The 115,343-nt window shown below is 67.5% G+C and carries 96 protein-coding genes, 1 other RNA gene, 2 pseudogenes and 1 riboswitch (1 of these 100 only partly in view); of the genes and pseudogenes, 58 read left to right on the plus strand and 41 right to left on the minus strand.

From position 1 onward, the window contains the following. Nucleotides 1-58: 58 nt before the first annotated feature. The 6 genes from AC5Y5Z_RS01100 (at nucleotide 59) to AC5Y5Z_RS01125 (ending at nucleotide 4,167) form a co-directional block, all read left to right on the plus strand. Nucleotides 59-556, plus strand: coding sequence for a hypothetical protein (locus tag AC5Y5Z_RS01100; protein ID WP_499922931.1), 498 nt, complete (start codon nucleotides 59-61; stop codon nucleotides 554-556). A 13-nt stretch (nucleotides 557-569) separates the two neighbouring features. Next, nucleotides 570-1,739: a zinc-dependent alcohol dehydrogenase gene (locus AC5Y5Z_RS01105; RefSeq protein WP_499922934.1), complete on the plus strand. Its 1,170-nt coding sequence runs from the start codon at nucleotides 570-572 to the stop codon at nucleotides 1,737-1,739. A 155-nt stretch (nucleotides 1,740-1,894) separates the two neighbouring features. Continuing rightward, nucleotides 1,895-2,059: a hypothetical protein gene (locus AC5Y5Z_RS01110; RefSeq protein WP_499922936.1), complete on the plus strand. Its 165-nt coding sequence runs from the start codon at nucleotides 1,895-1,897 to the stop codon at nucleotides 2,057-2,059. Between the two features lie 58 nt (nucleotides 2,060-2,117). Beyond that, complete coding sequence (locus tag AC5Y5Z_RS01115) at nucleotides 2,118-2,780, plus strand: nitroreductase family protein (RefSeq protein ID WP_499922938.1); 663 nt, start codon at nucleotides 2,118-2,120, stop codon at nucleotides 2,778-2,780. A gap of 78 nt (nucleotides 2,781-2,858) precedes the next feature. Further along, complete coding sequence (locus tag AC5Y5Z_RS01120) at nucleotides 2,859-3,041, plus strand: hypothetical protein (RefSeq protein ID WP_463824550.1); 183 nt, start codon at nucleotides 2,859-2,861, stop codon at nucleotides 3,039-3,041. A gap of 1 nt (nucleotide 3,042) precedes the next feature. Next, nucleotides 3,043-4,167 carry an epoxide hydrolase family protein gene (locus AC5Y5Z_RS01125; protein ID WP_499922946.1) on the plus strand — a complete coding sequence of 375 codons (1,125 nt, stop codon included), beginning with the start codon at nucleotides 3,043-3,045 and terminating at the stop codon, nucleotides 4,165-4,167. Nucleotides 4,168-4,275: 108 nt separating this feature from the next. Here AC5Y5Z_RS01125 and AC5Y5Z_RS01130 read toward each other — a convergent pair whose 3' ends face one another. Further along, a complete protein-coding gene (locus AC5Y5Z_RS01130) occupies nucleotides 4,276-5,091 on the minus strand; it encodes an oxygenase MpaB family protein (protein ID WP_499922947.1) in 816 nt (271 codons plus the stop codon). A 52-nt stretch (nucleotides 5,092-5,143) separates the two neighbouring features. Between AC5Y5Z_RS01130 and AC5Y5Z_RS01135 the strand changes: the two genes are divergently transcribed. Genes AC5Y5Z_RS01135 through AC5Y5Z_RS01145 form a run of 3 tightly spaced genes read left to right on the plus strand, consistent with a single transcriptional unit; the run spans nucleotide 5,144 to nucleotide 9,750 of the window. Continuing rightward, nucleotides 5,144-6,175 (plus strand): cobalamin biosynthesis protein, encoded by a 1,032-nt coding sequence (locus tag AC5Y5Z_RS01135; RefSeq protein ID WP_499922948.1) that lies wholly within the window; start codon nucleotides 5,144-5,146, stop codon nucleotides 6,173-6,175. Nucleotides 6,176-6,196: 21 nt separating this feature from the next. After that, entirely contained in the window at nucleotides 6,197-7,966 is a 1,770-nt protein-coding gene (locus AC5Y5Z_RS01140) for an ABC transporter ATP-binding protein (protein ID WP_499922950.1), read from the plus strand. Beyond that, complete coding sequence (locus AC5Y5Z_RS01145; protein ID WP_499922951.1) at nucleotides 7,963-9,750, plus strand: ABC transporter ATP-binding protein; 1,788 nt, start codon at nucleotides 7,963-7,965, stop codon at nucleotides 9,748-9,750. Before AC5Y5Z_RS01140 ends, AC5Y5Z_RS01145 begins: the two co-directional genes overlap by 4 nt. A 75-nt stretch (nucleotides 9,751-9,825) precedes the next feature. Here the strand turns inward: AC5Y5Z_RS01145 and gjpA (AC5Y5Z_RS01150) are convergent, their stop codons facing one another. Both gjpA (AC5Y5Z_RS01150) and mrf read right to left on the minus strand, forming a co-directional pair. Continuing rightward, complete coding sequence (gene gjpA / locus AC5Y5Z_RS01150) at nucleotides 9,826-11,052, minus strand: outer membrane porin GjpA (protein ID WP_499922953.1); 1,227 nt, start codon at nucleotides 11,050-11,052, stop codon at nucleotides 9,826-9,828. A 143-nt stretch (nucleotides 11,053-11,195) separates the two neighbouring features. Continuing rightward, a riboswitch (cobalamin riboswitch) is annotated at nucleotides 11,196-11,378 on the minus strand. Nucleotides 11,379-11,506: 128 nt separating this feature from the next. Next, nucleotides 11,507-12,703: a ribosome hibernation factor-recruiting GTPase MRF gene (gene mrf / locus AC5Y5Z_RS01155; RefSeq protein WP_499922955.1), complete on the minus strand. Its 1,197-nt coding sequence runs from the start codon at nucleotides 12,701-12,703 to the stop codon at nucleotides 11,507-11,509. A gap of 112 nt (nucleotides 12,704-12,815) precedes the next feature. Between mrf and rpmB the strand changes: the two genes are divergently transcribed. From rpmB to AC5Y5Z_RS01170, 3 genes and pseudogenes are all read left to right on the plus strand, one after another. Next, on the plus strand, nucleotides 12,816-13,052 hold the full coding sequence (gene rpmB, locus AC5Y5Z_RS01160) for a 50S ribosomal protein L28 (protein WP_463824542.1): 237 nt from the start codon (nucleotides 12,816-12,818) through the stop codon (nucleotides 13,050-13,052). Then, entirely contained in the window at nucleotides 13,052-13,216 is a 165-nt protein-coding gene (gene rpmG, locus AC5Y5Z_RS01165) for a 50S ribosomal protein L33 (protein ID WP_499922956.1), read from the plus strand. The genes rpmB and rpmG overlap by 1 nt, the downstream gene beginning before the upstream one ends. Continuing rightward, nucleotides 13,216-13,378: pseudogene (locus AC5Y5Z_RS01170) on the plus strand (uS14 family ribosomal protein); the annotation flags it as partial. The gene rpmG and the pseudogene AC5Y5Z_RS01170, both read left to right, overlap by 1 nt. Nucleotides 13,379-13,593: 215 nt before the next feature. Here the strand turns inward: AC5Y5Z_RS01170 and AC5Y5Z_RS01175 are convergent. The 6 genes from AC5Y5Z_RS01175 to gjpA (AC5Y5Z_RS01200) form a co-directional block, all read right to left on the minus strand. Beyond that, a complete protein-coding gene (locus AC5Y5Z_RS01175; protein ID WP_499922958.1) occupies nucleotides 13,594-14,328 on the minus strand; it encodes a class I SAM-dependent methyltransferase in 735 nt (244 codons plus the stop codon). A 201-nt stretch (nucleotides 14,329-14,529) separates the two neighbouring features. After that, the gene (locus AC5Y5Z_RS01180; protein WP_463824539.1) at nucleotides 14,530-16,029 is read right to left on the minus strand and encodes a PE-PPE domain-containing protein; all 1,500 of its coding nucleotides are present in this window, start codon (nucleotides 16,027-16,029) and stop codon (nucleotides 14,530-14,532) included. 58 nt (nucleotides 16,030-16,087) lie between these two features. Then, nucleotides 16,088-17,599, minus strand: a complete 1,512-nt coding sequence (locus AC5Y5Z_RS01185; protein ID WP_499923171.1) for a PPE family protein — start codon at nucleotides 17,597-17,599, stop codon at nucleotides 16,088-16,090. Nucleotides 17,600-17,927: 328 nt separating this feature from the next. Continuing rightward, complete coding sequence (locus tag AC5Y5Z_RS01190; protein ID WP_499922959.1) at nucleotides 17,928-18,590, minus strand: GAP family protein; 663 nt, start codon at nucleotides 18,588-18,590, stop codon at nucleotides 17,928-17,930. 79 nt (nucleotides 18,591-18,669) lie between these two features. Continuing rightward, nucleotides 18,670-19,494 (minus strand): class I SAM-dependent methyltransferase, encoded by an 825-nt coding sequence (locus AC5Y5Z_RS01195; protein ID WP_463824537.1) that lies wholly within the window; start codon nucleotides 19,492-19,494, stop codon nucleotides 18,670-18,672. 95 nt (nucleotides 19,495-19,589) lie between these two features. Next, nucleotides 19,590-20,780, minus strand: a complete 1,191-nt coding sequence (gjpA, locus tag AC5Y5Z_RS01200; protein ID WP_499922960.1) for an outer membrane porin GjpA — start codon at nucleotides 20,778-20,780, stop codon at nucleotides 19,590-19,592. 306 nt (nucleotides 20,781-21,086) lie between these two features. Here gjpA (AC5Y5Z_RS01200) and AC5Y5Z_RS01205 point away from each other — a divergent pair, with 306 nt between their 5' ends. The 4 genes from AC5Y5Z_RS01205 to AC5Y5Z_RS01220 are packed head-to-tail and all read left to right on the plus strand — an operon-like array spanning nucleotide 21,087 to nucleotide 37,778. Beyond that, a complete protein-coding gene (locus tag AC5Y5Z_RS01205; RefSeq protein ID WP_499922961.1) occupies nucleotides 21,087-30,233 on the plus strand; it encodes an amino acid adenylation domain-containing protein in 9,147 nt (3,048 codons plus the stop codon). Continuing rightward, the gene (locus AC5Y5Z_RS01210) at nucleotides 30,230-35,680 is read left to right on the plus strand and encodes an amino acid adenylation domain-containing protein (protein ID WP_499922963.1); all 5,451 of its coding nucleotides are present in this window, start codon (nucleotides 30,230-30,232) and stop codon (nucleotides 35,678-35,680) included. Before AC5Y5Z_RS01205 ends, AC5Y5Z_RS01210 begins: the two co-directional genes overlap by 4 nt. 5 nt (nucleotides 35,681-35,685) lie before the next feature. Further along, a complete protein-coding gene (locus tag AC5Y5Z_RS01215; RefSeq protein ID WP_499922964.1) occupies nucleotides 35,686-36,744 on the plus strand; it encodes a saccharopine dehydrogenase NADP-binding domain-containing protein in 1,059 nt (352 codons plus the stop codon). Further along, nucleotides 36,741-37,778, plus strand: coding sequence for a Gfo/Idh/MocA family oxidoreductase (locus tag AC5Y5Z_RS01220; RefSeq protein ID WP_499922966.1), 1,038 nt, complete (start codon nucleotides 36,741-36,743; stop codon nucleotides 37,776-37,778). Before AC5Y5Z_RS01215 ends, AC5Y5Z_RS01220 begins: the two co-directional genes overlap by 4 nt. Before the next feature lie 69 nt (nucleotides 37,779-37,847). Here the strand turns inward: AC5Y5Z_RS01220 and AC5Y5Z_RS01225 are convergent, their stop codons facing one another. The 3 genes from AC5Y5Z_RS01225 to AC5Y5Z_RS01235 form a co-directional block, all read right to left on the minus strand. Then, nucleotides 37,848-40,187: an FtsX-like permease family protein gene (locus AC5Y5Z_RS01225; RefSeq protein WP_499922968.1), complete on the minus strand. Its 2,340-nt coding sequence runs from the start codon at nucleotides 40,185-40,187 to the stop codon at nucleotides 37,848-37,850. Continuing rightward, a complete protein-coding gene (locus AC5Y5Z_RS01230) occupies nucleotides 40,184-40,948 on the minus strand; it encodes an ABC transporter ATP-binding protein (RefSeq protein WP_499922970.1) in 765 nt (254 codons plus the stop codon). Before AC5Y5Z_RS01230 ends, AC5Y5Z_RS01225 begins: the two co-directional genes overlap by 4 nt. 138 nt (nucleotides 40,949-41,086) lie before the next feature. After that, complete coding sequence (locus AC5Y5Z_RS01235; protein ID WP_463824529.1) at nucleotides 41,087-41,449, minus strand: ArsR/SmtB family transcription factor; 363 nt, start codon at nucleotides 41,447-41,449, stop codon at nucleotides 41,087-41,089. A 95-nt stretch (nucleotides 41,450-41,544) separates the two neighbouring features. Between AC5Y5Z_RS01235 and AC5Y5Z_RS01240 the strand changes: the two genes are divergently transcribed. Further along, complete coding sequence (locus tag AC5Y5Z_RS01240) at nucleotides 41,545-43,515, plus strand: heavy metal translocating P-type ATPase (RefSeq protein ID WP_499923172.1); 1,971 nt, start codon at nucleotides 41,545-41,547, stop codon at nucleotides 43,513-43,515. A gap of 12 nt (nucleotides 43,516-43,527) precedes the next feature. Here AC5Y5Z_RS01240 and AC5Y5Z_RS01245 read toward each other — a convergent pair whose 3' ends face one another. The 3 genes from AC5Y5Z_RS01245 to AC5Y5Z_RS01255 are packed head-to-tail and all read right to left on the minus strand — an operon-like array spanning nucleotide 43,528 to nucleotide 45,543. Further along, on the minus strand, nucleotides 43,528-44,376 hold the full coding sequence (locus tag AC5Y5Z_RS01245) for an SURF1 family cytochrome oxidase biogenesis protein (protein ID WP_463824528.1): 849 nt from the start codon (nucleotides 44,374-44,376) through the stop codon (nucleotides 43,528-43,530). Further along, nucleotides 44,376-44,873 (minus strand): low molecular weight protein-tyrosine-phosphatase, encoded by a 498-nt coding sequence (locus AC5Y5Z_RS01250; protein WP_463824527.1) that lies wholly within the window; start codon nucleotides 44,871-44,873, stop codon nucleotides 44,376-44,378. Before AC5Y5Z_RS01250 ends, AC5Y5Z_RS01245 begins: the two co-directional genes overlap by 1 nt. After that, a complete protein-coding gene (locus tag AC5Y5Z_RS01255) occupies nucleotides 44,866-45,543 on the minus strand; it encodes an HAD-IA family hydrolase (RefSeq protein ID WP_499922973.1) in 678 nt (225 codons plus the stop codon). Before AC5Y5Z_RS01255 ends, AC5Y5Z_RS01250 begins: the two co-directional genes overlap by 8 nt. 79 nt (nucleotides 45,544-45,622) lie before the next feature. Here AC5Y5Z_RS01255 and cobC point away from each other — a divergent pair, with 79 nt between their 5' ends. From cobC to AC5Y5Z_RS01295, 8 genes are all read left to right on the plus strand, one after another. Next, the gene (cobC, locus tag AC5Y5Z_RS01260; protein WP_499922975.1) at nucleotides 45,623-46,687 is read left to right on the plus strand and encodes an Rv2231c family histidinol phosphate aminotransferase CobC; all 1,065 of its coding nucleotides are present in this window, start codon (nucleotides 45,623-45,625) and stop codon (nucleotides 46,685-46,687) included. After that, nucleotides 46,684-47,817: a Nif3-like dinuclear metal center hexameric protein gene (locus AC5Y5Z_RS01265; protein WP_499922978.1), complete on the plus strand. Its 1,134-nt coding sequence runs from the start codon at nucleotides 46,684-46,686 to the stop codon at nucleotides 47,815-47,817. The genes cobC and AC5Y5Z_RS01265 overlap by 4 nt, the downstream gene beginning before the upstream one ends. A gap of 22 nt (nucleotides 47,818-47,839) precedes the next feature. Beyond that, nucleotides 47,840-48,577 carry a zinc ribbon domain-containing protein gene (locus AC5Y5Z_RS01270; RefSeq protein ID WP_499922981.1) on the plus strand — a complete coding sequence of 246 codons (738 nt, stop codon included), beginning with the start codon at nucleotides 47,840-47,842 and terminating at the stop codon, nucleotides 48,575-48,577. Beyond that, entirely contained in the window at nucleotides 48,574-49,701 is a 1,128-nt protein-coding gene (locus AC5Y5Z_RS01275; RefSeq protein WP_499922985.1) for a bifunctional RNase H/acid phosphatase, read from the plus strand. The genes AC5Y5Z_RS01270 and AC5Y5Z_RS01275 overlap by 4 nt, the downstream gene beginning before the upstream one ends. Nucleotides 49,702-49,753: 52 nt before the next feature. Continuing rightward, an RNA gene (gene rnpB / locus AC5Y5Z_RS01280) (RNase P RNA component class A) lies at nucleotides 49,754-50,163 on the plus strand. Between the two features lie 138 nt (nucleotides 50,164-50,301). Continuing rightward, nucleotides 50,302-50,898 carry a DsbA family protein gene (locus tag AC5Y5Z_RS01285; RefSeq protein ID WP_499923174.1) on the plus strand — a complete coding sequence of 199 codons (597 nt, stop codon included), beginning with the start codon at nucleotides 50,302-50,304 and terminating at the stop codon, nucleotides 50,896-50,898. Between the two features lie 43 nt (nucleotides 50,899-50,941). Continuing rightward, nucleotides 50,942-51,172, plus strand: a complete 231-nt coding sequence (locus tag AC5Y5Z_RS01290) for a type II toxin-antitoxin system Phd/YefM family antitoxin (protein ID WP_463824521.1) — start codon at nucleotides 50,942-50,944, stop codon at nucleotides 51,170-51,172. Then, nucleotides 51,169-51,552 carry a type II toxin-antitoxin system VapC family toxin gene (locus AC5Y5Z_RS01295; RefSeq protein ID WP_499922988.1) on the plus strand — a complete coding sequence of 128 codons (384 nt, stop codon included), beginning with the start codon at nucleotides 51,169-51,171 and terminating at the stop codon, nucleotides 51,550-51,552. Before AC5Y5Z_RS01290 ends, AC5Y5Z_RS01295 begins: the two co-directional genes overlap by 4 nt. 18 nt (nucleotides 51,553-51,570) lie before the next feature. On the opposite strand, the gene AC5Y5Z_RS01300 is transcribed toward AC5Y5Z_RS01295, so the two are convergent. Then, a complete protein-coding gene (locus AC5Y5Z_RS01300) occupies nucleotides 51,571-53,106 on the minus strand; it encodes a CYTH and CHAD domain-containing protein (RefSeq protein WP_463824519.1) in 1,536 nt (511 codons plus the stop codon). A gap of 107 nt (nucleotides 53,107-53,213) precedes the next feature. Here AC5Y5Z_RS01300 and AC5Y5Z_RS01305 point away from each other — a divergent pair, with 107 nt between their 5' ends. Then, nucleotides 53,214-53,435, plus strand: coding sequence for a hypothetical protein (locus tag AC5Y5Z_RS01305; RefSeq protein ID WP_499922989.1), 222 nt, complete (start codon nucleotides 53,214-53,216; stop codon nucleotides 53,433-53,435). Between the two features lie 8 nt (nucleotides 53,436-53,443). Here the strand turns inward: AC5Y5Z_RS01305 and panB are convergent, their stop codons facing one another. After that, nucleotides 53,444-54,286 carry a 3-methyl-2-oxobutanoate hydroxymethyltransferase gene (panB, locus tag AC5Y5Z_RS01310; protein ID WP_463824517.1) on the minus strand — a complete coding sequence of 281 codons (843 nt, stop codon included), beginning with the start codon at nucleotides 54,284-54,286 and terminating at the stop codon, nucleotides 53,444-53,446. A 257-nt stretch (nucleotides 54,287-54,543) separates the two neighbouring features. On the opposite strand from panB, the gene AC5Y5Z_RS01315 reads away from it, so the two are divergent. The 7 genes from AC5Y5Z_RS01315 (at nucleotide 54,544) to AC5Y5Z_RS01345 (ending at nucleotide 64,061) form a co-directional block, all read left to right on the plus strand. Then, on the plus strand, nucleotides 54,544-56,103 hold the full coding sequence (locus AC5Y5Z_RS01315) for an alpha/beta hydrolase (protein WP_499922992.1): 1,560 nt from the start codon (nucleotides 54,544-54,546) through the stop codon (nucleotides 56,101-56,103). A gap of 148 nt (nucleotides 56,104-56,251) precedes the next feature. Further along, entirely contained in the window at nucleotides 56,252-57,811 is a 1,560-nt protein-coding gene (locus AC5Y5Z_RS01320) for an alpha/beta hydrolase (protein WP_499923175.1), read from the plus strand. A gap of 67 nt (nucleotides 57,812-57,878) precedes the next feature. Further along, nucleotides 57,879-59,219, plus strand: a complete 1,341-nt coding sequence (gene glnA / locus AC5Y5Z_RS01325) for a type I glutamate--ammonia ligase (RefSeq protein ID WP_463824515.1) — start codon at nucleotides 57,879-57,881, stop codon at nucleotides 59,217-59,219. 84 nt (nucleotides 59,220-59,303) lie between these two features. Continuing rightward, on the plus strand, nucleotides 59,304-62,300 hold the full coding sequence (locus tag AC5Y5Z_RS01330; protein ID WP_463824514.1) for a bifunctional [glutamine synthetase] adenylyltransferase/[glutamine synthetase]-adenylyl-L-tyrosine phosphorylase: 2,997 nt from the start codon (nucleotides 59,304-59,306) through the stop codon (nucleotides 62,298-62,300). Next, on the plus strand, nucleotides 62,297-62,944 hold the full coding sequence (locus AC5Y5Z_RS01335; protein ID WP_463824513.1) for a PaaI family thioesterase: 648 nt from the start codon (nucleotides 62,297-62,299) through the stop codon (nucleotides 62,942-62,944). Before AC5Y5Z_RS01330 ends, AC5Y5Z_RS01335 begins: the two co-directional genes overlap by 4 nt. Continuing rightward, entirely contained in the window at nucleotides 62,941-63,801 is an 861-nt protein-coding gene (locus tag AC5Y5Z_RS01340) for a TIGR03619 family F420-dependent LLM class oxidoreductase (protein WP_499922995.1), read from the plus strand. Before AC5Y5Z_RS01335 ends, AC5Y5Z_RS01340 begins: the two co-directional genes overlap by 4 nt. Before the next feature lie 38 nt (nucleotides 63,802-63,839). After that, nucleotides 63,840-64,061, plus strand: a complete 222-nt coding sequence (locus tag AC5Y5Z_RS01345) for a hypothetical protein (RefSeq protein WP_463824511.1) — start codon at nucleotides 63,840-63,842, stop codon at nucleotides 64,059-64,061. 63 nt (nucleotides 64,062-64,124) lie between these two features. Here the strand turns inward: AC5Y5Z_RS01345 and glnA (AC5Y5Z_RS01350) are convergent, their stop codons facing one another. Beyond that, nucleotides 64,125-65,561: a type I glutamate--ammonia ligase gene (gene glnA, locus AC5Y5Z_RS01350; protein WP_463824510.1), complete on the minus strand. Its 1,437-nt coding sequence runs from the start codon at nucleotides 65,559-65,561 to the stop codon at nucleotides 64,125-64,127. A 219-nt stretch (nucleotides 65,562-65,780) separates the two neighbouring features. Between glnA (AC5Y5Z_RS01350) and AC5Y5Z_RS01355 the strand changes: the two genes are divergently transcribed. Beyond that, entirely contained in the window at nucleotides 65,781-66,212 is a 432-nt protein-coding gene (locus AC5Y5Z_RS01355) for an RDD family protein (protein WP_499922997.1), read from the plus strand. Between the two features lie 4 nt (nucleotides 66,213-66,216). On the opposite strand, the gene AC5Y5Z_RS01360 is transcribed toward AC5Y5Z_RS01355, so the two are convergent. The 5 genes from AC5Y5Z_RS01360 to sucB form a co-directional block, all read right to left on the minus strand. After that, the gene (locus tag AC5Y5Z_RS01360; RefSeq protein WP_499922999.1) at nucleotides 66,217-66,969 is read right to left on the minus strand and encodes a DUF4191 domain-containing protein; all 753 of its coding nucleotides are present in this window, start codon (nucleotides 66,967-66,969) and stop codon (nucleotides 66,217-66,219) included. A gap of 26 nt (nucleotides 66,970-66,995) precedes the next feature. Next, on the minus strand, nucleotides 66,996-67,931 hold the full coding sequence (gene lipA / locus AC5Y5Z_RS01365; protein WP_499923001.1) for a lipoyl synthase: 936 nt from the start codon (nucleotides 67,929-67,931) through the stop codon (nucleotides 66,996-66,998). Then, on the minus strand, nucleotides 67,928-68,617 hold the full coding sequence (gene lipB / locus AC5Y5Z_RS01370; protein WP_499923003.1) for a lipoyl(octanoyl) transferase LipB: 690 nt from the start codon (nucleotides 68,615-68,617) through the stop codon (nucleotides 67,928-67,930). The genes lipA and lipB overlap by 4 nt, the downstream gene beginning before the upstream one ends. Nucleotides 68,618-69,096: 479 nt before the next feature. Beyond that, nucleotides 69,097-70,020: a TIGR01777 family oxidoreductase gene (locus AC5Y5Z_RS01375; protein ID WP_463824505.1), complete on the minus strand. Its 924-nt coding sequence runs from the start codon at nucleotides 70,018-70,020 to the stop codon at nucleotides 69,097-69,099. A 1-nt stretch (nucleotide 70,021) separates the two neighbouring features. Next, nucleotides 70,022-71,911 carry a 2-oxoglutarate dehydrogenase, E2 component, dihydrolipoamide succinyltransferase gene (sucB, locus tag AC5Y5Z_RS01380; RefSeq protein ID WP_499923005.1) on the minus strand — a complete coding sequence of 630 codons (1,890 nt, stop codon included), beginning with the start codon at nucleotides 71,909-71,911 and terminating at the stop codon, nucleotides 70,022-70,024. A 224-nt stretch (nucleotides 71,912-72,135) separates the two neighbouring features. Between sucB and AC5Y5Z_RS01385 the strand changes: the two genes are divergently transcribed. Next, nucleotides 72,136-73,920, plus strand: a complete 1,785-nt coding sequence (locus AC5Y5Z_RS01385) for an SDR family oxidoreductase (protein WP_499923007.1) — start codon at nucleotides 72,136-72,138, stop codon at nucleotides 73,918-73,920. Nucleotides 73,921-73,931: 11 nt separating this feature from the next. Here AC5Y5Z_RS01385 and AC5Y5Z_RS01390 read toward each other — a convergent pair whose 3' ends face one another. From AC5Y5Z_RS01390 to AC5Y5Z_RS01400, 3 genes are all read right to left on the minus strand, one after another. Beyond that, a complete protein-coding gene (locus AC5Y5Z_RS01390) occupies nucleotides 73,932-74,276 on the minus strand; it encodes an aminopeptidase (protein ID WP_499923009.1) in 345 nt (114 codons plus the stop codon). A 102-nt stretch (nucleotides 74,277-74,378) separates the two neighbouring features. After that, nucleotides 74,379-75,938, minus strand: coding sequence for a leucyl aminopeptidase (locus tag AC5Y5Z_RS01395; protein WP_499923011.1), 1,560 nt, complete (start codon nucleotides 75,936-75,938; stop codon nucleotides 74,379-74,381). A gap of 11 nt (nucleotides 75,939-75,949) precedes the next feature. After that, entirely contained in the window at nucleotides 75,950-77,095 is a 1,146-nt protein-coding gene (locus AC5Y5Z_RS01400; RefSeq protein WP_499923012.1) for an adenylate/guanylate cyclase domain-containing protein, read from the minus strand. Between the two features lie 14 nt (nucleotides 77,096-77,109). On the opposite strand from AC5Y5Z_RS01400, the gene gcvT reads away from it, so the two are divergent. Both gcvT and AC5Y5Z_RS01410 read left to right on the plus strand, forming a co-directional pair. Next, entirely contained in the window at nucleotides 77,110-78,213 is a 1,104-nt protein-coding gene (gene gcvT / locus AC5Y5Z_RS01405; RefSeq protein ID WP_499923014.1) for a glycine cleavage system aminomethyltransferase GcvT, read from the plus strand. A gap of 54 nt (nucleotides 78,214-78,267) precedes the next feature. Continuing rightward, the gene (locus AC5Y5Z_RS01410) at nucleotides 78,268-79,374 is read left to right on the plus strand and encodes a branched-chain amino acid aminotransferase (protein WP_499923016.1); all 1,107 of its coding nucleotides are present in this window, start codon (nucleotides 78,268-78,270) and stop codon (nucleotides 79,372-79,374) included. 17 nt (nucleotides 79,375-79,391) lie between these two features. Here the strand turns inward: AC5Y5Z_RS01410 and AC5Y5Z_RS01415 are convergent, their stop codons facing one another. The 4 genes from AC5Y5Z_RS01415 to AC5Y5Z_RS01430 are packed head-to-tail and all read right to left on the minus strand — an operon-like array spanning nucleotide 79,392 to nucleotide 82,419. Further along, a complete protein-coding gene (locus AC5Y5Z_RS01415; RefSeq protein WP_499923018.1) occupies nucleotides 79,392-80,132 on the minus strand; it encodes an adenosylcobinamide-GDP ribazoletransferase in 741 nt (246 codons plus the stop codon). Continuing rightward, the gene (gene cobT, locus AC5Y5Z_RS01420; RefSeq protein WP_499923020.1) at nucleotides 80,129-81,184 is read right to left on the minus strand and encodes a nicotinate-nucleotide--dimethylbenzimidazole phosphoribosyltransferase; all 1,056 of its coding nucleotides are present in this window, start codon (nucleotides 81,182-81,184) and stop codon (nucleotides 80,129-80,131) included. The genes AC5Y5Z_RS01415 and cobT overlap by 4 nt, the downstream gene beginning before the upstream one ends. Continuing rightward, a complete protein-coding gene (locus AC5Y5Z_RS01425) occupies nucleotides 81,181-81,714 on the minus strand; it encodes a bifunctional adenosylcobinamide kinase/adenosylcobinamide-phosphate guanylyltransferase (protein WP_499923022.1) in 534 nt (177 codons plus the stop codon). The genes cobT and AC5Y5Z_RS01425 overlap by 4 nt, the downstream gene beginning before the upstream one ends. A gap of 6 nt (nucleotides 81,715-81,720) precedes the next feature. Further along, complete coding sequence (locus AC5Y5Z_RS01430; RefSeq protein WP_499923024.1) at nucleotides 81,721-82,419, minus strand: DUF3043 domain-containing protein; 699 nt, start codon at nucleotides 82,417-82,419, stop codon at nucleotides 81,721-81,723. A 157-nt stretch (nucleotides 82,420-82,576) separates the two neighbouring features. Here AC5Y5Z_RS01430 and AC5Y5Z_RS01435 point away from each other — a divergent pair, with 157 nt between their 5' ends. Both AC5Y5Z_RS01435 and AC5Y5Z_RS01440 read left to right on the plus strand, forming a co-directional pair. Continuing rightward, nucleotides 82,577-83,653 (plus strand): glycerate kinase family protein, encoded by a 1,077-nt coding sequence (locus AC5Y5Z_RS01435; protein WP_463824916.1) that lies wholly within the window; start codon nucleotides 82,577-82,579, stop codon nucleotides 83,651-83,653. 87 nt (nucleotides 83,654-83,740) lie between these two features. Then, nucleotides 83,741-84,097 (plus strand): HesB/IscA family protein, encoded by a 357-nt coding sequence (locus AC5Y5Z_RS01440; RefSeq protein WP_463824493.1) that lies wholly within the window; start codon nucleotides 83,741-83,743, stop codon nucleotides 84,095-84,097. A gap of 4 nt (nucleotides 84,098-84,101) precedes the next feature. Here the strand turns inward: AC5Y5Z_RS01440 and AC5Y5Z_RS01445 are convergent, their stop codons facing one another. Further along, complete coding sequence (locus AC5Y5Z_RS01445; RefSeq protein WP_463824492.1) at nucleotides 84,102-84,752, minus strand: Rv0361 family membrane protein; 651 nt, start codon at nucleotides 84,750-84,752, stop codon at nucleotides 84,102-84,104. Nucleotides 84,753-84,935: 183 nt separating this feature from the next. Between AC5Y5Z_RS01445 and AC5Y5Z_RS01450 the strand changes: the two genes are divergently transcribed. Next, a complete protein-coding gene (locus AC5Y5Z_RS01450; protein ID WP_499923026.1) occupies nucleotides 84,936-85,910 on the plus strand; it encodes a carbohydrate kinase family protein in 975 nt (324 codons plus the stop codon). A gap of 139 nt (nucleotides 85,911-86,049) precedes the next feature. Here AC5Y5Z_RS01450 and asnB read toward each other — a convergent pair whose 3' ends face one another. Further along, nucleotides 86,050-88,026 (minus strand): asparagine synthase (glutamine-hydrolyzing), encoded by a 1,977-nt coding sequence (gene asnB, locus AC5Y5Z_RS01455; RefSeq protein WP_499923028.1) that lies wholly within the window; start codon nucleotides 88,024-88,026, stop codon nucleotides 86,050-86,052. A 179-nt stretch (nucleotides 88,027-88,205) separates the two neighbouring features. Between asnB and ctaC the strand changes: the two genes are divergently transcribed. The 4 genes from ctaC (at nucleotide 88,206) to AC5Y5Z_RS01475 (ending at nucleotide 91,476) form a co-directional block, all read left to right on the plus strand. Continuing rightward, nucleotides 88,206-89,294 carry an aa3-type cytochrome oxidase subunit II gene (ctaC, locus tag AC5Y5Z_RS01460; protein WP_499923030.1) on the plus strand — a complete coding sequence of 363 codons (1,089 nt, stop codon included), beginning with the start codon at nucleotides 88,206-88,208 and terminating at the stop codon, nucleotides 89,292-89,294. An 8-nt stretch (nucleotides 89,295-89,302) separates the two neighbouring features. Further along, nucleotides 89,303-89,722, plus strand: coding sequence for a cytochrome c oxidase subunit 4 (locus tag AC5Y5Z_RS01465; protein ID WP_463824488.1), 420 nt, complete (start codon nucleotides 89,303-89,305; stop codon nucleotides 89,720-89,722). Between the two features lie 171 nt (nucleotides 89,723-89,893). Continuing rightward, on the plus strand, nucleotides 89,894-90,826 hold the full coding sequence (locus AC5Y5Z_RS01470; RefSeq protein WP_499923033.1) for an MmpS family transport accessory protein: 933 nt from the start codon (nucleotides 89,894-89,896) through the stop codon (nucleotides 90,824-90,826). Further along, complete coding sequence (locus tag AC5Y5Z_RS01475) at nucleotides 90,826-91,476, plus strand: DUF2561 family protein (RefSeq protein WP_463824486.1); 651 nt, start codon at nucleotides 90,826-90,828, stop codon at nucleotides 91,474-91,476. Before AC5Y5Z_RS01470 ends, AC5Y5Z_RS01475 begins: the two co-directional genes overlap by 1 nt. 62 nt (nucleotides 91,477-91,538) lie before the next feature. Here AC5Y5Z_RS01475 and qcrB read toward each other — a convergent pair whose 3' ends face one another. From qcrB to ctaE, 4 genes are read right to left on the minus strand one after another with little or no spacing between them, the layout of a single operon-like run. Next, a complete protein-coding gene (gene qcrB, locus AC5Y5Z_RS01480; RefSeq protein WP_463824485.1) occupies nucleotides 91,539-93,206 on the minus strand; it encodes a cytochrome bc1 complex cytochrome b subunit in 1,668 nt (555 codons plus the stop codon). Continuing rightward, on the minus strand, nucleotides 93,203-94,432 hold the full coding sequence (gene qcrA / locus AC5Y5Z_RS01485; RefSeq protein ID WP_463824484.1) for a cytochrome bc1 complex Rieske iron-sulfur subunit: 1,230 nt from the start codon (nucleotides 94,430-94,432) through the stop codon (nucleotides 93,203-93,205). The genes qcrB and qcrA overlap by 4 nt, the downstream gene beginning before the upstream one ends. Further along, nucleotides 94,429-95,292, minus strand: a complete 864-nt coding sequence (gene qcrC, locus AC5Y5Z_RS01490; RefSeq protein WP_499923035.1) for a cytochrome bc1 complex diheme cytochrome c subunit — start codon at nucleotides 95,290-95,292, stop codon at nucleotides 94,429-94,431. The genes qcrA and qcrC overlap by 4 nt, the downstream gene beginning before the upstream one ends. 40 nt (nucleotides 95,293-95,332) lie before the next feature. Further along, on the minus strand, nucleotides 95,333-95,944 hold the full coding sequence (gene ctaE, locus AC5Y5Z_RS01495; RefSeq protein ID WP_463824482.1) for an aa3-type cytochrome oxidase subunit III: 612 nt from the start codon (nucleotides 95,942-95,944) through the stop codon (nucleotides 95,333-95,335). A gap of 139 nt (nucleotides 95,945-96,083) precedes the next feature. On the opposite strand from ctaE, the gene trpD reads away from it, so the two are divergent. After that, nucleotides 96,084-97,163 carry an anthranilate phosphoribosyltransferase gene (trpD, locus tag AC5Y5Z_RS01500; RefSeq protein WP_463824481.1) on the plus strand — a complete coding sequence of 360 codons (1,080 nt, stop codon included), beginning with the start codon at nucleotides 96,084-96,086 and terminating at the stop codon, nucleotides 97,161-97,163. Here the strand turns inward: trpD and AC5Y5Z_RS01505 are convergent. Next, a pseudogene (locus AC5Y5Z_RS01505) lies at nucleotides 97,101-98,942 on the minus strand (DEDD exonuclease domain-containing protein); the annotation flags it as partial. The gene trpD and the pseudogene AC5Y5Z_RS01505 overlap by 63 nt on opposite strands. A 101-nt stretch (nucleotides 98,943-99,043) precedes the next feature. Between AC5Y5Z_RS01505 and AC5Y5Z_RS01510 the strand changes: the two are divergent. From AC5Y5Z_RS01510 to pimB, 4 genes are all read left to right on the plus strand, one after another. Then, nucleotides 99,044-99,298 (plus strand): hypothetical protein, encoded by a 255-nt coding sequence (locus tag AC5Y5Z_RS01510; RefSeq protein ID WP_463824480.1) that lies wholly within the window; start codon nucleotides 99,044-99,046, stop codon nucleotides 99,296-99,298. A gap of 173 nt (nucleotides 99,299-99,471) precedes the next feature. Then, nucleotides 99,472-100,626, plus strand: coding sequence for a peptidoglycan hydrolase RipC (ripC, locus tag AC5Y5Z_RS01515; RefSeq protein ID WP_499923038.1), 1,155 nt, complete (start codon nucleotides 99,472-99,474; stop codon nucleotides 100,624-100,626). A gap of 41 nt (nucleotides 100,627-100,667) precedes the next feature. Beyond that, complete coding sequence (locus tag AC5Y5Z_RS01520; RefSeq protein ID WP_499923039.1) at nucleotides 100,668-101,489, plus strand: hypothetical protein; 822 nt, start codon at nucleotides 100,668-100,670, stop codon at nucleotides 101,487-101,489. A 51-nt stretch (nucleotides 101,490-101,540) separates the two neighbouring features. Beyond that, nucleotides 101,541-102,677 carry a GDP-mannose-dependent alpha-(1-6)-phosphatidylinositol monomannoside mannosyltransferase gene (gene pimB / locus AC5Y5Z_RS01525; protein ID WP_499923040.1) on the plus strand — a complete coding sequence of 379 codons (1,137 nt, stop codon included), beginning with the start codon at nucleotides 101,541-101,543 and terminating at the stop codon, nucleotides 102,675-102,677. Between the two features lie 24 nt (nucleotides 102,678-102,701). Here pimB and AC5Y5Z_RS01530 read toward each other — a convergent pair whose 3' ends face one another. Continuing rightward, nucleotides 102,702-104,504, minus strand: a complete 1,803-nt coding sequence (locus tag AC5Y5Z_RS01530; RefSeq protein WP_499923044.1) for an AMP-dependent synthetase/ligase — start codon at nucleotides 104,502-104,504, stop codon at nucleotides 102,702-102,704. A gap of 104 nt (nucleotides 104,505-104,608) precedes the next feature. Here AC5Y5Z_RS01530 and AC5Y5Z_RS01535 point away from each other — a divergent pair, with 104 nt between their 5' ends. From AC5Y5Z_RS01535 to AC5Y5Z_RS01555, 5 genes are all read left to right on the plus strand, one after another. Then, a complete protein-coding gene (locus AC5Y5Z_RS01535; protein WP_463824475.1) occupies nucleotides 104,609-104,998 on the plus strand; it encodes a polyketide cyclase / dehydrase and lipid transport in 390 nt (129 codons plus the stop codon). Between the two features lie 118 nt (nucleotides 104,999-105,116). Beyond that, the gene (locus AC5Y5Z_RS01540) at nucleotides 105,117-105,551 is read left to right on the plus strand and encodes an SRPBCC family protein (protein WP_499923046.1); all 435 of its coding nucleotides are present in this window, start codon (nucleotides 105,117-105,119) and stop codon (nucleotides 105,549-105,551) included. Then, nucleotides 105,548-106,822 (plus strand): ArsA family ATPase, encoded by a 1,275-nt coding sequence (locus tag AC5Y5Z_RS01545; RefSeq protein WP_463824915.1) that lies wholly within the window; start codon nucleotides 105,548-105,550, stop codon nucleotides 106,820-106,822. Before AC5Y5Z_RS01540 ends, AC5Y5Z_RS01545 begins: the two co-directional genes overlap by 4 nt. Beyond that, nucleotides 106,819-107,214 (plus strand): hypothetical protein, encoded by a 396-nt coding sequence (locus AC5Y5Z_RS01550; RefSeq protein ID WP_499923047.1) that lies wholly within the window; start codon nucleotides 106,819-106,821, stop codon nucleotides 107,212-107,214. The genes AC5Y5Z_RS01545 and AC5Y5Z_RS01550 overlap by 4 nt, the downstream gene beginning before the upstream one ends. 87 nt (nucleotides 107,215-107,301) lie before the next feature. Next, the gene (locus AC5Y5Z_RS01555) at nucleotides 107,302-108,051 is read left to right on the plus strand and encodes a lysophospholipid acyltransferase family protein (RefSeq protein ID WP_499923049.1); all 750 of its coding nucleotides are present in this window, start codon (nucleotides 107,302-107,304) and stop codon (nucleotides 108,049-108,051) included. Nucleotides 108,052-108,075: 24 nt separating this feature from the next. Here the strand turns inward: AC5Y5Z_RS01555 and AC5Y5Z_RS01560 are convergent, their stop codons facing one another. Beyond that, entirely contained in the window at nucleotides 108,076-109,353 is a 1,278-nt protein-coding gene (locus AC5Y5Z_RS01560; protein WP_499923050.1) for a glycosyltransferase 87 family protein, read from the minus strand. 66 nt (nucleotides 109,354-109,419) lie between these two features. Here AC5Y5Z_RS01560 and AC5Y5Z_RS01565 point away from each other — a divergent pair, with 66 nt between their 5' ends. From AC5Y5Z_RS01565 to AC5Y5Z_RS01575, 3 genes are all read left to right on the plus strand, one after another. Then, on the plus strand, nucleotides 109,420-110,313 hold the full coding sequence (locus tag AC5Y5Z_RS01565; protein ID WP_463824470.1) for a hypothetical protein: 894 nt from the start codon (nucleotides 109,420-109,422) through the stop codon (nucleotides 110,311-110,313). A gap of 137 nt (nucleotides 110,314-110,450) precedes the next feature. Next, nucleotides 110,451-110,942, plus strand: coding sequence for a polyadenylate-specific 3'-exoribonuclease AS (locus AC5Y5Z_RS01570; RefSeq protein WP_499923051.1), 492 nt, complete (start codon nucleotides 110,451-110,453; stop codon nucleotides 110,940-110,942). Nucleotides 110,943-110,978: 36 nt separating this feature from the next. Then, nucleotides 110,979-112,367 carry a class II 3-deoxy-7-phosphoheptulonate synthase gene (locus AC5Y5Z_RS01575; RefSeq protein ID WP_463824468.1) on the plus strand — a complete coding sequence of 463 codons (1,389 nt, stop codon included), beginning with the start codon at nucleotides 110,979-110,981 and terminating at the stop codon, nucleotides 112,365-112,367. A gap of 10 nt (nucleotides 112,368-112,377) precedes the next feature. Here AC5Y5Z_RS01575 and AC5Y5Z_RS01580 read toward each other — a convergent pair whose 3' ends face one another. After that, the gene (locus tag AC5Y5Z_RS01580) at nucleotides 112,378-113,649 is read right to left on the minus strand and encodes a protein kinase domain-containing protein (protein WP_463824467.1); all 1,272 of its coding nucleotides are present in this window, start codon (nucleotides 113,647-113,649) and stop codon (nucleotides 112,378-112,380) included. A 97-nt stretch (nucleotides 113,650-113,746) separates the two neighbouring features. Here AC5Y5Z_RS01580 and AC5Y5Z_RS01585 point away from each other — a divergent pair, with 97 nt between their 5' ends. Beyond that, nucleotides 113,747-114,151 (plus strand): Rv2175c family DNA-binding protein, encoded by a 405-nt coding sequence (locus AC5Y5Z_RS01585; RefSeq protein WP_463824466.1) that lies wholly within the window; start codon nucleotides 113,747-113,749, stop codon nucleotides 114,149-114,151. Here AC5Y5Z_RS01585 and AC5Y5Z_RS01590 read toward each other — a convergent pair. Continuing rightward, nucleotides 114,138-115,343, minus strand: partial view of an alpha-(1->6)-mannopyranosyltransferase A gene (locus tag AC5Y5Z_RS01590; RefSeq protein WP_499923053.1) — the 3' portion only. Its footprint extends 342 nt past the window's final position; only the last 1,206 of its 1,548 coding nucleotides appear in the window; the start codon falls outside the window, past its right edge; its stop codon occupies nucleotides 114,138-114,140. The two genes, AC5Y5Z_RS01585 and AC5Y5Z_RS01590, sit on opposite strands and share 14 nt — an antisense overlap.

Here is a 115,343-nt window from a genome sequence, read left to right on the forward strand (position 1 = left end):
TATTCCGTTTCGCAGGTGCCTGGGCGGGTATCGCACGCCTCAACGGGAGGAGCCCGATGTGAATTCAGCAGTCAGACAGGTGCTGGAACCGGTGAAGAATGTGGTGCGCAAGGTGGCCGACGCGCAGTCTGGCCCAGCCACGGCGCAGACGGTCACCGTCGCGGTTCCCGTGCAGCGCGTCCAACAGTTCTGGACCGACCCCGACCAGTTGTCGGTCGTGCTCGGCGAGATCGCCGACATCGAGCACACCGACGACGACCGCTACCGGTGGCGCTTACAGCAGGGGCCTGATGCCGGCTGGGAGTCCACGCTGACCGTCGAGTCCGGTCGCATCAGGTACGTCGGTACCAGCGACGGCAACGAGATCGTGGTCAGCTATCAGGCCGCGCCGCGCGACCTGGGTACCGAGGTCACTCTCCGCGTCAAGTCGCCGGTGCCGGCATTGCTGACTGGTGGTGCGATCTACAAGATCCTCTACCGGACGCGTGCGCTGCTGCAGACCGGCGAGGTCCCCACGCTGCGCTCCAACCCGAGCGCGCGGAACTCCGCGCGGTAGAGGAGAGACTGACATGCGCGCACTGTGCTGGAACGGCGTCAACGACCTGTCGGTGGAGACCGTCGACGACCCGAAAATCCTCAATCCGCACGACGTGATCGTCGAAGTCCGGTTGACCACCACCTGCGGTTCGGATCTGCACTTCATCGACGGCTACCTGCCAGGCATGCGCGAAGGCGACGTCTTCGGCCACGAATTCATGGGAGTGGTGGTCGAGACAGGTAAGGAGGTACGCGACACCAAAGTTGGTGCGCGCGTTGTGGTTCCGTCGTTCATCGCATGCGACAACTGCTGGTACTGCGACCACGAGTTGTACGCCTGCTGCGATACCACCAATCCCAACGCCGAACTGCAACAGCCGCTGCTCGGCTATCCCTCGGGCGGGATCTACGGTTACACCCACCCATTCGGCGGCTATGCGGGCTCACACGCCCAATACGTTCGGGTGCCGTTCGGCGACGCGAACTGCTTTGCCATTCCCGACGACATCACCGACGAGCAGGCGCTGTTCTTGTCCGACGCGGTGCCCACCGGCTTCATGGGCGCCGACTTCTGCGATATCTCCGGTGGCGACACGGTTGCTGTCTGGGGAGCCGGGGGAGTCGGCTTGATGGCGGCCCGCAGCGCACTGCTGCTCGGCGCTGAGCGTGCCATCGTCATTGACCGATTCCCGGAGCGGTTAGCGCTGGCGCGCAACGGTTTCGAGTTGGAGACGATCGACTACACCGCGGTCGACAGCGTGCACGAAACGATCCGGGAAATGACCGGCGGCCGAGGTCCGGATGCGTGCATCGACGCGGTCGGCATGGAAGGTCACGGCACCGGGTTGCAGCAACTCTACGACAGGGCAAAACAGTTGCTGAGGCTGGAAACTGATCGCGCCAGTGCGCTGCGCCAAGCGATCTTGGCGTGCCGAAAGGGCGGCGTGGTCTCGGTGCTCGGGGTCTACGGGCTGACCGATAAGTTCCCGATGGGCGTGCTGACCAACAAAGGCCTGACCTTGAAGACGTCCCAGCAACACGGGCAGCGCTACGTCAAGCGGTTGTTCGACTACGTCCAGCAGGGCGACCTGGATCCCGCCAAGTTGATCACGCATGACTTGCCCCTGGAGAAGGGCGTGCTCGCCTACGACCTGTTCAAGAACAAGACCGACGGCTGCATCCGGGTGGCGTTGCGGCCCTGACCGGTCGCGTCCCGTTCGATTCGGTGGGTTGGTGCTTAGACTGCCGCGGAGCGGGCATAGCTGCTCCCAAGACGATCGACGCTGACGACGTCCGGCAATTGCTGGCCCACCAAGACGCAGACGCTGCACTGATTTTGCTTGAGGGCCGCATCGAAGTGAAGACTCCGGCCGAACTCGAGTCACCGAACTATCGCGGGGCCCTGCGGATCGTGACGCGCGCGGAACTCCAGGAGCGGGCCGGCGGCGTCGACTTCGCCGACCGCGAACTGGCAGAGCTGGCAGCAGACCTCGATACCGCCGTCCAGAACATGGGCGGTTGAGAACCCGCGCGATCCGCGCGGATTTCGTCCGGCGCCGTGCCGTGCTGGAATCAACGGCATGAGTCAGCACGAACCCCTGAACATGCCGCTCGAAGAGGCGATGCGCACGCAGCGCGCCATCCGTCGGCTCAAGAGCGACCCCGTCGACGATTCGCTCGTCTTGCATCTGCTCGAACTGGCGATGAAGGCGCCCACCGGTTCGAACGCGCAGAATTGGGAGTTCATCGTCCTCAAGGACCGCGAGGCCGTCGCGAAACTCGCCCGGCTGAACCGCCGAGCCATGAACGTGTTCGGCCCAATCTACAAGCGCGCCTTGGAAAAGCGGATGGACGAGAAGATGCTGCGCATCGAAAAGGCTGTCCGGTGGCAGGCCGATCACTTCGAGGAGATCCCCGTTGTGGTGGTGGCCTGCCTCAAAGGCGTCATCGCGCCGTATCCGACGATCGCAGCCAGCAGTGCCTACGGTTCCATTTATCCCGCAGTGCAGAACCTGCTGTTGGCGGCGCGGGCGGCCGAGTTGGGCGCGGCGTTGATCACCATGCCGCTGTGGAGCACGTTCGCGGCTAAGCGTGCTCTGGGTTTGCCCTGGAACGTCACGCCGGTCGCGGTGATTCCGATGGGCTGGCCCAAAGGCAAGTACGGCCCCACGTCGCGTCGACCGGTCGGCGAGTTCGTCTCGCTGGACCGGTACGGAAACCGGGCGTTCCGGCAGGCGCCCTGACCCGTCCCGGCACCGCACCGGTGTGGGGGTGGGACAACCCCTTGGACGTGTTTGCCCCGGTATGGCACGCTCGTGGGCGTGAGCGACTCATCTGGCTCTCAGAGCAACAGGCAGACGTCCGGACCGCCGGTGCGGCCACTGTCGTCCGATCAGCAGCCTGCGACCAAAGCCGACCTGTACGCGGCGGTCGACGCCATGCGTGCCGACATGCGCGAACTGCTCGAGCAGATCAGCACCCTGATCAAGGACGCGCAGAAATAGCGTGAAGCCGTTCCGCATCGATGTTCCCGACGACGTTCTCGACGATCTGCAGGCACGGTTGGCCCGCACCCGCTGGCCCGAGTCCGAATGCGTGGACGACTGGAGCCAGGGCATCCCGTTGCGTTACACCCGCGACCTGGCCGCGTACTGGGCCGGCGACTACGACTGGCGCGCCCGCGAGGCGGCGCTGAATCGCTTCGATCAGTTCATCGACCAATTCGACGGCCTGGACATCCATTTCATCCACCAGCGGTCGCCGCACGAGGATGCCTTCCCGCTGCTGATCACCCACGGATGGCCGGGCTCGATTGTGGAATTCCACAAGGTGATCGAGCCGCTGACCGACCCCACCGCCCACGGTGGCCGCGCCCAGGACGCCTTCCACGTGGTGTGCCCGTCGCTGCCCGGGTACGGCTTCTCCGGCAAACCGGGCCGCACCGGGTGGGGCGTGCCGAAGATCGCCCAGGTGTGGGACGAACTCATGCTGCGGCTGGGCTATGCGCGTTACGGCGCCCAGGGCGGCGACTGGGGTGCGGCCGTCACCACCCAGATCGGCCGCAACGGCGGGAACTGCGCGGCGATTCACCTCAATATGCCGCTGGGCACCCCGACCAAAGAATCGCTGACCAACCCCACCGCGGAGGAGCAGGCGGCGATGGCCGCACTCGCCGAGCACCGCAAGTCGGGCACCGGCTATTCCAAGCAGCAGTCCACCCGACCGCAGACGCTGGGCTACGGGCTGGTCGACTCGCCGGTGGGCCAACTGGCCTGGATCGTGGAGAAGTTCTGGGCGTGGACGGACTGCGACGGGCATCCCGAGAACGTGCTGACTCGAGACGAGTTGCTGGACAACGTGATGATGTACTGGGTGACCGGCACCGGTGCGTCCTCAGCGCGCCTGTACTGGGAGAGCTTCAAGGTGTGGGGAGACCACACCCGGGTCGAAATACCTACGGGCGTAGCGGCGTTCCCGAAAGAGGTGCTGCGCGCGCCGCGCTCCTGGTGTGAGCCGAACTTCAACATCACGCACTGGACCACCATGCCGCGCGGCGGGCACTTCGCCGCCTTCGAGCAGCCGGAGCTGTTCGTCGAGGACGTGCGGAAGTTCTTCGCGACCGTGCGCTGAACTGGCCGCGCCCACTGTGCATTTGACGACGCGACACGCCGGTCCGGCGTCGTGGATCGCACAGTCGGCGGGTGAACGGGCGGACGGGGCGAGCGGGCTGGCCGGTGGTCAGACGATCCGCCGGCCGCGGCGCGCGCGAGACCGCATGTCCCGCAGGTACAGCTCATAGCCGAGGATCCAGAGTCGGTGCGGTATCAGCCGGTCGGCAAGCCGCAGCGCGGCCAGCAGCCACTCGAATCGGCGTTGCTGGGACTGCGACCAGTCCAGGCGCATCATCGCCCGGAACTCCGGGGCCAGAAACCCCGTCGTCGCGAACAGATTGAACGGCCCGGCCAGCGCCCGCACCGGCCACGGCAGGAAAGCCATCGACGCCACCCCGTGCAGGTGCTCGCGCACCGGCGGGTCGATCTGCAGCTCGTCCAGCGAGCGCTTCCAGTACTCGTCGAAGGCGACCTGGTCGGCCGGCCACATGCGTTCGGGCACCTGCAGCGTGGTGGCCAGGCGTTTGGCGTCCTGATAGACCAGTTCGGCGGCGGTGTCGTCGAGCGGGCCGTGCAGATATTCGTGTTGTTCGACGAAGTAGCGGTACAGGCAGGCGGCCACCCACAGCTGCAACATCGGATCGAAGGCGTTGTAGGACACCGGGCTGGTTGCGGTGGAACGGACCTGCCGGTGCGCGGTGTCGACGGCCTCGCGGATCAGTTTTCGATCGGATTCGGTGCCGATGGTCGCCACCGCGAGGTAGGTGCCGGTGGTGCGGGCCCGCTTGAACGGGTGCTTGTAGACGTTGCCGCTGTCCACCGGGCTCTCCAGCACGCCGTAGCCGACGCCCGGCAAGGACAACTGCATGATGACATTCGCCGCCGGCATCAGCATTGCCGCCGGATTCAACAGGTCGGCGACCCTGGTCGCGGGCCGCTTCATTGCGGATCCTTGCCCATGGGATCGAGTACATCACGTATGAGACGCTGCCGGAATGCTTGCGTCGACCCGGCGGGCCCGGATGCTCGGTGTGTCGGCCGGATATCTGGCCGACCTGGTGTTCGCCGACCCGCGCCGGGGACATCCGGTGGCGTTGTTCGGAACGGCGGCCGCCCAGCTGGAACGGCTGACCTATCGCGACACGCGGGTTGCCGGCGCGGTGCACGTGGGCGTGCTGGTGGGCATGGCGGGTCTGACGGGTGTGATGTTGCAGCGCCGCGTCAGCTCGCCGACGGCCGTCGCGTTGGCGACCTGGGTCGCGCTGGGCGGAACGTCGTTGGCGCGCACCGGTTCCCGGATGGCCGGGTTGCTGGAGGACGGTGACATCGGAAGCGCGCGACGGTTGCTCCCGTCGTTGTGCGGACGCGACCCGGCGGTGCTGGACGAGCCGGGTTTGACGCGCGCGTCGCTGGAGTCGGTGGCCGAGAACACCTCCGACGCGGTGGTGGCGCCGTTGCTGTGGGCCGCCGTTGGCGGTACGCCGGCGGCGCTGGGGTATCGGGCGGTCAACACCTTGGATGCGATGGTCGGGCACCGCTCCCCGCGCTATCTCCGATTCGGTTGGGCCGCAGCACGATTGGATGATGCAGCCAACTACGTCGGGGCGCGGGTGACCGCGGGACTGGTGGCGCTCTGCGCGCCGCTGGTGGGCGGGTCCCCGACAGCCGCGGTGCGGGCCTGGCGTCGCGATGCGGCCCGGCATCCCAGCCCGAACGCCGGCGTCGTCGAGGCGGCGTTCGCCGGTGCGCTGGGGGTGCGGCTGGGCGGACCCACCCAATACCGCCACGAGTTGCAGATCCGCCCGACGCTGGGGGACGGGCATTCGCCGACCGTGATCGACTTGCGCCGCGCCGTGCTCCTGTCGAGGGCGGTGCAGGCCGGGGCCGTCGTGGTCGCCTCGGTGGTGGTCTGGCGACGGCCGGACGCCCGTCCACCCCGGTTACCCTCATCGGAGAACGGACGATCGGGGACTCGTTCAACTCCACTGGTGTGGCGAATCCTGACAGCGATGACCGCAGGGCAGTAATCATTCGGATGGAGGGAATGCGTGCGTCCGCGCAGCGACAGCAGGCCCGCGCAAGCGCCGGCAATCCTGAAATCCGCCCGGGTGACGCTGATCGCGTGCGGTTTGCTGGCCGCGGTCAGCTCGCTGGCCGGGATGGCCCCGCTGTTCGTCGTCGTGGAGGTCAGTCGTCGGCTACTCGTCGGCGACACCGATGTATGGCCCATCGTCATTGTGGCGATCGGTGCGCTGACAGCAAAGCAGTTGGGGGTATTCGCCGCCGGAGTGATGACGCACCTAGCCGATATTCGCGTGTCGTTTCAGATCCGGCGGGAATTGCTGGTCAAGCTCGGCCGGGTACCGCTGAGCTGGTTCGACGAGCGAAACTCCGGCGTGGTGAAGAAAGCGGTCGAAGATGATGTGGCTGCGCTGCACCGCCTTGTTGCGCATTCGATTGTCGAGCTGAGTGCGGCCGTGGTGCCACCACTGGTGGCATTGATCTATCTGTTCTACCTGGACTGGCGCATGGCCTTGGTGACATTGCTTCCGGTGTTCGCCGGGCTGGCCGCATACCAACGCGCGATGGCCAGCGCCGAAACCAAGTATCCAGAGTTCTTGCAATGGTTGGCACGTCTGAACGGCGCAGCGGTGGAATTCGTCAACGGCATCGGCGTCGTGAAATCGTTTGGCACGCCCGGAACAGCGAGCCGGCACTTCCAGGACGTATGTCGAGGATTCGCGCGTTTCTTCCTCGACTGGGCGAAAGCTACCAGCGTCGCGAGTGTGATTGCCGAAATCCTGCTCTCGCCGCCCAGCATCCTGCTGGGCGTCGCGGCGGCGGGCGGAATCCTCACGGCCAACGGCGATCTCTCGTTGCAGAACTTCATCGCCTTCCTGGTGTTCGGCACCGTCATCACGTCCGGTTGGATGTCGCTGTTGATGTCGGTGCAGCCCTTGGTCTCCGCGCTGAAGGTGTACGGGGAGATCCGCGACTTGCTGGCTACCCCGGACCTTCCCACCCCCGACTACCCGGCTGAAATCGACGCCGAGGCGCCCGGCCCGGTGGTGCAGATGCGGGGCGTGCGTGTCTCATACGGAGACACTGTCGCCCTCGACGGGATCGATTTGAGCCTGGCCCGCGGTACCCTCACCGCGCTGGTCGGACCGTCCGGTTCCGGGAAATCCACCCTGGCCAAGCTGCTTCCCCGGTTCAACGATCCGGGCGAGGGCTCGGTCGAACTCTACGGAGTCGACCTGCGTCGCATCGACCCGGCAGAGCTTTACCGGCAAGTCGCCTTTGTGTTCCAGGACGCACACCTGTTGGCGATGAGTGTCCGCGACAACATCCGCCTCGGCTGTCCCGACGCCGACGACGCGACGGTGCGGGAGGCCGCGCGTAAAGCTCAGATCTTGGGGAGAATCGAGCAATTGCCACGGGGGTTCGATTCGATGATCGGACAGGACGCGGCCTTTTCAGCGGGTGAACGCCAGCGGGTCTGCATTGCCCGCGCGATCCTGGCGGACCGCCCGATTCTGGTGCTGGATGAGGCGACCGCGAGCGCCGACCCCGAAAGCGAAGCACGCATCCAAGACGCGCTGACCGAGGTCACCCGCGGCCGCACGGTGTTGGTGATCGCGCACCGGCTCAGCACGATTCAAAGTGCCGACGCCATCGTCGTGCTGGACGGCGGCCGGATCGCCGAACAGGGTGCGCATCGCGACCTGCTGGGCAACGACGGCATTTACGCACGGTTGTGGAAGCACGAGAGAGAAGCCGAACACGTTGTTGCCCAACAACTGAAGGTCGACCGTTGATCACCATCATTCGGCATCTGCTCGAGCTGCTCGATGCCCGCGGGCGCCGCCACCTGCGCACCATGCTGGTACTGCAAGGTGCACAGGGAGTTCTCCAGGGCATCGGTTTCTTGTTGGTCGTACCGCTGCTCGGCACACTGTTCGAACGGCCAGTCGCATGGGCCCAGCTGTGGTCATGGATCGCGGCGATCGCGGTAACGGTCGGAGCCCACCACGCGTTGCTCGCGTGGAGCACATCACTGGGGTTCCTGGTCGGCACTGACGTGCTGACCAGTTTCCATACCCGAATCGGAAATCACCTGGCCACCTTGCCGATCGGCTGGTTCGGTGCGGACCGCACCGGTCCGGTCGGACGTCTGGTCAGCAAGGATGCGACCGACGTCGCGGACTTCCCGGCGCATATGCTGCGGCACATCATCGTCGGAGTGACCGCACCGGCCACGCTGATCATCGGCAGCTATCTGAGCGACTGGCGCATTGGCATCGCTCTGACCGTAGGTGCGGTGCTGTGCGCGCTGTCGCTGAAGATGTATATGGGCATCGTGCACCGCAACGACGCCCAGTACGAACACGACGTGGCAGCGACCGCGTCCCGCATCGTGGAGTTCGCCCGCCAGCAGCCGACTTTGCGAGCGTATGGGGTGCTGGACCGTCGATCGCTGGGCGCGCTCGAGGAATCCCTTGTCCAGCAACAACACTCGCAGTCGCGGTTGACTATCCGCGGTGCGTGGGGATTGATTGGATGCTTCGGGACGATGCAACTCGTCGTTACCACGATCATCGGGTTGACGGTCGCCCTGACCTTGCGCGGTGATCTTGCGGTGCCGACGCTGATCGGGCTGTTCATCATCACGTTGCGCATGATCGATCCGATCTCTCAGCTCGGCGACCTGGCCGGTCACGTACAAGTCAACGCCGACGCGATCGTTCGAGTGCGCGAGTTGCTGGCCGTGCCACCGCTGCCGGAGCCCGACCGAGCGGCGACGCCCGCCGGTGCGGACATCGAATTGCGTGGTGTGCGATTCGGGTACCATCACCGCGATTCGAGTGACGAGGTCATCAGCGGCGTCGACGCCACCATCCCGAGCGGCAGTCTTACCGCGATCGTCGGCCCGTCCGGCGCCGGGAAGACGACGTTGCTCAGACTGATTGCCCGCTTCTTCGACGTCGACGACGGCAGCATCCGCATCGGCGGCTACGACGTACGCGAACTCGGCACCAGCGCAGTCGCACACCTGACCGCGCAAGTATTCGACGACGCTTACCTTTTCGACGGCACCATCGCTGACAACCTGCGGATGGCCGATCCTGATGCCACAGAAGCCGAGCTGTCCCACGTTGCCGGCATCGCCCGGCTCGACGAAGTCATCAACCGGCTGCCCAACGGGTGGAACACACGCGTTGGCGAAGGGGGGTCGGCGCTCTCGGGCGGGGAAAGGCAGCGTGTCGCGATTGCCCGCGCGTTGCTCAAGAATGCGCCGGTCGTGCTCCTGGATGAAGCTACGGCCGCGCTCGATGCCGTCAACGAGGCCGCCGTGGCCGCAGCCATCCGCGAACTAGCTCACGAGCGCACGGTTATCGTTGTCGCACATCGACTTTCGACGGTGATAGACGCCGACCAGATTCTTGTCCTCGATGACGGTCGGATCAGCGCACGCGGACGTCATGAGCAGCTGGTCGCAAACCAGGGGACCTATACCAGGTTCTGGGAAGAGCGGTTGCGTGCCCGAGGCTGGCAACTTCGGCGCGATCAGCCGACCCCTGCTGCGTCCGGGTCGGCATAGCCTGCCCCAGCGGAAGATGCCGCGCCGTGTGGGCACCATTTCTACCGCTGAGGCAGGTGTTCGCCGAGAGTTTGCCTACATCTCGACTGGCAGGGGAGGCGGCTCCAAGCCGCCCCCGAATATCTGTCCGACGATGCTGAACAGATTCGCCGTCGCCGCGATCGGACCGACCGGGAGCGCGGGAATCGGCAGGATGCCTTGGAACTCGTTTTCAGTGAAAGTGAGCTCGACTCCGATCGAGTTCAACAGCGAACCGCCGACGCCGTTATAGATCGGTCCGGCGGCACCGTACACAACCTGCCCCGGACTGAAGAGGCCACCGAAACCAAGGCTCAAGCCGGTGACTTGTTCGGTGCCCCCGGTGGGACCGCTGATGAACTGGTTGACCAGCGGCGCAAGGGGATCCAGGTTCAACGTGGCCCCGTTGAAGAAACCGTCAACGACGTTGGCCGGTGTGTTCAACAGGCCGGTGAGCGCCCCCGTCACATTGCCGCCGGTGATATCGGCGAGGACGCCGCCGGCGCTGTTGAGCAGCGCGACGCCGGGGCTTGCGAATGGACCCACGGCACCCATGAGCAGGCCGCTCAAGGGTGAAGCTGCGAAGTTCAGGACTTCAGTGAGCACTACTCCCACCGGCCCGTCGGGGAGGAAACTCTCGATCAGCCCGGTATAGATTTCGTTGTGCGCGTTGGGCACGTACGTCACCGGGTCGGAGATCGTCTGGGTGATACCGCCAAGCGTGTGCTGGGTGACCGCGAGTGCGAGGTCTCTTGGGGCACCGACCAGGGGTATCGCCTGTGCAGCGGCCTGCAGCTTGGCAAAGAAGCCCGCGGGGTTGGTGACGAGGTGGTTGATGCCACCGGTGAACGTGTTCAGGCCGACCCGCGAGGCTCCGAACACCGTCTCGGCGTTCTGCGCCGTCGTCGCGACGACCTGCTCCCACCGGGTGATCGGGTCGACGGCAGTCGCGGCGGCGGGTGCATGGGATGAGCCCAGTGCGCCGAGCAGGTTCTGCTGCGCGTTGGCGACCTCGGCACTTGTGTAGGCCCCGACGCTGGAATTCATCGAGCTGACGAACTCGGTATGAAACGCCAGCGCGTGTGAGTTGACCGACTGGAACTGCCGGCCGAAGTTCTCGAACAACGACGAGATCGCGATGGAGATCTCGTCCTCGGCTGCGGCCGCGATTCCCGTGGTGGGTCCCGAAACCGTCGCGGCGGCATCGGCGAGCGCTCGGCGGATACCCGACAGATCTTGTGCTGCGCTCTGCATCAGATCCGCGCTTGCGGTCACAAACGACATGCTTGCTCTCCCTTATTCGTTCGCCAGTACGGTGACCGCCGGTCGGAAATTTGCACAGGCGTCGTACGGCCAACCGCACAGGAGGTGGCAAAGGACGCGCAGCATCTGAGGTGGCGGCTTTCTCCGGGGTGCTCCGCCCCGGGTTAGCAGGATGCGATGACACGAGTCTCCTGGCTCTCGGATCGCCGCTCGCCTCGCCTTCCAGCCAAATGGCCGTGGCATGTGAGGGTCGCTCCCCGATGACAGTGGCGGCACCGCGCCGGATTCGCACCGGCTTCCTGCGTCGTCATCGCCGTACGGGCGACATTGTTACACGCCGGGGACCCCCAATGGAACAGGCAGGCCCGCCCCGGCTGCCACGGCGGTGACCTCGTCGGAGCGATGGCATCGCAGCGGCACGGTGTGAGTCCGTCCGTCGCGATTACCGCGCCACCCCTAATTGCCCTCGTTGCAACTAGTTCGCTCGATGGTCGGCGTTCTGAATGGCGGCCATATCGTCGAAAGAATCGGCGGTTTCGGTGAGGTCTTCGCTCCAATCGCCGAACGGATCTGGATAGCGGTCCCAGGCAGCGGGGGAGCAGAGCTCGTCGTCGGTGAGCAGAGCACGGCCGAGACCATCGAGGATTTCGCCGGAGTCCGCGCTGTAGACCAGGATCGTCATTGCCGTGTGCCGGTCGCCGTGCAGGGGGTCCCACCTCAACTGGGCGAGGGCACGGCGTTCGTCGTCGACGCCGGCCAACTCCGCGTCGGTCATGGCAGTGAGCCACTTGCCTGCTGAACCGACCCGCCATCCACCTCCCGCCGATTCCAGCCACATCGCCTGCTGGTCCTGACCGGCTAGCCACAAGCGACCTCGAGTTCGGATCACTCCCTCCAGCAACAGCTCCATGCGGTCGTACAGACGCTGGGGGTGAAACGGACGCTGGGCGCTGAACTCGACAAGTTGGACGGTGCCGGTGGGCTCGAGGGGAGGTTGCCCGGATAGCAACGGGCCGTGCGGATCATCGTCTCGCCCCCGGCGCGCACGACTGTCAAGGCCGGCGAGCACCTGCTCAATTCTGTTCGCTCCGTAGCTGATCCGTGCGCGGGGGGCCAAGCGTCGCAGCACCGTGGCCAGGATTGGCTCCACATCGCTGAGAACGATGACATCCGCGAATTCTGCCTGTCCGACCACCACCTGCGCCTCGGTACGTCCGTCGTCTAATTCGCCCTCACCCAGAACCTGGCGCAGCCACCGCGACGAGTCGACGCACGTCACGACCGCCGCGATCCGAACATCAAGGGCCGCAGGGCCGTCGATGTAGCCGGGCGCCACCCTGATCCGGACATTGTTGATCGCCCAGCAGATTGGTTCCGGTTCCAGCCAGGGTGCGAGGTGGACCACGATACGGTCCACATCATCGCGGCGGCTCAGCTGACGCAGCAGCACGAGAAGGTCGGTGCGGATGGTGCAGGAAACACATCCGTGTGCGAGCTCGATGCCGATCTCTGCGGTCGTCAACACGCCGTGTTGCAGATTGACCGTTGTGCGGCGCACCGTGTATCCGTCGAAACGATGCTCGACCACGAGCGTTCCACAGGTGCGCAGCAAGGTGCCGACGACCGGATCGGTGTTCTGCTGGCCGGCGACCAAGACAACAGGTTTCCGCATCAGCACCTCTTATCGACAATCATTTTCATTTAGACCGTTCCCAGGGTACCGTCACGGGCAGAGGCTTGTCGAAAACGATTTTCAATAAGCTGGACTGTCAGGAGGTTGTGGGGTGTCTGCTCGGTGTCAGGTCACAGGACGGGAACCCGGATTCGGTAACGCGGTCTCGCATTCACATCGCAGGACGAGTCGGCGCTGGTCGCCGAACATCCAGAGCAAGACGTACTACCTGCCCTCGGAAGGCCGCCGAGTTCGGTTGCGAGTCAGCGCCAAGGGCATCAAGATCATCGACCGCGACGGTATCGAGGCCGTGGTGTCCCGGTTACGCCGCGAAGGGCAGCGAATCTGATGGCGCGCAACGAGATTCGGCTGATCATCAAGCTGCGTTCCACGGCCGGTACGGGTTACACATACATCACCCGCAAGAACCGCCGCAACGACCCGGACCGGCTGGTCCTGCGCAAGTACGACCCCGTGGTCCGGCGCCACGTCGACTTTCGAGAGGACCGCTGACCGAATTGGGCCGTCAGCCCCGAGACGCCAGTGCCGTACGGGTCCGAAACCGCGACGCCGTCGGCCGTCCCCCGCGGGCATCTGCGCAAGTTCGGCTTGTCCAGAGTCCGGCTGCGCCAATTGGCGCACACAGGCCAACTACCCGCGAATGGCAGTTGGTGAAACCCGGACGCCGCGGCGGGCAGGCGTGGGCCCGCATCCGGATATCAAACGCACCAGGAAAACTATGTCAGGTCTGCGCTGCTCGACACCAGGACGACCGGGGTTGAGAATGCGCCGCTTCCTGCGCAACTCGACCGGTATCGGCGATGTGCCGGTCGGGCCGTCCGGCACAACTGATCGGCACAGCAACGGATCTGGGCTCAGGTGACTCTCGGTCACCGCGGCTGCATCAGGCCGATCAGCGGGTGGAGTTCTTGGAAAGTCATGTCGTGTTCTGCGGCCTCGTGGGCAAGCTCTGCGAGACCCACGGTGCGCCAGGTGTAGTTCGTGGTGAATTCCCGAATCACCAGCTGATCCTCGCGCACCACGTAGTGCATGGTCCAGAGTTCTGCATCGGCGCCCGCCGGCTGGCCGGATATGCGAACTTCGTTGTCGCGGCTGCCAATTCGCTGCTGCGCTATCGTCATTTCCGGTATGGCCATGGGCTGGTCGAGCGCCATCACCTCTACGACAACCGGCGCTTGCGGCGTCAGTCGCGAGCGCAGCTGGTCCCAGAATCGATGGCGGGATTGCTTGTCGAGGAATCCGACCACGCCGAAAAGCACTGCGGCGCCCACGCGTTCGGGAAGCTGAAAGTCCTCGACGAAATCGGAATGGACGGTCACGCGGTCAATCAGATCGCTGCGGCCGAGCACGCGTGACACCAGTGCGGCGCGCATGGCAGCGGATGGTTCAACTGCGTGAATAGCTGCGTGCGGAATGGTGTCGGCGATCGTGATCGTCGACAAGCCGGTTCCGGCTCCGATGTCAAGCACGGGCTCGGTCACCTGCCCGCCGCTCTGCAGCGCAGACACCAAGACATCGCGTTTCATCGCCCAGTGGGGCAACGCCATGACTTCGTAGAATTCCGCCGATCGCGCGTACGGATCGACGTCGACAGAGTTGGTCATCTATGCAACAGTCCCAGTCTTCTTGTGCGGCGATGTATTTGCACTGTAGCGCGTGCAATGTCAAAACGAAAATCGTTTTCGATAGCTGTGTGGTAGCGCGAAGTGAGGTGCCGATTGGCAGACGGACAGGTCACACCTCGGGGGAAAGTCATTGCCCGAACGCTCAATTCAGTCCTCGGGCGCTCCCGCCGGGGGTGCAGACTAGCCTGCCCCGAACGGCGGGATCGGAAGCGCGCGTAACAACGAACCAGCGACGGTGGTCACTGCGGACACCCCGGTGATGCTGGGCTGGCCCACATTGATCGTCAACCCGGGATCCAGCGACGGCACAAAGGGATACGCGTTCGGCATGGCCGATGCCGGGAGCAACCCGGCCAGCACCAGATTGGCCTGTATTCCTTGGCCGACTCCTTCGATCAGGTAGCCGCCGACGTTGATCGGGTTGATGAGTGGGAACAGACTGGCCGGTGTGGGCAGGTTTGCATATTCGGTGTTGGGCCCGCCGATATCGCCGTAACCCATGTCGATGAGCACCCGCAACGGCGGCTGGACCATGTTGAGCAGAGGTTGCGGTAGGTTCAACGGCCGGAGCAAGGGCAGGTCCTGCGTCGGGATCATGTAGTAGGTGGTGTTGCCGGATCCCGGAGACACCGGCGCGACGACCGCCGACCCGATCTGCTCGGGCGTGAGACTCATATAAGTGGGCGTCGGCGCCAGGTGGTCGTAGTACAAACCGGCAACGGCGTTCGCTACCGACAGCAAATTGGTGGGGTAGCGGGGAAAGTGCGCGAAGCCGTCGTACTGAATGGTGTAGATGTCGGTCTGGTAGGCCAAGTCGGGTGTTGCACCGCCGAGCGTCTCGTTGAAGCCGGGGATGTAGAGCCCGACGAAGCGTTCGAAGAGGCCGCCGTTGGGATTGTTGGGATTGCCGATGAGGGTGAATCTCAAGTCGGCCGGGTTGGGCGGGTTCGCTATGGCACCGGTGGCGATTTCATTCAGATAGTTGGTGACGACGGTGGCGCTCTGTGAGAAGCCGAACACCGCAGTCTTTGTGCCAGCGGGTTGAGCCGCGATCGCCTGCTTGAGGATCTCCACGCCTCGAGCAACCGAGGTGTCGAACGTCAGACTATTGAGGCCGGTCAGCGGCCAGCCCTGCTGGGGGGTGGTCAGGCCGGTCGGCGTGCCGGTCAGCGGGGCAATCCGAGGAGCGATGTAGGTGTCGTAGACGTAGTTGAGGTAGCCGGAGCCCGGGGTCGGGTTTCCGGTGCCGCCCATGATCAGCGTGGCGTAGTCCGCTGCCGCGAGAGTGGCTGTCGTGCCGGTTGCGGTCGTGCCGATCATCGGGCGACCGAACAACGCCAGGCGGGGCGCGTCGAGCGCGGCGGCCACCTCACGCTGGACCATCTCCAGCGTTGACGAATTGAACGCCTCCGCGGCGCTGTAGGTTGCGGCTGCTGCCCTCAGCGTTTGAACAAGCTGCTGATGATAAGCGCCGACTCGCGCTTCAACGGCGTGAAACTCGGCGCCGAATTCGGCGAACAGCGCCGAGATCGCTGATGACACTTCGTCCGCGCCGGCAGCCATCTGGCCGGTGGTCGACGCCGCAGCTGCCAGCCGCGCGGCATCCAGCTCCGAACGGATTCGCGCCAAAGTCGTTGTCGCCGAACCCAACGCCTCGGGCGTCACCGCAAAAGGCGACACGCCACCCCCCTTGTCGATGTGTCGGGCAGTTGCCGTCGGCCGGTGTAGCCGCGCATGGTCATGTGTATCGCTCGTCGGTGGGCTGCGCAGCAGCGGGCCCGCCGGGTGTCCGCGGCTCCTCGCCGGGCTCACTGCCCCAGGTTTGCGGGAGCATCGGCGCGCGCGCACCGTTGCCGAAGTCCCCGGCAACGGTAGCCAACCCCCCGGGACGGACGTCTTCTGCCCTGGACACCGCGCCGGTGAAGCCCAAGGGTGCGGCGCCCCGCTCGGAGGCACCCGTCGCAGCGCCGACAGGGTCAGGCCCAACGTCCGCACCGTTCATGTCCGCATACTCGTCCCCGTAATCCCTCAGCACGACACGTCGACGGCGCCGTGCGCGCTGCTGCGCGGACCCCCGGGCCGGCGCTGCTGCCGCCGCGGCGATGTCCGCGGCCGGCGCTTTCGCTGTGCCGCCTTCGGTCAAGGATGGGCCTGCCCCCTCGTCAGGTCCGCCGCTGTAGACCATATAACCGAATCCGGGTGCGCCCGGTGCCGGTGCGGGGCTCGGCGCCGGCGCCGGCGGCGCGGTGGATGCTGGCGACGAAGCGGTGATCCCGCCCGGCGCGGGTGACGGCACCGTCCCGGGTGCCGCGACCGCCGGCAGCGGTCCGAGGGCCGAACCCGGCAGCGCCGCAACAGGTTCCGGAAAATCGAAATCGAGCGGAGGCAGCTGCAGCAGTCGATTCAACACGCCCAATCCGCCCAGGCCCGCCAGGCTCAGACCAGCGAATCCCAGCACCGGAGTCGTCAGCAGCGCTGCGGGCAGTCCGAAAGTCACCCCGTCGATGGACAATCCGACAACCATCGCAAAGACGAATGCATTGAGAGTCTCCAGGGACGGAGCCGCCAGAAAGGCTTCCAGGGCCGGAAGTTGATAGGGCACCTCGTTTCCCGGGATTCCGAACAGGCGCAACACCAGGCCCTGGATGAATTGCTGGTAGGCCGTGTAGATGCTCTCCGGGGAGAAGTCGACGGCAGCCGGCGCGGCGTCAGACTTCAGCACCGGCGGTGCCGCATCGGTGACCGGCACCGCAGCCAGGGAGGCCGCGGAAACGTCCTGGTATGTGCTCATGGTGGTGGCGGCCTGAATCCACATTCGCACGTAGTCGGCCTCGTTGAGAGCTATCGGGACAGTATTGATGCCGAAGAAGTTCGTTGCCAACAGCACTGCATGGGTGGCATGGTTGGCAGCTAACTCGGCCAGGGTAGGCATGGTCGTCACAGCGACGGTGTAGGCGGCGGCTTCGGTCTCGTGCTGCAGCGCCGTGGCTGCCGAGTCGGCGGCCTGTTGGGCCAGCCAAGCTACATACGGGGCATTGGCGGCGGCATAGGACTCCGCACTGGGGCCCTGCCATGTTCCGGCCTGCACCGCGCCGACGACCGCGGCGAGTTCCGCAGCCACATCGGCGTATTCGGCGCTCAACGCATTCCAGGCGGCTGCGGCAGCCAGCAACGGCCCAGAGCCCGGTCCGCTGCTCAAGAGTGCTGAATGCACCTCCGGCGGCAGGGCCATCCAGATCGGCGCGGTCACCTCGTGCCCGCCGGCCGTGCCGTTGTTGCGCGGTTGCGGTGAAGCGTGCGGACAACGCGGTCCGTCGGGACGCACCAGCGACAGCTGCCGTCACCACAGAAGTGGGGGACAGACACCGCGGGCTCCTCGGTCGCATAACGGGGCAGAGTCAGACGCGAAACACGTTTATCGTCCTTGCCAAGCTACCCGCTGACGACGCTTAATGAAAGTGGTTTTCATTTGGGGTAACGGCCCGGGTTGTCAAATAATAAGCCAGTGTCAGCCCGTCGGTCGGGAAAATCGGCAGTCCACCGGTGTGTTCGGCACGGCGAATCAAGAATCGACGGATTCACCGCATGCCGGCGCAATGCAGGAGCGAATGTGCGACAAGCACACAACCGGCGCTCAGGCACAACGCGCGTATGACGAGCGGGCCGAAGCGGGTGACGGTTCGTAGGATCCGACGTTGAATACGCCGTGCCCGCGCTGTTCGCCTGCTCCCGAGGAAAAGCACCAGTAGCGAAGGCCATAGCTCGATCGCGCAATAGGCGATCACGACTACCGGCCAGACCGAAATCGGAAGCCGATAAGTACTGAGCATCGCGAGGGCGCCCAGATACATGACGTCGGTCGCGGATTGGCCAAAGCCCAGCACGACACCGAAGACGGCAAGCAGCAACGGATTTCGTCGCATAGCCGGGAACGTCCAGCGCGGCGCGGCGGAACGCACTCTGGATGGATAGCACGCCACAAAAATGAGTAGCATCCCCAGGGTCAGCTCGCCCGTGTATCGCATCCACGGCGTCAGTCGGATGGTGGTCGGTTCGGTGAAGATTGCCAGACCGACCACGACGGTGATACCGACGGCAGCGGTCGCGGAGAACAACCCGCCTAGGAAGCTCAGTCCGCCGGGCAACGGTGAACGACGTTGCAGCCGACTGTCATACACGATCGCCGAGGTGACGGCTAGATTGAGGACATTGAGAGATTCGACAAGCGCGAACCCCGCCATCGTCAGCAATAGTGCTAGCACGCTTCCGCCCGGGCAATGCGGATGCCAGCCGGCCGGCAACCCGGCCGAGGATGTGGTATCAGTGTGCCGGCGCAGCTCTGAACAGATTGAACTTGTACGTGTTCACCATCCCAGGTGCGAATCTGGCCAGCACCGGCATGCCGTAACGGCGTTGCCACGGCCAGCTTTTGGCGATTTCTGGTTGCGGTGTCGCCAGTGTTCGGCTGTCGAGCAGATCGAGACCGCAGTCCTGGAGTTCGTGCGGGTCGTCGCATACCCATTGCAGACGGGCGCGCACCTGTGCCAGCGATCGGTTGCGGTCCTGGCCGGAGACCATCTTTTCACCCGCCGTGTCGAAGGCGATCAGTGAACCCGGAAAGCGTTGTGCGAGATTGGTTAACGCACTTCGCACCTGATCGCCATTGAGATAGATCAGGACGGCTTCGCTGAGGAACAGGTACGGGGCGGGGGAGTCGGCGATGACGTCGAACCAGTCGTTGTCCAAAACCGAGCCGGCCAGCATCCGGTAACGCTCTCTGTCACTGAAGAATTGGCGGCGCAGCGCGATGCTGTCAGGAAGGTCGAGGTCGATCCAGTGCAGTGTCCCGTTGTCGAGTCGATCGAATCTGGTGTTCAACCCGGTGCCGAGTTCGACTACGGTGCCAGCGGGATTCTCGCGCAGAAAGCGCGCTGCCCAGCCGTCGAAAATCGAGGAACGGTATACCGATCCGGACAGCGAGGGGCCGCGGAAACCGCTGAAGTCGTAGTCGATGGCGTCGACGAGTTCGCGTGCCCGGCGATCGCCGAGCACCGGGCGACTCGACGCGGCGTCGCACGCCCGCGCGTAGAGCGGAATCAGCAAAGTCTCCTGTACATCGCCCAGCTCGGGCGCAGTTCTGCTCATCGATCCGCCTCTCGTCACTCTCGGTTCTAGTAGTCAACCACTGGCACTGCTGCATCCGAGGGCCGGGCGCATGCGTTGGAGCAGTCAGCGTCGGCTCACATCTCGACCGCCGGCGGGGGCGGCAGACCGGGGCCGAGTGCCTGCCCGACGATGCTGAAAAGATTCGCGGCGGCGGCAATCGGACCCACCGGCAGGGCGGGAACCGGCAGAGTTCCGACGAAGTCGTCCGATTCGACGGCAAGCTGCAGGCCCAGGCTGTTGAGCAGCGAACCGCCGACACCGTCGTACCTCGGACCGGCGGCACCGTAGACCACCTGTCCTGGGCTGAACAGGCCGCCGAAGCCGAAGCTCATACCGACGACCTGCTCCTCGGCGCCCGGGCCTGCGAAAAGCTGATTGACCACGGGCGCCAGCGGGTCCAGATTCAGCACAGCGCCGTTGAAGAAGCCGTCGACAACGTTGGCCGGGGTGTTGATCAGACCGTGGAATGCGCCCGTCGCATTGCCACCGGTGATATCGGCGAAGACGCCGTTGACGCTATTGAGCAGTGCCACCCCCGGGCTGATGAACGGCCCCACCGCACCCACGAGCAGCCCACTCAACGGCGAGGCGGCGAAGTTCAAGGCGCCGGCGAATAATGCGCCCTCCGAGCCGTTTTCGAGGAAACCCTCCATGAGCCCCTGGTACAGCTGGACGTGAACGTTGGAGACGTCGACGGTTTCGCTGCCGCTCGACTGCGTAATGCCGCCCAGGGTGTGCTGAACTACCGCGGCGGAGAGCTCATGCGGCGCGCCAACCAAGTGCACCGATTGAACTACGGCCGGCAGCTTGCCGAAGAACCCGGTGGGATTGGTGAGAAGTTGGTTGAACCCGGTGGACACGCCACTGACGAGTGTGGTCACTCCGGCATCCCAGGCGCCGAACACCCGCTGGGCATTCTGGGTGGTGCCGTCTAGTACCTGCTGGACACGGGTGACCGGATCGAGACCGCTTGCGGCGGCGGCGTTGGCGATCTCGGCGCGTGAGTAGGCACCTGCGCTGCTGTTCAACAGGTTGACGAACTCGGTGTGAAACGCCTGCGCCTGCGTGCTGACCACTTGAAACTGCCGGCCGAAACTGCCGAACAACGACGAGATCGCGATTGAGATCTCATCCTCAGCTGCGGCCGCGATGCCGGTTGTCGGTCCGGAAACGCTCGCCGCGGCCTCGGTCAACGCCGTGCCGATACCGGACAGATCCTGGGCCGCGCCCCGAACCAGCTCCGTCGTGGCTGCAACAAACGACATCTAGATCTCCTCGGGTGTGGCTGCTGGGAACAAGGCAGTGGTCAGCGCTGAATTGATACCGATTTACTGGTGGTACGGATGCGTGCAGGGTCATTACCGCGGGACAGCGCCGATTCGTGCCTCAGCGTGCCAGCTTCGTCTTCAGGGCCGTTTGCAGAGAGCCGTTGTTGAAAATGATTTTCATGTTATAGGTTGGACCCTGAATGCGTCGCCGTCAACCCTGGAATGCAGGCGGTCCCCGGTGGGAGCCCCAGTCGGCCACCTGACCGGGGCCGCCCGGCGCCGATCAAGTCAAGGAGCAGATGCATGTCCACGGCGACCGGGCAGCGGAATTCGGATCACCATTGCGGTCGGTCCGAGACCGACTTCGCCACGGCGCCAACGGCTCAGCGAGGTATCCACCAGGTCGTTGCCGAGTGGGTGCGCCGACGCCCGGAGTCTGTCGCGCTCCGCATGGTCGGGTCTGCCGGAACAGACGTCTGGACCTACCGGCGGTTCTGGGACCGGGTCTGCCACATCCGCGATGGCGCGTTCAGTGGCTTCCCGTCGGGTTCCCGCGTGGTGATGGCCCGCATCGGCGACGCCGACTACGTAGCCGGATTCGTCGCCGCGATGGAGGCCGGCCTGATCCCGGTCCCGTTGTATCTGCCCTCGGCCGACGCGCCCGAACGGTTTCTCCGACGCGCGGATTACGTGCTGCGGGACTGTGCGCCGGCTGCCGTCTACACCAGTTCCGATCTCGTGGAAGCCCTGGGCCGTGATCCGTTGCTGGACGGGCTCGCCCTGCTCACCCCGGACTCCGTTGCCGCCGGGTCGCGGCAACTGCCGGCCACGGCGGCGATCACGCCCGAACAAGTGGCGTTCCTGCAATACACCTCGGGCTCCACCGGACAACCGAAAGGAATTGTCAACACTCACGAAACGATGCTCTGCCAGCTCGGCATCGGCGCTGCGCTGTGGAATCGTCCTGAGGACATCCACACCGTCAGCTGGCTGCCGCTGTATCACGACCTGGGGATCTTCTGGGGTGTGATGCTGGCGCTGACCACCGGCGGGACCGCGACACTCATCCCACCGTTCGACTTCGTGAAGAGCCCACGCATCTGGCTGGAAACCATCCACGCAGTGCGAGGCAACTGGACCGCGGGGCCAGATTTCGCCTACCGCCTCTGCCTCGACGCGTTCGACGAGGCTGCCCTCGCGTCGCTCGACCTGTCCTGCCTGCACTTGGCGATCAATGGTGCCGAACCGGTCCGCGCCGCCACGCTGCGCGAGTTCACGGCGAAGTTCGCGCCGGCAGGTCTCAGGGCGGACGTCATGGCTCCGCAGTACGGGCTCGCCGAGGCAGGTCTGGCAGTCTCCGGCACGGCCCGGCCGCGCCCGTGGGTACAGGCCACCTTCGATGCCGAGCAACTCAACCGCGGCCGCGCGGCCGAGATCGTCGGACCGGTCCCGGCCGGCCACCGGGTGCGCACCCTGATCAGTTGCGGTGACAGCACTTTCGGTTGGGATGTGCGCATCGTCGATCCGGAGTCGCGCGTTGTCCTGTCCGACGGCGATGTCGGCGAAATCTGGGTCGGCGGAGCGGGCCTGCCGAACGGCTACTGGCGACAACCCGAGCTGACCGCCGAAACCTTCGGCGCCACCACCGCCGACGGCATGGGGCCCTATCTGCGTACCGGCGATGCCGGCTTCCGCAGCGACGGCGAACTCTACATCTGCGGACGTTTCCGCGATCTGATCATCGTCGGCGGTGGCAACTATTTCCCCAACGACATCGAGTTGACCGTCGAAGAGGCACCCTGCGGGGTCGACAGCGGCGGCGCGTGCGCGGTGCAACCACAGGATTCCCACGCGTGGTGGCTGGTCGCGGAAACCGCGGCCCCAGCCGAGGACCTCGATGACCTGAGTCGGGTGCTGCGCCGCAGGATTCTCGCGGTGCACCAGACCGCTCCAGAGCGCATTGTCTGGGTCCGCCCCCGCGTGCTACCCAGGACCACGTCCGGCAAGATCCGGCGGCGTAAGACACTCGACATGCTCGACTCGGCGAAATTCGATGTCGTGCACGAGGTTTCGATATCGGCTGGCGGGGCGAGACACGAGCGGCCGACGACCGAGCCGGCCCGATTCGTCGCGGGGTTGCTCGGCGTCGACGTTCACGACCTCGAACTCGACTCCGATCTGACCACACTGGGTTTGACCTCGATGATGACCGCGCAGGTTGTCCAATGGTTTGCGACGATGTCGCGCCAGGTCAACTTCGCCGATCTGTACGCCGACCCGACACTGCGCACGTGGCAGCGTCTCTTCGACTCTGCGCCAACGATTCCGGCGCGGGACCCCGGCACGGCCGGATCCGATGTACCAACGACCGCGCTACAACGCGCGTACTGGATAGGTCGCGATCCGGCGCAGCCCCTGGGCGGGGTGGGCTGCCAAACCTATTTCGAACTCAGCGGCGCCACCATCGACCCGGATCGGCTCGATGCTGCCCTCGGCGAGCTGGTGCGCCGGCACCCGATGCTGCGCAGCAGTTTTCCGGACGCCGGTCGATGTCAGATCGGATCTGAAGCTGTTCACGCCCCGCTTCGGGTCCACGATCTGACCGAGGTCGCCGGCACTGCGCATCGGCCGCACCTCGATGAGGTCCGGAACAGACTGCGCCACCACCGATTCGGTATCGAAACCGGCGATACCTGGCGGGTGGAACTGACCCGTCTGCCCGACCGCTGCATCCTGCACTTCGCGATCGACCTCATCATCGCCGACCTGAGCAGCATCGATCTTCTGCTGCATGATCTCGCCGCGCTATACCGCGGCGACCGACTCCCCGCCGTGGGTGCGGGTTGTAGCGATCTGGTCCGTGCGCCCACTGCGCCGTCGTCGACCGACAACGTCGAACGGCTGCCGGAATGCCCGCCGTTGCCCTTGGCGGAAGAATGCGCCATCGCGTTCGCTCGCGAACAACACACGTTGAGTGCCCACCTGTTGGCCGCTCTCGACGAGATGTGCCGCGCCCACGGAGTCACCCGCGCGGCGGTGTTCCTCGCCGCCTACACCGCGGTATTGCACCGCTGGAGCAACAGCGACGAGTTCTTAGTCAACGTCACGACTTTCGGTCGCCCGCCGGACGCCGCGGAAGTGATCGGAGATTTCACCGCGACTCATCTCTACCGGGCGGGCATGGACACCGAGGGCGGATTTGCCGACCTGGTGCGCTGCGTTCAGGAGGGACTGCGCGCCGCGTTGACCGCTCCGGAATCCACCGATCTGCTTGCGGCACAGCTGCAGGCCGGCACCGGACACAGCGGGATCGCACCGGTGGTGTTCACCTACGCCGCTGCGACGACCGCCCAGCGGCAACGCGACATCGACACCCTTGGAGCGTTGGGCGAAGTATCCTCGATGACCCCACAGGTGCTCATCGACAATCAGATTGGTACCGTACCCGATGCCTCAGGCGGTCTGATCGTGTCGTGGGATTACCGGGCCAGCTGCTTTTCTCCCGGCGTCGTCACAGACATGTTCGGCGCCTACGTCGGGCTCCTGGAACATCTCGGCAACCGCGAGTGGTCCACGGCGGTCCCCATCGAACTTCCGCAACGTTCGCGACTGATTCGCCGGCAACGCAACGCCACTGCAGCTCCGCGCGCCGACGGGTTACTCCACGACGCGTTTCGGCGACAGGTGCAGGCCGATCCCGGCCGGGTCGCTTTACGTTGGGCAGCGGACGAATTCAACAGCCAGGGTGACGGTGACCCGATCGCCGCGACATACCCGCACCTGTCCTACGTCCACCTCGACGAGCTCGCGCGCCGGGTGGCGGGAGTGCTCGCCGAACGACATGCGCCGGGCTCGGTGATCGGCATTCGACTGGCCAAGGGCCCCGCCCAGGTCGTCGCGGTGCTCGGGGTGATGATGGCCGGTTGCAGCTACCTCCCGATCGGGGTGGACCAACCGGCCGAACGGTTCGAGCGCATCTGCAGCTTGTCGGGAATGGCCGGGTTGATCGGTTCACCTGAGTTGCTGCACAGTCTGACCGCAGCCCTGGTGCTTCATGACCTCGAATCGCTACTCCAGGGTGTGCCGAGGGATCCGATCCGGGTGGACCCGGACGACACCGCCTACGTCGTCTACACCTCCGGATCCACCGGCCAGCCCAAGGGCGTGCTGATTTCGCACGCAGCGGCGCTCAACACGGTTCATGATGTCAACCAGCGCAACGGGATTGGCTGTGCCGATGCACTGCTGGCGATTTCGGCCCTGGACTTCGACCTCAGTGTCTACGACATTTTCGGCCCGCTCAGCTGTGGTGCCAGCCTGGTGATCATTTCCGAGCAGTCTCGCCGCGATGCGTTCCGCTGGCGCGCGCTGATCACCGAATTCAAGGTCACGGTGTGGGATTCGGTGCCAGCTCTGCTGGACATGCTGCTGATTGCGGCGGGTGACAATGAGGAGACGCTGCCGAGTTTGCAGTCGGTGTTCCTGTCCGGTGACTGGATTCCGTTGACCATGCCCAGCCGCCTGCACCGTGCCGCGCCGAATGCGCGGCTGGTCGCGATGGGTGGCGCCACCGAGGCCGCGATCTGGTCGAACGAGTTCGTCTTGCCGGCGACAGGTGAAGTCGATCCCGCATGGGTATCGGTGCCCTACGGATACCCGTTGTCCAATCAGAGGTTTCGCGTTGTCGACAACCGGGGTAGGGACTGTCCCGATTACGTCGCGGGAGAGATGTGGATCGGTGGCGCAGGTGTCGCCCAGGGCTACCTGAACGCGCCGGATATGACCGCTGAGCGCTTCGTCGTGGATGAGATCGGCGACCGCTGGTATCGCAGCGGCGACCTCGGTTGTTACTGGCGCGACGGCACTTTGCAGTTTCTGGGCCGGATCGATTCTCAGGTCAAGATCGGTGGTCACCGCGTGGAGTGCGGTGAGGTCGAGCACGCCCTGCGTGGGCATGCCCTGATCGACAGCGCGGCGGTGGTGCCGATCCACGGCAACGCCGCTCTGGGGGCGGTCGTAGTGTGCAGCGGGAGCGCCGGATTGACCGATGCGATCTCGGCCGAACTGCGCGCATATCTCGCAACTCGCCTACCCCACTACATGGTGCCCAGACATTTCGTCCGCGCCGCGGAACTGCCGCTCACCGGTAACGGCAAGGTCGACCGGCGCCGTGCCGTCCGAGAGGTGGAATCCGCGATACGGACGGCGGCGACCGAGCATCCGGGCGCCGAGTTGAGCACGGTGGAGCAGCTGATCGCCGACACCTGGTCAGTGGTGCTGGGACAACCTGTCGCACGCCGAGACGACAACTTCTTCGCTCACGGCGGCGACAGCCTGCGCGCGACGCAGGTGGCCGCGGATCTGAAGCGCCGCGGAGTGCTCGGGGCGGAGGTCGGACAACTGTTGCGCCGCCCCACGCTCGGCGAGTTCGCCGCCGGGTGTGTCATCGGTGCGGTGACGCGGCACCCGGCTGAACATGTCGCCGGGCCGGCAATGAGGGATACCGAGTTTCCGCTGACCCGACTGCAGCAGGCCTATGTGCTCGGCAGTGCCGGCCTGAACGGAAGCACCCGTGCGCCAACGCACTTCGCGATCGTTCTGGGTGTCGATGCGACCGACGGCCGGATCGACCTGAACCGGTTCGTTGCGGTAGTGACCTCGTGTGTCGAGGAATTCGCGGTCCTGCGCTGCGGATTGGAGTCCGACACCGGCCAGCGCGTGCACCGCCACACCCCGGACGTGAGAGTCGAGCTCGTGGACGCCGGTGATCCGGATACCCTGCTGTTGCGCATCACCGACGGGGACTTCGATCCACGCGAGGTTCCGGTGATCACCTGTTTCGCGCCGTCGGGCTCGGCGCGTTATGTGGGTCTGTTGATCAACTATCTCAGTCTGGACGCCCGTAGCCTGGCCACCGTGATCGCCACGATCATCGCCGATTACCAGCAGACACCCCGGCCGCGGCGGGTAGACCCCAGCGCCGACGTGTTCGTCCGCTTCGCCAGCGAAAAAGTAAGCGGCGAAAGCGATTTCGATGTTGCGTGCCCGCCGCCGACGCTGCCGCTGCGTGACCAGCGACCCGACTGGGCCACCCGGGTCGGCTTCCAGCGCTGCAGCTTCACCCTGAGTGCGGGCGAGTTCACCGGCCTGCGGGATCGGGCAGCTCAACTGCGGGTCACACCGACCGCGCTGATCTTCGAGGCCTTCACGGCGGCGTTGCATGCGGGCGGTGCCGGTGACCGCTTCGCCGTCGTCGTACCAATGTCACACCGACCCGGGTACGCACCCGCTGACCGCGAAGTGCTGGGGAACTTCACCCGGTTAGCGCTGTGCGAGGCCGACTACGGTGCCGCGGGACCGGGCTCGCCGGAGGCAGTGGCCGCCGCGCAGCAGCAACTGTGGCGTGCGGTCGGCAGCGGTACTGATGCAACTGGGCACCTCGCCGCCCTGCGCGCGCGCGGTTCTGCCGGCTATCCGGTGGTGTTCACCAGCACGCTCGGCCTCGTGCCGCAGAGCCCGGCGCAGTTGTCCAGTATCCGCACGATGACGCAGACCCCCGGGGTCTGGTTGGACTGCCAGATCGAGGACGACCGCGGCGGAGCCCGGATCAGCTGGGACACAGCCACCAACCTGATTGCCGAAGATCATCTGGCAGCGGTCTTTTCGTGTTTTCGCCGCGCAGTGCACAACCATGCCGAAGCGCCGGCGGGTGAGCCTGATGTGGCCGGGGCGCAGCAGCCGCCGTTAGACGAATCCGATTGGGCCGCAGCGGTCATCGCCGCCGCGGGCGGTCTCTGCGCACCCGGGCACGTCAGACCGGAATATGCCGAAGTAGTGCGGCGGTGGCAGCAACTTCCGCTGTCGACCGGCCACGACACCGCCCGTGCCGCTCGGCGATTGGCCGATATCGTCAGCGGAGCGGCGTCGGCGCAGACCTTGATCGGAGACCCACGACTTGCCCCCGAGGCGATGCTGCTGGCCGAAGGGCGGCTGCAGTGGGCGCTCGACGATCTCACCGAACGCATCTTCGGACATGCCCGCGCTGTCGGTCGTCGGCTGCGGATCCTGGAAGTCGGTTCGCGGACCGGATTGGTCACCCAACGGCTTACCGACATGATCGGTGCGGTCGTGGCGGACTATCTGTGCTTCGAGCCCAATTCCGTCCTGGCCGACATCGCGGCCGGCAGGAAGCTGCCCTCCGCCGTGCGGCATATCGTCTCGCCGCACCAAATCCCTTCTGTGGCAGCGGATGTCGTGATCTGTTGCGGATCGCTGCACCAGCTGCCGGACGCGGGGGCCGTGCTCGACGCGCTGACGGTGACCGATACCGGCTGGCTGTGGGCGGCCGAAATTTGTGAGATCACTGCGGCGACGTTGGCCAGCGCGGCTGTTCTCAATCCCGGTGTCCTGTTGCCCGGAGCGTTGCGAACGCCGGACCAGTGGTGGCGGTTCATCGCGCAACACGGCTGGCAGCCGGGACAGATGACGCAGGACGGTGCGGGCCTGACGATCGTGGCGCAACCGCGGCAGCGGATTTCGCCGCGGCGAGCAGCGCTGCGCTCGAGCGCCGCGACACCCGCGGCGGTCCCTGCGCAAACCTCCGTCGCCGACCAATCGGTCCAGGCCACAATCGCCGAAATATGGCGACGGCACCTGAATCTCGCGGATCACATCCTGCCGAGCGCCTCCGACGACTTCTTCCTGCTCGGCGGCGACAGCCTGGTGGCGACCCGGGTCTACGCCGATCTACGGACCGCCGGTTTCGGACGGCTGGCCCTGGTCGACTTGTTCAACTACCCGCTGTTGGGTGAACTTGCCGCGCACGCCGGCGCGCCCGGGACACCGCCGCCTACTCCGGCGCCACCGCCGCTGCACAGCGAGAGCGAAGTGCCGCTGACCGTCGTCCAGCACGCGTACCTGGCCGGCCGCGAAGGTGGATTCATGCTGAGCGGGGTCGCCGCACACTGCTATTTCGAGTTCGAGGTGCGCGACTTCGACCGGTCCAGGTTCGAAGCCGCTGCCCGCCGGCTCGTCGAGCACCATCCAGGACTGCGCACCACCGTGACAACCAAGACGGACGGTGCCGGGTCGCGGTTGTGCGCCACCGTTCACCCGGTGCCGATCGAACCGGTGGTGTGTGATCACCCCGATGTGCGGGGACGGATGCGGGACCAGGTGATCGACCTCACCACCCGTCCCGGAATCGACTTCGGCGTCCAGGCAGGCGTTGGTGACGCCGTCATCGGCATCAGCATGGACAACGTCATGCTCGACGGGACCAGCATGATGATCGCTCTGGCGCAGCTGGATTATCTGTACAGCGGTGGCGATCCCGCCCAATTGCCGACGCTGCAAACCACATTCGCCCAATACGTGCGCGACCACCCCGAGTTGTGGCCGGGTGCAGACGAATCGGTATTGCCGCACCTGGCCGCGGGCCGTGACTATTGGCGCGCGCGCCTGCCATCGTTGCCGCCCGCTCCGCGGCTGGCCCCGACACAGGTGATCCTCGACATCGGAAAACCAGTCTTCGATCGCGTCGAAGCCGTTGTCGCGCGGGATGTCTGGACGAAGATCAGCCAGGCGTGCCGGACCGAAAGGGTCACCGCGGCATCCTTCCTGCTGGCCAACTACGCGCGGGTGCTGGCCGGCTGGGCCGGAACGACGCAGTTCTGCATCAATGTCACGTTGTTCGACCGCGATCCCGGGGTGGCCGGAATCCAGGACGTGATCGGGGATTTCACGTCGCTGCTGCTACTGGAATGTCGAGTCGACGCCGACCTGCCGATCTGGGAGCAGGCGCGCCGGCTGCAGCGGCAGCTGCTCACCGACCTGCCGCACCGCACCGCGGACGCCGTGTGGCTACAGCGGGAACTGCTGCGTCACCACGGTCAACCCGCGAACGCCGTCTTCCCAGTGGTGTTCACCAGCGGGCTCGGGCTGATCGATACGTCGCGCGGATCATCCTTCGAGTTGGGGTCGTTGGTGTACGGGCTCTCCCAGACGCCGCAGACGGTGCTGGACTTCCAGATGTGGGAGAACGCCGGCTCGCTGGCGCTGTCCTGGGATTTCGTCACGCAGGCCATCTCTGCGGATGTCGCGCGAACCAACCTCGACGCGCTGGTCCAAGCCATGGTGTCCGCCGTCGCCACGTCCCCCGCGCCGAACGGAGACGACAGCGGAGCTGAACTCCTCGAACGGGTCTTGCAGATCTGCGCGGTGGCGCTGAACCTGCCCCGCGTGCAACCGGGCCAGAACTTCTTCCAACTCGGCGGCGACTCGGTGACCGCGACCAGGGTCGTCGAGCAGATCAGCCGCGAGATAGCGCCCGGGGCCAGTATGCGGCTGCTGTTCGAGAATCCGGTGATCGGGGAGTTCGCCGCGCGACTGAAGGCGGTCGATCACGAGCCGGCAGGCCAGGATTCGGACATCGAAGAAGGAGTGCTGTGAGTGCCGCCGAGCTGATCGACCAAGCGCGCCGTGTCGGTGTGCAGCTGTGGGTCGACGGTGCGAACCTCCGCTTCCGGGCGCCGCAAGGCGTGCTGAGCGCAGATCTGAAAGCGCAACTGTCCGCGGCGAAACCGGACATCATCGCGGTGTTGAACCGCGAGGCGGAGGTGCTGCGAGCGCCGCAGGACAGGTTCGAACCGTTTCCGCTCACCGACGTGCAGGCGGCGTACTCGGTCGGCCGCACCTCGGCGTTCCGATGGGGCGGGGTCGGTTGCCACGGGTACGCCGAGTTCGTCGTCGACTACACCGTTGCGAAACCGAGCGCCGAAACGTACCGGTCGGCGTGGCGCAAAGTCGTCGACGCGCACGACATGTTGCGCTGTGTGGTCCAGCCGGATGGCTATCAGGTCATCTGCCCGGATATCGCGGACGGCATCACCGTCCACGAGAGCGCCGACAACATCGAGGGTGAGCGTGCCCGGATCGGCGAGGAACTGCGCAACCGCAGCTACGCGCTGGGCGCGGGGCCCATGTATGACATCGTGGTCACGATCGGTCCGGACGATGCCGTGCTGCACGTGTCGGTCGACCTGCTGATCGCCGATTTCGTCAGCATCTTCATCCTGATGACCGACTTCGGCCACTGTCTGCTCGATCCCGAACATCGCCTGCCTGCACCCGAATTCAGCTTCCGTGAGTACCTGCTCAACCTCGCCCGCTATCGCGACTCGGTGGCCGGATCGCGTCGGAGACAGCGCGATCTTGACTATTGGCAGGGCCGCCTCGAACAGCTGCCGCCGCCGATTTCGCTGCCCCTGTTGCCGACCGGGCCGGCCGAAACGGCGCCGACCTTTTCCCGACGGTCGATGCGGTTGCCCGCCAACGAGTTCGCGGCGTTCACCGGACGCGCGACCGAATGCGGTGCCACGCCCAGTGTGGCGATCGCGGCGGCGTTCGCCACCGTCCTGGGCCGATACGGCGACCGCGACCACTTCCTGTTGACGCTGACGACGATGGCCCGCCACCCGTTCACCCCCGAGGTCGCCCGGCTGGTCGGGGATTTCACCGGCACCAGCCTGCTGGAAGCAGACCTGCGGGGGCAGCCCCCTTTTGGCGAACTGCTGCGGGTGATGGGCGCGCGTCTGTTCGACGACATGGACCACGCCACCCTCAGCGGCGTCGACGTAGCCCGGATGCTGGCGCGCAGCGACGAGAACCGCGGCGAGCACTCACCGGTGGTGCTCACGTCGACGCTGGGTTACGCCACGCAGCACACCGCCGCCGACTCCGCTTTGCTACGCCCGATACCGGGTCGCGGTCTGAGCCAGACCCCGCAGGTACTGCTGGATTGCCAGGTCTTCGAGATCGACGGGGCGTGTGAAATCAACTGGGACACCCGTGACGGGGTGATCAGCGCCGACGCGCTCGACCGTGCGTTCGGCGATTTCCGCGCCGCCCTGCAGACATTGAGCACCGACCCGCCGGCCTGGGAGCGCCCGTTGTTGCCGGCGATCGCGCCGGAACCCGCCGCGGTGCGGAAGATGCCGGAGGCGTTGCTGCACTCGGGGTTTCTGATCAACGTCGCGCAGACTCCAGCAGCGGTCGCGATCCGGCAGGGCGACCTGTCCACCACCTACGCCGAGTTGTTCGCCGCTGCGCGTGCGGTGGCCACGGAGTTGTCGGCCAGTGGCGTCGGTGTCGGTGACTACGTCGGAATCCGCCTGCCGCACGGCCGGAGCCAGGTCGCAGCGATTTTAGGTACCGTACTGGCCGGCGCTGCGTATGTGCCGCTGGACGTGCAGTGGCCGGATCATCGGATAGCTCAGATCGTTTCGCAGTGTTCGCCGGCTGCCGTGTTCGAACAGCGGGGGCGGGTTGATCAGCTGCTCGCCGACGCGGCGACCTGGCTGCCCGACGGGGCGGCGACACCGGCGGTTGCGCCGGCGCGGCCCGACGACACGGCGTACGTGATCTTCACCTCGGGATCCACCGGAATCCCCAAGGGAGTCATGATGAGTCACCGCGCCGCACTGAACACCGTCGAGGATGTCAACGAGCGACTGGGCATCCGCGCGACCGATTCGGTGCTCGCGGTATCGCAACACACTTTCGATCTGTCGGTGTACAACATCTTCGGTATGCTCGCTGCGGGCGGCGCCATCGTGTTCGCCGACGGAGACGGGCGCAATGATCCACACGCGTGGTTCCGAGATATCTCGAAACATCGTGTCACCGTGTGGAATTCCGTTCCGGCGCAGATGCAACTGCTGCTGGAGTACGCCGACCGGGCGACGCTGCCGACACTGCGGCAGGTCATGCTGTCAGGTGACTGGATCCCGGTCTCGCAGCCCGAACAGATCGCCGCGTTGGCGCCGGCAGCCGCGATGCTCAGCCTCGGCGGTGCGACCGAAGCCGCGATCTGGTCCATCTGCCAACCCATGGCGGCGCGTCAGTATGCGCGCAGCATCCCGTATGGCACCGCGATGCGCAACCAGTGCGTTCAGGTGCTGACCCACCGTGGTGAGCCCGCGGCTCCGTGGCAGGTGGGCGAGATACATATCGGCGGAGTGGGACTCGCGCAGGGATACCTCGGTGATCCCGACCGCACGGCGGCTGCTTTCCTCACTCATCCGGTCAGCGGAGAGCGACTGTACCGAACCGGTGACTACGGCCGGGTCACCGACGACGGTGTGATCGAATTGCTCGGCCGCCGAGACAACCAGGTCAAGATCCGCGGGCACCGAATCGAATTGGCGGAGGTGGAGGCCGCGTTGAGCGGCCTGCCGGGGGTGCGGACCGCGCTGGCCACCGTCCTCGGCCGGGCATCGCAGGACCGGGTGATCGCGGCCGCGGTAGTCCCAGGGCCGGCCGGCGACGCCGAACTCTCCGAACGCCGCACCAGCACAACGGATACCACCGACGCCATCGACGCCGCACATCAGCGCCGCACCGCCGATCTCGACGTGGAGAGATTGTTACTGTTCGCTACCGCCGCGAAGTCGGCCGCACTGCGAAGTATGTGCGCGGCGCTGGCGACCGCGGCGCTCCCGGGCGAACAGCTCACCGTCGACGAACTGGCCCGCCGGTTGTCGCTGCCGGACCGGTTGCAGCGCCTGCTGTGCCGCTGGCTGGACGTGCTCGCCGACGAAAGGTTGGTAAAGGCGTCTTCGGACGCGGTGGAACTGGTTGCGCACCATGAACTTTCCGCGTGCGTAGCGCAGTGGCAGCAGGTACGCACGCTGGGTGCGGCCGTCGGCTACGGTGATGACTTGCTGGCCTATGTCGGCGAATGCATCCAGAACCTACCGGGCCTGCTGGCCGGTACCGTCGATCCGCTCGCGCTGCTGTTTCCGGAGGCGACCGTTGACATCGCGACGGCCGCTTACCGCGAGAACCTGCTCAGCAGATACGTCAATCAACTGGTGGTGGCCGGTGTGACAGCGCGGGTGACCCGGGCGACGGCGGCGCGGCCGTTGCGGATCTTGGAAGTCGGGGCGGGTGTCGGCGGCACCACCGCGGACCTGCTCGCCGCGCTGGCCTCCAGTCAGGTGCGCTACACGTTCACCGATGTATCGAATTTCTTTCTCGTTCAGGCCCGTCAGAAGCTCGCCGACTACAGCTTCGTCGATTATCGCCTCTTCGATATCAACCTGCCGCCTGCGGAGCAGGGCTTCTCCTCCTGCTCGTTCGACGTCGTCGTCTGCGCCAACGTGCTGCACAACGCGATCAACATCGACGACACGCTCGCCGCGCTGAATCGGCTGCTGACACCCGGCGGGTCACTGGTCTTCATCGACGCGACAGCCGTCAACCATCCGTTGATGATCTCGATGGAGTTCAAAGAGGGGCTGCACGGTTTCACCGATGCTCGGGCGGGGACGAACTCGGCTTTCCTCACCTACGCGCAATGGCATGTCGCGCTCGAACGGTCGCCCTTCGGCGAAGTGTGCAGTTTCCCGCCGGCTGAGCATCCGCTGGGGCGACTGGGCCAGCACGTGTTCTGGTGTGATTCGGCTTCCACCGCGTACGCGCTACGGCCCGAGGAGCTGACCGCGCAGGCCCGGGACGTCCTGCCGAGTTACATGGTCCCGCAACACATCATCTGCCTACCGTCGCTGCCGTTGACGACCAACGGCAAGATCGACCGCGCGGCAGTGACCGCCGAACTCGAGTCGCTGCGCTGCGCGGCTCGTGCCGGCGACAACCGTACGGCAGGAATGTCCGGCCCCCTTGACGACCTGCAGGCCCGAATCGGGGAGATATGGGTTGGTGTGCTGGGCCTGGAGTCGATCGACACCCTGTCACCCGGCGCCGACTTCTTCGCGCTCGGCGGCGATTCGCTGCTGATGGCACAGGCAATCGGCCGCATCCGCCGTGAGATCGCCGAAGCCGCCGGGCTGGCGTGGGACGATCTGCTTCGCGCGATGGTTACCCATCCCACCCTGGCCGCAGCCGCCGAGGTGGTGCGCGCACCCCGGTCGCGACCGGTGTCGGCCGAGGCGGAAGTTGCCGGGATCGGCTCACCGCTGGTGTACCTGGGCCCCGGACCGGGTTTCACGCGGGCCGCCGAGATTGCAGTATGTGTGCACGACGGCAGCGGGGGAGTGGCTCCCTACGACGAGTTGATCCCGTACCTGCGCGCCGCCGGCATTACTGAACTCTATGGACTGCAACGGATTCCGAGTGACGGGTATGCTCAGATCGCGCCCGCCGAGTTGTTCACCACCCTGGCAGCCCGTTATTGCTCCGCGCTTGTCGCCCTGGCGCCGGCCAAGGTTCACCTGCTCGGCTACTGCATGGGTGGTCTGCTCTCGGCTGAGATCGCGAAATGCCTGGAGGAGGCCGGCATCGAGGTCGGCACCGTTACGGTGGTGAGTTCCTACCGCGTCCCGATGGACGTCGAAGACGACGACGTTCTCGACTACTGCTTCGCCCAGATCCTCGGTGTGTCACCGGAAGTTCTCGGCATGCAGGTGGACGACGACGCGGTCCGCGGCGCGTTCACGCGCGCGCGGGCGCGCTACGCCGACGTGATACCGGCCGGTGCGCTGCGCGGCGTAGCCGAACCTGTGCTTGCGGCTTGCCTGGAGCGCAGTGCCGAGGCCGGCGAGGCACGCCTTACATTGTTGGCCGAATCCGGTGTGCTGGGCGAGTCCTGGGACGTCGAAACGCTCGGCGAGTTGCGGTCGATCTTCGTGCATAGCCTGCGTGCGGTGGTGCACGGCGCGACCGAGCCGTACCTCGGTGACATCCACTTCCTTCGCCAACGCGGCGATATTCATTTCCTGCCGACGCTGCAGGAGGACATGACCGCGTTCTGGGCGGACTACTGTCTGGGGGAGTTGACCATCACCGACATCGACGGCACCCATTTCGACTGTCTGACTGGCGAAAACGCGCAGTCCGTCGCCAAGCTGCTGGCGAATTCCTGGACCGCCGAGGCATAGGTCCGGTGCGGAATGCATTGCTGCTCGGCAGTACCGGCGCGGTGGGCCGAAGTTGCCTTGCCGTGCTGGCACACCGCGACGACCTGGCTGTGGTGGTCGCCGGTCGCGACGAAACCCGCCTGCGCGAGGCGGCCTCAGCCGTGGTGGGGGACATCGAGACAACGCGACTCGACGTGACCGATCGGGCCGCACTCGACGCTGCCCTGACCCGTTGCGATGTCATCATCAACTGCGCCGGTCCGTCCCAACAGCTCAGCGCACAGGTCGCCGGGGCCGCCATCGAAGCGGGGGTGCCCTATATCGACCCGGGCGGCGACCAGGCACTGCTCGACCGGTATGCGACGGCGCCAGTCCCCGTCGTCCTGCAAACAGGTGTGCAGCCCGGCCTGTCCGGATTGCTGCTCCGGGTGCTTGCCGAGCAGCAGACCGACGACATCACCGTGTGGTGCGGCGGACTGCAGCGGTTGACGCCCGCGTCGGTGCTGGAATACCTCGCCAGCCTGCACGACACACACGGCTACCCGGGTGCCGCCTGGCGCGGCGGGACGGTGCGACGGATCAGCCGTGCTGAGTGCAAACCCGCTCCGGCGCAGTATTTTCCGGGATCGGTCAGCGTGCACCCATACCTGGACGCCGAAACCGTCGCGGTCGCAGCCCGGCTGGGCACCGGCAATGTCCAGTGGCTGAACGTGTTCGACGGTGAACGCACCACGCGTGCGATGCAGCTGTTGGCGGTGGACGACAAGAGGTCGCAAGACCTGAATGCGGTGCTCGAGGCGGCCAAATTGGACCTCTTCGGCCGCCGACCCTACTTCGCGATAGTCGCCGCCGCCGGCGCCGGTCCCGTTCCCAGAACCCTCGCTTTCACCTGCACGGACAGCTACCGCGTCACCGGAGCCGTGACCGCCTACGCGGCCCAGCATTATTCGGACGCGCGGACCGGCGCCCAGCCGTTCTGGAGCATCGAAACGCCGCGGCACGCATTGGACTTCGTCGTCGAGGCCGTGCCAGGCACCGCGGTATCTGTGATCGACGACTCGACGATCGAGGAAGGTGCCCTGTGACCGCGAGCCGCCGGGAACGACCCACGGCCGTCGTGGTCGGAGCGACATTCGGCGCGGTCTACGCCGAAGGTTTGGCCGCGCCCGAATCGCCCGTGGAGTTGGTCGGACTGGTCTCCACCGGATCTGCGGCGTCGGCACACCTGGCGGATCGGCTCGGCATAGCGCTCTACCCGAACCTGGCCGCCCTGCCGGCTGTCGACATCGCCTTCGTGGTGGTGCGCTCTGCAGTGGTGGGGGGCGAAGGCGCCCAGATCTGCGAACAATTGCTTGCGCGCGGCATACACGTGCTGCAGGAGCAACCCGTTCATGCCGACGAGGTCTTGAAGCTACTGCGGGTGGCCAAAGCGAACTCGAAACTCTACGCCGTCAACGACTTCTACAGCCGGGTTGCGCCGATGCGCCAATTCATCACGGCGGCAAGAGCTCTCGATAAGATTGCGCCGATACGCTACGTTCACGCCCGCTCGTCGATCCACGTGTCCTATCCGCTGTTCACCGTTCTCAGTGCCGTCATCGGCCCGCTGACGCCGGCTCGCATCGTGGTGCCGCCCCGTACCGAGGGCCCGCCGAGTTCCTTTGTCGCCGGCCGGATGATCCTGGGCGATGTGACCGTCGACCTGTTGATCCAGAACGAACTGTGCCCTGACGACCCCGATAACTATGCGCGCCTGATGCATACCATCACGGCCGGATCCGAGGCCGGTGAGTTGGTTCTCGCCCATACCCACGGATCCACCTGGTGGCACCGACGTCCTGACACCCGCGCTGCGACAACAGATGTGCCGATCTCCGAACGCGTCGGCATTGCATACGAACCCGGCACGGCGCAGGTTCGCAACCAAATATGGCCCCAGGCAGTTCGGTTGGCGGCCACCGAGTTCATCGGCGCGATCGGCAGTAACCGCACGGTGGTCTCGCAACGGTTCGTGCGTGCGACTCGCTTGTGGTCGGAGTTCACCTCGGCCCTGGGGCCGGCCACTCCCGTGGGGCCGACACCACCGGTGGCAGTGTGCGCTTCGGATCTGGCGACCTGATGACCGTCCCTGCGTCGACGTTCGACCGCTACCGCCGCACGCCACTCGAGGGGCACTCAACCTTCACGATCACAAGGCGCGCTCCCGCACGATCCGTGCCAGATCGATGCCGTAAATCCTTCGCACCACCGGAATCTGCGCCAGCACAGCGGCAAGCAGAATCGCCGATGCGACGATTAGCGGTGTCGCGGTATGCATCTCGAGGCGCACATGGTAGCCGTGGCTGGTATAGGTCGACAACAACAGCTCCGCGTCGAGGATCCCGCCGACAATCCCGAACGGGACCGCGGCTGCGGCAATACTGAAGTTCTCGGTCGCGATCAGACGGGCGAGCATGCCGGCGCTCATACCTTCGGCGTGCAGTGCGCCGAGTTCGCCCAACCGTTCGGATATGTTGGCCGACATCGCGTTGTACAACATCGCGGCCGCCATCACGGCCGCGAGGACGAGCATGATGTTGACGAGCGTGTTGTAGAGGCTGAAGGCCTGCCGCATGGTGGATGCCAGCGCTGTCGTCGACCGGTACGCGACCACGCCCGGGACGGCGGCGATCCGGTCTCCTGCCGAGCGCGCGTCGGTGCCCGGCTTGAGTTTGATCCGCACGCCATTCGGCGGCAGCGAAGCCGCTTGTGCCCGAAGCTGGTTCAGTGAGATGTACACGACGGGCGAGAACGGTTCGTCGACGAATCCGGCCACCCGTTCGGTGAACCGGAGTTTCGACTGCGGCACTGCGATGTCGACGCGGTCACCCAGCGAGACCGACAGGGTGTCGCGCAGACCTACCCCGAGCAGGACTCCGTCGCCGGTCAGTCGGTCGGCTCCCGATTCAGCCGGAAACGCGTGCATCTGGGTCTGGGGTGACAGCCCGATCATCATTGTGTCGTACCGGTGGGCGGCAGCAGAAAGGGTGACGCCGTAGGAACTGAAGGCTTCGGCAGCGGCGACGTCAGGGTCCGCGCGGAGCCTGTCCGCAACGGCCTCGACCGGACCGGATACCACCGCGTCGCCATCCTGGCGCTCGATCTGCCCGAACTGGCGGTCGACCATGCTGGGGACCGTGTCGCGCATGCCGGCGAACACCATCACCAGGATCACCGAAACCGCCACTCCCACCGCGGTGAACGCCGTTCGCCGACGATTGCGCAGGATGGACCGCAGCATCATGCGCCACCGGGCCGGGGCGCGCTCGAGCGCCGGCACCAGGCGTTCGACCAGGCTGCGACGACCCCGCACGCTCGGCGGGGCCACCCGCATGGCTTCTGCGGGTTGCATTCTGGCCGCGGCAGTCGCCGGCGCCACCGCAGCAACCAGTGCGACCGAGAATGCGGCGGCGGCGGCCAACAGGTATGTCAGCACATGCATCTGGGTCAGGTGCATCGGCAGCGCGATGGCCTCGGTGTACCTGGTGGTGATGAATTGCCCCAACAGGTAACCACCGAGCAACCCGGGCGGTGTCCCCACCGCGGCGCAGGCGAGACCGTAACCCAGGTAATGTCGGCGCACCGTGTTCGGCGAAAGCCCGTTGGCGATCAGGGTTCCGACAACGGCCCGCTGCGCCCACACGATCCGGGACAGGAGCACATACGTCCCCAGCACCACGGCGGCGAGAAACAGCCACGGCAGGATGCCGGCGAGGCTACCGAACTGCTTCACGTCGTCGCGCAGCGTCTGATACGACCCCTGCTGGTCGCGAGGAACGAACTGCAGCCCCGTATTCCGGGCGATGTCGCCGGTGGCGGCGATCAGAGCGCTCGCCTCGGAGCGATCGCGCGCGAACACGGCGATCTGCTCGCCGGCGCGCGGCAGCACACGCCGCAATTCGTCATCGGGCAGGAACACCACACCGAAGTCCTCGGGCGTGGTGAGGATCTCCTGCGCGGAGCGCGCCGGCCACAGGTACTCGGTGGACAGCGCCGAGCCGGCGACCGAAAAGTGTTGCCAGCCTTGCGCTCCCAATATTTCTATGGTGTCGCCGCGGTCAAGGTGATAATGGTCGGCGAGGTGCTGCTCGAGCACCACCTGCCCCCGGCCCGGCAGGGCCCCGGTTTGCATGTCGAGCAACGACACATCGGGCTGGCGGGCCTCCGGTATGCCGATAGCACGTCCGTAGATGGCGTGCCGGTTCAGCCGCAATCCGACGTCGGCGTGATGGCGCACCTCGACGAGTGGCCGGCCCGGTAACGTGGCGACGGCGTCTGTGAGCCCGACCGCACCGGGTCCGGACACGATCGCGTCCGGCAGCCGTTGGGTGGCGTAGGACCGGTCCAGGGAGTCGTCGAGATTTCGGTAGCCGTCGGTGGCGGCGACGAACACGGCAACGCCGATGCCGATGATTGCGGCGATAGCCGCGAAGCGCCACCGCTCCCGCCAGACATCCCGACGGACTTTGCGCCGCAGCGAGCGACTCACCAGTTCAAATCCGTTGCTGCTACTGGATTTTCGACTACTTCGGACTTGCTGATCGCGCCCGCGTGTAACCAGAGGACGCGATCGGCCATCCGGGCGATCTCGGCGTTGTGGGTGACCACGACGAGGGTGTGCTGCTTATCTCGCGTCAGATCGCGCAATGTGGCCAAGACCTGTCGGCCGGTGACCAGGTCAAGGCTGCCGGTCGGTTCGTCGCACAAGAGCAGCGGCGGCTGCTTCACGATTGCCCGGGCGATCGCCACCCGTTGTTGCTGGCCGCCGGACAGTTGCGCGGGAAAGCGGTTCGCAACCGCACCGAGACCCACCTGGTCCAGAGCTGCACGACTTCGGCGCGCCGCGTCCGGGCCGGTCAGTTCGGCGAGTACTTCGACGTTCTCGAGTGCGGTCAAGGTGGGCACGAGGTTGAAGAATTGGAAGACGAACCCGACTTGGTCGCGGCGATACTGGGTGCGCAGCTTGCGATTCAGCAGTTCGACCTGGCGTCCGTACACCTCGATCGTCCCTTCGGACGGTTGATCGATTCCGCCGATGACGTTGAGCAGTGTGGTTTTTCCCGATCCGGACGGTCCGAGAAGTACGACGAATTCGCCGGACCGGACTTCCAGGTTCACCGCGCGCAGGGCCACGACCTGGGTAGGGGGGGTGCCGTAGGTCCTGCCGACGCCGTTCAATCGCAATGCCGGCGATGCACCGGGTTGCGGTCCTTCGACGGTGTCGTCGCCGACATCGGACCGAGTCCTCATGCGTTCACTATTTCATTTCGATCGCAGCCCGCCCGGCGGCCCTGGGCTGGCCGGTCCCGCCCGCGGCCACCGGTCAAGCGGCCCAACCCAGGTCACCGAGTCGGCAGCATCGCGATCGAGCTCACGGGGAGTGGCGCTTTATCCTGCGGACTGGGTGGGGTCGCTGATGCCGAGGCGCCGGTGTTCGCTGTGGTAGATAGCTTGGTCGAGCAGTTCCGCCACGTGATTGTCGTAGAGGCTGTAGACGATGCTGCGGCCGCTGCGGTTACCCACCACCAGTCCGAGATGACGGAGCAATCGCAGCTGATGCGATACGGCTGACTGTTCCATCCCGATCGCGTCGGCCAGGTCGGTGACGGGACGCGGTCCCTGACGCAGTTCGGTCAGGATCAGCAAGCGGGACGGTGTGGCCAGCGCCTGCAGCGTGGCAGCCACATGGGCTACCGCTTCGGCGTCGAGGCGCGTCGTGGGTCGCTCGCGGCCGCCGACACCATGTCCCATACCTGGGCAGTTTATCCCACCACTATATATATGAAGACATGTTCATATCTTCTGGTATCGTCGGCCTGGTTCCGGATGCGGTCTTGGAGGTATCGGTGTCCATCTCGACATTCGCCGCTGCGCGACCCGAGCGGACACCGGTCCTGCCGGTGCGGCGCACGCCGCTGCTGGCGCTATCGGAGATGCGCTGGGCGGCACTGTCATTGGTGTTCTTCGTCGCCGGTCTGACGGCGCAGCTGCTCGGCGGACCAGGTGAGGTGTGGTGGGCCATGTATCTGGCCTGCTGCGTGGCCGGCGGCTGGCAGCCAGGGTTGGCCGGGTTGCAGGCGCTGCACCGCCGCACCCTGGATGTCGACCTGCTCATGGTGGTGGCTGCCATGGGCGCCGCCGCTATCGGTCAGATCACCGACGCCTCCCTGCTGATCGTCATCTTCGCCACATCGGGTGCGCTGGAGGCTCTGGCCACCGCTCGCACCGAGGATTCGGTGCGCGGACTGCTCGAGCTGGCACCCGATACCGCCACCCGTGTCCGCGCCGACGGCGGCGAAGAGGTAGTGACAGCCGCGGACCTGGACGTCGGCGACGTCATCGTGGTTCGTCCGGGCGAACGCGTCGCCGCGGACGCCGTCGTGATTGCCGGGAGCAGCGACGTGGATCAAGCGACCATCACCGGTGAGCCGTTGCCGGTGGCCAAGAGCGCGGGCGACAAGGTGTTCGCCGGCACCCTCAATGGCACTGGGGCGCTGCGTATCCGGGTCGATCGCCGCTCGGCGGACTCCATCGTCGCGCGTATCGCGGCCTTGGTTGCGCAAGCAAGTGGAACCAAGGCTCGCACGCAGTTGTTCATCGAGAAGGTCGAGCAGCGGTACTCGTTCGCCATGGTGGTGCTGACCTTGGCCGTGTTCGCGATACCGATGCTGGCCGGCGAATCGGTGCAGCGAGCGTTGCTCCGCGCCATGACATTCATGATCGTCGCGTCACCGTGCGCGATCGTGCTGGCGACCATGCCGCCCCTGCTGGCCGCCATCGCCAACGCCGGCCGCCACGGGGTGCTCGCGAAATCCGCGGTCGTGATGGAACAGCTCGGCACCACTTCCCGGGTCGCCTTCGACAAGACCGGCACGCTGACCCGCGGGATTCCCGAACTCAACGAAATACGCTGCCTCGAAACGAGATTCAGCGCCGATGAACTGCTGCGGCTGGCAGCAGGAGCCGAGTACCCCAGTGAGCACCCGCTGGCCGCGGCCGTCGTGACCGCAGCCCGCGAGCGTGGCCTGGACCTGCCCGCGGCCGAAGCTTTCGCCGCCTGCCCGGGACGGGGTGTCACGGCCGTCATCGAGGGGCGTTCGATCGGTGTCGCCTCGCCGGCGTCGCTGTCCCGAGCCACCGGCACCCGCGAGGCGTCAGCGCTGGCCGCCGCTGTGGAGGCGCTGCACCGCAGCGGCTACACCGCCATCGCGGTGACATGCCAGCAGCGTCCGGTCGGCGTCTTCGGCCTCGCCGACCAGCTCCGCCCCGAAGCGGCCGCCGCAGTCGATGCTGTGCGGCAATTGACCGGCAGTGCACCGATATTGCTGACCGGCGATAATCCCGCTCCCGCCAACCAGCTCGCCGCCCGGGTCGGCATCACCGACGTCCGCGCGGCGCTATTGCCCGAGGACAAGGTCACCGCGGTCCAGCAACTTCAAGCCGACGGTCACAGCGTCGCGGTGGTCGGGGACGGCATCAATGACGCCCCAGCGCTGGCCGCCGCCGACGTCGGTATCGCCATGGGCGGCGCGGGATCCGACCTCACCCTGCAGACTGCCGATGCCGTGATAGTCCGCGATGACCTCACCACCGTCCCGGCCGTCATCGCGCTGGCCCGGCAAGCGCGCCGTGTCGTAATCGCCAATCTCACGATTGCCGCTGCCTTCATCACCGCGCTGGTGATCTGGAACCTGGTCGGAGCGCTGCCATTGCCGCTCGGCGTCGCCGGACACGAGGGCTCCACCGTGATCGTCGGACTGAACGGGCTGCGGTTGCTCCGCCCGGCCGCCTGGCAGCGCGCCGCCCGAACCGCGTGAAGACAATCCGCCTCAGCGCCGGCGACCGTACCGGTCGGCCAGTTTCTCCTCGACGGTCATCGGCATGTCAGCCGCCGGCGCCACCGGCTCCACCGACGGCTGCAGCGCCTTCTCCCGTCGCCGCGCCCGGACCTCGGCGTAGACGAAATACCCCAGCGCGGCGGGAGCCACGACGCCGAACAGAATCCATTGGATGCCGTAGGACAGGAACGGCCCGGCATCCAGGTGCGGCACCCCGATCACGCCGAGGCCTCCGGGCTGGTCCTCGACCAACTGCAGATACGACCCGGCCAGCGGCACGCCGGTCAGCGCCGCGACCTGACCGGTGTTGATCGAATACACCTGTTGATAGCCGTCTCTGGTGAGCGGTTCCTTGCCGGACACCAGCGCCTCGGAATCGCGCAGGCGTGCAGTGAGGGTCACGGTGTGCTCCGGTGGACGCGGGATCGGCGGCACGTGCGACCCGGTCTCGGGCCGTACGTAGCCACGGTCGACCAGCACCGTCGGCCCGCCGTCGACGACGAACGGCGCCAGCACCTCGAACGCCTGGTCGCCCTCGACGACCCGCAGTCTGGCCAGCACCCGCACGTCCGGCAGGTAATGTCCGGTCGCGGTCACCTGGCGCCACTGCGCCTCGGGCGCAGACGAATCCTGTTGCGGCAACAATGTTTTGAGCGCGACCGGGGGTGTGCTCAGGGAATCGGTGATCTGCTGGTTCTCCCGCGACGTCCTGGTGTTCTTGCCCAGCTGCCACGGCGCCAGCACGGTGAAACACAGGTAGGTGAACGCGATGCACACCAGCCACAGCGCCACCCAGCCCGGCCGCAGCAGGAACGTAAGACTCGGGACTCTGCGGGCCATCAACCGGTCCCGTTCTGCGCGAGCCTCTCGTCGACCCAGTCGTGCAGGCCCGGCAGGGCGGCCTCGATGACGACGAAGGCCTCCTCGAAGTCGCCGTGGTCGCCGTAGTAGGGGTCCTCCACGTCGAGGGCGTGCGCTCCTGAGCGGGGGTCGAACGAGCGCAGCATCCGCAGCCGCTGGTGCTCGACGCCGAGTTCGCGCAGCATCCGTTCGTGGTTGCGGCCCAGAGCCACTACCAGGTCTGCTGCCAGATGCTCGTCGTTCAGTTGGGCCGCGCGGTGCTCGGTGGGGTAGCCGTGGTCGCGCAGCACCTGTCTGGCCCGCCGGTCGGCGCCCTCGCCGACGTGCCAGCTGCCGGTGCCGGCGCTGGTCACCCGCACCACGTCGTCCAGGCCGCGTTGCTGAATCTGGTGGGCGAACATCTTCTCGGCCATCGGCGAGCGGCAGATGTTGCCGCTGCACACGAACGTCACATGCAGCTTCTCCGAATCAGACACCCAGGATCCTCCGCAATTCGTCGACGGTCGCGACGTGCGTCACGCGGTCCGGCGGCTCTCGGTCGGCGAAGTCGGCCTGGCCGTATCCCCAACCGACCACCACCGTGTCGATGCCGTGCGCGGTCGCACCGTCGACGTCGTGGCTGCGGTCGCCGACCATCAGTACCCGCTCGGGCAGCGGCTGCAGCTGTGCGAGCGCGTGGGCCAGCACCTCGGTCTTGGACTTGCGCGAACCGTCCGGGCAGGCGCCGGCGATCACCTCGAAGTGCTGGACCAGCCCGAAATGATCCAGGATGCGCACCGCCGTCGGCTCCAGCTTGGAGGTGGCCACCGCCAGCCGCACCCCGGCGGCCTGCAGATCGGCCAGCAGCGGCGCAATCCCGTCGAACAGGCTGTTCATCGCCCATCCGCGAGTCCCGTACTCGGCCCGGAACGCGGTGAAAGCCTCGTCGGCACGCCCATCGAGCCCCAGCGCGCGGAACGTCTCGTCCATCGGCGGGCCGACGATCCGGGCGGCCAGGTCACCGTCCGGAATCGGCGCGCCGACCAGGGTAAGCGCGTTCCGGAAGCACGCCACGATACCGACGGCGGAATCGGTGAGAGTGCCGTCGAGATCGAAAATCACCAGCTGCGGCGTCACGTCCGGGAGGGAACCTGTCACGGCCCCCATTGTGGTCGATGCCCATGTCGGGCCGCGCTGGGATGCGCCGGATGTCTGACACCCACGATCGCGCACTAATGTTCCAGTGATGGCAGTTGCGGACCAGAGCGCGTCAACTCGCCTTGCGCTGGCGCGCCATCACGGCGATCAGGACGTCATGCCCGGCATGCTCGATTTCGCCGTCAACGTCCGGCACAGCCAACCGCCGCCGTGGCTGTTGCAACAACTCGGCGGGCGCTTGACCGACCTGGCCCACTACCCGGGCGCCGCTGACCTGCAGGCCGCCCGACACGCCGTCGCCGCGCGTCACGGCCGGGACATCGACGACGTGTTGCCGCTGGCCGGCGCCGCTGAGGGATTCGCGCTGCTGAGCAACCTGCGCCCGCGCCGGGCGGCGCTGATCGCGCCGTCGTTCACCGAGCCGGAGGCGGCGCTGACCGCGGCCGGCGTCCCGGTGCACCACGTCGTGCTGCGGCCGCCGTTCACCCTGGACACCGCGCAGGTTCCTGAGGACGCCGACCTGGTGGTGGTCGGGAACCCGACCAACCCGACCTCGGTGCTGCACACTCGCGAGCACCTGCTGGCGCTGCGCCGGCCCGGGCGGATCCTGGTGATCGACGAAGCATTCGCGGATGCGATTCCCGGGGAACCGGAGTCGCTGGCCGGCGACGCGCTGCCCGACGTGCTGGTGGTGCGCAGTCTGACCAAGACCTGGGCGCTGGCCGGGCTTCGGGTGGGTTACGCACTGGGGGCACCGGACGTGCTGGCCCGGTTGACCGTCACCCGCCCGCACTGGCCGGTGGGCACGCTGCAGCTGGCCGCGATCGCGGCGTGCTGCGCGCCGCAGGCCGTGGCCGAGGCGGCGGCCGACGCCGCGCGGTTGGCGGCGGTCCGCACGGCGATGGTGGCCGGTCTGGAGTCGGCGGGATTCGCGGTGGTCGACGGGTCGGCGCCATTTCTGCTGTGCCGCAGCCCCGATGCGGAGCGAATACGAAATTATCTGCACAACAACGGAATTGCGGTTCGCCGGGGTGATACCTTCGTCGGCCTGGACGCGACTTATCTGCGGGTCGCGGTGCGTGCCGAGTGGCCCGTATTGGTGGCACGGCTGATCGAGATGTCCGCCTGCGCGCCCAGCGGGGGGCACCGGTGAGCGCGCGGCTGGCCGATGTCATCGACGTGCTGGAGGAGGCTTACCCGGCTCGGCTGGCCGAGTCGTGGGACTCCGTCGGGCTGGTGTGCGGCGACCCCGCCGACGTGCTTGAGTCGGTGACGATCGCGATCGACGCGACGGCCGCCGTCGTCGACGAGGTGCCCGACGCGGGATTGCTGCTGGCTCACCATCCACTGCTGCTGCGCGGGGTCGACACGGTCGCGGCCAACACACCCAAGGGTGCGTTGATTCACCGGCTGATCCGCTCGGGACGCTCGCTGTTCACCGCGCACACCAACGCCGACTCCGCGGCACCGGGGGTGTCCGACGCGCTCGCGGATGCACTGGGCCTGACGGTGGAGGCGGTGCTGGACCGCTCGCCGGTCCCGTGCGACATGGACAAATGGGTCATCTACGTGCCGAAAGAGGACGCGGACGCGGTGCGCAACGCGATCTTCGCGGCCGGGGCCGGGCACATCGGCGACTATTCGCACTGCAGCTGGAGTGTCACCGGTATCGGCCAGTTCCTGCCCCACGAGGGGGCCACGCCGGCGATCGGCGACATCGGCACCATCGAACAGGTGGCTGAGGACCGGATCGAGGCCATCGCACCGGCGGCCATTCGCGGCGGCGTCCTGGCGGCGATGCGCGCCGCCCACCCCTACGAGGAGCCGGCGTTCGACATCCTTGCCCTGGCGCCACCACCGGCCGATACCGGGTTGGGTCGCATCGGGGTGCTGCCGCAGCCTGAGCCGTTGCGCGACTTCGTGTCCCGCGTCGGTGCGGCGCTGCCGCAGACCTCCTGGGGCGTGCGGGCCTCCGGTGATCCCGAGCTGCCGGTGTCGCGGGTCGCGGTCTGCGGGGGAGCGGGGGATTCGCTGCTCGGTGCGGTGGCCGGTGCGGGTGTGCAGGCCTACGTCACCGCCGACCTGCGCCACCATCCCGCCGACGAGCACCACCGGAAATCGCAGGTCGCCCTGATCGACGTCGCGCACTGGGCCAGTGAATTCCCCTGGTGTGCGCAGGCGGCCGCGGTGCTGCGGGCGCGATTCGGGTCGTCCTTGCCGGTGCGGGTATCCACCCTGCGCACCGATCCGTGGAACCTGGCATCGGGTGGGGACCGGTGCTGAGACCGAGAGCTGGAGATCACGCATGAAAGCCGAAGTAGCACAACAGCGTTCGCTACTCGAACTGGCCACCTTGGATGCCGAGCTGTCCCGGCTGGCGCATCGCGCCGACCACCTGCCACAACGACAGGACTACGAGCGGGTACACGGCGAACACGCCGCCGCCAGTGACCGGTTGGCCGCGGTGCGGATCGCCATCGAGGACTTGGACGCCCAGGTGGCGCGTTTCGAGTCCGAGATCGACGGGGTGCGCAAACGCGAAGACCGCGACCGCTCGCTGCTTTCCTCAGGGACCACCGATGCCAAGCAACAGGCTGACCTGCAGCACGAGCTGGAGACCTTGCAGCGCCGCCAGGCCAGCCTGGAAGATTCGCTGCTCGAAGTGATGGAACGACGCGAAGAGTTGCAGGCGCAGCACGACATCGAGTCCGGTGCCATCGAGGCCTTGCAGAGTGACCTGGCCGCCGCCCAGCAGGCCCTGGACGCCGCCCTCGCCGAACTCGAGCAGACCCGCGGCGAACACCGCGCCCGCCGCGAGGAGCTGGCCGCGGGGCTGGACGCCGAGCTATCGGCGCTCTACGAACGCCAGCGGGCCGGGGGAGGCCCGGGGGCCGGGCCGCTGCAAGGACACCGGTGCGGAGCCTGCCGGATCGAGATCGGCCGAGGCGAACTCGCCCGCATCACCGCGGCCGCCGAGGACGAGGTACTGCGGTGCCCGGAATGCGGCGCTATTTTGTTGCGAGTCAAAGGTTTTCAGCAGTGAAGGTGGTCATCGAAGCCGACGGCGGATCGCGCGGCAACCCCGGACCCGCCGGGTACGGCGCGGTGGTGTGGTCCGCCGATCACCAGACCGTGCTGGCCGAGTCCAAGCACGCCATCGGCCGCGCGACCAACAACGTCGCCGAATACCGTGGCCTGATCGCCGGCCTGGACGACGCCGTGAAGATGGGCGCCACCGAGGTATCGGTCCTGATGGACTCCAAGCTGGTGGTCGAGCAGATGGCGGGCCGGTGGAAGGTCAAGCACCCGGACCTGGTGGAACTGCACGCCCAGGCGCAGGCGCTGGCGGCGCAGTTCCGTCGGATCAGCTACTCGTGGATTCCGCGGGAACAGAACGCCTACGCCGACCGGCTGGCCAACGATGCGATGGACGCCGCAGCCCAGACGGATCGCCGGGTCGACAAGGTCGTCGTGCCGGTCACCGAATCCGCCCGCAAGGGCGTCAGCGAAGCCTCCACCCTGTCCACCGTCGGGCCGGGGTGGACCGGCGCCCGCGGCATCCCCACCCGACTGCTGCTGCTGCGGCACGGGCAGACCGAACTGTCGGTGCAACGCCGCTACTCCGGGCGGGGTAATCCGCCACTGAACGAAGTCGGTTGGCGGCAGGCAGGTTTGGCGGCCCGGTACCTCAATCAGCGGCGCGGGATCGCCGCCGTCGTCTCCTCGCCGCTGCAGCGCGCCTACGACACCGCGACCACGGCGGCCCGGGCGCTGGGCCTGGACGTGACCGTCGACCAGGACCTGATCGAAACCGACTTCGGGGCGTGGGAAGGGCTGACGTTCGCCGAGGCCGCCGCCCGCGATCCCGACTTGCACCGACGGTGGCTTTACGACACCGGCACGGTCCCGCCCGGTGGGGAGAGCTTCGACGACGTGCTGCGCCGCGTTCGTCGTGCGCGGGACCGGATCATCGCCGCCCACGAAGGCGAGAACGTGCTGGTGGTCTCGCACGTCACGCCGATCAAGTTGCTGCTGCGCATGGCGCTGGACGCCGGGTCGGGCCTGCTGTACCGGATGCACCTCGATCTGGCGTCGCTGAGCATCGCCGAGTTCTACCCGGACGGCGCCTCCTCAGTGCGCCTGGTCAACCAGACCGCATACCTGTAGCCGCTGGCCTCTGGCCGTGGCTGAGCTCAGCGAGTACCGTGTTCGTCGCGGACGAGTTGGCTGGGCGACCGCGGCACGGGCTCGGGCAGCGCTGTGTCGAGGAAAGTCCGGACTTCACAGAGCAGGGTGATTGCTAACGGCAATCCGAGGTGACTCGCGGGAAAGTGCCACAGAGAACAGACCGCCACCCTCGCGGTGGTAAGGGTGAAACGGTGCGGTAAGAGCGCACCAGCATCCCGGGTGACCGGGGTGGCTAGGCAAACCCCACCCGAAGCAAGGCCAAGAAGGTCGCACCGACCGTGCGGCTGCGCAGACGTTCGAGGGCTGCTCGCCCGAGTCTGCGGGTAGGCCGCTCGAGGCACCCGGCAACGGTGTGTCCAGATGGATGGTCGCCGCTCTGCCGCCGTTGGTCACCGCCACGGCGGTGGGGAACAGAATCCGGCTTACAGGCCAACTCGTCCGCTCCGCGCCGGCCCACCTGACCCGTCCGACATGATGGTGACTATGACAGCGAGCGTCACCAGAACCTCCGTCGTGAAACGGTCCGCAGGTCAGTCCATCGCCGTCGCGGTGACGCTCGGTCTACTGGCGGCACTGGTGATGTGGACCCCCGGTGCCGGACGCGCATCCGGCGCCGATGCGGCGCCGGCCGGGGACATCCTGTCGATCGGCGACCCGGCGGCGCCGGGCCAGATCGAGTTGTATCTGGATCCGCTGTGCCCCTACAGCGGGAAGATGGTGCGCGAGCAGGGCACCGAGATCGGTCGCCGCATCGAGACCGGTCGCCTCCACATCGAGCTGCGACTCGTCAACTTCCTCGAAAAGTATTCGGCCAGCGGCACTTACGACAGCCGTGCCAGCTACGCGGCCTTCATCGTCGCCGATCACTCGCAGTCGAGTGACGTCACCTGGCGATTCATCGAGCAGATCTTCTCCGCCGATCAGCAACCGAAGGAAGAAGGTCCGACGGATCTGAGCAACGAGCAACTCGCCGGTCTAGCCGACCATGTCGGGGCGCCGCCGTCAGCGCAGGAATTGATCAAGCTCGGCCTGCCCATCCCGTACGACGCGCGCGTCATCGCCGCGCACAATCTCGCGTTGCTGCGCGCCCTGCCCGATCCCGGTGTGCCCAAGGTCGTCATCGGCGGTGAATCCGTCGACGGCAACTCTGATTGGCTGAACCGTCTCCCGCATTGATCTGACTTAGTCTGACTAGACTAAGTCAGTTAGCCTGGTCGTTATGGCGACCGTAAATATTCACGAGGCCAAGACCCATCTGTCGCAGCTGCTGGCCCGCGTCGAAAACGGTGAGAAGATCACGATCGCGCGGGCCGGCAAACCGGTGGCCGATCTGGTGCCGCATTTGCGCACCGACATCGCCTTCGGCGGGCTCGCCGGCCAATTCGGTTATGACACCGAACGCTTCGATGACACCGATAGCGACGTCAACGCATTGTTCGGCATCGAATGAACGGGGTGTTGCTGGACACCCACGTCCTGATCTGGCTCCTGGAAGACAACCCGCGGCTGGGGACAACGGCGCGCGCTCACATCACGGCGAGCCCCGCCGTATTCGTCTCGGCCGCCAGCACCTGGGAGCTTGCCATCAAGGCGGCAATCGGCAAGCTCACGCTGCCGGACGACCTCGACCGGTCAGTTAGCCGATCCGGACTGCAGGACCTTTCGATCACCCGTCGCCATACCCTCGCGTTCGAGCTCACCTCGCTACCGCATAAGGATCCATTCGACGCGATCCTGGTCGCCCAGGCGGCCGTGGAGCGGCTCGCCCTGCTCACTGCGGACGCAAAGCTCCTGGCGGCAGTTCCTGATGCCCTCGACGCCAGGCTCTGAACGTCCGCGCGCTTCGACTCAGCGCCGGGCGCGCCGCACCGCCTTGTCCAGGTCGCGCAGCGCCGAGTCCAGCTGTGCGGTGCTGGTTTCCGCGATCTCGGTCTCACGTTGGTAGAGCAGACCGTAGGTGAAGGTGTCTTCACCCGCGGCGTGCGCCGCATCGGCCTGGGTGAGCAGGTGTTCCCGGCTGACCGCGCTGTCCTGATGGTCGCCGAGCAGACTCTGAATGACCTTGGCCTGCTGAGCGACCTGATCGTCGCCGGTGGCCGCCGCGGTGTACCGCAATCTCTTGGCGCGCTTGCGGATCACGTGCAGGGCTTCATCGGCGTCCACAATCTCGTCCGCGGCGGCTTCGTCGCTGTCAGCCGCCTGTCTGGCGGCCTCCGCTTTCTGCACGGCCTTGCGCACCCGTTTGTAGGCGGCATCGATGGTCACCGGCGCCGGTTCCGCACCGGCGGCGGGCACCGGGCGCTCAGCCACCACTTCGTCCAGCGCGTCGAGCAGGCGGAAGTACCGCTTGGATCGCATCGCGACCAGCGAGCGCCGCAGCCCGACCTGGTAGCGCCGTTGCGCGCCCTCGACCAGCCGGTCCCACACCGGCCCGCGCACCAGCGCAGGATCAAGTGCGTTCAGTTCCCGCTCGTAGCGTTCGCCGAGCACCTCGGCGTCGCGGGCCAGGCCCAGCACCCCGGCGAGTTCGCGCAGTTCGTCGAGAATCCAAGCGCCGTCGGCCAATCCGAAGGAATCCTGCGAGTCCTTGAGCAGGCTGCGGATCTTGCGGGTGATCACCCGCAGCTGGTGCACGGAGTCGTAGACGTCGGCGCGCACCGCGCGATCCCAGGCGACCAGCTCCTCGACATGCTTGGCCACCGCCCGATGGACCGGGTCCGTTGCGGTCGGGGCGTCAGCCGGCTTCGCTTCGCGATCGAGCACCCGGGCCAGCTTGGAACCGTGTCCGGCCGGGGCCGCCCCGGCATCCAGCAGCCGATTGCTGAGCCGGTCCAGCAGCTCCTGGTTCGCTCCCTGCCCATCGTCGGTGCCGGCAAGCTCGAGCTCCCACTCGTGCCACTGCTGCTCCTCGGAGTCGGCGGCCGACCAGGCGGTCACGTGGTCATCGCAGAACTCCGCCAGCGCCGCACCCTGCCCGTCGTACAGCACCTGACGCTCGCGCCGCGTGGTGATGCGGGCCACCGGTTTGACCGGCCGGTCCCGCACGATGGCCAGCACCACATCCAGCAACTCGGCCGGAACGGTGTCGCTGTCGGACGCCTCCAGCGAGGCGTGGATCTCGGTACGGGAGTCCGGTCCGGCGGGCAACTTCAGATGCCAACCGGCATCGGACCCACCGGTGCGGCGGCGCAGGGTGATCCGGTTGCGGGCCAGGTCCTGCCCGGCGGTGTCGTAGTACACCGCATCGAGTTCCTGCACCGGCGGCTTCTCGACGCGGGCCACTGCCGCGATGCCTTCGAAGGACGGCGACACGGTCGAGTCGATCACGTCGAACTTGCGCTCGACTTCCAGATGTCGCGCCGACTTCGACGCTTTAGCAGGCATTTGATCTCCAGGGAGAGGACCGGGAGCCGTCCGCTGTTCGTGCGGGGCCAGGGACGGCATCCATAGATTGCCACATCAGGGTTAACGAGCCGACTAGCGTGGGTGCCATGACTGAGCAGTCGTGGAACGTCGTGATCGGTGAAGCGGACGAGCAGAGCACGGGAGTGCCGCCCGTGCCGACCACCGTGTACCAGGGCGACGAGGCCGGTGCCCGAGCCGCCTACGACGAGTTCAGCGCCAAGGCGGACGCGTCCGGATACCGCTACGTCATGTTGCGCGACATCGGCGAAGTGATCGAGCTCTGGGGTACCCCACCGGCCGTCGGCTGAGCGAACCGCTAGAAGCAGTGCTCTTCGGCCGGAAACGTTCCGCTGGCCACTTCTTGCGCGTATTGCGTTGCAGCACGGCGCAATTCACCGCCTACGTCGGCGAACCGTTTGACGAAGCGAGCGGCTTTGCCGCCACTCATCCCGGCCATGTCCTGCCACACCAGCACCTGACCGTCGCAGTTCGGCCCGGCACCGATGCCCACGGTCGGAATGGTCAGCTTGCCGGTGATCTGGGTGGCCAACTCCGCGGGAACCATCTCCATCACCACGGCGAACGCACCTGCTTCGGCAACGGCGATCGCGTCGGCGACGGTCTGTTCGGCGGCGTCACCGCGGCCCTGAACCTTGAACCCGCCCAATGTGTTGACGCTCTGCGGGGTGAACCCGATGTGCGCCATCACCGGGATGCCCGCGGCGGTCAGACAGGCAATCTGCTCGGCGACCCGCTCACCACCTTCGAGCTTGACGGCGTGGGCGCCGCCTTCCTTCATGAACCGGGTGGCTGAGGCGAGCGCAGCCGCCGGTCCGCCCTCGTAGCTGCCGAACGGCAGATCGGCGACGACCAGCGCGTGCGGGGCACCCCGCACCACCCCGCGAACCAGCGGGATCAACTCGTCGATCGAGATCGGCACCGTGGTGTCGTAGCCGTAGACGACGTTGGCGGCGGAATCACCGACCAGCAGCACCGGGATGCCGGCCTCTTCGAAGACCCGTGCCGTCGAGTAGTCGTATGCCGTCAGCATCCCCCACTTGTGGCCTTCGGCCTTCCATTTCTGCAGGTGGTGGGTGCGGATCTTGGGTCGCGGCGCCGAAACTGCAGCAGAATTCGAACCGTAGACGTTCTCAGACATCGTTGTCCTAATGTGGTGGTCGGGTCGATCCTCGTGGCCCTGCACAGGGTCCCCGGGTTCGTCTGACCCCCACAGTCTGCCATCTGGGCGATCCCGACGCATCGTGGTGTTCGCCACGGACCTGCCCGTTGAAGAAGGCAACGGCCGCCCGCGCGGGACTGGTCTCAGTGGGGTAGTGGCCGGGGTGCGAACCCAGCCCGCCCCGAAAATCGGCCGCTGACCAGGTCCGTGCAGGTCCTCTGGCACCATGGTGAGCCATGTGCCTGACTCGCCGCGCCGAGATCGCGCGCCAGCTGCTGGTCTGGGCCGTCCTGGCCACCGTGGTGTCGACCGTGGCGGGCTGCGTTCACGTGGTGGCCGGGCGCGCCCGCATGGCGGAGCCGCGGCTGGGCGCGCCGGTGGTGTGGACACCGTGCCGCAGCTCCAATCCCGCCGCGAAGATCCCCGGCAACGCGATGTGCGGCAAGCTCGCCGTGCCTGTCGACTATGACCATCCCGACGGTGACGTGGCTGCGCTCGGGTTGATCCGTTTTCCGGCGAGCGGGGACAAGATCGGCTCGCTGGTGATCAACCCTGGCGGTCCGGGTGAGTCCGGCATCGAGGCCGCGCTCGGCATCTTCTCGACGCTGCCCAAGCGGGTGCATGAACGATTCGATCTGGTGGGCTTCGATCCGCGCGGGGTGGCGGGCTCGCGGCCCGCGATCTGGTGCAATTCCGACGCCGACAACGACCGGTTGCGAGCCGAGCCGCAGGTCGACTACAGCCAGGCCGGCGTGGACCGCATGGAAAACGAGACCAAGCAGTTCGTGCAGCGTTGCGTGGACAAGATGGGCAAGAACTTCCTGGCGAACGTCGGGACCGTCAACGTCGCCAGAGATCTGGACGCCATCCGCAAGGCGCTGGGTGACGCCAAGCTGACCTACCTCGGCTACTCGTACGGCACCCGAATCGGTGCGGCCTACGCCGAGGCCTTCCCGCAGAACGTGCGGGCGCTGATCCTGGACGGCGCCGTGGATCCCAACGCGGACCCGATCGAGGCAGATCTGCGCCAGGCCAAAGGATTTCAAGACGCGTTCAACGATTACGCGGCCGACTGTGCCAAGGATTCGGGCTGCCCGCTGGGTGACGACCCGGCCAAGGCCGTGCAGGTCTACCACGACCTGGTGGACCCGCTGGTCGACCCCGACAACCTCACCGTGGGCCGGCCCGCGAAGACCAAAGACCCGCGGGGCCTGAGCTACAGCGACGCCATCGTGGGCACCATCATGGCGCTGTACTCGCCGAACCTGTGGCGGCACCTGACCGACGGTCTCAAGGAACTCGCCGACGAACACCGCGGCGACACCATGCTCGCGCTGGCCGACATGTACATGCGCCGCGACTCACACGGCCACTACAACAACTCCACCGACGCGCGGGTGGCCATCAACTGCGTAGACCAGCCCCCGATCACCGACCGCGCCAAAGTCGTCGACGAAGACCGCCGCGCCCGCGAGGTCGCACCGTTCATGAGTTACGGCTCGTTCACCGGCTTTGCGCCACTGGGCACCTGCGCGTTCTGGCCGGTACCGCCGACCAGCCGCCCGCACGCCGTCAGCGCTCCCGGCCTACCGCCGACGATCGTCGTGTCGACCACGCACGATCCGGCCACGCCGTACAAGGCCGGCGTCGACCTGGCCGCCCAACTGAAAGGGTCGTTGCTCACGTTCAACGGAACCCAGCACACCGTGGTGTTCCAAGGGGACGGCTGCATCGACGACCACATCACCGACTATCTGATCAACGGCACCACACCGCCGGTCGGGGCCACCTGCTGACGCGCTTGCGCCGTCGACTGTGAACCTCGCGACGCCGCGACGGAGTGTCGCGTCGTGAGACGCACGCTCGGCGACGCACCGCGCGCTGCGCAATAGCGACCAAGGCGTAACCATTTCGCGTCCTGTTGCGGTATTCGACAATGAGACGATTTCGGCCATGTTGCGCCTGAGAACGGTGAGCTCGGCGCTGTTGTCGTGTGGTCTGGTGTTCTGCGGGCAGCCGTTGCCGGTCGCCGGGGCCACGCCCGAACCCGATACCGGGCAGACCCAGATGCCGGCAGCACCCGCCGCGGCACCACAACAGAGCTGGGGACCCTGCCGCGAATTCATCAGCGACACCACCAACATCCCCACCGCGCAGTGCGCCACCGTCGCCGTTCCCGTCGACTACGACAAGCCCACGGGGCAACAGGCAAAGTTGGCGGTGATCCGGGTTCCCGCCACCGGTCAGCGGATCGGCTCGCTGTTGGTCAACCCGGGTGGCCCCGGCGCGTCGGCGGTGGACATGGTCGCCGGCATGGCACCCCAGCTCAAGGACACCGACATCACCCGGCACTTCGACCTGGTCGGGTTCGACCCGCGCGGCGTCGGCCACTCCACCCCCGAGTTGCGTTGCCGCAGCGACGCGGAATTCGACGCCTACCGGCGTGACCCGATGGTGGACTACAGCCCGGCCGGGGTCGCGCACATCGAGCAGGTCTACCGGGAACTGGCCCAGCATTGCGTCGACCGGATGGGCCAGGCGTTCCTGGCCAACATCGGCACCGCGTCAGCCGCCCGCGATATGGACCTGGTGCGGCAGGCGCTGGGCGACGAACAGATCAACTACCTCGGCTACAGCTACGGCACCGAGCTCGGGACCGCCTACATCGAGCGGTTCGCCCCGCACGTGCGGGCGATGGTGCTCGACGGCGCCATCGACCCGACCATCGGGCCCATCGAGCAGACCATCAACCAGATGGCGGGCTTCCAGACCGCGTTCGACGACTACGCCGCCGACTGCGCAAAGTCCACCGCGTGCCCGCTGGGCACCGACCCGGCCCAGTGGGTCACCCGCTACCACGCGCTGGTGGACCCGTTGGTCACCACCCCGGGCAAGACCTCCGACCCGCGCGGGCTGGGCTACGCCGACGCCACCACCGGCACCATCAACGCGCTGTACACCCCGCAGCACTGGAAGTACCTGACCAGCGGCCTGCTGGGGTTGCAGCGCGGCACCGATGCCGGGGACCTGCTGTTGCTGGCCGACGACTACAACGGCCGGGGCAAGCAGGGCCACTACGACAACGGCCAGGACGCGTTCAACGCGATCCGATGTGTCGACGCGCCGACCCCCACCGATCCGGCGTCCTGGGTGACCGCCGACCGGCGCCTGCGCGAAGTGGCGCCGTTCCTCAGCTACGGACAGTTCACCGGATCCGCCCCGAGAGACATCTGCGCGCTGTGGCCCGAGCCGGCGACCTCGACACCGCACGCCGCGGCACCGGCCCCGCCCGGCAAAGTCGTCGTCGTGTCCACCACCCACGATCCGGCCACCCCGTACCAGGCCGGGGTCGACCTGGCCCGTCAGCTCGGCGGGCCGCTGATCACCTTCGACGGCACCCAGCACACCGTCGTCTTCGACGGCAACAACTGCGTGGACGCCGCCGTGGCGCGATACCTGCTCGATCTGACGCTGCCGCTGCCCAATCTGCGGTGTCAGGCGTGAGTGCCGCAACGCGCCTGGCGTGGCGTGCGTAACACGGAATTAACAGAGCGTGCCTAGTGTGCGGGATATGGATCGACAGAAGGAATTCGTCCTGCGCACGCTGGAAGAGCGCGACATCCGCTTCGTCCGGCTCTGGTTCACCGACGTGCTCGGGTACCTCAAGTCGGTCGCGATCGCCCCAGCCGAACTAGAGGGCGCTTTCGAAGAGGGCATCGGCTTCGACGGGTCCTCGATCGAAGGCTTCGCGCGGGTCTCGGAATCCGACACCGTCGCGCACCCCGACCCGTCGACTTTCCAGGTACTGCCCTGGGCCACCAAAGCCGGCCACCACCACTCCGCGCGGATGTTCTGCGACATCACCATGCCGGACGGCTCGCCGTCCTGGGCAGACCCGCGCCATGTGCTGCGCCGCCAGCTGCAGAAGGCCAACGATCTCGGCTTCTCCTGCTACGTGCACCCCGAAATCGAATTCTTCCTCCTCAAACCCGGTCCCGAGGACGGCACCGAGCCGGTGCCCATCGACAACGCCGGCTACTTCGACCAGGCCGTCCACGAATCCGCGTCGAAGTTCCGCCGCCACGCCATCGACGCCCTGGAGTTCATGGGCATCTCGGTGGAATTCAGCCACCACGAAGGCGCCCCCGGCCAGCAGGAGATCGACCTGCGTTTCGCCGACGCGCTGTCGATGGCCGACAACGTGATGACCTTCCGCTACATCATGAAAGAAGTCGCGCTGGACGAAGGTGTCCGCGCGACCTTCATGCCCAAGCCCTTCGGCCAGCACGCCGGCTCGGCCATGCACACCCACATGAGCCTGTTCGAGGGCGACGTCAACGCCTTCCACAGCGACGACGACCCGCTGCAGCTCTCCGAGGTCGGCAAGTCCTTCATCGCCGGGATCCTCGAGCACGCCTCGGAGATCAGCGCCGTCACCAACCAGTGGGTGAACTCCTACAAGCGTCTGGTGCACGGCGGCGAGGCACCCACCGCGGCCTCCTGGGGGGCCGCCAACCGCTCCGCCCTGGTGCGGGTACCGATGTACACCCCGCACAAGACGTCGTCGCGACGCGTGGAGGTGCGCAGTCCCGATTCGGCGTGCAATCCCTACCTGGCGTTCGCAGTGCTGCTGGCCGCCGGACTGCGCGGCGTGGAGAAGGGGTATGTGCTCGGACCGCAGGCCGAGGACAACGTCTGGGACCTCACCCCGGAGGAACGCCGCACCATGGGGTACCGGGAGCTGCCGACCAGCCTGGACAACGCGCTGCGCGCCATGGAGTCCTCCGAGCTGGTAGCGGAGGCGTTGGGAGAGCACGTTTTTGACTTCTTTCTACGCAACAAGCGCACCGAGTGGGCGAACTACCGCAGCCACGTCACGCCGTTCGAGCTGCGTTCCTATCTGTCGCTGTAGCTGATCTCCGACCGGCGCGGCGGAACCGCGGCGCGGTTGCGCTACCGTCAGTGGCGTGGGCGCCCATCTTCTGTACCGCTTGGCTTGGCATCGTCGGCGGCGCGGGTCGTGACCAAGCCCGCCACGCAGCGACCGAAGTTGCCCAGCGTCGGCCGGCTCGGACTGATGGACCCCCGGGCCGGCGCCCGGCTGACGGAACTGGGCTGGGATCAGCACGACGATCAGGCGCACGTCGACCTGCTCTGGTCGCTGTCGCGCGCTCCGGATGCCGACGCCGCGCTACGCGCCCTGATCAGGCTGGCCGAGGCGCTGGACTCCGGTTGGAACGAACTGAACGCGGCACTGCTCGCCGAACGCAGTCTGCGTGGCCGGCTGTTCGCCGTCCTGGGTTCCTCCCTGGCGCTGGGGGACCACCTGATCGCCAACCCGCAGTCCTGGAAACTGTTGCGGGGCAAGGTCAAACTGCCGTCCGCCGCCGAGCTGCGCGCGTCGTTCTTCGAGTGCGTCGAGGAATCCTCGAATTCGATCGAGCTGCGCCTGCGCGTCCGCTACCGCGACCACCTGCTGGTGCTGGCCGCCCTCGACCTGGCGCCGACGGTGGAAGACGAGCCGGTGCTGCCGTTCACCACCGTGGGTGCGCAACTGGCCGACACCGCCGACGCCGCGCTGGCCGCCGCCCTGCGCGTGGCCGAGGAGACCGTGTGCGCCGACCAGACGCCGCCGCGCCTGGCCGTGATCGCGATGGGCAAATGCGGTGCGCGGGAACTGAACTACGTCAGCGACGTCGACGTGATCTTCGTCGGCGAGCGCGCCGACCCGATCACCACCCGGGTTGCCGGCGAGATGATGCGGGTGGCGTCGGCAGCGTTCTTCGAAGTGGACGCCGGGCTGCGCCCAGAGGGCCGGCACGGGGAACTGGTTCGCACCGTGGAATCCCACGTCGCCTACTACCAGCGCTGGGCCAAGACCTGGGAATTCCAGGCGCTGATGAAGGCCAGGGCCGCAGTCGGTGACGCCGAACTGGCCCAGCGCTACCTCGAAGCATTGACGCCGATGGTCTGGACCGCCTGCGAGCGTGAGGATTTCGTGCCCGAAGTGCAGGCCATGCGGCGCCGGGTCGAAAAACTGGTGCCCGCCGACATCCGGGGCCGCGAGCTCAAACTCGGCAGCGGGGGACTGCGCGACGTGGAGTTCGCCGCGCAGCTGCTGCAGTTGGTGCACGGTCGCAGCGACGATTCGCTGCACGTCGCTTCCACCGTGGACGCGCTGACCGCGCTGGGCGAAGGCGGCTACATCGGCCGCGAGGACGCGGCGAACATGATCGCCTCCTACGAGTTCCTGCGACTGCTCGAGCATCGCCTTCAGCTGCAGCGCCTCAAGCGCACCCACCTGCTGCCCGAGGCCGACGACGAGGAGGCGGTCCGCTGGCTGGCCCGGGCAGCGCACATCCGTCCCGACGGCCGCCACGACGCGGCCGGGGTCCTGCGCGAGGAACTCAAGCACCAGAACGTCCGGGTGTCGCGGTTGCACGCCAAGTTGTTCTATCAGCCGCTGCTGGAGTCGATCGGCCCGCCCGGGCTGGAACTGGTCGGCGGACGCATGACGTCCGAGGCCGCGATACGACAGCTGGCCGCGCTGGGCTACGAGGCCCCGCAGATCGCGTTGAAACACATGTCGGCGCTGGTCAACCAGAGTGGCCGGCGCGGGCGGGTGCAGTCGGTGCTGATGCCCCGCCTGCTGGACTGGCTGTCCTACGCCCCCGACCCCGACACCGGGCTGCTGGCGTACCGCAAACTCAGCGAGGCGTTGTCCTCGCACACCTGGTACCTGGCGACGCTGCGGGACAAACCCACCGTCGGACGACGGCTGATGCACGTGCTGGGCACCTCGGCCTTCGTGCCGGATCTGTTGATGCGCGCACCAGAGGTCATCCAGTCCTACGGTGACGGCGTGGCCGGGCCCAAACTGCTCGAGAGTGAGCCTGCGGCGGTGGCGCGTGCGCTGGTCGCCTCGGCGGGCCGGCAGAGCGACCCGGTGCGCGCCATCGGCTCGGCGCGCACGCTGCGACGTCGGGAATTGGCCCGCGTCGCCTCCGCCGACCTGCTCGGCATGCTGGAAGTCCGCGACGTGTGCGCGGCGTTGACATCCATCTGGGTCGCTGTGCTGCAGGCGGCGCTGCACGCCGTCGTTCGGGCCAGCCTGCCGGCGGACGGGCGGGCGCCGGCGACGATCGCCGTCATCGGCATGGGCCGGCTGGGCGGTGCGGAGCTGGGCTACGGCTCGGACGCCGACGTGATGTTCGTCTGCGAACCGGCCGACGGAGTGCCCGACTCACAGGCGGTGAAGTGGGCAACCACCGTCGCCGAGCAGGTGCGAAAGCAGCTGGGCACCCCCAGCGTCGACCCGCCGCTGGAGGTCGACGCCAATCTGCGGCCCGAGGGCCGCAGCGGGCCGCTGGTCCGCACGCTGGCCTCCTATGAGGCGTACTACGCGCAGTGGGCCCAGGCCTGGGAAATCCAGGCGCTGTTGCGCGCGCACGCGGTCGCCGGTGACGCGGAGCTGGGTCAGCGGTTCCTGCTGATGGTCGACAAGACCCGCTATCCACAGAACGGCGTGTCGCCCGAAGCGGTCCACGAGATCCGTCGCATCAAAGCGCGCATCGAGTCCGAGCGGCTGCCCCGCGGTGCCGACCCCAACACCCACACCAAACTGGGCCGCGGCGGACTGGCCGACATCGAATGGACGGTGCAGCTGCTGCAGTTGCGGCACGCGCATGAGATCCCGGCCCTGCACAACACCTCGACGTTGCAATCGCTGGACGTGATCGCCGAACACGGCCTGGTCGAGCAGGACGAGGTGGATCTGCTGCGCCAGGCGTGGCTGACCGCCACCGCCGCGCGCAATGCGCTGGTGCTGGTGCGCGGCAAACCCACCGACCAGTTACCCGGACCCGGCCGTCAGCTCAACGCCGTCGCGGTCGCCGCGGGCTGGCACAACGACGACGGCGGCGAGTTTCTGGACAACTATCTTCGAGTGACGAGGCGGGCAAAAGCAGTGGTGCGCAAGGTGTTCGGCAGTTGAGTCAGGAGATGGGCGCGCTCGGCGGTGTGGAGTTCGAGGAATTGAGCCCCGCGGAGGCGGACCGGGTGACAGCCCTGCATGCGCCGTTGGCGCAAGCCGTCCGGGAACTCCTCGACGCCACCATCAGTACCGAGGCGGACGACGACGTCATCGCTGCGGCGACAGCCACCGTCGCGGGGGTCACCGAATCGTTGCGGCAGCGAGTCCGGCCCGGCAGAGTGAGTTACCGCGTCGGCGATCGCCCGCTGCCGTTGGGCAATGCCGTTGTCGGCGTGTGCAATCCGATCGCGCCGCCGGTCGTCGTGCAGCATGAGGGCGGCGGGCGGTGCTGGGCCGAGTTCGTCCTCGGTCGCGCTTACGAGGGCCCGCCCACGCTGGTGCACGGCGGGGTCAGCGCACTGGTGCTCGACCACATCCTCGGCGAGGCGGCCAGCGAGGGACTGCTGAAACCGCGTTTCACCGGAACCATCACCGTGAAGTATTTGCGCGGCACACCGCTGGGCCCGCTGCGGGCCGAGGCCTGGATCGACCGCAAAGAAGGTGTCAAAGTCTTTGCGCGCGGCTTCATCTCGGATGCGGCCGGGATCACGGTCGAGGCGGAAGGTGTCTTCATCGAACCGTCCTGGGTAAGGAACGGGCAGTGAAGTTCTACGTCAGCAGCGCCTTCCTGGACACCCCGGAGATCGTTGAGATCGCCAGGGCCGCTGACGAACTCGGCTACGACGGGATCGGCATTCCCGACCACGTGGTGAACCTCGAGACGCTGCAGACCCCGTACCCGTACACCAAGAACGGGCAGCGCCGCTGGCAGCCGTTCACCGACTGGCCGGATCCGTGGGTGCTGGTGGGTGCGCTCGCCCAGGTCACCACCCGACTCAAGTTCGTCAACACCGTCTACATTCCGGCGATGCGCAACCCGTATTCGGCCGCCAAAGCCATTGGGACCGCGGCGGTTCTGGCTTCCGGCCGGGTGGAGTTGGGCATCGGGGTGGGCTGGTGCCGCGAAGAGTTCGAGTTGATGGGGGAGCAGTTCGCGGCGCGGGGCAAACGCACCGACGAAATGATCGCGTTGATGCGGGAATTGTGGCAACCGAGCTGGACCGAATTCGACGGCCGGTTCTACCAGGCGCCGCGACTGGAAATGCAGCCGACGCCTCCGCCGATCCCGGTGTACGTCGGGGGTCTGAGCGACATCGCGTTGCGGCGGGCCGCGCGCTACGACGGATGGATCGGGGACTTCATCAAGACCGACCGCGCCATCGAGCGGGTGGCTAGGCTGCGGGAGCTGCGTGCCGAAAACGGTTTGTCCATGGACGGTTTCACCATCCTGACGCCGTTGATCGATGCGTTCACCGCCGCCGACTACCAGCGCGCCGAAGACGCCGGCATCACCGGCATCATCACAATGCCGTGGATGTTCTACGCCGGGCCGCAGGCCACGCTGGCCGAGAAGATCGACGGCATGCAGAGGTTCCGCAAGGACCTCGCGCTCGACGCCTAGATTCGCGGCCGGGCGGCGCCGTGGGCGATACTCCACCCATGCCTTTTACGGTCGTCTTCGGCAACGGCGAAGCACGGGACTACGGAGCCGCGGACAGCTTCGAGATCACCGACGCCGGCCTGCTGATCATTCAGCTCAAGCGCGAGGACATCAGCCGCCACATCGTGGCGCCGGGCGCCTGGCTGGAGGTGGTGGAGATGGTCGAGGGGCAGCCGGTCAAGATGACGCGGGGCATCATCGCGCACCGCCCCAAGCTGTAGCCCGAGACGCAAAACCCCCCATCTCCGTTGCGGGAAATGGGGGGTTTGCGACTGCTAGCTGGTCTACACGTCGTAGTACAGCGCGAACTCGTACGGGTGCGGCCGGATCTGAACCGGCAGGATCTCGTTGTCCCGCTTGAAGTTGATCCACGTCTCGATCAGGTCGGAGGTGAACACCCCGCCCTCGGTGAGGTACTCGTGGTCCTCCTCCAGCTTGTCGATCACCGCGGACAGCTGCACCGGAGCCTGCGGGATGTTCGCGGCCTCCTCCGGCGGCAGCTCGTAGAGGTCCTTGTCCACCGGTGCCTGCGGCTCGATCTTGTTCTTGATGCCGTCCAGGCCGGCCATCAGCATCGCCGAGAACGCCAGGTACGGGTTGCCCGAGGAGTCCGGGCAACGGAACTCCAGCCGCTTGGCCTTCGGGTTGCTGCCGGTGATCGGGATACGGACGCAGGCGCTGCGGTTGCGCTGGCTGTACACCAGGTTGATCGGGGCCTCGTAGCCGGGCACCAGCCGCTTGTAGGAGTTCACTGTCGGGTTGGTGAAAGCGAGCAACGACGGGGCGTGGTGCAGCAGGCCGCCGATGTAGTGGCGCGCGGTGTCCGACAGGCCGGCGTACCCGGTCTCGTCGTACATCAGCGGGTTGCCGTCCTTCCACAGCGACTGGTGGGTGTGCATGCCCGAACCGTTGTCGCCGAACAGCGGCTTGGGCATGAAGGTGACGGTCTTGCCGTGCGCCCAGGCGGTGTTCTTGACGATGTACTTGTACAGCTGCATGTCGTCGGCCGCGTGCAGCAGCGTGTTGAACTTGTAGTTGATCTCGGCCTGCCCGCCGGTGCCCACCTCGTGGTGGCCCTTCTCCAGCTCGAATCCGGCGTTGATCAGGTTGGTCAGCATCTTGTCGCGCAGATCGACGTAGTGGTCGACGGGGGCCACCGGGAAGTAGCCGCCCTTGGGGCGCACCTTGTAGCCGCGGTTGGGGCTGCCGTCGAGCTCGTTGGGCGAACCGGTGTTCCACCAACCCGAGATCGCATCCACCTCGTAGAACGAGCCGTTGGTCCGCGAGTCGAAGCTCACCGAGTCGAAGATGTAGAACTCGGCTTCGGCGCCGAAGTAGGCGGTGTCGGCGATGCCGGTGGAGATCAGGTAGTTCTCCGCCTTGCGGGCGACGTTGCGCGGGTCGCGGGAGTACGGCTCCAAGGTGAACGGGTCGTGCACGAAGAAGTTCAGGTTGAGCGTCCTGGCCTCGCGGAACTGGTCGATCTTGGCCGTGGCAGGGTCGGGCAGCAGCAGCATGTCGGACTCGTGGATCGACTGGAAACCACGGATCGACGAACCGTCGAAGGCCAGGCCGTCCTCGAACACGCTCTCGTCGAAGAACGAGATCGGGATCGTGAAGTGCTGCATCACTCCGGGCAGGTCACAGAAACGGACGTCGACAAACTCGACGTTTTCGTCTTTGGCAAGTTTGAAGACGTCGTCGGGCGTCTTATCCGTCACAGAAAGCTCCTTTACTCGGTGATTCGCGGCCGACGCTAGGGACGTCATGTTGCGAGTCCGTCAACCCCGTGTTGCACAGGCGTTACGTGCCGCAGCACTCGCGACAGCGCTCGGTCAACCGCCGAGCCCTATTGTGAAAGCCATGGCCCGCAAGATCGTAACTGGTGGTCGGTCGAGGCGTTACGGGCCGTCCCAACGCCCGCAATCGTGGACGATCCGATGACGCGGGAATCAACTCCCGGTTACCCGGGCCAGACGCTGGGCCTGCCGCAAACCGGCCCGGGGTCGCTGGCGCCCACCGGGCGCCGGTTGGTGGCGTTGCTGGTCGACTGGTTGATCGCCGCCGGTCTGGCCCTGCTCGCCCTGACGTTCGGCGCGATCTCCGAGGCCGTGTTGTCGACGGTGCAGCTGGTGATCTGGCTGGTGCTGGGCGCGGTGTCGGTGCGCCTGTTCGGCGTCACCCCGGGCCAGCTGGCGCTGGGCCTCCAGGTGGCGGCGGTGGACGGCCGGCTGCCCATCGGCATCGGCCGCAGCCTGGCGCGCGTCGTGCTGATTTTCCTGGTGGTCCCGCCGCTGTTCACCGACGCCGACGGGCGTGGTCTGCAGGACCGGCTGACCAACACCGCGGTGCTGCGGCGCCCAGGTCGGTAGCGGTCTACCTGCGGCGCACCGTGCGTTGTACGCCGCGCATCTTGCCCGCGTTCGGCAGCGGCCCTTTCGGCAGCATGCCGGCGCCGGCCCGCGACCCCAATGCGGCCAGCCGCGACTCCAGCGACTCCATCTGCTTGGCGGAGATGTTCGACGGCAGCCGGGTCAGGTGTCGCTCCAGCTTGGCCAGCGGAATCTCGCCCTCGCCGTTGCCGACGATGATGTCGTAGATCGGTACATCGCCCACGATGCGCGCGGTGCGCTTCTTCTCCTGGGCCAGCAGCGGCTTGACCCGGACGGTCGAACCCTCGCCGACGAATATGACGCCGGGCCGGCCGATCACCCGGTGCACCGCGTCGAAGTGCCCGGTCTGCGCCACCCCCGGGGTGACCCGCCACTTGCCGCGCAGGTTGTCCAGCACCCACGCGGCGGCACCGGCCTGGCCATCGGCCTGTCGGTAAATGCTGCGCCGGGCCCGTTGCCCGAAGACGATGAAGGCCACCAACGCACCCAGCATCACGCCGAAGATCGGCATCATGATCGCGGTCAGCCCGCCGGCCCACGCACCGATCGCCACCGCGGCAGCCATCACCAGCACGAACGCGGCGATCATGTACGGCAGCAGCCGCTTGTCCTGCTTCCGCTGCATGTTGAAGGCCTGCCACAGTTGGCTCCGGCGCTCTTTGGATGCCGCCTTGCGGGCGGCCGTCGCCTCGGCCTTGGCGGCCTTGCTCTCGGCAGCAGATCGGGATTTAGCCATAGTCAGTAAGGATACGTACGCACCGGTCACCCAGACGTCGCGGTGCGGGCGGTGCGGGCCTGCTCGTAGAGTCGCCCGGCCCGATACGACGAGCGCACCAGCGGTCCGGCGAGCACCCCGGCGAAACCGAGCCCCGCCGCGTACTGCGCGAACTCGACGAACTCGTCGGGAGTGACCCACCGCTCGACGGGGTGGTGGCGCGTCGAGGGCCGCAGGTACTGCGTGACGGTGATGATGTCGCAGCCCGCGGCGTGCAGGTCAGTCAGCGCGGTGCGCACCTCGTCGGGAGTCTCGCCCAGGCCCAGGATGAGGTTGCTCTTGGTGACCAGCCCTGCCTCCCGCGCCTTTGTGAGCACACCGAGGCTGCGCTGGTAGGTGAACGCCGGCCGGACCCGTTTGAAGATGCGCGGCACGGTTTCGACGTTGTGCGCCAACACTTCTGGGCGGGCATCGAAGACCTCGGCCAGCCGGGACGGCACACCGTTGAAGTCGGGGACCAGCAGTTCCACACCGGTGTCGGGGTTCAGTTCCTTGATTGCCCGCACGGTTTCGGCGTATAGCCAGGCGCCGCCGTCGGGCAGGTCGTCGCGGGCGACGCCGGTGACAGTGGCGTACCGCAGCCCCATGGTCTGCACGCTTTCGGCGACCCGCCGGGGTTCGTCGCGGTCCAACTCGGTGGGCTTTCCGGTGTCGATCTGGCAGAAGTCGCACCGACGGGTGCACTGGTCGCCGCCGATCAGGAACGTGGCCTCGCGGTCCTCCCAGCATTCGAAAATGTTGGGGCAGCCGGCCTCTTCGCAGACGGTGTGCAGGCCCTCGCGCCGGACCAGGCTCTTGAGTTCGGTGTACTCCGGGCCCATCCGGACCCGCGTCTTGATCCACGGCGGTTTGCGCTCGATGGGCGTCTGGGCGTTGCGCACCTCGAGGCGCAACAGTTTGCGTCCTTCGGGAACGACGGTCACCGTGTCGATGGTACGCGGGCGGCGTCGTGTTCCCGGACGGCCAGCACCCCGTCCAACGCGTTGCCCACCGCGTCGGCGACCGCTGCCCGGACCTGCTCCACGGTGACCGTTCGGTGCAACTCCGCGGACAGTGATGTCACGCCGGCGTCGCTGATGCCGCACGGCACGATCGCGTTGAAAGCGCCGAGATCGCAGTCGCAGTTCAGGGCGAAGCCGTGCAGGGTGGTGGCGCGCGCGACCCGCACCCCGATGGCGGCGACCTTGCGCGCCGGCCGGCCCGGCACCCACACCCCGGACCGCCCGTCGACCCGGCCTACCTCCAGGCCCAGGTCGGTGCACACCTTGATCAGGGCTTCTTCGAGGCGACGCACGTAGTTGACGACATCGAGCGGCTCGGCCAGCCCGATCACCGGGTAGCCGACCAGCTGGCCGGGGCCGTGCCAGGTGATCTTGCCGCCCCGGTCGGTGTCTATGACAGGTGTTGCGTCCAGCGGCCGTTCCTGCGGTTCGGTGCGTCGGCCGGCGGTGTAGACAGCCGGGTGTTCCAGCAGCAGCAGCGTGTCCGGGCCGCCGCCGGCGCGCGCGTCGGCCAGGTCGCGCTGCAACTGCCACGCCTCGACATAGTCGATGCTGCCCAACTGTCGGACGTCGAGGGGGGCGAGGCTGGATCTGATGGATCCCGTCACAGTGGCCAGGTTAGCGGGGGTCGCCTGTTGCGCCGCGTTGCGCCAGCGTGACGCTCGATGTCGCCTGCCACGCTGGTGTGACGCTGGGCGGGCGGTGGTGTGGTGCTGGGCGCGGGTTGTCACGCTGGCGTGACGCTCGGCGGCGACGGCCACGCTGGTGTGACGCTGGGTGAGGGGGCGTGAGGCCGGGTGGGCGGTGGTGTGGAGCTGGGCGCGGGTTGTCACGCTGGCGTGACGCTGGGTGCTGACGGTCGCGCTGGCGTGACGCTGGGCGAGGGGGGGCGTGAGGCTGGGTGGGCATTGGTGTGGCGCTTAGCGTGGGTTGTTGCGCTGGCGTGACGCTCGGTGCCGACGGCCACGCTGGCGTGACGTTGGGCGAGGGAGGCGTGACGTGGGGCGAGGGGGGCGTGACGCTGGGCGAGGGGGGCGTGACGCTGGGCGAGGGAGGCGTGACGCTGCGAGGGGGTATGCGTGCGCAGTCAGTCCTGGTCGCGCCGGGCGGTGGCGTACTCCAACGCCTCGCCAATGGTGTTGTGGTGGAACTGAAAACCTGCTCGCTCCAGCGCCGTCGGGATGACGCGCTGACCGGCGAGCAACCCCTCGTCGGCGAATTCGCCGAGCGCCGCGCGCACCGCGAACCCGGGCAGGACCAACGGGGTCGGGCGGTTGATCGCGCGGCCGAACGCGGTGGTGAATTCGGCGTTGGTCACCGGCGCGGGCCCGGTCATGTTGACGGGACCGGACAGCGTGGGGTGGAAGATGGCGAACAGCAGCGCGCGTACCTCGTCCTCGAGGCTGATCCACGACATGTACTGACGGCCGTTGCCGAGCCTGGCGCCCAGCCCCACCGAGAAGACCGGGCGCATCATGCGCAGCGCGCCACCCGCCGGTGCCAGCACCACGCCGGTGCGCGCCAGGACCACCCGGGTGCCGTCGTATTGCGCCGGCAGGGTGGCCGCCTCCCAGTCCACGCACAACTGCGCGAGGAAACCCCTTCCGGCCGGGGCGTTTTCGTCGACGACGCGATCCCTGGTGTCGCCGTAGTAGCCGACCGCACTGGCATTGATCAGGGTGCTCACCCCGGCGTCAGCGACGGCGGCGGTCAACACCTCGGTCGGGGTGATCCGGCTGTCGCGCAGGCTCTGCTTGAACGCCCCCGACCACCGGTGTGAACCGACGTTGACCCCACACAGGTTGACCACGACGTCGACGTCGACGAGCACGTCGGGATCCAATTCACCGCTGTCCGGATTCCAGTGCAGCTCTTCGGAATTCGCCGGCGTCCGGCGCACGATGCGCAGCACCTCGTGGTCGGCGGCGCGGAGCGCGGCGGTCAAAGCCTGTCCGATCAGACCCGAGGAACCCGCAATGGCGATTACGGCCTTCGGGAAGGCTTGAGCCATCTCAAAGTCCTAGGTCGGCCTCGAAGGCCCCCTCTTCGAGCCGGTTTTTGATCGTGGTGAGGAATCGGCCGGCGTCGGCGCCGTCGATCAGGCGATGGTCATAGGTCAGCGGCAGATAGCAGATCGAGCGGACCCCGATCGACTCGTTGCCGACGTCGTCCACGATCACCCGGGGGCGCTTGACGATGGCGCCGGTGCCGAGCATGGCTGCCTGCGGTGGCACCAGGATGGGGGTGTCGAACAAGGCGCCTTGGCTGCCGATGTTGGTGATGGTGATGGTGCCCCCGGACAACTCGTCGGGCTTGAGTTTGTTCGACCGTGCGCGGGAGGCGATGTCGGCGATGGCCCGGGCCAGACCGGCCAGCGACAGATCACCGGCGTTGTGCACCACCGGGGAGAGCAGACCCTGGTCGGTGTCGACGGCGAACCCGAGGTGCTCGGCGTCGTAGTAGGTGATCTCTTTGGATTCCTCGTTGTAGCTGGCGTTGACGTTGGGATGAGTCTTGAGCGCGTCGATCACCGCACGGGCGATAAACGGCAGGTACGTCAGATTCACGCCCTCGCGCTCCGCGAACGACGACTTCGCGCGCGCCCGCAACGCCACGATCCGGGTCATGTCGACCTCGTGGGTCTGGGTGAGCTGAGCTGTCAGTTGCAGCGATTCGCGAGTTTTCTTGGCGGTGATCTGCCGGATCCGGCTGGCCTTCTGCGTGGAGCCGCGCAGGTGCGCCAGTGAGGGTGCCGAGCTGACGGCGGGTTTGTCGGCCGGTTTGTCGGCGGCGGGCTCGGCGGCGGCGGGCTTCTTGTCCTGTTGTTGCTTCTCTTCGGCCTTCTTCTCGGCCAGAGCCAGCACGTCCTGCTTGCGGATCCGGCCGCCGACGCCGGTCCCGGTCACTTCGGACAGGTCAATGTTGTTCTCCGAAGCCAACTTCCGCACCAGCGGAGTGACGTAGGGAGTGCCGTCGGAGTCCTCTGATTGCGACTTCGGCTCTTGGCGGGGCTCCTCTTTCGGCTCCTCCTTGGGTGCGGGTTTGCGCTCTTCCTTCGCCTCTTCCTTGGGTTCCTCTTTCGGCTCGTCCTTGGCCGGGGGCTGGTCCGCGGCCTCTTCGGCCGTGGTCTCTTCTTCTTTGGCCTTCTCTTCTTTGGGCTTGTCTTCTTCCGGTTCGGGCTCTTTCTTCTCCGGCTCCTTGGATTCCGGTTCTGTGGACTCCGACTTCTTGCCCGACGACTTCGAGTCGCCGATCTTGGCCAGTTCGCCACCCACCTGGACGACGTCGTCTTCCTCGGCGGTGATGCTGACCAGGACACCGGCCACCGGGGATGGGATCTCGGTGTCGACCTTGTCGGTGGACACTTCCACCAGCGGCTCGTCGACCTGGACCGAATCCCCGACGCTCTTCAACCAGCGTGTCACGGTGCCCTCGGTAACCGACTCGCCCAACTCGGGCATCGTCACCGAAGTCGCGTCACCGTCGGAGCCGCCCTGATCGTCGGCTCCGTCTGCGCCTCCCGCCTCGTCGGAGTCGTCTTCCTCCGATGGCTCCGCCGCCTCGTCGGATTCGGCGTCCTCGGATTCGTCGGCGCCGCCCGAGTCGCTCTCGCCCCCGGACTCCTCGGCGTCCGCCCCACCGCCGCTGTCGTCGCTGTCGTCGTCGGAGTCCCCGATGACGGCCAGCTCGCCGCCGACCTCGACCGTGTCGTCCTCCTGGGCGATGATCTTGGTCAGCACGCCCGCGGCCGGCGACGGGATCTCGGTGTCGACCTTGTCGGTCGAGACTTCGACCAGCGGTTCGTCGACCTCGACCGTGTCGCCTTCCTGCTTGAGCCAGCGAGTGACCGTTCCCTCGGTGACGCTCTCACCAAGTGCTGGCATCTCAACGGAGAAGGCCATCGTTGTTGACTCCTCGATCGGTCGTCGGTCGGCACAGCTCGACCTCTGGCTTACCACATGGTCGTGCACCGGGTACGAAACCCGAGTTGATGTCAAAACCCATCCTGTCACGAGCCACCGACGCTGGACATCCAGGGCGCGCGACTCGGATCGCCGAACCTGTCGGTAGCCGCTGCTACGGTGGGCCACTGATAACGCAGCAATTCGCAGGTGGCGGAGGTTCGATGCCGGCAATACAGCAGGTACCCCAGCAGTTCGTCGACAGCGCCGACGGCGCCCGAATCGCCGTCTACCAAGAGGGCAACCCGGAGGGGCCCACGGTCGTGCTGGTACACGGCTGGCCGGATTCACATGTGCTGTGGGACGGTGTGGTGCCCTTGCTGGAGCAGCGATTCCGGATCCTGCGCTACGACAACCGGGGCGTCGGTCTGTCGTCGACGCCCAAGGCGGTCTCCGACTACACGATGGCCCGCTTCGCCGACGACTTCGCCGCGGTCATCGGCGAACTGAGTCCCGGGCAACCAGTGCACGTACTGGCCCACGACTGGGGTTCGGTCGGGGTGTGGGAGTACCTGACCCGGCCCGGCGCCGGCGATCGGGTCGCCACCTTCACCTCGGTGTCGGGTCCGGCGCACGACCAGCTGGTCGCCTTCATCTTCGGCGCGCTGCGCCGCCCGTGGCGCCCGCGCCGGTTCGCCGCGGCCGTGAGCCAGGCGGTCCGGTTGACCTATATGGCGTTCTTCTCGATCCCGGTGCTGGCGCCGCTGTTGATCCGGCTGGCGTTCCGCAGCGCGGCGGTGCGGCGCAGCGTCGCCGACAATCTGCCCACCGATCGGATCCGTCACTCCGACAACGTCGCCGGCGACGCCGCGAACGCCGTGAAGGTGTACCCGGCCAACTACTGGCGTTCGTACTCGGGCAAGTTCCGCCGCCAAGGCGTGCGCCCGGTCGACGTGCCGGTGCAGCTCATCGTCAACACCAGGGACAAGTTCGTGCGACCGCACGGATACGACGAGACGGCCCGCTGGGTGCCGCGGCTGTGGCGGCGCGACATCCGGGCCGGCCACTTCTCGCCGATGTCACATCCGCAGGTGATGGCCGCCGCCGTGCACGACTTCGCCGACCTGCACGAAGGCAAGCCGGCCAGTCGAGCGCTGTTGCGCGCCCAGGTCAGTCGGCCGCGCGGTCACTTCGGCGACACGCTGGTGTCGATCACCGGCGCCGGCAGCGGCATCGGCCGCGAGACCGCGATCGCCTTCGCCCGGGAGGGTGCCGAGGTGGTGATCAGCGACATCGACGAGGCCACGGTGAAGGAGACTGCCGCCCAGGTCGCCGCGCGCGGGGGCGTTGCGCACCCCTATGTGCTGGACGTGTCAGACGCCGACGCTGTCGAGGCGTTCGCTGAACAGGTGTGTGCTGAGCACGGCCTACCCGACATCGTGGTCAACAACGCCGGCATCGGTCAGGCGGGAGCCTTCCTGGACACCCCGGCCGAACAGTTCGACCGCGTAATCGATGTCAATCTGGGTGGCGTGGTCAACGGCTGCCGTGCTTTCGGGCGGCGGCTGGCCGAGCGCGGCACCGGCGGCCACATCGTCAACGTCTCGTCGATGGCGGCCTACGCGCCGCTGGGTTCGCTCAACGCGTACTGCACCTCCAAGGCGGCGACCTTCATGTTCTCCGACTGCCTGCGCGCCGAACTCGACGCCGCCGACGTCGGCCTGACCACGATCTGCCCGGGCGTCATCGACACCAACATCATCTCGACAACCCAGTTCAGCGCCGCAGTCGGGATTCTGGACGACAAGGTCGACGGCCGGCGCGGACAGTTGGACAAAATGTTCGACATCCGCCGTTACGGACCCGACAAGGTCGCGAACGCGATCGTGTCGGCGGTGAAGAAGAACAAACCCATCCGGCCGGTCACATTCGAGGCGTACGCGCTGTACGGGGTGTCCCGCGTGCTGCCGCAGGCGCTGCGCAGCACCGCGCGGGTGCGGGTGATCTGACCCGCGCGCGCTCAGACGCGCAGCGGCGTGCCGTTCTTGCGCCGCACCAACACCGCACCGGCCACCCCGACGAGGCCCAGAACGGCCAACGGAATGGCCCAGCTCCGGCGGCCGGACAGCGAAGACTCGCACGCCGCGACGAAGTCGGTGTGCGGAATGATTTGGTTCAGGATCGGGATGTTGGCGCCGTTCCTGTCGTTGGCGTTGCGCGCGCCCGACAAATCCGAGGCTAGGCCGTTTCCACAGCTAACCGTTCCGCCGTTGCTGTTGGACACCGTCACCGGCACCAGGAGCCCGATCACGCCGGCCAGCAGCAGCACGGCGCTTACCGCGATAATCAACCGTCGTACCGTCACAATCAGGCCTTTCCAGGAGCTATCCGATATGTGCTCAGGTGATTAGCCGCGACCCGGGGCAGTTAAACGCACCCTAGTTTGCTGCCGGTCCGGCGACCTCGGCTAACCGTTGGCCGCGATGTCTTCCAACACCGCGAACATGGTGCGGGTGGGCACTCCGGTGCCGCCCTTGGGGGAGTAGCCCCACGCGCTGCCGGTGTTGTAGGCGGGACCGGCGACGTCGATGTGCGCCCACTCGACGCCGTCGGCGACGAACTCGCGCAGGAACACCCCGGCCACCAACATGCCGGCGAAGCGCTGACCGCTGATGTTGGAAAGGTCGGCCACCTGCGATTTCAGGTCGTCTTTCAGTTCGTCGGGCAGCGGCATCGGCCAACCGTTCTCGCCGACCCGCTGCGAGATCGCAGCGACCCGGTCCCGGAACTCATCGCTACCCATCACCCCGGGGATTCGGGCCCCGAGCGCGACGGTCTGCGCGCCGGTCAACGTCGAGGTCTCGATCAGATAGTCCGGCCCATCCTCGCAGGCCCGCACGATCGCGTCGGCCAGGATGAGCCGGCCTTCAGCGTCGGTGTTCTGCACCTCGACAGTGATGCCGCCGTACTGTGTCAGCACGTCGCCGGGCCGGGTGGCCGTCGACGACGGCATGTTCTCGGCCATCGGCACGGTGGCGATCACGTCGATCGGCAGCCCCAACTGCGCGGCCAGCGTCACGGTGGCGACCACCGCGGCGGCCCCGCCCATGTCGGAGGTCATGTGGTGCATCGACGCGGCCGGCTTGATCGAGATGCCGCCGGTGTCGAAGGTGACACCCTTGCCGACCAGCGCCACCTTCTTGGCCTGCTTGGAGTTCTTGGCCAGTCGCGATCCGCGGTGGATCAGCCGGACCAGCCGCGGCAGCCGCGACGAGCCCTGCCCGACGCCGACCACGCCGCCGAAGCCGGCCTTCTTCAGCGCCTTGTCGTCGAGGACCTCCACCTCCAGGCCCACCGATTCGCCGAGTTCCTTGGCCCGCTTGGCGAATTCGGCGGGGTACAGGTGGCTGGGCGGGGTGTTGGTGAAATCGCGGGCAGTGGCCACCGCGGTCGCCACGGCGGCGCCGTGCGCGGCCTGCTTCTTGGCGTCCTTGCCGGCGCTGAGCACGGTGATCTTGCGCAGGCCGGCATCCTTGGGCGCCGTCTTCCCGCTGCGGAACGCGGTGAAGCGGTAGCTGCCCAGGATCAAACCCTCGACGGCCGCCGACGTGACGTCTTGACCCGGCAGTTCGCCCAGCGTGGTGAGCACCGCCTCGGCTTTGCCGAGCGAGCGTGCCGCGACACCGGCCGCCCGCCGGACCACATCGGCGGGCCACTCGGCGCGCGGCTTACCCAGGCCGACGGCCAGCACACTGCCCACCGGCAGCGACGACACCACCAGCCGGTGCACCTGCTCGGCGCCACCGGTCGCGCCTAGCGCCCGCAGGCCGGCCTCGATTTCGGTGACCGCGTCAGCCGAGAGCACAGTGTCGGCGGCGACCACCTGAGCACGCGATTCGTCGTCCTCGCCGGCGGCGACGACCGGTATCAGCAGTACCGAGGAATCCGAGCCGCGCTTGGGCAGCGCTGTGGCGACCGCGGTGGTGGGGGCGTTATAGGGGGCGTAGGCGCCCGATTGGGGTGTCACGCGCAACCAGCCTAGTCACTGCGTGCCGGGTCCGCGTCGAGCGCATCCCGGCGGTGCAGTTCGAAAGCGGTCACCGGCGCGTCGAATCCTTTGAGCGTCAGCGGGCCGTGCGCGGCGGCCGGCCAGTCCGGTAACTGGGCGTGCAGGTCCGCATCGGCCAGGATCTGGCCCGGTGCGGCCGCCGCCACCAGCCGCGCCGCCAGATTCACCGGGTTGCCGAAGTAGTCCCCGTTGATGGCCAGCACGGTGCCGAAGGCCAGCCCCGCGCGCACTTGCAGTCCCTCGTCGCAAGCCTTGGGATGGTCGACGAGGTCGACGGCGGCTTTGGCGAGCTGCTCGGGTGACCCGCACACCCACATCACCTCGTCGCCGATGAACTTCACCACCCGCCCGCCGTCGGCGTGCACCACGTCGGACACCGCGCCGGCGAACTCGTTGAGCATTGCCGACAGCTGCGCGGGGGTCAGCGCCTGGGTGAGCGCGGTGAAGCCGGACAGATCGGCGAATCCGACGCCGCACACCACACTCGACGAGGTGTCCCGGATGACGCCCTCGAAATGGGTGCGGGCGCTGGCCAGGTGATGGCGGTGCACGATGTCGATCAGCGCGCCGATCCGGGGCACGAACTCCGCGACCGCTCGGTAGGCCTGCGCGGTGGCGAACTCGTCATGCGTGTGCGTCATCTGGATGTCCGGCGTTCCGGCGCGGATGAGCGTCGACTCGGCCTCGGCGAGCCGGGCCATCGCCGCGCCCAGCACCCGCAGCAACCCGTACCCGCCGTCCCGGCCGACCACGCCCTGCAGCGCGACCCACGTCTGCAGCGCATCGACATCGGCCTGACTGAGCGCGGGCACGTCGGAGCCGGCGATGGTCAGTCCCAGCAGCCCCCAGGCGTGCGCCACTTCATCGGCGGACAGACCGAGCTGTTCTGCGGCCGCGGCCACGGTGTAGATCGGCCGCCCGGACCAGCCCAGGACATCACCGGCCAGCCCGAACAATCGGCCACGCCGCTCGGCTGCCACCATCTCCTCGACGGTGAAGCCGAGATCGTCCAGATACTTGATCAGGTCGGCGCGCTCGCGGGGATTCGCGATTCCGGCGGCTTCCAGACCGTCCCAATCGAACACCTGCCCAAGTGTGCCAGTAGCGGCAGACATTAGGGTGAGACGCCGTGAGCGGTGCGCCAGATCTGCAGCAAGGCCCGTTGGAAGAACGCCATCGTGAACTGGGCGCGACCTTCGCCGAATTCGGCGGGTGGGAGATGCCGGTGTCCTATGGCGGAACCGTCGGCGAACACAACGCCACCCGCACCGCCGTGGGATTGTTCGACGTCAGCCACCTCGGCAAGGCGTTGGTGCGCGGCCCGGGCGCGGCGCAGTTCGTCAACTCCGCACTCACCAACGATCTGGGTCGTATCGGTGCGGGCAAAGCCCAGTACACGTTGTGCTGCACCGAATCCGGCGGCGTTGTCGACGACCTGATCGCCTACTACGTCGACGACGACGAAATCTTCCTGGTGCCCAACGCCGCCAACACCGCCGCGGTGGTCGAAGCGCTGCAGGCGGCCGCCCCGGCGGATCTGACCATCACCAACCAGCACCGCGACTACGCGGTGCTGGCCGTGCAGGGGCCGCGGTCCAGCCAGGTGTTGAGCGGCCTGGGGCTGCCCACCGACATGGACTACATGGGTTATGCGGACGCGGCGTATTCCGATGTGCCGGTGCGGGTTTGCCGCACGGGTTACACCGGTGAGCACGGCTACGAGCTGCTGCCGCCGTGGGATTCCGCCGCCGTGGTGTTCGACGCGCTGGTGGCCGCGGTCACCGACGCCGGCGGGCAGCCGGCCGGGCTGGGTGCCCGCGACACGCTGCGCACCGAGATGGGTTATCCGTTGCACGGTCATGAACTGTCGCTGGACATTTCGCCGCTGCAGGCCCGCTGCGGCTGGGCGATCGGCTGGCAGAAGGAGGCCTTCTTCGGGCGGGACGCGTTGCTGGCCGAGAAACAGGCCGGACCGCGCCGGCTGCTGCGCGGGTTGCAGATGATCGGGCGCGGTGTGCTGCGTCCGGGGCTAACCGTGCGTGACGGCGACACCACCATCGGGACCACCACGTCGGGAACCTTCTCGCCGACGTTGCAGCGCGGCATCGCCCTGGCGTTGATCGACACCCAGGCGGGGATCGCGGACGGGCAGCAGGTCACCGTCGACGTCCGCGGCCGGGCGGTCGACTGCGAGGTGGTGCGGCCGCCGTTCGTCGAACTGAAAACCCGTTAGCACCGGCGTTCGCAGGCCAAAAATGCGTTTACACACGGTTATACAATCGGGCCCATGATCAGCGGCCCACTCGAATTCACGGTTTCTCCCGCGGCGAATCCCGCCGGTGAGGCCGAGCGGGTAGCGATCCTGGCCGACCCCGGATTCGGCAAATATCACACCGACCACATGGTCTCCATCGACTACACCGACGGGTGCGGCTGGCACAACGGCCGCGTCATCGGCTACGGACCGATCGAGCTGGATCCGTCGGCGATCGTGCTGCACTACGCGCAGGAGGTCTTCGAAGGGCTCAAGGCCTACCGGTGGGCCGACGGGTCCGTGGTGTCGTTTCGGCCCGACGCCAACGCGGCCCGGTTGTGCTCCTCGGCGCGGCGGCTGGCGATACCGGAGCTGCCGGAGCAGTTGTTCATCGAATCCCTGCGCCAGCTCATCGCGGTCGACAGCGCCTGGGTGCCCAGGGCCGGCGGCGAAGAGGCGCTCTACCTGCGGCCGTTCATCATCGCCACCGAGCCCGGCCTGGGAGTGCGGCCGGCCAAGGAATACCGCTACCTGCTGATCGCCTCGCCGGCCGGTGCGTATTTCAAGGGCGGCATCAACCCGGTCACCGTCTGGATCTCCACCGAATACGTGCGCGCCAGCCCGGGCGGCACAGGTGCGGCCAAGTTCGGCGGCAACTACGCGGCCTCGCTGCTGGCCCAGGCCGAAGCCGCGGAGCACGGGTGCGACCAGGTGGTGTGGTTGGACGGCGTGGAGCGTCGCTACGTCGAGGAGATGGGCGGCATGAACCTGTTCTTCGTGCTGGGCAAGGGCGGCTCGGCGCGGCTGGTCACCCCGGAGCTGTCCGGTTCGCTGCTACCCGGCATCACCCGGGATTCGTTGCTGCAGTTGGCCATTGATGCCGGATTCACGGTGAAAGAACGCAAGATCGACATCGACGAGTGGGAGAAGAAGGCCGCATCCGGGGAGATCACCGAGGTGTTCGCCTGCGGCACCGCAGCCGTCATCACCCCGGTGGCACGGGTCAAGCGCGGCGAGGACGAGTTCACCATTGGAGACGGCGCGCCCGGCGAGGTGACAATGGCGTTGCGCGACACGCTGACCGGGATCCAACGCGGCACGTTCGCCGATACGCACGGCTGGATGACGCGGCTGGATTAGGGGTCACGCTCGGCGCCTCACCCGCGGACCAGACCCGCCAGCGCCACCGCGGCCGCCGTCGTGGTCACCTCGACCGCAGCGCCCAACACGTCACCGGAGACACCGCCGAATCGCCGCGCACAGTGCGCGACCAAACCCGCCCCGCACAACACCGCCAGCAGCATCGCGACCGGTCCCTGCCAAAGCCGGGAACCCACCGGGACGGCAGCGGCCAGCAGCACGGCCAGCCACCCTGACACCACCCAGGTCGGCTGAGTGCCGGCGACCTGCGCGCCCAGCGCACTGCCGTCCGCGGCCACCACGCCGCGCCGGCAGACCGCCACCGCGGTGACCCGCCCGGCGGCCACGGACACGGCGATGGCGCCCGCCCCCAGCGTCGAGAACGCCAGTCCCTGCAACGCGATGACCATGACGATCGCGGCGACCCCGAACGGACCCGTCGAGCCGTCGCGCATCACTGCCAGTGCGCGCTGGGGCGGGCCGTAGCAGCCCAGACCGTCGGCGGTATCGGCGACGCCGTCGATGTGCAGGCCCCGGGTGGCCAGCAGCAGCACCCCGACCCCCAGCAACCCGGGCAGCGGGCTGGACGCGCCGAACAGCGCGGCACCCCCCACCGTCACCGCCGCGGCCAACGCCCCCAGCGCCGCACCCACCACCGGCAACGCCGTCATCGCCCCGCGACCCATCGGGCCGACCCGCGACGCCGGCACCGGCAATACCGTAGCGAACGTCAAAGCCGTTGCCAGCGAACGGATCACGGGACCGCAGGACCGGACACGTCGGCCTCGGCGAACGTCGCCATCGAGCCCAGGGCCGCCACCGCGGCGCGCAGCACCGGCAACGCCACCGCGGCCCCGGTGCCCTCGCCCAGCCGCATCCGCAGGTCCACGATCGGCTCCAGTTCGAGAGCCGCCAGGGCCAGCGTGTGACCCGGCTCGGTGGAGCGGTGCCCGGCCTGCCACCACTGCCGGGCCCCGGGCGCCAGCCGCTCGGCGACCAGCGCCGCCGCCGTCACCGCCATGCCGTCCAGCAGCAGCGGGGTACGCCGGATCGCGGCCTGCGCGCAGAAGCCGGCCAGCGCTGCGAAATCCGCACCGGCACAACAGCGCAGCAGCGCGACCGGGTCGTCGAGCATCGAACGCGCCCGGAAGAGCGCATCGCGCACCGCCGCCGTCTTACGCATCCACGCGGCATCGTCGATCCCGGTGCCGAAACCCACCACCGCGACCGGTTCGGTGTTGGTCAGCGCCGCCACCAGCACCGCCGCCGGGGTGGTGTTGCCGATGCCCATGTCGCCGGCGATCAGCAGGTCGGCGCCGGCGTCCACTTCGTCGTCGGCGATCTGCTGGCCCGCGGCCAGGGCGCGATCGACCTCGGCCTGGGTCAGGGCGTCTTCGACGGCGATATCGCCGCTGCCCCGGCGCACTTTGTCGCTGATCTGATTCGTCGTGCCCAGCACCGCGTCGCAGTCGACGGCCAGATCGGCGATTCGCACCGTCGCGCCAGCGAGTTGCGCCAGCGCGTTGATGGCGGCCCCACCCACTTCGATGTTGGCAACCATCTGCGCGGTCACCTCCGGGGGATAGGCCGACACGCCGGACCGGGCCACCCCGTGATCCCCGGCAATCACCACCACCCGGGCACGCTCGAATTGCCGCGGCGGGCACTGGCCCTGGCAGGCCGCCACCCAGACCGACAGGTCCTCGAGCCGGCCCAGTGCCCCGCGCGGCTTGGTCAGCTCGTCCTGGCGGGCCCGGGCGTCCGCCGCGGCGCCCGCATCGGGCGGCTGCACCGGCGCGAACCCGATCATGCCGGCGCCTTAACCGTGAGCGGCTGGCCCGCCACCACCAGCACCACCCGATCGCACAGCGTGGCTGTGCGCTGGTTGAGGCTGCCCAGTTCGTCGGCGAACCGACGCCCGGACGCGGTGGCGGGTACGACCGTCAACCCCACCTCCGGACTGACCAGCACCAACGTCGACCCGAATGCGTCCACCGCACCCAGCAACTCCCGCAGCGGCGCTTCCACCGATCCGCCGTCCCACCCGTCGTTGCGGTCCAGGGTGCCCGTCAACCAGGCGCCGAGGTCGTCGACGAGTGTCGGGGTGTCGGGATGTCCGCGCAGTTCGGCGGCCAGATCGGCGGTCTCCACCGTCGTCCAGTGCGCGGGCCGACGGGCGCGGTGCCTGGCGATCCGTTGCGACCACTCCGAGTCGGCCGAGTCCGCCGATCCGGCGGCCAGGTAGCGGACCGCCTGCCGGGGCGCCAGTGCCGCGACGACGGCGTGCTCCGCCCACTCGGATTTGCCCGACCTGATACCGCCGAGTACCAGCGTGCGCACCTCGGGTCAGGCGTCTTTCAGTCGGCTGCCGCGTTCGACTTGGGGTCGGGGCATCCGCATGCGGCGCATCTGCGAGGCCCGTCCGGCCGCGTAAATGCCCAACTTCCAATGGCTTTCGGTGTTGTGGGGGAACTTCGCGTCGACCAGCCTGCCGACCTTGCGGCCCAGGACGATGCCGTCGATCGCCATCAACACCATCAGCACCAGCATCGCCGGCGACATGTAGTACTGCAGTTGCGGCACGCCGAACATCAAGGCCAGCAGAAACAGCGCCGATGGCATGAACAGGCCGAGGACGTTGCGCCGGGCGTCCACCACGTCGCGGACGTAGCGTCGCACCGGGCCCTGGTCGCGCGGCAGCAGATACGCCTCTTCGCCGGCTTTCATCCGTTCCTGACGCTCGGTCATCCGGGCCCGGCGGGCGTCCCGTTCGGCGCGGCGCTCCGCGCGGCTGAGTTTCGGCCCGGCCAGCGTCTTGCGCCGGGCCCGCGCTTCGGCCGCCGTCATCGGCGCCGGCGCGACCGGACCCTTGCGGCCCTGCCGCCTGGCCTCGTCGCGCTTGGGCGTGGGCCGGCCCTTGGGACCGGTGCCGCGCGACGACCGGGTCGCCTGCGCCGGGGCGGCTTCCGTCCCGGCCGGGTCCGGAGTGTCGTCACCTTCGGCCCCGTTGTCTTCGAAGCCTCTGTTGCGGCCCAACAACTTCACAGCGCCAGGTTACTTCGCCGCTCGCGGGCAGCTGAATGCACCTGTTATGCATGCGCTCGCATATCGGTTAGACCTACGCTGGCCAGTGATGAACGGCTCGCAGGCGTCGGATGATGCTGCCGGTGACTTCGGGCCCGGCCGGCTCCAGCTGCCCGCAATGCGGGTGCTGGTGGCCCCCGACTGTTACGGGGACAGCCTTTCGGCGGTGGAGGCCGCCGCCGCCATCGCGACCGGCTGGACGCGGTCCCGTCCGGGTGACTCGTTCATCGTCGCGCCGCAGTCCGACGGCGGACCCGGCTTCGTCGAGGTGCTGGCCAACCGGATGGGCGGGCTGCGCCGACTCGTGGTCTGCGGACCGCTGGGCGCCGACGTCACCGCCCAGTGGGTCTTCGACGAGCGCTCAGCGACCGCGTATCTGGAATGCGCGCAGGCGTGCGGGCTGGGGCTGCTGGACGGGCCACCCACGCCGGAGACCGCGATGGACGCCCACAGCCGCGGCGTGGGCCAGCTGATCGCGGCTGCGCTGCAGGCCGGGGCGCGGCGCATCGTGGTCGGGCTGGGCGGCAGCGCCTGCACCGACGGCGGGCAGGGAATGGTCAACGAGTTGGGCGGCCTGGACCTGGCCCGCCAGCGGTTGGCCGCTGTGGAGTTGATCGCCGCCTCCGACGTCGCATATCCGCTGTTGGGACCGTGGGGGGCGGCACGGGTGTTTGCTCCGCAGAAAGGCGCGGACACCGCGACCGTCGCCAAATTGGAAGTGCGGCTCGAAGCGTGGGCGTTGGTGCTCGACACGGTGGCTGGGCGCGACGTCAGCGCCGAGCCCGGCGCGGGTGCGGCCGGCGGCATCGGGGCGGGCCTGCTTGCGCTGGGCGGGCGCTGCGAATCCGGGGCGGCCATTGTGGCCGAACTCACCCACTTCGCCGACGATCTCGAAGACGCGGACATGATCGTCACCGGCGAGGGGCACTTCGACGAGCAGTCGCTGCACGGCAAGGTGGTGGGTGAGATCGCGGCCGCCGCCCGGCCGCTGGGTATTCCGGTGATCGTGCTGGCCGGACAGGTGTCGGTGGACAAAGCCACCACCCGCGTGTCGGGCATCATGTCTGCGCTGGCCATGTCCGAATACGCAGGTTCGGTGCGGTTGGCACTGGCCGACGCGGCGAATCAGCTGATGGGATTGGCCTCCGAGGTGGCCGCTCGACTCGGGAATAGCGGTCCGGCGGGGTACCGTTGAAACAGTGAGTTTTTCCTGGCAGGCCCCGGACAGTGCGTCGGGGAAGCCGGGCGGGCCACCCGAACACATGAGCAGGTAGGAGAAGCAATGACGGTGCAGAACGAGCCGACCACCGAGGCCCACGGGGTGATCCTCACCGACGCCGCGGCCGCCAAGGCGAAGTCCCTGCTGGACCAAGAGGGACGTGACGACCTTGCGCTGCGGATCGCGGTGCAACCCGGTGGATGCGCGGGGTTGCGCTACAACCTGTTCTTCGACGACCGCACCCTGGACGGCGACCTGACCGTGGAGTTCGGCGGCGTGACGCTGACCGTGGACCGGATGAGCGCGCCGTACGTGCAGGGCGCGTCCATCGACTTCGTCGACACCATCGAGAAGCAGGGCTTCACCATCGACAACCCGAACGCCACCGGTTCGTGCGCGTGCGGGGACTCGTTCAACTGAGCGGTCAGTACTGCCCCGAAGTGCGCAGCACGTAGGAGCACACCAGGATCTGGCCGCGCTGGAACAGCAACTGCGCGACACCCTGGATCTCTTTGCGCGCCGGCCCGCCGGTGGCCGGCGTCGCATTCATGCTGAACAGCACCTGCGCCTGATACTGCGACAGGTACACGATCTTGTCGATTCCGGTGATCTCCACCTCGGAGAACTGTTTGCGGAACGCGTCGCTGCTGAGCTTGGCCAGGGCCAGGTCGGAGCGCTTGTCCTTCACCGCGTCATAGATGCCGCACATCGAATTGCGGACGATGACGTCGGTGTCCTTGTGCGCCAGCGCGTTGAGGTAGGTCTGGATCGCCGACTTGGCCGTGGCCTCAGGGAAGGTGCTGGTGGTGTTGGCCCCGTTGGTGCGAACCCCGTAGACGATGGCGGTCGTCAGGCCCGCGATCAGCGCAATGGTCAGCAGGATGCCGATCAACAGCCGTCGGGGCCGCCGGTTGGGGTGGGGGGCCGGCGCCGGCGGACCCGGATACGGGTGCACCGGTGGCTCGTTGCCGTCACGCGGAAAATCCAGCGTCTCGGGCCCGACCTGGGGGTACGGCTGCCCCTGCGGAGGTCCTTCATCGCCGACCGCGGGGTTCGGCGGGTACGGACCGGCCATCGTTGTTCTCCTACGCTGGTGGACGAGTCGACGAGAGGTTGCCGTCCGAGTCGCGGCAATCAGGGGAGTTCCCCAGGGCAGGCTAGCGCAACCGTTTTCAGCGCCTGCGCTACGACGGCGTTGGTGGCCGAGCTGACGTTCATGAGAGGCTAGACGACCTTAGAAACGAAGGACGGAGATTTAGTGACCATCGCGGTAACCGGTTCCATTGCCACCGACCATCTGATGCGCTTTCCCGGCAAGTTCTCCGAGCAGCTGCTGCCGGAGCACCTGAAGAAGGTGTCGCTGAGCTTCCTGGTCGACGACCTGGTGGTGCATCGCGGGGGAGTGGCCGGAAACATCGCCTTCGCCATCGGCGTGCTGGGTGGCGACGCCGCGCTGGTGGGCGCCGCCGGCCAGGACTTCGGCGAATACCGGTCCTGGCTGCAGTCCCACGGCGTCAACTGCGACAGCGTGCTGATCTCCGACACCGCGCACACGGCACGTTTCGTCTGCACCACCGACACCGAGATGGCGCAGATCGCGTCGTTCTACCCGGGGGCGATGTCCCAGGCCCGCGACATCTCGCTGGCCGACGTGGTCCAGCAGATCGGCACCCCGGAACTGGTGATCATCGGCGCCAACGACCCGGCCGCGATGGTCGTGCACACCGACGAGTGCCGCAAGCTGGGGCTGGCATTCGCCGCCGACCCGTCGCAGCAGCTGGCCCGACTCTCCGGCGACGAGATCAAACAGCTCATCGACGGCGCTGCGATCCTGTTCACCAACGACTACGAGTGGGACCTGTTGCTGTCCAAGACCGGTTGGTCGGAGGCTGATGTGATGGCGCAGGTCGAGCTGCGGGTCACCACGCTGGGCGCCAAGGGCGTCGACATCATCGGCCGGGACGGCGCCACGCTGCACGTGGGCGTCGTGCCCGAGACGAGCCAGACCGACCCGACCGGGGTCGGGGACGCGTTCCGGGCCGGCTTCCTGACCGGTCGCAGCGCGGGTCTGAGCCTGGAGCGGTCGGCGCAGCTGGGCTCATTGGTGGCGGTCCTGGTGCTGGAGTCGACCGGGACCCAGGAGTGGGAGTGGGACCGCTCGCTCGCGGAGTCCCGGCTGGCCGGTGCCTACGGCGACGACGCTGCCGCCGAGATCGCCGCGGTACTCGCCTGAGTCCCCGCCTTTCGCCGTCGTCCGTTTCGCTCTGCAGAGTGAAGCGGCGGCTCTCGGTGTGACGCCAGGGCGGAAAAGCAGTCCGAATCCCGACCTGCGCTCACTCCGGAGTGCGTGATTTCACACGCGAAGCCCGAGGCTACAACTCGACGGGGTAGACCGGCTCGCTGATCTGCGGCACCACGCTGTGCTCCACGAAGATCGCGTGCCACAGCATGAAGATCAGCAACGTCCACAGCCGCCGGCTGTGATCGCTGCCGCCGAGCCGGTGTTCGTCGAGCAGCCGGCGCACCGCGGCCACGTCGATCAGGTGGCCGGCCTGCGACGACTCGACCATCTGGTAGGCCCACTCCTGCAGTTCGCCGGCGCGCAGCCAATGCCGAATAGGGACCGGGAAGCCCAGCTTGGGCCGGTGCAGCACATGCGCGGGCACGATCGGCTCCAGCGCGCGACGCAGCGCGTACTTGGTGGTGGTGCGGGTGATCTTGGCCTGGTAGGGCAGCCGTGCCGCGACGGCGAACACCTCGGGGTCCAGGAACGGCACCCGCAGCTCCAGCGAGTTGGCCATCGTCATCTTGTCGGCTTTGACCAGGATGTCGCCGCGCAGCCAGGTGAACAGATCGAGATGTTGCATACGTGCCACCGGATCCCAGTCAGCCGATTGCGCGTAGATCGCGGCGGTGACGTCGGTGTGGGTCCAGTCCTCGCGGAATCCGGGCAGCACCTCACGCAGTTGCTCGTCGGAGAAGCTGCGGGCGTTGCCGTAGTAGCGCTCCTCGAGCGTCAGCGACCCGCGGTGCAGCAGGCTTTTGCCTCGCATACCCTCCGGCAGTGGTCGCGAGACCCGACCCATCGACCGGCGCACCGGCCGCGGCAGATAGTCGAAGGGCTTCAGCGACAGCGGCTCCCGGTAGATCGTGTAGCCGCCGAACAACTCGTCGGCGCCTTCCCCGGACAACACCACCTTGACGTGCTTGCGCGCCTCGCGGGCCACGAAGAACAGCGGCACCAGCGCCGGGTCGGCGACCGGCTCGTCGAGATACCAGACGATCTCGGGCAACGCGGCGACGAACTCCTCGGCGCTGACCACCTTGGCGACGTGGCGGGCGCCGATCGCTTCGGCCGAGGCCACCGCGACGTCCAGCTCGGAGAAGCCCTCCCGTTCGAAACCGGTCGTGAACGTGATCAGTCGCGGGTTGTGCCGGATGGCCAGCGCCGCGATGGCGGTGGAGTCGATGCCACCGGACAGGAACGACCCGACGGTGACGTCGGCGCGCATGTGCTTGGCCACCGAGTCCTCGAGCACCGCGGTGATCTCGTCGTAGCGGGCCTGTTCGTCGTCCGACGTGATCGGCACCGCCGCGAACCGGGGAACGAAGTAGCGGGCGACCTCGGGGTCGGATCCAGGCCGGATGCGGGCGTAGCAGCCCGACTCCAGGCGCCGGATCCCGCGGTGCAGCGTCTCGGGCTCCGGGACGTACTGCAGGACGGTGTAGTGCTGTACCGCCCGCAGGTCGATCGCCTCGTCGAAACCGATCAGATCGGCCAGGTCCAGCAGGCATTTCTTCTCGCTGGCCACCGCGGTGCCGCCGGTGCCGGTGGCCATGTACAGCGGTTTGATGCCGAACGGGTCGCGGGCGCAGAACAACTCGCGGGTTTCGGTGTCCCACAGCGCGAACGCGAACATGCCGCGCAGCCGGGTGAGCACCTCGGCACCCCAGAAGTGGAAGCCGGCCGCGATCGCCTCACCGTCGCCGTCGGTGGCGAAGACCGCGCCGTGCCGGGTACGCAGCTCGTCGCGCAGTTCCAGGTAGTTGTAGATCTCGCCGTTGAAGACCAGCACGTAGCGGTCCGGCGTGTCGGGGGGACCCCACTTGAGCGGCTGGTGCGAATGCGCGATGTCGATGATGGAGAGCCGGTTGAATCCGAACACCACCGAGCCGTCGGAGTCGGGATCGGCCCAGGTGCCCGGCTCGTCGGGACCCCGGTGCCGCATCAGGTGCGACGCGTCGGAGATCGCCTCGTCGGCCCGGGCGGCATCAGCTGCAGCGCGCCGGGCCCCGTCGGGCTCCTCGGAACCGGCCGGAGCGGCGACGAAAGCCAGCAGTCCACACACGGCGCCCCAGTATGCCGCACTTCACCGGGCTTGGGGATGCAGCGTCCGGCGGGTTGCGGTGACCAGGCAGTCGCTAGGTGAGACGGTGTGGTCTACGCTGCGTAGTATTCGACATCCGAGTTAGACCGGGTCAGCCGGAAGGCCAGTCGGCCCAGCTTGTGATACAGGAGGCGCCCAACGTGACACGACGCGGGCTTGGTCGTTCGCAAAGCTTGTCGCAGTGCGGTTCTGGAGGCGTACGCGGCCCGGCCCGGCGTCTCCGGCCGGTGTTGCTGCTCGTCACCCTCGGCGTGCTGGCGGTCACCCTGAGCGGGTGCACCTGGCAGGACGCCCTGGCGCTCGGCTGGCCCGAGGGCATCACCCCCGAAGCGCACGCCAACCGACAGCTCTGGATCGGCGCCGTCATCGCCTCCTTCGTCGTCGGCATCATCGTGTGGGGTCTGATCTTCTGGGCGTCGGCCTTCCACCGCGCCAAAGACTCCGACACCGACCTGCCCCGCCAGTTCGGCTACAACATGCCGCTGGAACTGGTCCTGACGGTGACACCGTTCCTGATCATCTCGGTGCTGTTCTATTTCACCGTCGTGGTGCAGGAAAAGATGCAGCACCGGGAAGACCCCGAAGTCGTGATCGACATCACCGCCTTCCAGTGGAACTGGAAATTCGGCTACCAGCGCGTCGCGTACAAGGGAGACAACGGCTTCCGGTACGAAGGCCTGGACGAGGCGCGAAAACGCGAGATGGTCTCCAAACCGGACGGCAAGGACCGGCACGGTGAAGAACTGGTCGGACCGATACACGGGCTCAACACCGAGGACCGGACCTACCTGAACTTCGACAAGGTCGAGACGCTGGGCACCAGCACCGAAATCCCGGTCCTGGTACTGCCCGCCCACCGGCGCATCGAATTCGTGCAGGCCTCCGCCGACGTGATTCACGCGTGGTGGGTGCCGGAGTTCCTGTTCAAGCGCGACGTGATGCCCAACCCGGTGGCCAACAACTCCACGAACGTCTTCCAGGTCGAGGAGATCGTCAAGACCGGCGCGTTCGTCGGCCACTGCGCCGAGATGTGCGGCACCTACCACGCGATGATGAACTTCGAGGTCCGCGTGGTGGAGCCGGACAAGTTCGTGACCTACCTGCAGGCGCGGATCGCCGGAAAGACCAACGCCGAAGCGTTGCGGGCGATCAACGAGCCCCCGCTGGCGACGAAGACCGAGCCGTTCGACACGCGGCGCGGTGAATTGGCCCCGAGCCCAAGAGGTTAGGACAACTCATGCATATCGAAGCCAGGTTGTTCGAGTTCGTCGCGGTGTTCTTCCTGGTCGTGACGGTGCTCTACGGCGTGTTGACGGCCATCTTCGCCGTAGGCGGCGTCGAATGGGCCGGGACCACCGCGCTGGCGCTGACCACCGGGTTGGCGTTGATCGTGGCCACCTTTTTCCGGTTCGTCGCACGTCGCCTCGACACCCGGCCCGAGGACTACGAGGGTGCCGAGATCAGCGACGGCGCAGGGGAGTTGGGCTTCTTCAGCCCGCACAGCTGGTGGCCGATCATGATCGCGCTGTCCGGGTCGGTCACCGCCACCGCGATGGCCCTGTGGCTGCCGTGGCTGATCGTCGCGGGAGTGGTGTTCATCCTCGCCACCGTGGCCGGCCTCGTCTTCGAGTACTACGTCGGTCCCGAAAAGCACTGACCGCGTCCCAAAGGTCACAATCCGGGCATCAGTTGTCCGGCGCCTGTTTGCCGCCGCGGCCGTGTCCGGACCGGTTGGGTAGGGTTTCCGAGGCACCATGAGAATTCACCGAGCGCGCGGGCGCGAATGTAGCCGCGGCGCCGCTCGGGCGGTTGGACAGGGTAGGCAGACATGAGCGGGCCGCATCCGCCGGGACGGGAACATGACGAGCCCGACCTTGTCGGCGAACCTGCCGATGCCGAACCCGGCAGCGACGCCCTCGACTACCCCGATGAGCTCGACGAGCTCGACCGGATTGACGAACACGACGACGATTTCGGGGCGGCACCGTCCGAGGCCTTCACGCGGGCGTACTCGGCGCCGGAGTCGGAACTGTTTGTCGGCGGCCCGTATCTGCCCGTCGATCTGGGGCTCTACGACTACGACGGCTACGACGACTTCGACCGCGACGACGACCGATCCACACCGCGCTGGCCCTGGCTGGTCGGCATCGCCGCGATCGTCGCTGCGATCGCACTGGTGACGGCCGTGTCGCTGCTCGCGACGAACGCCGACACCGCCAAATTCGCCAAGCCCGAGGTCAGCACGACGACGACCTCGTCGGCGCCGCCCGCCCAGGACGAGATCACCACCACCAAAACGCCGCCGTCGTCCGAGCCGCCGCCACCGCCGCCGTCGTCCGAACCGCTCGAAGCACCCCCGTCGTCAGAGCCGCCGACGACAACTACGCCCCCTCCGCCGCCACCGTCGCCGTCACCGACCGCTGCGCCCCCGCCCGCGCCCAGCCCGTCGGTCGCGGCGCCGCCCCCGCCGCCCAGCACCACGCCGGCCGGCCCGCGGCAGGTCACCTACTCCGTGACGGGCAGCAAGGCGCCGGGCGACATCATCTCGGTGACCTACGTCGACTCGTCCGGACGGCGACGCACTCAGCACAACGTGTACATTCCGTGGTCGATGACGGTCACGCCCATCTCACAATCCGACGTGGGTTCCCTGGAAGCGTCCAGTCTCTTTCACGTCAGCAAACTCAACTGCACGATCATCACCAACGATGGAACGGTCTTGTCCTCGAACTCCAACGACGCACCGCAAACGAGCTGCTGATGGTCGGCAGATACTCCGCCTACCGGCGCGGGCCGGATCCGGTGGTCAATCCCGACGTGATCGACCGCGTCATGATCGGCACCTGCGCGGCGATCTGGCTGGTGCTGATCGGTGTCAGCGTGGCTGCCTCAGTCGCGCTGTTCGACCTCGGGCGCGGTTTCCACAAAATGGCGCGCACTCCGCACACCACGTGGGTGCTGTACGCGGTCATCATCGTGTCCGCGCTGGTCATCGCCGGAGCCATTCCGGTGTTGCTGCGGGCCCGCCGCAGCACCCAGGTGGAGCCGGTGGTGCGGTCCAGAGCGCTGCAGGGGCGAAATCCCACTCGGCAGCCGATCGCGGTGGGCGCGCGTCCCGCTTCCCGTGCGGCGACCGACCCGGCGCGCCGCGACCACGTGAAAGCCTATGGCGCGCTTGACGAATGGTCCGGCGAGGCGGTGGACCGCCTGTGGTTACGCGGAACTGTCGCGCTGACCGGCGCCATCGGCACGGCGTTGACCGGGGTCGCGCTGGCGACTTACCTGATGGCCGCCGGCCACGACGGAGCCTCCTGGGCCAGTTACGGGTTCGCCGGACTGGTCACCGCCGGGATGCCGGTCATCGAATGGTTCTACGTGCGGCAGTTGCGGCAGGGTCACGCCGGGCACTAGGTCTGCCGGCCACTGCCACCGACTGCGGCGGTATGGCCTCCGGATTGCGGAGCGCAGCGGCGCTAGTGGTGCTCCCCGTTGGACGAACCGTTCGACGAACCGTTCGTGCTGCGCTCCTGGTGCTCGCGCAACGCCGTGAGAGCCCGGTGTTCGGCCGCGTGGCCCGCCTCGCGCAGCGCCGAATCCTCCGACGCAGGGTCGGCGGTGAGGAAGCTGCCGCTGCCCGGCGAACCGGCGGAGCCCAGTTTGTTCATCTTCTTGGGCAACGGTGCGCCCTGGTATTCCAGGGGCAGCGGGTGACCGTGGTCGTCGACGGGGCCCAGCGGCTGGTGCAGTTCGATGTAGGCACCGTGCGGCAGGCGTTTGATGATGCCGGTCTCCACGCCGTGCTCGAGGACCTCGCGGTCGCTGCGCTGCAGGCCGACGGCCCACCGGTAGGCGATGAAGTAGACCAGCGGCGGCAGGATCACCATGCCGATCCGGGCGATCCAGGTGGTCGCGTTCAACGAGATGTGGAACTTGAACGCGATGATGTCGTTCATTGCCGCCAGCGTCAGCACCATGTAGAAACTGATCGCCATCGCGCCGATCCCGGTGCGCACCGGCACGTCGCGGGGCCGCTGCAGCAGGTTGTGGTGCGCGTAGTCGCCGGTGAACCGCTTCTCCAGGAAGGGGTAGATGATCAGCAGGACGAAGACCAGCCCCATGATGATGCCGACCCACACCACCGCGGGAATCGTGTGGTGGAAGAAGTAGAACTCCCAGGCCGGCCAGATACGGGCCAGGCCCTCGGTCCACATCATGTAGAAGTCGGGCTGCGAGCCCGCCGACACCTGAGACGGCTTGTAGGGGCCCAAGTTCCAGATCGGGTTGATCTGTAGCAGCCCGCCCATCAGGCCGAGCACGCCGACGATGCAGGCGAAGTAGGCGCCGGACTTGACCGCGAAGCCCGGCATCACCCGCACGCCGACGACGTTGTGCTCGGTGCGACCGGGGCCGGGGAACTGGGTGTGCTTCTGGAACCACACCAGCGCCATGTGCACGCCGATCAGGGCCAGAATGATGCCCGGGATCAGCAGGATGTGCAGCGCGTACAGCCGCGGGATCAGGATGGTGCCGGGGAAGTCGCCGCCGAACAGCGCCCAGTGCAGCCAGGTCCCGATGACAGGCATGCCCAGGGTGATCGAGGACAGCGCGGCCCGCAGTCCGATGCCGGAAAGCAGGTCGTCGGGCAGCGAGTAACCGAAGTAACCCTCGAACATCGACAGGATCAGCAGCAGCGACCCGATCACCCAGTTGGCCTCGCGCGGCCGGCGGAAGGCGCCGGTGAAGAAGATGCGGGCCAGGTGGACCATGATCGACGCGGAGAACATCAGCGCGGCCCAGTGGTGGACCTGACGCACGAACAGCCCGCCCCGGATCTCAAAGGAGATGTTCAGCGCGGTCTCATAAGCCCGCGACATCTCCACCCCGCGCAGCGGCTGGTAGACGCCGTTATAGGTGACCTCGGCCATCGACGGGTCGAAGAACAGGGTCAGCCATACGCCGGTGAGCAGCAGGACGATGAAGCTGTACAGCGCGATCTCACCGAGCAGGAACGACCAGTGCGTCGGGAACACCTTGTTGAGCTGACGACGGACGGCCGCCGACGGGTGGTACCGGGTGTCGATGCCTTCGCCCTGGCTGGCCAGCACGTCACCGATTTTGGGGGGACTGAATTTTGGACTCATGTTGTGGTGCGCTCCCAGAAGGCCGGACCGACGGGCTCGATGAAGTCGCCGTTGGCGACCAAATACCCGCTTTTATCGATTGTGATCGGCAGCTGCGCCAGCGCACGGGCCGCCGGACCGAAGATCGGCTTGGCGAAATGCAACGCGTCGAACTGCGACTGGTGGCAAGGGCACAGGATCCGGTAGGACTGCTGCTCGTACAGCGACGAGGGGCAACCCAGATGTGAGCAGACCTTGGTGAAGGCGAAGAACTCACCGAAGTTGAAGCTCTCCTGGCCCTTGCGCTTGACCACCCGGTCCAGGTCACTGGGCTTGATGCGGATGAGCATCACCGGGTTGCGGACGCCCAGCGAGATCTCGGAGAGTTTCTCGTGGGACTCCACAGTGGTGCCGTCACCGTCGGACTCGCGCCACGGGAACACTGTTTCCATGCCGCCGGCGTCGAGGTCCTCGGGACGCATCTTGATGAACGGCGGGCCGTCGTGGGCACCGGTGGCCCGGGCCAGGTAGATGGTCTCGCCTTTGGTCCGCGGGGTCCACCCCGACGTCCACAGCACCGCCTTCATGCCCTCCGCAGTGGGCACGACCGGTTTCCACGGGTTCTTGATCAGGCCGCCGGCAAACGCGACCAGGGTGCCGAGGCCGAACGCGCCCATACCCATCCCGAACGACAGCCCGATCAGCTTGCGCCGGCCGATCGTCGAGCCTTCATAGGCGTCGGTCAGGTTCGCCACCACGGTCCTGCGGTCGATCTCGCGGGAGGCGCCGTCGTGCCGGTCCTGAATCGTAATCTCTTCCGGGATAAAGCGTTTCTGGAAGAGCACGGCCCCGATCGCGATGGACAGCACGGACATCCCGAAGGTGAAGCCGTACAGCGGGGTGGCCAGCGAGTACATCAGGTTGCCGTCGACGCCCCTGGGCTTGTACTCCCACGGCCAGAACAGGAAGACCACCAGCAGCGCGAGTCCGAAACCGCCGCCCAGCAACAGCCAGGTCGCGACCGAGCGCGCGGCGCGCTTCTCGGCCTTGGTGCCTGCGACCGGCCAGCGCGGCTCCTTATAGACGATGTCGACGCCGTCGATCTTGCTGCCGAGGTCGAGCAGCTCCTGGGTGGACATCGCGGCCAGTGCGGCGTCGTCCGGCTCTTTCTGGCCCTGGTGAGTGGCCGTGTCGGTGTCGGTGCCGGCCGCGCCGTCGCGCTCGGTCGGGTCAGGTCTTTCGCTCATGTGCGCGCCCCAATCCACAGTGCCAGTCCGATGGCGCCGACCATGCCGATGATCCACATCGCCATGCCCTCGGGTGCGGGCCCGAATCCGCCCAACCCGTAGCCACCGGGGGTGCGTTCCTCAGCGACGGTCCGCACGTAGCCGATGATGTCCCGCTTCGCCTCCAAGGACAGCTGCCGGTCGGAGAACTTCGGCATGTTCTGCGGTCCGGTCAGCATCGCGGTGAGGATCTGCTGCTCGTTGGCGGGCCCCAGGTCGGGGGCGTACTTGCCGGACGACAGCGCACCGCCCTTGCCGGTGAAGTTGTGGCAGGAAGCGCAGTTGAGCCGGAACAGGTCGCCGCCGCGACCCAGGTCGGTGCCGCGCAGCGACTCCATCTGCAGGCTGTTGTCGGGATTGCGCAGCACGGTGGGACCGCCACCGTTGGCCTGCACATAGGCGCCGAGCGCGTCGATCTGGCGTTCGTCGAAGATCGGTTCCTTGCGCTGGGCCTGAGCTTCGCCGCGCATCGCGGGCATGCGGCCGGTGGACACCTGGAAATAGACGGCCGCCTCGCCGACCCCGATCAGGCTGGGTCCGTGGTCGGGCACGCCCTGCAGGTTGGCGCCGTGGCAGGACACGCACGAGGTGTCGAAGAGCTGCTTGCCGGTGCGCAGAATGGCCGCACCGGACTCGTCGGCCATCGCGACCTGCGGCGTCGGCGTGAGCACCGCGGCCAGGCCGCCGGCGAAGGTCAGGGCGATCAGCAGCAGCAGTCCGCTGGTCAGCCGACGGCGCAGCCGTCGCCGCGAGCGGTCGGTGCGCGGCTTCTCCGGCTGGCTAGGCCGCCGGCCGGATCGGGTGGATCCCAGTTTTCTCAACTGAGCACTCCTGTTCTCGGGCCTGTGTTTCGGGGGTCGCTCAACGGATGAAATAGATCACGGCGAACAGCGCGATCCACACGATGTCCACGAAGTGCCAGTAGTACGAGACGACGATGCTGGCGGTGGCCTGCGCAGGGGTGAACTTGCTCATGGTGGTGCGCGCCAGCAGGAAGATGAAGGCGATCAAACCTCCGGTGACGTGCAGCCCGTGGAAGCCGGTCGCCAGGTAGAACACGCTGCCGTAGGCGCTGCCCGGGATGGTGGTCCCGTGCGTCACCAGGTGCACGTACTCGTAGGCCTGACCGAGGATGAAGAACAACCCCATCCCGAACGTGAGCAGATACCAGCGGCGCAACCCGAAGACGTCGCCGCGTTCGGCCGCGAAGACCCCCATCTGGCAGGTGAACGACGACGCGATCAGCACCAGCGTCACCGGCACCGCCTGGTAGAGATTCAGCTCGGTCGGCGGCGGCGGCCAGTTCCCCGCCGCCTGTGCTCGCGCCGTGAAGTAGAACGCGAACAGGCCAGCAAAGAACATGAGCTCGCTGGAAAGCCACACAATGGTGCCGACACTGACCATGTTGGGCCGGTTCAGCGAATGCACCCGCGAGGTAATCGCAGTACCCGAGGTCCCTACCGCACTCGTCACATCCGCAAGTATGACGCTTTGTAGTTGTCGCGCACTACCCGGGTGACTAATTTCCGGAAATTCGGTGGGCCGGGCCCGGTCTGCCGGCGGCTCAGGACGCCGGTTGGGCCGCGTTCGAAGCGCGTGGGACCATCGGCGCGTGGCTGCGTCGTCCGGGGGTGTGGTGTCCGCTGCGGTGCCGACGTGGCCGCAGGTGCTGGGCCGGCTGACCCAGCAGCAGGATCTGATCCGGGGCCAGGCCGGCTGGGCCATGGATCAGATCATGGCCGGGGAGGCGCAACCGGCCCAGATCGCGGCGTTCGCGGTAGCGCTGAAAATGAAGGGTCCGCGCGCCGACGAAGTGAGCGAACTCGCCGGCGTCATGCTCGACCACGCCCGCCCGATGCCGGCCGATGCGGTGCCCGCCGACGCCGTGGACGTGGTCGGCACCGGCGGTGACGGGGTCAATACCGTCAACCTGTCCACGATGGCGTCCATCGTGGTGGCGGCGGCGGGCGTTCCGGTGGTCAAACACGGCAACCGGGCGGCCTCGTCGCTGTCCGGCGGCGCCGACACGCTCGAAGCGCTCGGGGTGCGCATCGACCTGGGGCCCGAGCAGGTCGCCCGCAGCCTGCGCGAACTGGGGATCGGGTTCTGCTTCGCGCCGCAGTTCCACCCGTCGTACCGGCACACATCGGTGGTGCGTCGCGAGATCGGTGTGCCGACGGTCTTTAATCTCCTTGGGCCGCTTACCAATCCGGCCCGCCCGCGGGCCGGACTGATCGGTTGCGCCTTTGCCGACCTGGCCGAGGTGATGGCCGGGGTGTTCGCCGCACGCCGGTCCAGCGTGCTGGTGGTGCACGGGGACGACGGACTCGACGAACTCACGACCACCACGACGAGCACCATCTGGCGCGTGCAGGCGGGCACCGTGGACAAGCTCAAGTTCGATCCGGCGGGGTTCGGGTTCGCCCGCGCCGATCTCGAGCAGCTGCGTGGCGGCGACGCCCAGGTCAACGCCGCGGAGGTGCGCGCCGTACTGGGCGGCGCCCGGGGCCCGGTGCGCGACGCCGTGGTGCTCAACGCAGCCGGCGCCCTGGTTGCCCACGCGGGATTATCCAGCCGCGCTGAATGGCTGCCGGCCTGGGAAGACGGGCTGCGCCGGGCCAGCGCCGCGATCGACAGCGGCGCGGCCGAACAGCTGCTCGCGCGTTGGGTGCGGTTCAGTCAGCAGGTCTGAGCTGGTTTGCTCACCGGCGAGCCGCGCCGATCGTGCGGTGGCCGCCCAGCCGGCCCAGGCGCCCGCCGACCGCAGCGGTGTGGCCCACCCCGGGGTGTCGGCGTCGCCGGCGACCCGCACGATCCGCACCCCCGGCGTCGCCAGCCAACGGACGATCAGCGCGGTCTCTTCCACCAGCGTGCCGCCCAGCGGGGCGGGCGACGGCAGGATCGACTGCGCCCCGGCGACAATCGCCTCGACCACCGGCATCGGCGGCACCCCGCGCCGCGCGGTGCCTGCCGCGGCCAGCCGGCCGTGCCGGATGACGGCGAGCTGGTAGCCGTCCGAGCCGTCCGGCTTGGCGGCGATCAGTTCGGGCAGCACGGTCAGGGCACGCAGCCGTTGCCCACGCCAGAGCGCCTCGACGGCGGTGGCGATGTGATCGCGCAGCCGGGCCGCGCTCTCGTAGTGATGCCGGTCGGCCAGGGCCGCGACGTGGGCGACGGCCGCGCCCAGCGCGGTGTTGTCGGTGCCCTCGATCAACCTCGACGCGCGCCGTATCGCCGCGGCGTACTGCTCGGCCGTCACATCCCGGGCGGCGGGGCACGGCGAGATTTCCAGTTCCGGACATGCGGGACCGTGCCGGGCGGAGCGGGCCAGGCGCTTGGTGCAGGTCCGCACCCCGGTGAACCGGGCCAGCAGGTGTGCGGTGTCGACAGCGTCGGCGCGGGACCGGAACGGGCCGACGACCCGGTCATGCCGGGGGTTGCGGACCACCGAGAAGCGCGGGAACGCCTCGTCGGTGAGCACCACCCACCACCAGCGGTGCGGGAACCGCGACCGGCGGTTGTACGGCGGGGCGTGGGCGGCCAGCAGACGGAGTTCGCGCACCCCGGCTTCCAGCGCGTGCGCGCACTCGACGTGGTCGACCCCGTCGGCCAGGGCGACCATCTCCTTCATCCGGCTGCGCGGATCGGCGCCGTTGAAGTACTGGCTGACCCGACGGCGCAGGTCCACGGCGGTGCCGACGTAAAGCACCTCCGCCGCGGGTCCGCGGAACAGGTAGACGCCCGGGCGGCGTGGCAGCGCATCGGCGAAGACCCGTTTGCGCCGCTGCGCGGGGGTGACGTCGGGCAGGTACGAGCGCAGCTCGGAGTAGGTGTGGATGCCCTGGTTGCCGACCCGCTCGATGAGCGCGTGCAGGACGTCCACGGTGGCCCGCGCATCGTCCAGCGCGCGGTGCGTGGGCTGGGTTGCCACGGCGAACAGCCGGGCCAGCTCGGCCAGCCGCACGCTGGGCGCTTCCTCCCGGCTGAGCACCCGCCGGGCCAACCGGACCGTGCACAGCACCTTGGGCCGGGGCCAGCGCAACCGGCAGCGCTCGGTGGCCGCGCGCAGAAAACCCATGTCGAAGCCGGCGTTGTGGGCCACCAGCACCGCGTCGCCGGCGAATTCGAGGAACATCGGCAGCACTGCGTCGATGGTGGGGGCGTCGCACACCATGGCGGTGGTGATGCCGGTCAGTTGCACGATCTGCGGCGGGATGCTGCGCTGCGGGTCGACCAGGGTGGCGAATTCACCCAGGACGGCACCCCCGCGCACCTTGACCGCGCCGATCTCGGTGATCGCGTCCGGGGTGGCACCGTCGCGGCCGACGGCCCGACCGCCGGTGGTCTCCAGATCGACGACGACAAACGTGGTTTCGCGCAGGGTCGGTTCGGTAGGCGCCGCCCAGCTGTCCAGCCCGGCGAAGCTGAGTTGGGTCCCACCGCTCGCGCCCATGACCGTGACGTTAGGCATGCGCACCGACACCTGTTGATTTCCCACGCCGACCGTTGTTGTCGGTGCCCGCCGTTACCGTGCATTTCAGTACGCAGGCCCGACCGAGAGGACCGACTCAGATGGCATTCAGCAGCGGAACCGAAAGCCGCGGTGGCAGTGCGCCACGCCCGGGGGAGCCGGTCGTCATCGACTGCGATGACTGCGCGGTGCGCGGCCCGGGATGCCGCGACTGTGTGGTGAGCGTCTTGCTCGGCGTACCCGAAACCCTTTCCTACGACGAGCAAGTCGCGTTGGAAGCGCTGGCAGAGGTGGGGATGGCGCCGCGGCTGCGCCTGGTGCCGATCCGGCGCGGAAGGGAGTCTGGCGTGGCGTGATACCTCGTGTAGGGTCGACGACGGCATGAACCCGGCTTCACATAAAAATGACAGAAATCTACCTAATTTCTTAACCCGTCCCTTTGGACAAACGTCGATATCATTTCGTAACCTGTTTGAGACCTAAACCAGCTCGTCGCATTGGCGTCGATGGCAGTTTAAGGAAGCAAATCTTGAGGCTCGACTTTAGGCACTTGACCGCGCGCGCAATCAAGCAGTTTGCCATCGGTTCGTTGACGAGCTTCGTCGTGTTTTCCGGCATCACGGCCGCCGCGGTGATGGCCGATCCGGCCGAGGACGCACTGGCAAAACTGAACGAACTCTCCCGTCAGGCCGAGCAGACCACCGAGGCGATGCACAGCGCCCAACTCGACCTGAACGAGAAGCTGGCCGCCCAGCGGGCCGCGGACAAGAAGCTCGTGGACGACCAGGCTGCCGTGGGCGCCGCGCAAGCGAAGTTGGCCACCTTCCAGACCGCAGTGAACAAGCTCGCCGCCGCGACCTACATGGGTGGCCGCACCGACGGGCTGGACGCCATCCTGACCGCCGACTCTCCGCAGCTGCTCATCGACGGGCTGTCCGTGCAGCGGGTGATGGCAGGTCAGATGTCCGCGCAGATGGCCAGCTTCAAGGCCGCCGGCGAGCAGGCCGCCAAGGCCGCGCAGGTCTCCGCCAAGTCCGCGGCGGACGCCAAGGCCGCCGCCGAGCAGGCCGCTGCGGTGCGGGCGAACCTGCAGCACAAACAGAGTCAGCTGCAGGTGCAGATCGCCGTGGTGAAGTCGCAATACCTGGCGCTGACCCCGGCGCAGCGCACCGCGCTGGCCAGTCCCGGTCCGGTGCCCGAGCAGGTTCCGGGGGCACCGGCTCCCGAGGCCCTGCCGCCGGGTGCTCCACCGGCCCCCGAGGGCGCTCCCGCGCCTGGCGAGCCGCCGGTGACCGGCGCGCCGTTCACCATGCAGCCCGGCGGAGGCGGGGGTGGCGGGGACCGTGCCGTCGTGGTCCAGGCCGCGTTGACCCAAATCGGGTCGCCCTACGTGTGGGGTGGTGCCGCGCCCGGTGGATTCGACTGCTCCGGCCTGGTCATGTGGGCCTTCCAGCAGGCCGGCATCTCGTTGCCGCACTCCAGTCAGGCGCTGGCGCACGGCGGTCAGCCGGTGTCGCTCGGCGAGCTGCAGCCCGGTGACGTGCTGACCTTCTACTCCGATGCGTCACACACCGGCATCTATATCGGCGACGGAATGATGGTCCATTCCTCCACCTTCGGCCAGCCGGTCCGGGTGGTACCGATGGACTCCTCCGGTCCGATCTACGACGCCCGCCGCTACTGACGATCGCGGCCTCACGCCGGCGTTCCCAGCTGCTGGCGTGCGTGCTGGTCGCTGAGCTGTGTGCGGCGCTGGTCGTCGCAGTTCACCAGCAGGCCGAGCAACCCGCCCCGGTTGTCACCACGTCGTCGGACAGCATCGAGCACCGATTCGCCGTGGGCACCACGCCGGATCGCATCGTGCGGTCAACGAATGAAGGTGGGCCCGATGCCGGTCGCCTGCTGTCCCGGGTGGCAGCGGACATGCGCCCGGCTGTCGAGGCGGTGGTCGCGTTCTGGGGCCCGGACTGGTCACCCGAGATCCCGGTGATCGCCACCGGCACCGATGAGCAGTTCCGGGTCGCAGCCGGGGGTGGTCCGGCGGCGCAGTGGACGGACATCGCCGCGGTCACCGTGGTCGACCGGGTCGATCCGGCGCTGCGCACCGCCCTGGGCGCCCGGATCGTGTTCGCGCCCGGCGCGGCCGGGATGAGCGCGGGTGCATTGCGAATTGTGTTGACGCACGAGCTTTTTCACTTCGCCGCTCGGGCGGACACGGCTACCGACGCGCCCCGGTGGCTGGCCGAAGGTGTGGCCGACTACGTGGCCAGGCCGCCGACCGCGGTGCCCGCCGACGCGGCAACCACCCTGCCCACGGACTCCGAACTGGACGCCACCGGTCCGCAGCGCTCGCAGGTATACGACCGGGCGTGGTGGTTCGCGCGGTTCGTCGCCGATATCTACGGGGTGCCGAAATTGCGCGAACTCTACCGGTCCGCTTGCGGGGTGGGGCATGGCGATGTGCAGACCGCCATCCGTGCCGTGCTCGGCGTCGACGCTGCCGACCTGCCGAACCGGTGGCGGAACTGGGCGGCCGACCGAGCCTGATCTGCGCGCGCCGAGGACCGGTTTGCGGACCGGCCGGGCTAACGTGACGTGGTGAGCCGGGTCCTGCTGGTAACCAACGACTTTCCGCCGCGGCGCGGCGGGATCCAGTCGTATCTGGCGGAATTCGTCAGCCGGCTGGCCGGCGCCGGTGCGCACACCGTGACCGTGTATGCGCCGAAGTGGAAGGGCGCCGAGGCTTTTGACGCCGCCGCCGGCTATCGCGTGGTGCGCCATCCCACCACGCTGATGCTGCCCGTTCCCACCGTGGACGCCCGGATGCGCCGGCTGATCGCCGAGCACGACATCGACACGGTCTGGTTCGGCGCGGCCGCACCGCTGGCCCTGCTGGCGCCGCGCGCCCGGCAGGCCGGGGCCACCCGGGTGCTGGCCAGCACCCACGGCCACGAAGTGGGCTGGTCGATGCTGCCGGTGGCGCGGTCGGTGCTGCGCCGCATCGGCGACGGGACCGACGTCGTGACCTTCGTCAGCCGCTACACCCGATCCCGGTTCGCGCCCGCCTTCGGGCCCGGCGCGTCACTGGAGTACCTGCCGCCCGGGGTGAACAGCGACCGGTTCCGGCCGGACCCGGCCGCCCGCGCAGAGTTGCGCAAGCGCTACCGGCTGGGGGACCGGCCGACGGTGCTGTGCCTGTCCCGGCTGGTGCCCCGCAAGGGCCAGGACATGCTGATCAAGGCACTGCCGGCGATCCGGCAGCAGGTTGACGGCGCGGCGCTGGTGATCGTCGGTGGCGGACCTTATCTAGAGACGCTGCGCCAGTTGGCGCGCGACCGTGGGGTCGCCGACCACGTGACCTTCACCGGCGGGGTGCCGGGCGACGAACTGCCCGCCCATCACGCGATGGCCGACGTGTTCGCCATGCCGTGCCGTACCCGCGGCGCCGGAATGGACGTCGAGGGGCTGGGCATCGTGTTCCTCGAAGCCTCAGCCACCGGGGTACCGGTGGTCGCCGGCGATTCCGGTGGAGCTCCGGAAGCGGTGCAGCACAACAAGACCGGGCTGGTGGTCGACGGCAACTCGGTGCAGGACATCGGCGCAGCTGTCACCGGGCTGCTGACCGATCGCGACCGGGCGGCGGCGATGGGTGCCGCCGGCCGGGGGTGGGTGCAGGCGCAGTGGCGCTGGGACACCTTGACCGAGCGGCTCGCGGGCCTGTTGTCCGGGGACTGATCCCGGCCGGCCACGCGCCCGTCGCTATTCCTTGTCGTAGATCGCTTCGATGTCGGACGCGAACTTCTCGGCCACCACGTTGCGCTTGACCTTCATGGTCGGTGTCAGCTCGCCGGTGTCCTCGGTGAAGTCCACCGGCAGAATCCGGAACTTGCGGATCGACTCGGCGTTCGACACCTGCAGGTTGGCCTGCTTGACGGCGGTATCCACCTCCGCCATCAGATCGGGATCGGTGGCCAGATCGCCCACCGAGGCACTGTCGGCTTTGCTGTTGCGGCTCTTCCAGCCGTCGAACGCCTCGGGATCGATGGTGATCAGCGCGCCGATGAACGGCTTGTTGTCCCCGACCACCATCGCCTGGCTGATCAGCGGGTGCGACCGCAACTGGTCCTCGAGCACCGCGGGCGCAACGTTCTTGCCGCCCGCGGTGACGATCAGCTCCTTCTTGCGGCCGGTGATGCTCAGGAAGCCGTCTTCGTCGATGGAACCCAGATCTCCGGTGCGGAACCAGCCGTCGGCGAAGGCTTCCTCGGTGGCCTGCTCGTTCTGCCAATAACCGCTGAACACCACGCCCCCGCGCACCAGCAGTTCCTTGTCTTCGGCGATCTTGAGGCTGTTGCCGGGCAACAGGCTGCCGACCGTCCCGATCTTGAGGCCGTTGACCTGGTTGACGGTGATCGCGGCACTGGTCTCGGTCAGGCCGTAGCCCTCGTAGATGGTCAGGCCGACACCGCGGTAGAAGTGCCCCAGTCGGGCGCCCAGCGGTGCCCCGCCGGACACCGCAGCATGGCAGTCGCCACCGAGCGCCGCGCGCAGTTTGTGGTAGACCAGCCGATCGAACAACGCGTGTTTGGTGCGCAGCACCAGGCCGGGCTTGCCGTCGTCGAACGCGCGGCTCCAGTCGACCGCGGTCTGCGCCGCGGCCTTGAAGATGGGGCCTTTGCCGTCGTTGGAGGCGTTCTGCGCGGCCGTGTTGTAGACCTTCTCGAACACCCGCGGAACCGATACCACCACAGTCGGTTTGAACTCCGCGAACAGCGGCAGCAGGTTCTTGATGTCGCTGGTGAAGCCGACCGTGACTTTGCTGGTGAACGCGGACAGGGTCAGCGCGCGGGCCAGCACGTGGGCCAGCGGCAGGAAAACCAACAGCCGCTGACCCTCGCACAGCAACGTCGGCAGGCAGTCCCGGGTACCGCGGATCTCGTGCAGCAGGTTGGAATGGGTGAGTTGGCAGCCCTTCGGCCGTCCGGTGGTACCCGAGGTGTAGATCAGCGTCGCGGGATCCTCGGACCGCAGCCCCTCCTGGCGTGCGGTCAGCTCGGCGGGGTCGACCGATTCGCCGGCCTCCACCAACTGATCCAGAGCCTTGGGACCGGAGCCGTCGATGTGCAGCACCCGGCGCAGTGCGGGCAGGTCGCCGGTGAGTTCGGTGACGGTCGCCGCGTGCGCGTCGGTTTCGGCGAACGCCAATACCGCTTCGGAGTTCTTCAGCACCCAGCGCACCTGCTCGGCCGACGACGTTTCATAGATCGGCACCGTGACCGCACCCACCGCCAGGATCGCCAGATCGAGGATCGCCCACTCGTAGCGGGTCGCCGAGAAGATACTGACCCGGTCCCCGGCCTCGACGCCCAGGCCGATCAAACCCAGTGCGGCAGAACGAATTTGACTTGCGGCTTCGGCGCAGGTGACATCGGTCCAGACGCCGTCGATCCGGCGTTGGTAGATCACATAGTCAGGGTCGTCGCGTTCGTGCTCGAACACCACGGCCGCCACATTGTCGTGCTCGGCTACCGAAAAGCGGGCAGGGACACTGTACTGACGCACTCTATTTCCTCGCTTGACCTAGGTGGGGTCGGCTTGCTGTGAACAGCCTAGTGCGGTACCGGGTCGCACCGTCGCGACGTCGGCCAGTATGTGAAGCTGAGGCGATGAACAGCATCCAGATTGCTGACCAGACGTATGTCGCGGCCGACGGGGCGCTGGTCGGGGCCGCGGTCGCCGATCAGTCGAAGTGGCGCCGGTGGTGGCCCGATCTGCGGCTGCAGGTCACCGAGAACCGTGCCGAGAAGGGCATCCGATGGGCGGTCACCGGAGCCTTGACCGGAACCATGGAAGTCTGGCTGGAACCGTCGCTGGACGGCGTGATCCTGCACTATTTCCTGCACGCCGAGCCGAGCGGCGTATCGGCCGCGGAGTTGGCCAAACTGAACCTGGCGAAGATGACGCACCGGCGCCGAGTAGCGGGCAAGAAAATGGCGTTCGAGGTGAAGACGACCCTGGAAGAGTCACGTCCGGTCGGTGTTTCTCCGGTAGTTTAACCGGGTCGAGGTTGGCATCGAGCCGACCGAAGGACGCAGCTCAGGGGAGTACCGTTTCAGCCGGGAGAAGGGCGCTCCCGAGAACGGTGCGGGACGGGAACGCGAAAGGGACTGCCAGGTGGCGGACAAGACGGAGCAGACAATCTATATCGACGCCGATCCGGCCGAGGTGATGGCGGCGATCGCCGACCTCGAGTCCTACCCGGACTGGATCAACGAGTACAAGCAGGTCGAAGTCCTCGAGACCGACGACGACGGCTACGCCAAGAAGGCCCGCATGCTGATGGACGCGACCATCTTCCGGGACACCCTGATCATGAACTACGAGTGGCCCGCGGACCGCAACTCGTTGAGTTGGACGCTGGAGTCCAGTTCGCTGCTCAAGTCCCTCGAGGGCTCATACATCTTGGCGCCCAAGGGTTCTGGCACCGACGTCACCTACCAACTCGCTGTTGACCTGGCCGTCCCGATGATTGGCATGCTCAAGCGCAAGGCCGAGCGCAGGATTATCGACGGCGCATTGAAAGACCTGAAGAAACGAGTCGAGGGCTGAGTGATTCCGCCGCGCCCACCCCGGCTCGGATCAGCCTTTTCGTCGGCAAGGGCGGGGTAGGGAAGTCCACCCTGGCAGCTGCTACCGCGGTGTGCGATGCCAGCGGTGGTCGGCGGGTGCTGATCGTGTCCACCGACCAGGCGCACTCGCTGGGCGACGTACTGGGTGTCCCGGTGCCGCCGACGGGTACCGGCGACGCAGTCCGAGTCTTCACCGATCTGGAAACCGAAGACGCCGAGCCCAGCGGCGGCTCCCTGGACGCCCTGGCCCTGGACACGCTCGCGTTGCTGGAGCACCGCTGGCGCGACGTCGCCGAGGCGCTCGATGCGCAACTGCCCGACTCCGACCTGGCCAGCATGGCCCCCGAAGAACTCTCGGCGCTGCCCGGCATCCAAGAAGTGCTGGGTCTGCACGCGGTCGGCGAACTCGCCTCCTCCGGCCGCTGGGACCGCATCGTCGTCGATTGCGCCTCCACCGCCGACGCCCTGCGCATGCTGACTTTGCCTGCGACCTTCGGCCTCTATGTCGAACGCGCGTGGCCGCGGCACCGCCGACTGAGCATCGGCGCCGACGACGCCCGGTCGGGCGCGGTGGTGAACCTGCTGGAACGCATCAGCGACAGCGTCGATCGTCTGGGCTCGCTGCTGGCCGACGGGGAGTCGGTCAGCGCGCACCTGGTGCTGACCCCCGAGCGGGTGGTTGCCGCGGAGGCCGCCCGGACGCTGGGGTCGTTGGCCCTGATGGGTGTTCGGGTAGAGGAACTCCTGGTCAACCAGGTGCTGGTGCGTGACGAGAACTACGAGTACCGCAGCCTGCCGGACCATCCCGCGTTCTACTGGTATGCCGAACGGATCTCCGAGCAACGCGCGGTGCTGGAGGAGTTGGACGTCACCATCGGCGACGTGGCGCTGGTGCTGGTGCCGCACCAGGCCGGCGAGCCGATCGGACCCAAGGCCCTGGCCGGACTGCTCGACAGTGCCCGGCGCCGTCGCGGCGAGTCCCCGCCCGGCCCCATTCGTCCCGTCGTCGACCTGGAATCGGGGTCGGGGCTGGATTCGATATACCGACTGCGACTAGCGTTGCCCCAACTCGATCCCGGCTCGCTCACCCTGGGGCGGTCCGACGACGATTTGGTCATCAGCGCAGGTGGGGTGCGTCGCCGGGTGAGATTGGCTTCGGTACTGCGACGATGTACGGTGCTGGACGCCCAATTGCGCGGCACCGAGCTGACAGTACGATTTCGACCAGATCCGGAGGTATGGCCAAAGTGAGTGGGGCTCATACCGACATCGGTCCCGAACTGCGCCGGCTGGCGCAGTCGATCCTGGACGGCATCGATCCCGGGGTGCGTGCGGCAGCCATGACGGCGATCAGCGGCGGGGCCGGCAAGTGCCAGCAGGTGTGGTGCCCGGTGTGCGCGCTGGCGGCGGTGGTGACCGGCGAGCAGCATCCGCTGGTGACGATCATCGCCAACCACAGTGTCGCGCTGCTGGAAGTGGTCCGGGCGATCGTCGCCGACATCGACGACACCGTGGTGCCTCCCGAAGACGACGTATCCGGTGGTGCCGATTCCGGCGGCCCGGGCGCCGACGTTAACAGCGCCACCGGCGACGGCACCGCGAAAACGCGCTACCAGCCCATCCCCGTTACGCTGCACGAGTGAGCCACCCGGTTGCGAGGTGGTCGGAGCCATCGTCGATGGGTACAGTTGGCGCAGACACCGTTCCGGTGTGGGGCATGAGGGAGAACCATGTGGTACTACCTGTTTAAGTACGTCCTCCTCGGCCCGTTGCTGTCCCTGCTCGGTCGTCCCAAAGTCGAAGGGCTGGAACACGTTCCGAGTTCCGGCCCGGCGATCCTGGCCAGCAATCACCTGGCGGTCATGGACAGCTTCTTCCTGCCGCTGGTGGTGCGTCGGCGAATCACCTTCCTGGCCAAAGCCGAATACTTCACCGGCACCGGACTCAAGGGCTGGTTCAACCGCTGGTTCTACACCGCCGTCGGCCAGGTGCCGATCGACCGCAGCGACTCCGAAGCCGCGCAGGCCGCGCTGGAGACCGCCAAAGAGGTTCTGGGCCAGGGCAAGCTGCTGGGCATGTACCCCGAAGGCACCCGTTCCCCCGACGGTCGGCTGTACAAGGGCAAGACCGGGCTGGCCCGGCTCGCCCTGCAGACCGGGGTCCCGGTGATCCCGGTGGCGATGATCGGGACCAACGTGGTCAACCCGCCCGGCACATCCCGGTTGCGGTTCGGCCGCGTCACGGTGCGCTTCGGTGAGCCCATGGACTTCTCCAGGTTCGACGGGCTGGCCGGCAACCACTTCATCGAGCGTGCCGTCATCGACGAGGTGATGTACGAGCTGATGGGCTTGTCCGAGCAGGAGTACGTCGACATCTACGCGGCCAGCGTCAAGGACGGCAGCGCCACCGAAGACGGGCCGGCGGGGTCCAAGTTGGAGACCTCCGACGCGGCGCGGATCCCTGAGACCGCCGCCGGTTGACTAGCCCCGAGTGACCCGGAATAGCTAGGCGGCCGCTACCGGCGTGCGTTCGGGTGCGGTAGTGCGTGGTGATGTCAGCTTCGCGGTGACCGTGAGGCCCGCGACGAGGATCACTGCCAATGCCCACCACACGTAGGACATCCCCAACAGCTGCCGCCACCAGGCCGCGGTCAACTCGTGATGCTTGGGCAGCAGGTCGATCGGCGTCCACCGCATCAGCGCCACGCCTGCGGCGGCGACCACCGCCAGCGCGACGTTGCGCCGCCGCCAGGCCAGCACCGACAGCACCATGACCGCGGGCAGCATCCAGACCCAGTGGTGCGACCACGACACCGGGGACACCACCAGCCCGAACAGGGCCACGCAGATAACGGCCAGCGACGGCTCGTCGGCCCGCAGCACCCTACGCATGGCCCACACGGTCAGCGCCAGCACCACCAGGCACGCCAGCACCCACCACGGCAGCCGTGCGTGTTCGCCGAGCCCCAGCCGGGCCAGCGACCCGGCGATGTTCTGGTCAGTGTTCAGCGCGGAGTCCCCGATGCGATCGGTGTGCCGCAGCGTGTGCGTCCAGTACTCCCAGGAGTCGCCCCAGGCCAGCACGAAGCCGACCAGCGTCGCGACCGTGAAGGTGCCCAGCGCAGTGAGCGCGGCCCGGGTATCGCGGCGCAGCAGAAAATACAGCAGGAACACCGCCGGGGTCAGTTTGAGCGCGATGCCCACCCCCAGCAGCACTCCGCGCGGCCAGGGAGTGCGACGCGGGAAGCAGTCGGCGATCACCAGGGTCATCAGCACCGCATTGATCTGACCGTAGGCGAAGTTCGAGTTGATCGGTTCCAGCCAGACGGTGGCCGCCGCGACGATCAGCACCGCCAGCCAGGACCGGCGCAACAAAGCCGGGCCGGGCAGCAGTCGGGAGTCGTCCCAGACGTTCAGGCTGCTCAGCACGATGGTCGTCGACACCAACAACACCAGCAGGGTCAAGACGGTGATCACGTGCGTGGCGGCCGCCATGCCCATCCAGGCGAACGGGCTGAACACGATCGCGGACAACGGGGGATAAGTGAAGGGCAGATCGACGATCGGTGTGTGGAACAACACGTTGCCGCTGTAGAGCGGACGACCGTCCAACCACGCCTGGGCGCCCATCTGGTAGATGTCGATATCGATGCGATAAGGGATGTCGACGAACAGGTCCCAGCACGCGTAGCCCAGTGCCAGCGCGGCGAGGAGCCAGAGCAGGCACCACAGCGAAACCCGCCCGAGTCGACTGCCCACGTCGGGCGACCGCCATTTACTCATGTCGAGGACAGCCTATCGTTGCGGCGCCGGGTGTTGTTCGCACAGCGCGGCTTCCGGGTTGTGCGGATGCGCTGGCGTAGCTTGTGGGGAGTGCACCACTGGCTGCAGCACGACATCATCGATCGCGGCCATCTGCCGCTGCTGTGCTGCCTGGTGGCCTTCATCCTGACGTTTTTCGTCACCCGCACCTTTGTCCGCATTATCCGCCACCGGGACGTCCGCGGCGGTGCCCCGGCCAAATGGTGGCAGCCGCGCAACATCCACGTCGGGTCGCTGCACATCCACCACGTCACGTTCGGGGTGGTGCTGGTGATGGTCGCCGGACTGACGTTGGTGACGTTGTCGGTCGACGGTCAGGTACCCCAACTGTCGGTGGCCGCGACCTTCTTCGGCATCGGCGCGGCGCTGGTGCTCGACGAATACGCGCTGATCCTGCACCTGTCCGACGTGTACTGGGAGCAGGACGGGCGCACCTCGGTGGACGCGGTGTTCGCCGCGGTGGCCGTCGCCGGTCTGCTGATCCTGGGCCTGCACCCGCTGATGTTCCTGTTGCCGATCCGCTACGACGGCGACTGGGTGGTGCTGCAGAGCACCCTGGTCGGCGCGGTGGTGGTGACGCTGCCGCTGGCGGTGGTCGTGCTGCTCAAGGGCAAGGTGTGGACCGGTCTGCTGGGCATGTTCCTGGTGGTGCTGCTGGTGATCGGCGCGGTTCGGTTGTCGCGGCCGCATGCACCGTGGGCGCGCTGGCGCTACACCACCCGGCCGGGCAAGATGCGGCGCGCGCTGGCCCGCGAGCGCCGATGGCGGCGTCCGGTGGTGCGGGCCAAGCTGTGGCTGCAAGGCGCGATCGCGGGAACGCCGCAGCTGCCCGACGACCGCACCGTCGACGCCCAACTGGACCTGGATGTGCACCCCGCCCCGCCGCCCGACGGCACCGAGCCCATCCCTATCAGCAGCTGACCCCCCCTGCGCGAGCAGACGCAGAATCGCACTCCGGCGGGCCGGATCGTGCGATTCTGCGTCTGCTCGCCGGGCGGAGCCGAGCGGAGCCGGGCGGAGCCGGGCTAGCCCGAGCTGAGTCGCACTAAGCTGCGGCGGTGCGGTATTTCTACGACACCGAGTTCATCGAGGACGGCCGCACCATCGAGCTGATCTCGATCGGGGTGGTCGCCGAGGACGGCCGCGAGTATTACGCGGTATCCACCGAATTCGACCCGCAGCGTGCCGGGCCCTGGGTGCGGACCCACGTGCTACCCAAGCTGCCCTCGCCGGCCTCCCAGCTGTGGCGCTCGCGCAGCCGGATCCGCGCCGACCTGACCGAGTTCCTGGGGGTGGACGGCCCCGACCCGATAGAGCTGTGGGCGTGGGTGGGCGCCTACGACCATGTGGCGCTGTGCCAGCTGTGGGGCCCGATGCCCGCTCTGCCCAAAGCGATACCCCGGTTCACCCGCGAGCTGCGCCAGTTGTGGGAAGACCGGGGCTGCCCGCGGCTGCCGCCACGATCGGCTGACGTGCACGACGCCCTGGTCGACGCGCGGGATCAGTTGCACCGCTACCGGATAATCACCGCGGAGCAGCGTTCGCCCTGATCAGCCGGTGCGCACGGCCACAGTTACGATGGACCGATGAACTGGACCGTCGATATCCCTATCGACCAGCTGCCGCCGCTGCCGCCGCTGCCCGCCGATTTGCGTGCGCAACTGGACGCAGCGCTGGCCAAACCGGCCGCTCAGCAGCCCAGCTGGGACACCGAGCAGGCCGCGGCGATGCGCACGGTGCTCGAGAGCGTGCCGCCGGTGACGGTGTCGTCAGAGATCGTCCGCCTGCAGGAACACCTCGCCCAGGTCGCTCGCGGCGAGGCATTCCTGCTGCAGGGCGGCGACTGTGCGGAAACCTTCACCGACAACACCGAGCCGCACATCCGGGGCAACATCCGCACCCTGCTGCAGATGGCCGTGGTGCTGACCTACGGCGCCAGCATGCCGGTGGTCAAGGTGGCGCGCATCGCCGGCCAGTACGCCAAACCCCGGTCGGCCGACATCGACGCGCTGGGCCTGAAGTCCTACCGCGGTGACATGATCAACGGCTTCGCGCCCGACGCCGCGGTCCGCGACCACGACCCGTCCCGCCTCGTGCGCGCCTACGCCAACGCCAGCGCCGCGATGAACCTGGTGCGCGCGCTGACGTCGTCGGGCTTCTCCTCGCTGCACCTGGCCCACGACTGGAACCGTGAATTCGTGCGCACCTCGCCGGCCGGCGCCCGCTACGAGGCGCTGGCCAGCGAGATCGACCGCGCGCTGCGGTTCATGAGCGCCTGCGGGGTGGCCGACCGCAACCTGCAGACCGCCGAGATCTACGCCAGCCACGAGGCGCTGGTGCTCGACTACGAGCGGTCCATGTTGCGCTTGTCCGAGGACGAGAACGGCGAACCGCAGCTTTACGACCTGTCGGCGCACACGGTGTGGATCGGCGAACGGACCCGCCAACTCGACGGTGCGCACGTCGCTTTCGCCGAGGTGATCGCCAACCCGATCGGCGTCAAGATCGGGCCCACCATGACCCCCGAGTTGGCCGTGGAGTACGTCGAACGGCTCGACCCGCACAACAGGCCGGGCCGGTTGACGCTGGTGAGCCGGTTGGGCAACAACAAGGTGCGCGACGTGCTGCCGCCGATCATCGAGAAGGTCCAGGCCGCGGGCCACCAGGTCATCTGGCAGTGCGACCCGATGCACGGCAACACCCACGAGTCCTCGACGGGGTATAAGACGCGGCACTTCGATCGCATCGTCGACGAGGTGCAGGGCTTCTTCGAGGTGCATCGCGCGCTGGGTACGCATCCGGGTGGCATCCACGTCGAGATCACCGGCGAGAACGTCACCGAGTGCCTCGGCGGCGCGCAGGACATCTCCGACAGCGACCTGTCCGGCCGGTACGAGACGGCGTGCGACCCGCGGCTGAACACCCAGCAGTCGCTGGAGCTGGCGTTCCTGGTCGCGGAGATGCTGCGCGACTGACCCCGGCCGATCAGCCGGCGTGCAGCAGGCTGCTCAGGTGCACCCCGATGTTCCAGCCCGCGGTCGCAACCAGCCCGGTCAGGGTCAGCACCACCGCCGCCCAGATCAGGATCATGCGCCGGCCGTGCTGGCGCTCCCACCTGAACTCGTCGAGCGGGATGCCGGCGAAGTGCCCGGAATCGTCGGCGTCGAAGTCGACGTCCTGATCGAAGTCGGCCGGCACATCCGGATCGTCGGGTTCGGGCCAGTCCCCGGGTTCCCGGGTGAACTGACGGGTGGGGTGGGGCACCGGCGCGCCGGCCGGGCGCCCGGCCATCCGATCGTGGTGCAGCGCCGCAGAGCGGTGCTGGGCGGAGTTGCGCGGCGTCGGCACCCGGAAGTCCGGCAGATTCAGCTCTTCGGCGATCGATTCCACGTCGGCGGCCATCTCGATGGCGTCGGCGTAGCGCTGCGCGGGGTCGAGCGCGGTGGCGCAGGCGACGAAGTCGTCGAGCTGCGTGGGCACGCCCTCGATCGCGGCGCCCGGCGGCGGGACCTCGGTGTCCAGCCGCTGATACGCGATGGACAGCGCGGTGTCGCCAGTGAACGGGGTTCGCCCGGTCAGCAGTTCGTAGGTCAGAATCCCCACCGAGTAGACGTCGCTGCGGGGTCCGGCGGTGCCGTCGCGCACCTGCTCGGGTGACAGGTAGGCGGCGGTGCCCAAGATCACGCTGGCCGAGGTGATCCCCGCTGCCGCCACGGCGCGGACCAGACCGAAATCGGCGATCTTGACCTCGCCGTCGTCGGAGATCAGCACGTTCTCCGGTTTGACGTCGCGGTGCACCAGACCGGCCCGGTGCGCGGCGGCCAGCCCGTTCAACACCGGGCGCAGTACCGCTATCACCGCGTGCGGGGGCATCGGTCCGCGCTCGATCAGCAGCTCACGCAGCGTGCCGCCGTCGATCAACTCCATCACCAGAAACGGGTACCTCCCGTCTTGGCCCTGGTCGTAGACCGCGACCAGGTTCGGGTTCTTCAGCCGGGCCACGGTGCGCGCCTCGAGCTGGAACCGGGTCAGGAACTGCTGGTCACCGGAGTAACGCGGGTCCATCACCTTCACCGCGACGGGCCGGTCCAGGCGGGTGTCCAGGCCGCGATACACCGTCGAGGTGCCGCCGCTGGCGATCTTTTCCTGAATGAGGTAGCGGCCGTCGAGCAGCGCGTCGTGCAGCGGGTCCCCGGCCGGGCGACGGTACGGGCCGGTGCGTCCCGGCGGGATGCCGGGCGATCCAGGTTCGGCCACGCAGTCATCGTAGGGGTCGACGCGACTGACCCGCGGTAGGCGCAGATTCCGCACCGAAGGCGCAGACGCGGCCGTCCTGCGGTTCTAGACTGACCTGGTGGGCAGCATCCCGGCCGGCGACGACGTACTCGATCCTGAAGAACCGACCTACGACCTGTCCCGGGTCGCCGAACTGCTCGGCATACCGGTGAGCAAAGTGCAGCAGCAGCTGCGGGAGGGACACCTGGTCGCGGTGCGCCGCGCCGGAGGCCTCGTGGTGCCGCAGGTCTTCTTCACCACGTCCGGCCAGGTCGTCAAGAGCCTGCCCGGGTTGTTGACGATCCTGCACGACGGCGGCTACCACGACACCGAGATCGTGCGCTGGCTCTTCACCCCGGACCCCTCATTGACCGTCACCCGCGACGGCTCCCGGGACGCCCTGAACAACGCGCGCCCGGTCGATGCGTTGCATGCGCACCAGGCCCGCGAAGTGGTGCGGCGCGCCCAGGCTATGGCGTACTGAGGGCAGCGTCGTCCGGCGCGTCCTCGGCTTCCGGGGCGCGGTTCAGCGAATGCCAGGCCCACAGCGCGGCCGCGGTCGCCAGCCCGACGTGCAGCCAGGAGTACATGCCGTGCGAGCCGTCGGGTTTGAAGATCACCATGATCCACGTCGAGAATCCGGCGATCAGGGCCATCGCGCGTCGCGACTGGGCCAGCGGGGCCAGCACCGCCAGCGGCCACGAGTAGTACCAGGGCAGTGCGGCGGGCACGAACAACACCACCACCAGCATCACCGCGGCGATGCCGGTCAGCGCGGCACGGTCGTCGCGGCGGTACCGCCACCACAGCACCGGGAGTGACACCGCGATCACGCCGATGCCCACCAGCCGGGCGATCCGCAGCACGGCGTAGAACTGCACCGGCAGAAACCCGCTGGTGAAAGCGTGAATCAGGTTCGCGGCGGCGGTTGGCACCGTGAGCCAGTTGATGATCTTCACCGACCCGGCCAGCGCGGTCAGCCAGCCCAGGCCGACCCCGGCCGCGACCGAAATCACCCCGAACACCGCCACGAAAATCGCCACCGTGGACAGCGCGGCGACCAGGAACGCCGGCACCGGCCGCCAGCCCCGGTCGTCGCGCAGATGCCGCATCCACACCCACCCCAGGAACGGCAACGCCAGCCCCGCGGTGGCCTTGACGGCGATTGCGAAAGTGAGCAACACGATCCCGGCTACCTGCCGGCGTCGCAGCGTCAACGCGATGCCGGCCGCCATCAGGCCCACCATCAGCATCTCGTTGTGCACCCCGCCCATCAGATGGATCAGCACCAGCGGGTTCAGCACGCAGATCCACAGCGCCCTGGCGCCGTCGGCGCCGACGTGGCGTGCCAGCCGCGGCGCCGCCCAGATCAGCAACGCCAGCCCGGGCAACATGCACAGCCGCAGCAGCATGGTTCCGGCCACCACGTTGTTGCCGACGAGCATCGTCACCAACTTGGCCACCAAAATGAACGCCGGACCATACGGGGCGGTGGTGATCGTCCAGATCGGGCTCACGTCGTCCAGCAGCGAGTTCGGATTGCCGACCGGGCCCACCGCGTACGGGTCGAAGCCGTCGCGCAACAACGCCCCCTGCGCCAGGTAGGAGTACGTGTCGCGACTGAACACCGGTGCCGAGAGCAACAGCGGGGCCAGCCAGCAGGCGGTGGTCACCCG

Source organism: Mycobacterium sp. NGS29 (assembly GCF_059812965.1).

Excerpts from the sequence above, each read along its gene's own strand:
- AC5Y5Z_RS01105 (WP_499922934.1), top strand. The coding sequence starts at position 570 with ATGCGCGCACTGTGCTGGAACGGCGTCAACGACCTGTCGGTGGAGACC.
- AC5Y5Z_RS01115 (WP_499922938.1), top strand. The coding sequence starts at position 2,118 with ATGAGTCAGCACGAACCCCTGAACATGCCGCTCGAAGAGGCGATGCGC.
- AC5Y5Z_RS01130 (WP_499922947.1), bottom strand. The coding sequence starts at position 5,091 with ATGAAGCGGCCCGCGACCAGGGTCGCCGACCTGTTGAATCCGGCGGCA.
- AC5Y5Z_RS01135 (WP_499922948.1), top strand. The coding sequence starts at position 5,144 with ATGCTTGCGTCGACCCGGCGGGCCCGGATGCTCGGTGTGTCGGCCGGA.
- gjpA (WP_499922953.1), bottom strand. The coding sequence starts at position 11,052 with ATGTCGTTTGTGACCGCAAGCGCGGATCTGATGCAGAGCGCAGCACAA.
- mrf (WP_499922955.1), bottom strand. The coding sequence starts at position 12,703 with ATGCGGAAACCTGTTGTCTTGGTCGCCGGCCAGCAGAACACCGATCCG.
- rpmG (WP_499922956.1), top strand. The coding sequence starts at position 13,052 with ATGGCGCGCAACGAGATTCGGCTGATCATCAAGCTGCGTTCCACGGCC.
- AC5Y5Z_RS01175 (WP_499922958.1), bottom strand. The coding sequence starts at position 14,328 with ATGACCAACTCTGTCGACGTCGATCCGTACGCGCGATCGGCGGAATTC.
- AC5Y5Z_RS01190 (WP_499922959.1), bottom strand. The coding sequence starts at position 18,590 with ATGGCGGGGTTCGCGCTTGTCGAATCTCTCAATGTCCTCAATCTAGCC.
- AC5Y5Z_RS01195 (WP_463824537.1), bottom strand. The coding sequence starts at position 19,494 with ATGAGCAGAACTGCGCCCGAGCTGGGCGATGTACAGGAGACTTTGCTG.
- gjpA (WP_499922960.1), bottom strand. The coding sequence starts at position 20,780 with ATGTCGTTTGTTGCAGCCACGACGGAGCTGGTTCGGGGCGCGGCCCAG.
- AC5Y5Z_RS01205 (WP_499922961.1), top strand. The coding sequence starts at position 21,087 with ATGTCCACGGCGACCGGGCAGCGGAATTCGGATCACCATTGCGGTCGG.
- AC5Y5Z_RS01230 (WP_499922970.1), bottom strand. The coding sequence starts at position 40,948 with ATGAGGACTCGGTCCGATGTCGGCGACGACACCGTCGAAGGACCGCAA.
- AC5Y5Z_RS01235 (WP_463824529.1), bottom strand. The coding sequence starts at position 41,449 with ATGGGACATGGTGTCGGCGGCCGCGAGCGACCCACGACGCGCCTCGAC.
- AC5Y5Z_RS01245 (WP_463824528.1), bottom strand. The coding sequence starts at position 44,376 with ATGGCCCGCAGAGTCCCGAGTCTTACGTTCCTGCTGCGGCCGGGCTGG.
- AC5Y5Z_RS01255 (WP_499922973.1), bottom strand. The coding sequence starts at position 45,543 with ATGGGGGCCGTGACAGGTTCCCTCCCGGACGTGACGCCGCAGCTGGTG.
- cobC (WP_499922975.1), top strand. The coding sequence starts at position 45,623 with ATGGCAGTTGCGGACCAGAGCGCGTCAACTCGCCTTGCGCTGGCGCGC.
- AC5Y5Z_RS01270 (WP_499922981.1), top strand. The coding sequence starts at position 47,840 with ATGAAAGCCGAAGTAGCACAACAGCGTTCGCTACTCGAACTGGCCACC.
- AC5Y5Z_RS01285 (WP_499923174.1), top strand. The coding sequence starts at position 50,302 with ATGTGGACCCCCGGTGCCGGACGCGCATCCGGCGCCGATGCGGCGCCG.
- AC5Y5Z_RS01290 (WP_463824521.1), top strand. The coding sequence starts at position 50,942 with ATGGCGACCGTAAATATTCACGAGGCCAAGACCCATCTGTCGCAGCTG.
- AC5Y5Z_RS01295 (WP_499922988.1), top strand. The coding sequence starts at position 51,169 with ATGAACGGGGTGTTGCTGGACACCCACGTCCTGATCTGGCTCCTGGAA.
- AC5Y5Z_RS01300 (WP_463824519.1), bottom strand. The coding sequence starts at position 53,106 with ATGCCTGCTAAAGCGTCGAAGTCGGCGCGACATCTGGAAGTCGAGCGC.
- AC5Y5Z_RS01305 (WP_499922989.1), top strand. The coding sequence starts at position 53,214 with ATGACTGAGCAGTCGTGGAACGTCGTGATCGGTGAAGCGGACGAGCAG.
- panB (WP_463824517.1), bottom strand. The coding sequence starts at position 54,286 with ATGTCTGAGAACGTCTACGGTTCGAATTCTGCTGCAGTTTCGGCGCCG.
- AC5Y5Z_RS01315 (WP_499922992.1), top strand. The coding sequence starts at position 54,544 with ATGTGCCTGACTCGCCGCGCCGAGATCGCGCGCCAGCTGCTGGTCTGG.
- glnA (WP_463824515.1), top strand. The coding sequence starts at position 57,879 with ATGGATCGACAGAAGGAATTCGTCCTGCGCACGCTGGAAGAGCGCGAC.
- AC5Y5Z_RS01345 (WP_463824511.1), top strand. The coding sequence starts at position 63,840 with ATGCCTTTTACGGTCGTCTTCGGCAACGGCGAAGCACGGGACTACGGA.
- AC5Y5Z_RS01355 (WP_499922997.1), top strand. The coding sequence starts at position 65,781 with ATGACGCGGGAATCAACTCCCGGTTACCCGGGCCAGACGCTGGGCCTG.
- AC5Y5Z_RS01360 (WP_499922999.1), bottom strand. The coding sequence starts at position 66,969 with ATGGCTAAATCCCGATCTGCTGCCGAGAGCAAGGCCGCCAAGGCCGAG.
- AC5Y5Z_RS01375 (WP_463824505.1), bottom strand. The coding sequence starts at position 70,020 with ATGGCTCAAGCCTTCCCGAAGGCCGTAATCGCCATTGCGGGTTCCTCG.
- sucB (WP_499923005.1), bottom strand. The coding sequence starts at position 71,911 with ATGGCCTTCTCCGTTGAGATGCCAGCACTTGGTGAGAGCGTCACCGAG.
- AC5Y5Z_RS01385 (WP_499923007.1), top strand. The coding sequence starts at position 72,136 with ATGCCGGCAATACAGCAGGTACCCCAGCAGTTCGTCGACAGCGCCGAC.
- AC5Y5Z_RS01400 (WP_499923012.1), bottom strand. The coding sequence starts at position 77,095 with ATGTCTGCCGCTACTGGCACACTTGGGCAGGTGTTCGATTGGGACGGT.
- AC5Y5Z_RS01410 (WP_499923016.1), top strand. The coding sequence starts at position 78,268 with ATGATCAGCGGCCCACTCGAATTCACGGTTTCTCCCGCGGCGAATCCC.
- cobT (WP_499923020.1), bottom strand. The coding sequence starts at position 81,184 with ATGATCGGGTTCGCGCCGGTGCAGCCGCCCGATGCGGGCGCCGCGGCG.
- AC5Y5Z_RS01435 (WP_463824916.1), top strand. The coding sequence starts at position 82,577 with ATGCGGGTGCTGGTGGCCCCCGACTGTTACGGGGACAGCCTTTCGGCG.
- AC5Y5Z_RS01440 (WP_463824493.1), top strand. The coding sequence starts at position 83,741 with ATGACGGTGCAGAACGAGCCGACCACCGAGGCCCACGGGGTGATCCTC.
- AC5Y5Z_RS01445 (WP_463824492.1), bottom strand. The coding sequence starts at position 84,752 with ATGGCCGGTCCGTACCCGCCGAACCCCGCGGTCGGCGATGAAGGACCT.
- AC5Y5Z_RS01465 (WP_463824488.1), top strand. The coding sequence starts at position 89,303 with ATGCATATCGAAGCCAGGTTGTTCGAGTTCGTCGCGGTGTTCTTCCTG.
- AC5Y5Z_RS01470 (WP_499923033.1), top strand. The coding sequence starts at position 89,894 with ATGAGCGGGCCGCATCCGCCGGGACGGGAACATGACGAGCCCGACCTT.
- AC5Y5Z_RS01475 (WP_463824486.1), top strand. The coding sequence starts at position 90,826 with ATGGTCGGCAGATACTCCGCCTACCGGCGCGGGCCGGATCCGGTGGTC.
- qcrB (WP_463824485.1), bottom strand. The coding sequence starts at position 93,206 with ATGAGTCCAAAATTCAGTCCCCCCAAAATCGGTGACGTGCTGGCCAGC.
- qcrA (WP_463824484.1), bottom strand. The coding sequence starts at position 94,432 with ATGAGCGAAAGACCTGACCCGACCGAGCGCGACGGCGCGGCCGGCACC.
- AC5Y5Z_RS01510 (WP_463824480.1), top strand. The coding sequence starts at position 99,044 with ATGGCATTCAGCAGCGGAACCGAAAGCCGCGGTGGCAGTGCGCCACGC.
- AC5Y5Z_RS01535 (WP_463824475.1), top strand. The coding sequence starts at position 104,609 with ATGAACAGCATCCAGATTGCTGACCAGACGTATGTCGCGGCCGACGGG.
- AC5Y5Z_RS01555 (WP_499923049.1), top strand. The coding sequence starts at position 107,302 with ATGTGGTACTACCTGTTTAAGTACGTCCTCCTCGGCCCGTTGCTGTCC.
- AC5Y5Z_RS01560 (WP_499923050.1), bottom strand. The coding sequence starts at position 109,353 with ATGAGTAAATGGCGGTCGCCCGACGTGGGCAGTCGACTCGGGCGGGTT.
- AC5Y5Z_RS01565 (WP_463824470.1), top strand. The coding sequence starts at position 109,420 with ATGCGCTGGCGTAGCTTGTGGGGAGTGCACCACTGGCTGCAGCACGAC.
- AC5Y5Z_RS01575 (WP_463824468.1), top strand. The coding sequence starts at position 110,979 with ATGAACTGGACCGTCGATATCCCTATCGACCAGCTGCCGCCGCTGCCG.